At 68.1% G+C, this 110,067-nt stretch carries 109 protein-coding genes, 3 tRNA genes and 1 riboswitch (2 of these 113 cut by a window edge); of the genes, 58 read left to right on the top strand and 54 right to left on the bottom strand.

Annotation, left to right across the window (positions count from 1 at the left end):
* On the bottom strand, positions 1–872 hold the 5' portion of the coding sequence (locus tag B161_RS0107875) for a YicC/YloC family endoribonuclease (protein ID WP_018632824.1). The gene continues 40 nt to the left of window position 1, outside the view; the window shows 872 of its 912 coding nt (coding positions 1–872); it begins with the start codon at positions 870–872; the stop codon falls past the left edge of the window.
* Positions 869–1,336 carry a GatB/YqeY domain-containing protein gene (locus B161_RS0107870; protein ID WP_018632823.1) on the bottom strand — a complete coding sequence of 156 codons (468 nt, stop codon included), beginning with the start codon at positions 1,334–1,336 and terminating at the stop codon, positions 869–871. The genes B161_RS0107875 and B161_RS0107870 overlap by 4 nt, the downstream gene beginning before the upstream one ends.
* 211 nt (positions 1,337–1,547) lie before the next feature.
* Between B161_RS0107870 and carA the strand changes: the two genes are divergently transcribed.
* Both carA and B161_RS17325 read left to right on the top strand, forming a co-directional pair.
* Positions 1,548–2,735: a glutamine-hydrolyzing carbamoyl-phosphate synthase small subunit gene (carA, locus tag B161_RS0107860; protein ID WP_018632822.1), complete on the top strand. Its 1,188-nt coding sequence runs from the start codon at positions 1,548–1,550 to the stop codon at positions 2,733–2,735.
* A 113-nt stretch (positions 2,736–2,848) separates the two neighbouring features.
* Complete coding sequence (locus tag B161_RS17325) at positions 2,849–4,414, top strand: glycosyltransferase family 2 protein (protein WP_051085746.1); 1,566 nt, start codon at positions 2,849–2,851, stop codon at positions 4,412–4,414.
* Here the strand turns inward: B161_RS17325 and B161_RS17320 are convergent.
* Complete coding sequence (locus B161_RS17320; RefSeq protein ID WP_018632821.1) at positions 4,330–4,671, bottom strand: DUF1467 family protein; 342 nt, start codon at positions 4,669–4,671, stop codon at positions 4,330–4,332. The genes B161_RS17325 and B161_RS17320 overlap by 85 nt on opposite strands.
* Positions 4,672–4,703: 32 nt before the next feature.
* Positions 4,704–5,108, bottom strand: a complete 405-nt coding sequence (mce, locus tag B161_RS0107845) for a methylmalonyl-CoA epimerase (RefSeq protein ID WP_018632820.1) — start codon at positions 5,106–5,108, stop codon at positions 4,704–4,706.
* A 235-nt stretch (positions 5,109–5,343) separates the two neighbouring features.
* On the opposite strand from mce, the gene B161_RS0107840 reads away from it, so the two are divergent.
* From B161_RS0107840 to B161_RS0107825, 4 genes are all read left to right on the top strand, one after another.
* The gene (locus B161_RS0107840) at positions 5,344–6,309 is read left to right on the top strand and encodes an SPFH domain-containing protein (protein WP_018632819.1); all 966 of its coding nucleotides are present in this window, start codon (positions 5,344–5,346) and stop codon (positions 6,307–6,309) included.
* 56 nt (positions 6,310–6,365) lie between these two features.
* Positions 6,366–6,869, top strand: a complete 504-nt coding sequence (locus B161_RS0107835; RefSeq protein ID WP_018632818.1) for an NfeD family protein — start codon at positions 6,366–6,368, stop codon at positions 6,867–6,869.
* A 106-nt stretch (positions 6,870–6,975) separates the two neighbouring features.
* Positions 6,976–8,208: an argininosuccinate synthase gene (locus B161_RS0107830; protein ID WP_018632817.1), complete on the top strand. Its 1,233-nt coding sequence runs from the start codon at positions 6,976–6,978 to the stop codon at positions 8,206–8,208.
* A 115-nt stretch (positions 8,209–8,323) separates the two neighbouring features.
* On the top strand, positions 8,324–8,656 hold the full coding sequence (locus tag B161_RS0107825; RefSeq protein ID WP_018632816.1) for a hypothetical protein: 333 nt from the start codon (positions 8,324–8,326) through the stop codon (positions 8,654–8,656).
* Here B161_RS0107825 and B161_RS0107820 read toward each other — a convergent pair.
* Both B161_RS0107820 and ilvD read right to left on the bottom strand, forming a co-directional pair.
* Positions 8,653–9,489, bottom strand: coding sequence for an aldo/keto reductase (locus B161_RS0107820; RefSeq protein WP_018632815.1), 837 nt, complete (start codon positions 9,487–9,489; stop codon positions 8,653–8,655). The genes B161_RS0107825 and B161_RS0107820 overlap by 4 nt on opposite strands.
* A 71-nt stretch (positions 9,490–9,560) precedes the next feature.
* On the bottom strand, positions 9,561–11,417 hold the full coding sequence (gene ilvD, locus B161_RS0107815; RefSeq protein WP_018632814.1) for a dihydroxy-acid dehydratase: 1,857 nt from the start codon (positions 11,415–11,417) through the stop codon (positions 9,561–9,563).
* A 94-nt stretch (positions 11,418–11,511) separates the two neighbouring features.
* On the opposite strand from ilvD, the gene B161_RS0107810 reads away from it, so the two are divergent.
* A complete protein-coding gene (locus B161_RS0107810) occupies positions 11,512–12,432 on the top strand; it encodes a LysR family transcriptional regulator (RefSeq protein WP_018632813.1) in 921 nt (306 codons plus the stop codon).
* Here B161_RS0107810 and B161_RS19820 read toward each other — a convergent pair.
* From B161_RS19820 to B161_RS0107770, 8 genes are all read right to left on the bottom strand, one after another.
* Entirely contained in the window at positions 12,396–12,803 is a 408-nt protein-coding gene (locus B161_RS19820; RefSeq protein ID WP_205619235.1) for an endonuclease NucS domain-containing protein, read from the bottom strand. The two genes, B161_RS0107810 and B161_RS19820, sit on opposite strands and share 37 nt — an antisense overlap.
* A 312-nt stretch (positions 12,804–13,115) precedes the next feature.
* Positions 13,116–14,663 carry a glutamine-hydrolyzing GMP synthase gene (guaA, locus tag B161_RS0107800; protein ID WP_018632811.1) on the bottom strand — a complete coding sequence of 516 codons (1,548 nt, stop codon included), beginning with the start codon at positions 14,661–14,663 and terminating at the stop codon, positions 13,116–13,118.
* 65 nt (positions 14,664–14,728) lie between these two features.
* Positions 14,729–15,661: a metal ABC transporter permease gene (locus tag B161_RS0107795; protein ID WP_026310277.1), complete on the bottom strand. Its 933-nt coding sequence runs from the start codon at positions 15,659–15,661 to the stop codon at positions 14,729–14,731.
* Positions 15,661–16,848 (bottom strand): metal ABC transporter permease, encoded by a 1,188-nt coding sequence (locus tag B161_RS0107790; protein ID WP_018632809.1) that lies wholly within the window; start codon positions 16,846–16,848, stop codon positions 15,661–15,663. Before B161_RS0107790 ends, B161_RS0107795 begins: the two co-directional genes overlap by 1 nt.
* A gap of 3 nt (positions 16,849–16,851) precedes the next feature.
* Positions 16,852–17,673: a metal ABC transporter ATP-binding protein gene (locus tag B161_RS0107785; RefSeq protein WP_018632808.1), complete on the bottom strand. Its 822-nt coding sequence runs from the start codon at positions 17,671–17,673 to the stop codon at positions 16,852–16,854.
* Positions 17,670–18,650, bottom strand: a complete 981-nt coding sequence (locus B161_RS0107780) for a metal ABC transporter solute-binding protein, Zn/Mn family (protein WP_018632807.1) — start codon at positions 18,648–18,650, stop codon at positions 17,670–17,672. The genes B161_RS0107785 and B161_RS0107780 overlap by 4 nt, the downstream gene beginning before the upstream one ends.
* A gap of 155 nt (positions 18,651–18,805) precedes the next feature.
* Positions 18,806–19,504: a phosphoglycolate phosphatase gene (gene gph / locus B161_RS0107775; RefSeq protein WP_026310276.1), complete on the bottom strand. Its 699-nt coding sequence runs from the start codon at positions 19,502–19,504 to the stop codon at positions 18,806–18,808.
* 68 nt (positions 19,505–19,572) lie between these two features.
* A complete protein-coding gene (locus tag B161_RS0107770) occupies positions 19,573–20,025 on the bottom strand; it encodes a GNAT family N-acetyltransferase (RefSeq protein WP_018632805.1) in 453 nt (150 codons plus the stop codon).
* A 152-nt stretch (positions 20,026–20,177) separates the two neighbouring features.
* Here B161_RS0107770 and B161_RS0107765 point away from each other — a divergent pair, with 152 nt between their 5' ends.
* From B161_RS0107765 to serB, 6 genes are all read left to right on the top strand, one after another.
* The gene (locus tag B161_RS0107765; RefSeq protein WP_018632804.1) at positions 20,178–20,384 is read left to right on the top strand and encodes a zinc-finger domain-containing protein; all 207 of its coding nucleotides are present in this window, start codon (positions 20,178–20,180) and stop codon (positions 20,382–20,384) included.
* Positions 20,385–20,529: 145 nt separating this feature from the next.
* Positions 20,530–21,090: a GcrA family cell cycle regulator gene (locus B161_RS0107760; protein WP_018632803.1), complete on the top strand. Its 561-nt coding sequence runs from the start codon at positions 20,530–20,532 to the stop codon at positions 21,088–21,090.
* 80 nt (positions 21,091–21,170) lie between these two features.
* Complete coding sequence (gene cysE / locus B161_RS0107755; protein WP_018632802.1) at positions 21,171–22,013, top strand: serine O-acetyltransferase; 843 nt, start codon at positions 21,171–21,173, stop codon at positions 22,011–22,013.
* Between the two features lie 193 nt (positions 22,014–22,206).
* Positions 22,207–23,397, top strand: coding sequence for a phosphoserine transaminase (locus B161_RS0107750; RefSeq protein WP_018632801.1), 1,191 nt, complete (start codon positions 22,207–22,209; stop codon positions 23,395–23,397).
* Positions 23,398–23,607: 210 nt separating this feature from the next.
* The gene (serA, locus tag B161_RS0107745) at positions 23,608–25,194 is read left to right on the top strand and encodes a phosphoglycerate dehydrogenase (RefSeq protein ID WP_018632800.1); all 1,587 of its coding nucleotides are present in this window, start codon (positions 23,608–23,610) and stop codon (positions 25,192–25,194) included.
* Entirely contained in the window at positions 25,191–26,090 is a 900-nt protein-coding gene (gene serB / locus B161_RS0107740) for a phosphoserine phosphatase SerB (RefSeq protein WP_018632799.1), read from the top strand. The genes serA and serB overlap by 4 nt, the downstream gene beginning before the upstream one ends.
* Here the strand turns inward: serB and B161_RS0107735 are convergent.
* Positions 26,087–27,121, bottom strand: coding sequence for an LLM class flavin-dependent oxidoreductase (locus B161_RS0107735; RefSeq protein WP_018632798.1), 1,035 nt, complete (start codon positions 27,119–27,121; stop codon positions 26,087–26,089). The two genes, serB and B161_RS0107735, sit on opposite strands and share 4 nt — an antisense overlap.
* Before the next feature lie 141 nt (positions 27,122–27,262).
* Between B161_RS0107735 and B161_RS0107730 the strand changes: the two genes are divergently transcribed.
* The 10 genes from B161_RS0107730 to B161_RS0107685 all read left to right on the top strand — a co-directional run bounded on the left by B161_RS0107730 (position 27,263) and on the right by B161_RS0107685 (position 36,104).
* Complete coding sequence (locus tag B161_RS0107730) at positions 27,263–27,811, top strand: hypothetical protein (protein WP_018632797.1); 549 nt, start codon at positions 27,263–27,265, stop codon at positions 27,809–27,811.
* 164 nt (positions 27,812–27,975) lie between these two features.
* Positions 27,976–28,272: a 50S ribosomal protein L28 gene (gene rpmB, locus B161_RS0107725; protein ID WP_018632796.1), complete on the top strand. Its 297-nt coding sequence runs from the start codon at positions 27,976–27,978 to the stop codon at positions 28,270–28,272.
* Between the two features lie 304 nt (positions 28,273–28,576).
* Positions 28,577–29,482 carry a peptidylprolyl isomerase gene (locus tag B161_RS0107720; protein ID WP_026310273.1) on the top strand — a complete coding sequence of 302 codons (906 nt, stop codon included), beginning with the start codon at positions 28,577–28,579 and terminating at the stop codon, positions 29,480–29,482.
* A 174-nt stretch (positions 29,483–29,656) separates the two neighbouring features.
* On the top strand, positions 29,657–31,090 hold the full coding sequence (gene argJ, locus B161_RS0107715) for a bifunctional glutamate N-acetyltransferase/amino-acid acetyltransferase ArgJ (RefSeq protein ID WP_018632794.1): 1,434 nt from the start codon (positions 29,657–29,659) through the stop codon (positions 31,088–31,090).
* A 198-nt stretch (positions 31,091–31,288) separates the two neighbouring features.
* On the top strand, positions 31,289–31,927 hold the full coding sequence (locus tag B161_RS0107710) for a VOC family protein (RefSeq protein WP_018632793.1): 639 nt from the start codon (positions 31,289–31,291) through the stop codon (positions 31,925–31,927).
* 103 nt (positions 31,928–32,030) lie between these two features.
* Complete coding sequence (locus tag B161_RS0107705) at positions 32,031–32,585, top strand: gamma carbonic anhydrase family protein (protein ID WP_018632792.1); 555 nt, start codon at positions 32,031–32,033, stop codon at positions 32,583–32,585.
* Positions 32,582–33,172, top strand: a complete 591-nt coding sequence (locus B161_RS17315) for an RBBP9/YdeN family alpha/beta hydrolase (protein WP_018632790.1) — start codon at positions 32,582–32,584, stop codon at positions 33,170–33,172. Before B161_RS0107705 ends, B161_RS17315 begins: the two co-directional genes overlap by 4 nt.
* Positions 33,169–33,918 carry a type I methionyl aminopeptidase gene (gene map, locus B161_RS0107695; protein ID WP_018632789.1) on the top strand — a complete coding sequence of 250 codons (750 nt, stop codon included), beginning with the start codon at positions 33,169–33,171 and terminating at the stop codon, positions 33,916–33,918. Before B161_RS17315 ends, map begins: the two co-directional genes overlap by 4 nt.
* 74 nt (positions 33,919–33,992) lie before the next feature.
* Positions 33,993–35,306 carry a tRNA (N(6)-L-threonylcarbamoyladenosine(37)-C(2))-methylthiotransferase MtaB gene (mtaB, locus tag B161_RS0107690; protein ID WP_018632788.1) on the top strand — a complete coding sequence of 438 codons (1,314 nt, stop codon included), beginning with the start codon at positions 33,993–33,995 and terminating at the stop codon, positions 35,304–35,306.
* Between the two features lie 96 nt (positions 35,307–35,402).
* On the top strand, positions 35,403–36,104 hold the full coding sequence (locus B161_RS0107685; RefSeq protein ID WP_157755580.1) for a response regulator: 702 nt from the start codon (positions 35,403–35,405) through the stop codon (positions 36,102–36,104).
* A gap of 130 nt (positions 36,105–36,234) precedes the next feature.
* Here the strand turns inward: B161_RS0107685 and B161_RS0107680 are convergent, their stop codons facing one another.
* Complete coding sequence (locus tag B161_RS0107680; protein ID WP_018632785.1) at positions 36,235–37,101, bottom strand: methylenetetrahydrofolate reductase; 867 nt, start codon at positions 37,099–37,101, stop codon at positions 36,235–36,237.
* Positions 37,102–37,224: 123 nt separating this feature from the next.
* On the bottom strand, positions 37,225–38,325 hold the full coding sequence (locus B161_RS0107675; RefSeq protein ID WP_018632784.1) for an NAD(P)/FAD-dependent oxidoreductase: 1,101 nt from the start codon (positions 38,323–38,325) through the stop codon (positions 37,225–37,227).
* A 72-nt stretch (positions 38,326–38,397) separates the two neighbouring features.
* Between B161_RS0107675 and B161_RS0107670 the strand changes: the two genes are divergently transcribed.
* Together B161_RS0107670 and B161_RS0107665 are read left to right on the top strand one after the other, a co-directional pair.
* Positions 38,398–39,867, top strand: coding sequence for a YcjX family GTP-binding protein (locus B161_RS0107670; RefSeq protein ID WP_018632783.1), 1,470 nt, complete (start codon positions 38,398–38,400; stop codon positions 39,865–39,867).
* An 84-nt stretch (positions 39,868–39,951) separates the two neighbouring features.
* The gene (locus B161_RS0107665; RefSeq protein WP_018632782.1) at positions 39,952–40,446 is read left to right on the top strand and encodes a flavin reductase family protein; all 495 of its coding nucleotides are present in this window, start codon (positions 39,952–39,954) and stop codon (positions 40,444–40,446) included.
* Here the strand turns inward: B161_RS0107665 and B161_RS0107660 are convergent, their stop codons facing one another.
* The 7 genes from B161_RS0107660 to B161_RS17305 all read right to left on the bottom strand — a co-directional run bounded on the left by B161_RS0107660 (position 40,447) and on the right by B161_RS17305 (position 46,297).
* On the bottom strand, positions 40,447–41,340 hold the full coding sequence (locus B161_RS0107660; protein WP_018632781.1) for a dihydrodipicolinate synthase family protein: 894 nt from the start codon (positions 41,338–41,340) through the stop codon (positions 40,447–40,449).
* A gap of 4 nt (positions 41,341–41,344) precedes the next feature.
* On the bottom strand, positions 41,345–41,824 hold the full coding sequence (gene dut / locus B161_RS0107655; RefSeq protein ID WP_026310271.1) for a dUTP diphosphatase: 480 nt from the start codon (positions 41,822–41,824) through the stop codon (positions 41,345–41,347).
* Positions 41,821–43,083 (bottom strand): bifunctional phosphopantothenoylcysteine decarboxylase/phosphopantothenate--cysteine ligase CoaBC, encoded by a 1,263-nt coding sequence (gene coaBC, locus B161_RS0107650; protein ID WP_018632780.1) that lies wholly within the window; start codon positions 43,081–43,083, stop codon positions 41,821–41,823. Before coaBC ends, dut begins: the two co-directional genes overlap by 4 nt.
* A 205-nt stretch (positions 43,084–43,288) precedes the next feature.
* Positions 43,289–44,179: a PhzF family phenazine biosynthesis protein gene (locus B161_RS0107645; protein WP_018632779.1), complete on the bottom strand. Its 891-nt coding sequence runs from the start codon at positions 44,177–44,179 to the stop codon at positions 43,289–43,291.
* A gap of 23 nt (positions 44,180–44,202) precedes the next feature.
* Entirely contained in the window at positions 44,203–44,685 is a 483-nt protein-coding gene (ccmE, locus tag B161_RS0107640) for a cytochrome c maturation protein CcmE (RefSeq protein WP_018632778.1), read from the bottom strand.
* A 20-nt stretch (positions 44,686–44,705) separates the two neighbouring features.
* Positions 44,706–45,680: a YihY/virulence factor BrkB family protein gene (locus B161_RS17310; RefSeq protein WP_018632777.1), complete on the bottom strand. Its 975-nt coding sequence runs from the start codon at positions 45,678–45,680 to the stop codon at positions 44,706–44,708.
* A gap of 92 nt (positions 45,681–45,772) precedes the next feature.
* A complete protein-coding gene (locus tag B161_RS17305; protein ID WP_018632776.1) occupies positions 45,773–46,297 on the bottom strand; it encodes a hypothetical protein in 525 nt (174 codons plus the stop codon).
* Between the two features lie 214 nt (positions 46,298–46,511).
* On the opposite strand from B161_RS17305, the gene B161_RS0107625 reads away from it, so the two are divergent.
* The 4 genes from B161_RS0107625 to B161_RS0107610 all read left to right on the top strand — a co-directional run bounded on the left by B161_RS0107625 (position 46,512) and on the right by B161_RS0107610 (position 51,253).
* Complete coding sequence (locus B161_RS0107625; protein ID WP_018632775.1) at positions 46,512–47,741, top strand: DNA recombination protein RmuC; 1,230 nt, start codon at positions 46,512–46,514, stop codon at positions 47,739–47,741.
* A gap of 192 nt (positions 47,742–47,933) precedes the next feature.
* Entirely contained in the window at positions 47,934–48,614 is a 681-nt protein-coding gene (locus B161_RS17300) for an HD domain-containing protein (RefSeq protein WP_018632774.1), read from the top strand.
* Between the two features lie 84 nt (positions 48,615–48,698).
* Positions 48,699–49,574, top strand: coding sequence for an HNH endonuclease (locus B161_RS18780; RefSeq protein WP_018632773.1), 876 nt, complete (start codon positions 48,699–48,701; stop codon positions 49,572–49,574).
* Positions 49,575–49,633: 59 nt separating this feature from the next.
* Positions 49,634–51,253: a peptide chain release factor 3 gene (locus B161_RS0107610; protein WP_018632772.1), complete on the top strand. Its 1,620-nt coding sequence runs from the start codon at positions 49,634–49,636 to the stop codon at positions 51,251–51,253.
* A 282-nt stretch (positions 51,254–51,535) separates the two neighbouring features.
* Here the strand turns inward: B161_RS0107610 and B161_RS18775 are convergent, their stop codons facing one another.
* Complete coding sequence (locus B161_RS18775; protein ID WP_051085745.1) at positions 51,536–52,387, bottom strand: helix-hairpin-helix domain-containing protein; 852 nt, start codon at positions 52,385–52,387, stop codon at positions 51,536–51,538.
* Positions 52,388–52,574: 187 nt separating this feature from the next.
* Positions 52,575–53,222, bottom strand: a complete 648-nt coding sequence (locus tag B161_RS17285; protein WP_157755579.1) for a DUF6456 domain-containing protein — start codon at positions 53,220–53,222, stop codon at positions 52,575–52,577.
* Positions 53,223–53,780: 558 nt separating this feature from the next.
* Between B161_RS17285 and B161_RS18770 the strand changes: the two genes are divergently transcribed.
* Both B161_RS18770 and B161_RS0107590 read left to right on the top strand, forming a co-directional pair.
* Positions 53,781–54,371, top strand: a complete 591-nt coding sequence (locus B161_RS18770) for a helix-turn-helix domain-containing protein (protein WP_083922924.1) — start codon at positions 53,781–53,783, stop codon at positions 54,369–54,371.
* Positions 54,372–55,137: 766 nt separating this feature from the next.
* On the top strand, positions 55,138–56,058 hold the full coding sequence (locus B161_RS0107590) for a hypothetical protein (RefSeq protein ID WP_018632769.1): 921 nt from the start codon (positions 55,138–55,140) through the stop codon (positions 56,056–56,058).
* A gap of 61 nt (positions 56,059–56,119) precedes the next feature.
* Here B161_RS0107590 and B161_RS0107585 read toward each other — a convergent pair whose 3' ends face one another.
* Positions 56,120–57,058 (bottom strand): AEC family transporter, encoded by a 939-nt coding sequence (locus B161_RS0107585; RefSeq protein ID WP_018632768.1) that lies wholly within the window; start codon positions 57,056–57,058, stop codon positions 56,120–56,122.
* Between the two features lie 200 nt (positions 57,059–57,258).
* On the opposite strand from B161_RS0107585, the gene B161_RS0107580 reads away from it, so the two are divergent.
* Together B161_RS0107580 and xseA are read left to right on the top strand one after the other, a co-directional pair.
* Complete coding sequence (locus B161_RS0107580) at positions 57,259–57,813, top strand: ActR/PrrA/RegA family redox response regulator transcription factor (RefSeq protein ID WP_018632767.1); 555 nt, start codon at positions 57,259–57,261, stop codon at positions 57,811–57,813.
* Positions 57,814–57,821: 8 nt separating this feature from the next.
* Positions 57,822–59,378 carry an exodeoxyribonuclease VII large subunit gene (gene xseA / locus B161_RS17275; RefSeq protein ID WP_240471601.1) on the top strand — a complete coding sequence of 519 codons (1,557 nt, stop codon included), beginning with the start codon at positions 57,822–57,824 and terminating at the stop codon, positions 59,376–59,378.
* Here the strand turns inward: xseA and B161_RS19570 are convergent.
* Positions 59,354–59,506, bottom strand: coding sequence for a hypothetical protein (locus B161_RS19570; protein WP_018632765.1), 153 nt, complete (start codon positions 59,504–59,506; stop codon positions 59,354–59,356). The genes xseA and B161_RS19570 overlap by 25 nt on opposite strands.
* A 169-nt stretch (positions 59,507–59,675) precedes the next feature.
* Between B161_RS19570 and B161_RS0107570 the strand changes: the two genes are divergently transcribed.
* The gene (locus tag B161_RS0107570) at positions 59,676–60,656 is read left to right on the top strand and encodes a bifunctional riboflavin kinase/FAD synthetase (RefSeq protein ID WP_018632764.1); all 981 of its coding nucleotides are present in this window, start codon (positions 59,676–59,678) and stop codon (positions 60,654–60,656) included.
* A gap of 81 nt (positions 60,657–60,737) precedes the next feature.
* Here B161_RS0107570 and B161_RS0107565 read toward each other — a convergent pair whose 3' ends face one another.
* Positions 60,738–60,917, bottom strand: a complete 180-nt coding sequence (locus B161_RS0107565) for a hypothetical protein (RefSeq protein ID WP_018632763.1) — start codon at positions 60,915–60,917, stop codon at positions 60,738–60,740.
* A 424-nt stretch (positions 60,918–61,341) separates the two neighbouring features.
* Between B161_RS0107565 and hemW the strand changes: the two genes are divergently transcribed.
* Both hemW and B161_RS0107550 read left to right on the top strand, forming a co-directional pair.
* Entirely contained in the window at positions 61,342–62,550 is a 1,209-nt protein-coding gene (hemW, locus tag B161_RS0107555) for a radical SAM family heme chaperone HemW (RefSeq protein WP_018632761.1), read from the top strand.
* A gap of 107 nt (positions 62,551–62,657) precedes the next feature.
* The gene (locus tag B161_RS0107550) at positions 62,658–63,779 is read left to right on the top strand and encodes a tetratricopeptide repeat protein (RefSeq protein WP_018632760.1); all 1,122 of its coding nucleotides are present in this window, start codon (positions 62,658–62,660) and stop codon (positions 63,777–63,779) included.
* Between the two features lie 52 nt (positions 63,780–63,831).
* On the opposite strand, the gene B161_RS0107545 is transcribed toward B161_RS0107550, so the two are convergent.
* Together B161_RS0107545 and B161_RS18765 are read right to left on the bottom strand one after the other, a co-directional pair.
* Positions 63,832–64,269, bottom strand: a complete 438-nt coding sequence (locus B161_RS0107545) for a DUF983 domain-containing protein (protein ID WP_018632759.1) — start codon at positions 64,267–64,269, stop codon at positions 63,832–63,834.
* 72 nt (positions 64,270–64,341) lie between these two features.
* Positions 64,342–65,682: a tetratricopeptide repeat protein gene (locus tag B161_RS18765; RefSeq protein WP_018632758.1), complete on the bottom strand. Its 1,341-nt coding sequence runs from the start codon at positions 65,680–65,682 to the stop codon at positions 64,342–64,344.
* Between the two features lie 245 nt (positions 65,683–65,927).
* Between B161_RS18765 and ligA the strand changes: the two genes are divergently transcribed.
* The 3 genes from ligA (at position 65,928) to B161_RS0107525 (ending at position 69,224) form a co-directional block, all read left to right on the top strand.
* Complete coding sequence (ligA, locus tag B161_RS0107535; protein ID WP_026310270.1) at positions 65,928–68,042, top strand: NAD-dependent DNA ligase LigA; 2,115 nt, start codon at positions 65,928–65,930, stop codon at positions 68,040–68,042.
* An 8-nt stretch (positions 68,043–68,050) separates the two neighbouring features.
* The gene (locus tag B161_RS0107530; RefSeq protein ID WP_018632756.1) at positions 68,051–68,611 is read left to right on the top strand and encodes a hypothetical protein; all 561 of its coding nucleotides are present in this window, start codon (positions 68,051–68,053) and stop codon (positions 68,609–68,611) included.
* A gap of 307 nt (positions 68,612–68,918) precedes the next feature.
* Positions 68,919–69,224 carry an ETC complex I subunit gene (locus B161_RS0107525; RefSeq protein ID WP_026310269.1) on the top strand — a complete coding sequence of 102 codons (306 nt, stop codon included), beginning with the start codon at positions 68,919–68,921 and terminating at the stop codon, positions 69,222–69,224.
* Between the two features lie 163 nt (positions 69,225–69,387).
* Here the strand turns inward: B161_RS0107525 and B161_RS0107520 are convergent, their stop codons facing one another.
* Positions 69,388–70,299 (bottom strand): hypothetical protein, encoded by a 912-nt coding sequence (locus tag B161_RS0107520; RefSeq protein WP_157755578.1) that lies wholly within the window; start codon positions 70,297–70,299, stop codon positions 69,388–69,390.
* Positions 70,300–70,492: 193 nt separating this feature from the next.
* On the opposite strand from B161_RS0107520, the gene B161_RS0107515 reads away from it, so the two are divergent.
* The 3 genes from B161_RS0107515 to gabT all read left to right on the top strand — a co-directional run bounded on the left by B161_RS0107515 (position 70,493) and on the right by gabT (position 73,192).
* Positions 70,493–70,569, top strand: a tRNA-Arg gene (locus B161_RS0107515).
* A gap of 173 nt (positions 70,570–70,742) precedes the next feature.
* Complete coding sequence (locus B161_RS0107510; RefSeq protein WP_018632753.1) at positions 70,743–71,762, top strand: LLM class flavin-dependent oxidoreductase; 1,020 nt, start codon at positions 70,743–70,745, stop codon at positions 71,760–71,762.
* A gap of 134 nt (positions 71,763–71,896) precedes the next feature.
* The gene (gabT, locus tag B161_RS0107505) at positions 71,897–73,192 is read left to right on the top strand and encodes a 4-aminobutyrate--2-oxoglutarate transaminase (protein WP_018632752.1); all 1,296 of its coding nucleotides are present in this window, start codon (positions 71,897–71,899) and stop codon (positions 73,190–73,192) included.
* Between the two features lie 36 nt (positions 73,193–73,228).
* On the opposite strand, the gene B161_RS0107500 is transcribed toward gabT, so the two are convergent.
* Together B161_RS0107500 and B161_RS0107495 are read right to left on the bottom strand one after the other, a co-directional pair.
* Positions 73,229–74,224, bottom strand: a complete 996-nt coding sequence (locus B161_RS0107500) for a hypothetical protein (protein WP_018632751.1) — start codon at positions 74,222–74,224, stop codon at positions 73,229–73,231.
* Between the two features lie 10 nt (positions 74,225–74,234).
* On the bottom strand, positions 74,235–75,029 hold the full coding sequence (locus B161_RS0107495) for a hypothetical protein (protein ID WP_018632750.1): 795 nt from the start codon (positions 75,027–75,029) through the stop codon (positions 74,235–74,237).
* A gap of 13 nt (positions 75,030–75,042) precedes the next feature.
* Here B161_RS0107495 and B161_RS0107490 point away from each other — a divergent pair, with 13 nt between their 5' ends.
* On the top strand, positions 75,043–76,107 hold the full coding sequence (locus B161_RS0107490) for a hypothetical protein (RefSeq protein ID WP_018632749.1): 1,065 nt from the start codon (positions 75,043–75,045) through the stop codon (positions 76,105–76,107).
* A 3-nt stretch (positions 76,108–76,110) separates the two neighbouring features.
* Here B161_RS0107490 and B161_RS17265 read toward each other — a convergent pair whose 3' ends face one another.
* Positions 76,111–76,746, bottom strand: coding sequence for a hypothetical protein (locus B161_RS17265; protein ID WP_018632748.1), 636 nt, complete (start codon positions 76,744–76,746; stop codon positions 76,111–76,113).
* Between the two features lie 29 nt (positions 76,747–76,775).
* Positions 76,776–77,405, bottom strand: a complete 630-nt coding sequence (locus B161_RS18760; protein ID WP_018632747.1) for a hypothetical protein — start codon at positions 77,403–77,405, stop codon at positions 76,776–76,778.
* A 173-nt stretch (positions 77,406–77,578) separates the two neighbouring features.
* Here B161_RS18760 and cueR point away from each other — a divergent pair, with 173 nt between their 5' ends.
* Entirely contained in the window at positions 77,579–77,992 is a 414-nt protein-coding gene (gene cueR / locus B161_RS0107475; protein ID WP_018632746.1) for a Cu(I)-responsive transcriptional regulator, read from the top strand.
* Positions 77,989–78,996 (top strand): alpha/beta hydrolase family protein, encoded by a 1,008-nt coding sequence (locus B161_RS0107470; protein WP_018632745.1) that lies wholly within the window; start codon positions 77,989–77,991, stop codon positions 78,994–78,996. The genes cueR and B161_RS0107470 overlap by 4 nt, the downstream gene beginning before the upstream one ends.
* Here the strand turns inward: B161_RS0107470 and B161_RS0107465 are convergent.
* From B161_RS0107465 to B161_RS0107455, 3 genes are all read right to left on the bottom strand, one after another.
* The gene (locus B161_RS0107465) at positions 78,953–80,050 is read right to left on the bottom strand and encodes an NAD(P)H-dependent flavin oxidoreductase (protein WP_018632744.1); all 1,098 of its coding nucleotides are present in this window, start codon (positions 80,048–80,050) and stop codon (positions 78,953–78,955) included. The two genes, B161_RS0107470 and B161_RS0107465, sit on opposite strands and share 44 nt — an antisense overlap.
* Before the next feature lie 146 nt (positions 80,051–80,196).
* Entirely contained in the window at positions 80,197–80,490 is a 294-nt protein-coding gene (locus B161_RS0107460; protein WP_018632743.1) for a hypothetical protein, read from the bottom strand.
* A 394-nt stretch (positions 80,491–80,884) separates the two neighbouring features.
* Positions 80,885–80,960 (bottom strand) — tRNA-Ala (locus B161_RS0107455).
* A 129-nt stretch (positions 80,961–81,089) separates the two neighbouring features.
* Between B161_RS0107455 and B161_RS0107450 the strand changes: the two genes are divergently transcribed.
* Positions 81,090–81,383 carry a YggT family protein gene (locus tag B161_RS0107450; protein ID WP_018632742.1) on the top strand — a complete coding sequence of 98 codons (294 nt, stop codon included), beginning with the start codon at positions 81,090–81,092 and terminating at the stop codon, positions 81,381–81,383.
* Between the two features lie 2 nt (positions 81,384–81,385).
* Positions 81,386–81,736 carry a DUF167 family protein gene (locus B161_RS17255; RefSeq protein WP_018632741.1) on the top strand — a complete coding sequence of 117 codons (351 nt, stop codon included), beginning with the start codon at positions 81,386–81,388 and terminating at the stop codon, positions 81,734–81,736.
* Between the two features lie 67 nt (positions 81,737–81,803).
* Here the strand turns inward: B161_RS17255 and B161_RS0107440 are convergent, their stop codons facing one another.
* Complete coding sequence (locus tag B161_RS0107440; RefSeq protein WP_018632740.1) at positions 81,804–82,058, bottom strand: hypothetical protein; 255 nt, start codon at positions 82,056–82,058, stop codon at positions 81,804–81,806.
* 157 nt (positions 82,059–82,215) lie between these two features.
* Here B161_RS0107440 and B161_RS0107435 point away from each other — a divergent pair, with 157 nt between their 5' ends.
* The 3 genes from B161_RS0107435 (at position 82,216) to B161_RS0107425 (ending at position 84,097) form a co-directional block, all read left to right on the top strand.
* Positions 82,216–82,890, top strand: a complete 675-nt coding sequence (locus B161_RS0107435) for a thiamine diphosphokinase (RefSeq protein WP_040789511.1) — start codon at positions 82,216–82,218, stop codon at positions 82,888–82,890.
* Between the two features lie 116 nt (positions 82,891–83,006).
* Entirely contained in the window at positions 83,007–83,573 is a 567-nt protein-coding gene (locus B161_RS0107430) for a histidine phosphatase family protein (protein ID WP_018632738.1), read from the top strand.
* A complete protein-coding gene (locus B161_RS0107425; RefSeq protein ID WP_018632737.1) occupies positions 83,573–84,097 on the top strand; it encodes a SixA phosphatase family protein in 525 nt (174 codons plus the stop codon). Before B161_RS0107430 ends, B161_RS0107425 begins: the two co-directional genes overlap by 1 nt.
* 37 nt (positions 84,098–84,134) lie before the next feature.
* Here the strand turns inward: B161_RS0107425 and B161_RS0107420 are convergent, their stop codons facing one another.
* From B161_RS0107420 to purL, 5 genes are all read right to left on the bottom strand, one after another.
* Positions 84,135–85,625, bottom strand: a complete 1,491-nt coding sequence (locus tag B161_RS0107420; protein ID WP_018632736.1) for a sensor histidine kinase — start codon at positions 85,623–85,625, stop codon at positions 84,135–84,137.
* A complete protein-coding gene (locus B161_RS0107415; protein WP_018632735.1) occupies positions 85,622–86,284 on the bottom strand; it encodes a response regulator transcription factor in 663 nt (220 codons plus the stop codon). The genes B161_RS0107420 and B161_RS0107415 overlap by 4 nt, the downstream gene beginning before the upstream one ends.
* Complete coding sequence (locus B161_RS18755) at positions 86,284–87,111, bottom strand: PepSY domain-containing protein (RefSeq protein ID WP_157755576.1); 828 nt, start codon at positions 87,109–87,111, stop codon at positions 86,284–86,286. The genes B161_RS0107415 and B161_RS18755 overlap by 1 nt, the downstream gene beginning before the upstream one ends.
* A 484-nt stretch (positions 87,112–87,595) precedes the next feature.
* The gene (locus tag B161_RS0107405) at positions 87,596–88,393 is read right to left on the bottom strand and encodes an RNA methyltransferase (protein ID WP_018632733.1); all 798 of its coding nucleotides are present in this window, start codon (positions 88,391–88,393) and stop codon (positions 87,596–87,598) included.
* Positions 88,393–90,606, bottom strand: a complete 2,214-nt coding sequence (purL, locus tag B161_RS0107400; RefSeq protein WP_018632732.1) for a phosphoribosylformylglycinamidine synthase subunit PurL — start codon at positions 90,604–90,606, stop codon at positions 88,393–88,395. Before purL ends, B161_RS0107405 begins: the two co-directional genes overlap by 1 nt.
* 159 nt (positions 90,607–90,765) lie before the next feature.
* Here purL and B161_RS0107395 point away from each other — a divergent pair, with 159 nt between their 5' ends.
* The 3 genes from B161_RS0107395 to B161_RS0107385 all read left to right on the top strand — a co-directional run bounded on the left by B161_RS0107395 (position 90,766) and on the right by B161_RS0107385 (position 93,339).
* Complete coding sequence (locus tag B161_RS0107395) at positions 90,766–91,536, top strand: glycerophosphodiester phosphodiesterase family protein (RefSeq protein WP_026310265.1); 771 nt, start codon at positions 90,766–90,768, stop codon at positions 91,534–91,536.
* Complete coding sequence (locus tag B161_RS0107390; protein ID WP_157755626.1) at positions 91,533–92,741, top strand: GNAT family N-acetyltransferase; 1,209 nt, start codon at positions 91,533–91,535, stop codon at positions 92,739–92,741. The genes B161_RS0107395 and B161_RS0107390 overlap by 4 nt, the downstream gene beginning before the upstream one ends.
* Before the next feature lie 130 nt (positions 92,742–92,871).
* Entirely contained in the window at positions 92,872–93,339 is a 468-nt protein-coding gene (locus tag B161_RS0107385; protein ID WP_040789507.1) for a c-type cytochrome, read from the top strand.
* On the opposite strand, the gene B161_RS0107380 is transcribed toward B161_RS0107385, so the two are convergent.
* Positions 93,282–94,472, bottom strand: a complete 1,191-nt coding sequence (locus tag B161_RS0107380; protein ID WP_018632728.1) for a CaiB/BaiF CoA transferase family protein — start codon at positions 94,470–94,472, stop codon at positions 93,282–93,284. The two genes, B161_RS0107385 and B161_RS0107380, sit on opposite strands and share 58 nt — an antisense overlap.
* A gap of 11 nt (positions 94,473–94,483) precedes the next feature.
* Complete coding sequence (locus B161_RS0107375) at positions 94,484–95,701, bottom strand: acyl-CoA dehydrogenase (protein WP_018632727.1); 1,218 nt, start codon at positions 95,699–95,701, stop codon at positions 94,484–94,486.
* Between the two features lie 137 nt (positions 95,702–95,838).
* Between B161_RS0107375 and B161_RS0107370 the strand changes: the two genes are divergently transcribed.
* Positions 95,839–96,912 (top strand): LysR substrate-binding domain-containing protein, encoded by a 1,074-nt coding sequence (locus tag B161_RS0107370; RefSeq protein ID WP_018632726.1) that lies wholly within the window; start codon positions 95,839–95,841, stop codon positions 96,910–96,912.
* Here the strand turns inward: B161_RS0107370 and B161_RS17245 are convergent.
* From B161_RS17245 to B161_RS0107350, 4 genes are all read right to left on the bottom strand, one after another.
* Positions 96,887–97,900, bottom strand: coding sequence for a polysaccharide deacetylase family protein (locus B161_RS17245; RefSeq protein WP_018632725.1), 1,014 nt, complete (start codon positions 97,898–97,900; stop codon positions 96,887–96,889). The genes B161_RS0107370 and B161_RS17245 overlap by 26 nt on opposite strands.
* Positions 97,901–98,069: 169 nt before the next feature.
* Positions 98,070–98,144, bottom strand: a tRNA-Gly gene (locus tag B161_RS0107360).
* Between the two features lie 132 nt (positions 98,145–98,276).
* The gene (gene thpR / locus B161_RS0107355) at positions 98,277–98,849 is read right to left on the bottom strand and encodes an RNA 2',3'-cyclic phosphodiesterase (protein ID WP_018632724.1); all 573 of its coding nucleotides are present in this window, start codon (positions 98,847–98,849) and stop codon (positions 98,277–98,279) included.
* Entirely contained in the window at positions 98,846–99,583 is a 738-nt protein-coding gene (locus B161_RS0107350; protein WP_018632723.1) for an arylesterase, read from the bottom strand. Before B161_RS0107350 ends, thpR begins: the two co-directional genes overlap by 4 nt.
* Here B161_RS0107350 and B161_RS0107345 point away from each other — a divergent pair.
* The 4 genes from B161_RS0107345 to B161_RS17240 all read left to right on the top strand — a co-directional run bounded on the left by B161_RS0107345 (position 99,582) and on the right by B161_RS17240 (position 104,481).
* Positions 99,582–100,325 carry an ABC transporter ATP-binding protein gene (locus B161_RS0107345; protein WP_018632722.1) on the top strand — a complete coding sequence of 248 codons (744 nt, stop codon included), beginning with the start codon at positions 99,582–99,584 and terminating at the stop codon, positions 100,323–100,325. The genes B161_RS0107350 and B161_RS0107345 overlap by 2 nt on opposite strands.
* Positions 100,325–102,865, top strand: a complete 2,541-nt coding sequence (locus B161_RS0107340) for an ABC transporter permease (protein ID WP_018632721.1) — start codon at positions 100,325–100,327, stop codon at positions 102,863–102,865. Before B161_RS0107345 ends, B161_RS0107340 begins: the two co-directional genes overlap by 1 nt.
* A gap of 123 nt (positions 102,866–102,988) precedes the next feature.
* Positions 102,989–103,729, top strand: a complete 741-nt coding sequence (locus B161_RS0107335; protein ID WP_018632720.1) for a Bax inhibitor-1/YccA family protein — start codon at positions 102,989–102,991, stop codon at positions 103,727–103,729.
* Positions 103,730–103,908: 179 nt separating this feature from the next.
* Positions 103,909–104,481, top strand: a complete 573-nt coding sequence (locus B161_RS17240) for a BON domain-containing protein (RefSeq protein ID WP_018632719.1) — start codon at positions 103,909–103,911, stop codon at positions 104,479–104,481.
* A 4-nt stretch (positions 104,482–104,485) separates the two neighbouring features.
* Here the strand turns inward: B161_RS17240 and B161_RS18750 are convergent, their stop codons facing one another.
* The 3 genes from B161_RS18750 to B161_RS0107310 form a co-directional block, all read right to left on the bottom strand.
* Positions 104,486–106,468 (bottom strand): pentapeptide repeat-containing protein, encoded by a 1,983-nt coding sequence (locus B161_RS18750; RefSeq protein WP_018632718.1) that lies wholly within the window; start codon positions 106,466–106,468, stop codon positions 104,486–104,488.
* A gap of 27 nt (positions 106,469–106,495) precedes the next feature.
* On the bottom strand, positions 106,496–107,701 hold the full coding sequence (gene metZ, locus B161_RS0107320) for an O-succinylhomoserine sulfhydrylase (protein ID WP_018632717.1): 1,206 nt from the start codon (positions 107,699–107,701) through the stop codon (positions 106,496–106,498).
* 40 nt (positions 107,702–107,741) lie between these two features.
* A riboswitch (SAM riboswitch) is annotated at positions 107,742–107,820 on the bottom strand.
* 132 nt (positions 107,821–107,952) lie between these two features.
* Positions 107,953–110,067, bottom strand: partial view of an Rne/Rng family ribonuclease gene (locus B161_RS0107310; RefSeq protein ID WP_026310262.1) — the 3' portion only. The gene runs 1,131 nt beyond the window's last position; 2,115 of the gene's 3,246 nt are visible here — the last part of the coding sequence; its start codon lies beyond the right edge, outside the window — the gene reads right to left on this strand; its stop codon occupies positions 107,953–107,955.

The raw sequence follows: 110,067 nt of genomic DNA, 5'->3' as shown, positions 1-110,067 counted from the left end.
GCGAGCTTCAGATCGAGCCCCGTCCGCGTCAGCTCCAGAGAGGGCGATTTCGCGCAAAGCGTATTGGCCTCGCGGTTGAACTCCTGAGCGAGGAAGTCCAGCTTGCGCCCGACGGCGCCGCCTTGCTCCAACAGCGCCTCGGCGGCGGCGGCGTGGGCGCGCAGACGGTCGATCTCCTCGCGCACGTCGGATTTCACCGCCAGAAGCGCCAATTCCTGCGCCAGACGCGCCGGATCAAGCTCGCCGCGCGTCTCCATCAGCGCCTCGACCTGAGTCCTGAGCGTCGCGGCGGCGGCGAGTCCGGCCTCGGCGGCTTCGGCTTCGGCTTTGGCGGCGAGCCGCGCGACCGTCGCCACATGGCCCGCGAGGGTGGTCTTGAGCCGCGCGCCCTCGGCCTTGCGGGCGGCCGCGAGGCCCTGCAGCGCGTCGTCGAAGCCGATGCGCAGGGCCTGCGTGAGCGCGGGGCTCGGCGCGGCCTCGACGGGGCGCTGGGTCTCCAGCGCGAGCAGCGCCTCCGCCGCGACCGGCGCGAGCGGCAGGCCCAGAGCCTCCAGAGCCTTGCGCGCGGCGGCCACCCGACGGGCGGCGCGGGCGAACTCCTCGCCCTCGGCGGCGCCTCCGGCGGCGACGGGCGCGAGATTGAGGCTCGCCATGAGCGAACCGCGCTCGAAACGGGCCTGAGCGGCGGCCCGCACGTCGGGTTCGAGCGAATCCCAGCCATGGGGCAGCCTCAGGCGGATCTCCAGCCCCCGCCCGTTGACGCTGCGCAGCTCCCAGCGCCAGCGCAGGCCGCCCGCCTCGCCTTCGGCGGCGGCGAATCCGGTCATGCTTTGAGTCTCGCCCGGCTGAGCGGCGGCGCGCAGGCGGCTCATCCGGCGAGCGCCGCTTTGACCAAAGGCCCGACCGCGCCCATGTCGAGGCGGCTCCCATGGGCGGCCTTGAGCGCGGCCATGACCCTGCCCATGTCGCGGGGGCCGGAGGCGCCGGTTTCGGCCACGGCGGCGCGCACGGCTTCGGCGGTCTGCTCAGGGGTCAGGGGCTGAGGCAGGAATTCGCGGATCACCGCGATTTCGGCGCGCTCCTTATCGGCGAGATCCTGACGTCCGCCCGCCTCATATTGCGCGATGGAGTCTTCGCCTCTTTTGGCGAGCTTGGCGAAAGCCGACAGCAGATCCGCGTCGGCGGCCTCTTTGGCGCCGGCGCCCCGCGCCTCGACGTCGGCTTTGAGGATCTCGGCGATCATCATGCGGATGGTCGAGAGCCGGGCCGCGTCGCGCGCGAGCATGGCCTGTTTCAAAGCGGCGTTGAGCGCAAGGCGCGGCGCGGGCTGCGACATGAAGCGAATCCTCCCGAATTCTTGAACCGCTGGTTATATAGCCCTCGCGCGCGCGACGCAAAGCCGCGCCGCAGGCCGCCGGGCGCCTGCCCCGCGGGCGGGGCCTTTCCTTGACGCTCCGGGCGACGGGCGTTACATGAGGCGCGCCCGCGACGCCGGGAAAAGTCCCGCGGCGCCGATGCAGGGCCTTTCGCTTTTCCGGAGACGCGCCATGACTCAAAATTCCGCCGAAACCGCCGCGCCCGGAGCTTCTCAGGACCTCCGCCGCCCCACCGCCGTTCTGGTCCTCGCCGACGGGCAGGTCTTTTACGGACGCGGCTTCGGCGCGCCCGGCGAGAAGGTCGGCGAACTCTGCTTCAACACCGCCATGACCGGCTATCAGGAGATCATGACCGATCCCTCATACGCCGAGCAGATCGTGGCCTTCACCTTCCCCCATATCGGCAATACGGGCGTGACCCCCGAGGACGACGAATCCGCCGACGCGGCGGCCCTCGGCATGGTGGTGAAGCTCGATCCCACCGAGCCCTCGAACTGGCGGGCTCTGGAGACCCTCGATTCCTGGCTGGCCAAGCGCGGCCGGATCGGCGTGGCGGGTCTGGACACCCGGCGCCTGACCCGCCTGATCCGCGATCAGGGCATGCCCCACGCCGCCCTCGCCTACGACCCCGAGGGGAATTTCGACATCGAGGCCCTGATCGCCAAGGCCAGGGCCTGGAAGGGCCTCGTGGGGGCGGATCTCGCCAAGCAGGTGAGCTGCGCCCAGAGCTATAAATGGAGCGAAGCCCGCTGGATCTGGCCGAAAGGCCATGTCCCGGCCCCCAAGCCGCGCTATCGGGTGACGGCGCTGGACTACGGCGCCAAACGCAACATCCTGCGCTGCCTCGTGGAGATCGGCGCCGACGTCACCGTCCTGCCCGCCTCGGCGGATCTGGAGCAGGTGCTGGCTCAGAAGCCCGACGGCGTCTTCCTCTCCAACGGCCCCGGAGACCCCGAAGCCACCGGCGCCTACGCCGTGCCGATGATTCAGGGCGTGATCGCCCGCGACATCCCGATCTTCGGCGTCTGCCTCGGCCATCAGATGCTGGCTCTGGCTCTGGGCGCCAAGACCAAGAAGATGAAGCAAGGCCATCACGGCGCGAATCATCCGGTCAAGGAGCTCTCGACCGGCAAGGTCGAGATCGTGTCGATGAACCACGGCTTCACCGTGGATTCCGAGAGCCTGCCCGAAGGCGTGCTGGAGACTCACGTCTCGCTCTTCGACAAGACCAATTGCGGCGTGAGCGCCAAAAACGGCCGCGTCTTCTCGGTGCAGCATCACCCGGAGGCCAGCCCCGGCCCGCGCGACAGCTTTTATCTTTTCGAGCGTTTCGCGCGCAATATGGCCGAAGCTCGCTGATTGGAGGAAAATCCGCCCACGACTCACCTGATGGGCGGATTTTCTTGCCTCCTGCGTCTTCCGAAGGCCATCCTTTCGCATCGCTCGTCTCTGAGAGCGATCGCGGAGGGGACGTGCCGAAAGATTCGGGAGAGGACGGCCGCGCAGGGCGCAAAACGGCTTCGCGCATCCGGCCGAAGCCGCAGTCTTCGCGCGCCCCTGAGGCCCCGGCCTCCTCGCCGGCCTTCGTCTCCGCCGCCGCCGATCCGAGCCTCAGGGCCGAGACGGGCGCCGCCTTCTGGCAGAAGGCGGCCTTGTCTCCCCTGCTCCTCGGGGCGCTGACTCTGGCCGCCCTCGCGCCCTTGACCGCCTTAGCCGCGCTTTTTCTCGGTCTGGGCGCGCTGACTTTCGGATTTCTGGCGCTGCGTCTGGCTTTGCTGCGGCCTTGGGGAGTCGCCGGCTTTCCGCGCGCGCCCTCCTCCGCGCTCCGCGAGCCGGATCAGGAGATCCTGCCGCGAATCACTCTGCTCATCGCGCTTTATCGCGAGGCCGCGAGCGCCCGGCATCTGCTCGCCGCGCTGCAGGCTCTGGATTATCCCCGCGACCGCCTCGAAGTCCTCATCCTGCTGGAGCAGGACGATCTGGAGACCTTCGCCGCCTTCCGCGCCTTGCGTCCCCCGAATTGGATCCGGCTCATCGTCGTGCCGGATGGGGCGCCGCGCACCAAGCCCCGCGCCTTGAACTGGGGCTTGGCCGAAGCCGCCGGAACCATCGTCGGCGTCCTCGACGCCGAGGACCGCCCGGAGCGGGATCAATTGCGCAAGGCCGCGGCGGCCTTCGCTCAGGCCCCGCCGGAGACGGCTTGTCTTCAGGCGCGGCTCGGCTGGTACAACGCCTCCACCAACGGCCTGACGCGCGGTCTGGCTCTGGAATATGCGGGCTGGTTCGGGCTGCTGCTGCCCGCTCTGACGCGGTTAGGCTGTCCGATCCCGCTCGGCGGCACCTCCTGCTATCTGCGCGCGGAGCCTCTGCGCGAGGTCGGCGGATGGGATCCATGGAACGTCACGGAGGACGCCGACCTCGGCTTCAAGCTGGCCCGGCGCGGCTGGCGCTCCGCGACGCTCGACTCCCTCACCAAAGAGGAGGCGGTTTTGACGCCGCGCGCCTGGATCCGGCAAAGAACCCGCTGGATCAAGGGCTTCCTCGTGACCTGGATCGTCCATATGCGCGATCCCGTCCGGCTCTGGCGCGAGATCGGCCCGGCGGGATTCTGGGTCTTCAACGCGCTGACCCTCGGGTCTTTTCTGGCCTATCTGGCTCTGCCGCTGCATCTGACGGCGCTGGCCTGGCTGCTGATCGCGGGCGAGGCCCCTTGGAGCGGAACCCTGCCGGAGCGGGTCGGGCGGGTTCTGGAGACGCTCTTCTGGGCGGGTCAGGGCGTGGCGACCGGCATGGCCTTTTGGGGCGCATGGCGCGGCTACGGCCTGCGCTTCGCCTTCTGGGCGCCGCTTCTGCCCCTTTATCTTGGGATCTTCGGCCCTCTCGCGGCGCTGCGGGCCGCGAGTCAGCTGCCGCGCTCCGCCTTCCTCTGGGAGAAGACGGCCCACGGCTTCGATCAGGGAGAAGTCGCGCCTTCGCTCCCCGCCGCTCCCGCCGGATGCGTCCCGGCGGGACGCCAGGATTCGCGCGGCGCGGTGTAGTCGGGCGGCTCGGCCAGATCCCGCAGGCTCCAGCCCGTGGCCTGCATGCCGAAGAACAGCGCCGACCAGAGCGCCACCGTCAATCCGGTGGTCCAGAGCAGGGTGCGCCCGATGCGCGGATTCTCCGGCGCGCTGGCGGGCGTGCCGGGGACGATCTCCCCGGCCTCCTCTTGGCTGCGCGTGTTGAAGGGCAGGATGCAGAGCAGCGCGAGCCACCAGATCACCGCGAACATCACGATGGCCGAGGTCACCGCCATGGCTTAAGCCTCCTTCTCATCGGCCGCAGGGATCAGACCTGCTCCAGCTCCACGAGCACGCCGTTGAAGTCCTTGGGATGCAGAAAGAGCACCGGATTCCCGTGAGCGCCGATCTTGGGCTCTCCGTCGCCGAGGACGCGGGCGCCTTTGGCCTTCAGCTCGTCGCGGGCGGCGCGGATGTCCTCGACCTCATAGCAGACGTGATGCATTCCGCCCGCCGGATTTTTGGCGAGGAAGCCCGCCACGGTCGACTCCGCCCCGAGGGGCTCCATCAGCTCGACCTTGGTGTTGGGCAATTCGACGAAAACCACCGTCACGCCATGCTCCGGCATGGCTTTGGGCTCGGAGACCTTCGCGCCGAAGACCTCCTTATATTGCCGGGCCGAGGCGGCCAGATCCGGCGAAACGATGGCGACATGGTTCAGACGACCGATCATGGCTGCGCTCCCTCTGGGGTCCGCGCGAGGCTTATCCCGCTCTTTCTTCGGCGGCAAGGCGACGAAAGCGCGCCCCCGATTCCCTCGTCTTCCGCCGATTTCAGACGCGAATCTCGCGCGCAAGGCGTTTCGCCCCCCTTTGCGCAATTGAGAGGTAAGGTTCTTTCGACTATTTTGCGGAGAAAGCCGGACCGCTCCGCGGTCCTCCCTCAAATGTCTTTTCGGGAGCCGGATCGTGGAGCTGGTCGCCATTCTCGTCTTGGTCGCCTTGGTGCTGATCACCCTTTTTCTCGCCGTCCGGACCGTCCCGCAGGGCGAACAATGGACCGTCGAGCGCTTCGGCCGCTATACGCGCACGCTGCAGCCGGGCCTGAATCTGCTGGTGCCCTATGTGGACAACGTCGGCAAGCGCCTCTCGATGAAGGAGGAGCTGCTCGACGTGCCCGAACAGGACGTCATCACCCGCGACAACGTGATGGTGCGCACCGACGCCGTGGTCTTCTTCCAGATCCTCGACGCCAGCGCCGCCGCCTATGAGGTGGGCAACCTCGCGAGCGCCATCATCAACCTCGCGATCAGCAACATCCGCACGGTGATCGGCGGCATGGAGCTGGACGACGTGCTCACCCGCCGCGACGAGATCAACAAGCGCCTGCTCGACGCCATCGACGAAGCGACCCACGTCTGGGGCGTGAAGGTGACCCGCGTCGAGATCCGCGATCTCTCGCCGCCGCCCGACATCGCCGATTCCATGGCCCGTCAGATGAAGGCCGAGCGCGACAAGCGCGCCGAGATCCTCGAAGCCGAAGGCGCCAAGCAATCGGCGGTTCTGAAGGCCGAGGGCGCCAAGCAATCGGCGGTTCTGCGCGCCGAGGGCGAGAAGGAGGCCGCGATCCGCGCCGCCGAGGGCCGCCGCGAAGCCGCCTTCCGCGACGCCGAAGCCCGCGAGCGCGCCGCCATCGCCGAAGCCGAGGCCACCCGCGTGGTGTCGGAATCCATCGGCGCCCACGGCGTTCAGGCCATTCAGTACTTCGTGGCGCAGAAATACGTGGATTCGCTCAAGGACATGGCCAGCGCGAACAACTCCAAGATCATCATGATGCCGCTGGAGGCCTCGGGGATTCTGGGCAGCGTCTCGGGCGTGACGGAGCTGCTCAAGGCGACGGGCGCCGTTCCGCCGGGCGGCAAGCCGGGCGCCTGAGCGCGATCCGGCCGGGCCGGAGGCGTCCGGCCGCATTTTCGATCTGGGGGAGCTCCATGGACGTCATTCTCGACTTCATGAATTCGCACGCGGTCTGGGGATGGATCATCCTGGGGCTGCTGCTGATGATCGCGGAGACCTTCAGCGGGGATTTCTTCCTCGCCGGTCCGGCGACGGCGGCGCTTTTGGTGGCGGCGGTTCTGGCGGTCTATCCGCCGCTTCTGCCGAGCCTGAACGGCCAACTTCTGACTTTCGCGGCTCTGGCCTTCGCGCTGGGGATTTCGGCGCGGCGGCTCTCGGCTCCTTGGCGCGACGATAAGGCCGCCGAGGGCATCAACGACCGCATGGGCCGCGTTCTGGGCCGCGAGACTCTGGCCAACGGCGAATTCGTCGCGGGGCGCGGCACCGTGCAGGTGGACGGCATCATGTGGCGCGCGCGGCTGGAGGAGGGCGAGGCCGTCCCCTCGGGCGCGCCGCTGATCGTGACCGGCCATCGCAACGGCGAACTGGCCGTCAAGCCGCTGCGGCGCGGCGGCGCGGGCGCTCCCCCCGAACCCTGAAGCTCGGAACCCTGAGCTTCAAAGCCGCGCGACGCGCCTCCCCTTGCTCAGAACCGGACGATTTCGTAAACCCACGGGAACGAAAGCATCTCTCCGAGGGGTCTCCATGTCGTCCAAGCCCAAGAAGGTCGTGCTCGCCTATTCCGGCGGCCTCGACACCTCGATCATTCTGAAATGGCTGCAAACCGAATACGGCTGCGAGGTGGTCACCTTCACCGCCGATCTCGGACAAGGCGAGGAGCTGGAGCCCGCGCGTCAGAAGGCCCTGACCCTCGGCATCAAGCCCGAGAACATCCACATCAAGGATCTGCGCGAAGAATTCGTGCGGGATTTCGTCTTCCCGATGTTCCGCGCCAACGCCCAATATGAAGGGCTTTATCTGCTCGGCACCTCCATCGCGCGGCCTCTGATCTCGAAGCATCTGGTCGAGATCGCCCGCGCCTCGGGCGCCGACGCCGTGGCGCACGGCGCCACCGGCAAGGGCAATGATCAGGTGCGCTTCGAGCTTTCCGCCTACGCCCTTCAGCCTGACATCCGGGTGATCGCCCCTTGGCGCGAATGGGATCTGACCTCGCGCACCAAGCTGATCGAATGGGCCGAGAAGCATCAGGTTCCGGTTCCGCGCGACAAGCGCGGCGACGCGCCTTTCTCGGTGGACGCCAATCTTCTGCACACCTCTTCGGAAGGCAAAGTGCTGGAGGATCCCGCCGAGGAGGCGCCCGACATCGTGTATCAGCGCACCGTCGATCCCGAGAAGGCGCCGGATACGCCCCAATACGTGACCATCGGCTTCGAGAAGGGCGACGCGGTCTCGGTGGACGGCGTGAAGCTCTCTCCGGCGAGCCTGCTGACCAAGCTCAACGAGATCGGCGGGGCTCATGGCGTGGGCCGTCTGGACCTCGTGGAGGGCCGTTACGTCGGCATGAAGTCGCGCGGCGTCTATGAGACTCCCGGCGGCACGGTGCTCTTGGCGGCCCATCGCGGCATCGAATCCATCACGCTGGACCGCGGCGCGGCCCATCTGAAGGACGAGCTGATGCCCCGCTACGCCGAGCTGATTTATAACGGCTATTGGTTCAGCCCCGAGCGCGAGATGCTTCAGGCCCTGATCGACAAGTCTCAGGAGCATGTCACGGGCGAAGTGCGTTTGAAGCTCTATAAGGGCTCGGTGAACGTGGTGGGCCGCTCCTCGCCCGCCTCGCTCTATAGCGAGCAGCATGTGACCTTCGAGGACGACAAGGGCGCCTATGACCAGAAGGACGCCGGCGGCTTCATCAAGATCAACGCCTTGCGGCTGCGGCTCCTCGCCATGCGCGACCAGCGCCTGAAGAAGGGCTGAGGCTTTTCGTCAGCTGTGAACTTTGCGGGAGCGCCCTGAATCCTCATAGAGATTCAGGGCGTTTTCCTTTTATATGCCCATGTCTTCGACCATGCGAGGATCATCAGGAAGCCCCATGCCCGAATTCACGGAAAAGCCCTCCACGCTCAATCTTCTGGCGCTGATCCTGCTGATTCCGGCGGGGATCTATCTCGCGCGGACGGGGATCGGACTCTCCGTGGCTCTGGCGGTTCTGGGGGCGGCTCAGGGCTTCGCGATGAAGCTGAATCGGCGGAGGCTCCATTTCGGAATCTCCTGCGCGATTCTGCTCTGGATCGCCGCGACGGCGCTCTGGGCGCTGATCCGGCTCTTCGGCGGCGGAGGCTTCCCCCCTCTGCTGCTCACGGCGATCTTCACCGCCGTGCCCGCCGTCTGCGCTTGGTGGAGCTTCAAGGCCCTGCGGCCTTAAAATTCTTCATAGACCGCCGGGTCTTGCCCCTTGAGCCGCCCGTCCGGCCGCCCGAGCGCCGTGATCGCGGCCATCTCCGCCTCCGACAGCGCGAAATCGAAGATCGCGAGATTCTCCGCCTGCCGGGCCCGCGATCCCGCTTTGGGCAAAGGCAGAGCGCCCAATTGCGCCTGCCAGCGCAAGACGATTTGTCCGGGGCTTTTGCCATGGGCCTCGGCGATGCGCAGGAGGGTCGGATCTCCCAGACTCCCCCCGCGCCCCAGCGGCGACCAGGATTCCGTGACGATCCCGCGCGCCTTGTCGGCGGCCCGCTGCTCGGCCTGAGGAAAGGCGGGGTGCAATTCGATCTGATTGACGCTCGGCGCGACGCCCGTCTCGGAGATGAGCGCGTCGAGATGCTCCGGCAGGAAGTTCGACACGCCGACGGAACGGATCCAGCCCCGGCTTTTCGCCTCCAGCAGAGCCCGCCAAGCCTCGACGTAAAGCCCCTGCTTGGGGTTCGGCCAATGGATCAGATAGAGGTCGTAATAATCCAGCCCCGCCCGCCAGAGCGATTCCTCGACCGTGTTCAGAGCCTCCTGATAGCGCTGGCGGCGCCCCGGCAGCTTGGAGGCGATCCGCAGATCCGCGCGCGGCAAGCCGCTCCGCCGGAGGGCCTCGCCCACCGCGCCCTCGTTTTCGTAGTTGAAGGCGGAATCGATCAGCCGATAGCCGACCTCCAGAGCCGAAACCACGGCCTCCACCCCCGCCGATCCGCGCAAAGGATAGGTTCCGAAGCCGACGGCCGGGAGGGTCGTTCCGTCATTAAGCGTGAGTTCGGGAATGGCGGACATGCGCGGCCTCCTGCATGAAAAAACCCGCCCGGAGCTTATCCGGGCGGGCCTGTCTCCACATCCTGAAATCTTCAGCGGTTCTCGACCTGGCTGACGTCGCGCACGGCGCCTTTGGCGGCGTTGGTGGTCATGGCGGCGTAGGCCCGGAGCGCGGGAGTCACATTGCGCTTGCGGGGCGCGGCGGGCTTCCAGGCTTCTTTGCCCTTGGCCTCCATGGCGGCGCGGCGACGCGCGATCTCGGCTTCCGGCAGATCCAGCTTGATGGTCCGGTTCGGAATGTCGATGAGGATCGGGTCGCCCGTCTCCACCAAGGCGATGAGTCCGCCCTCCGCCGCCTCCGGCGAGACATGGCCGATGGAGAGGCCGGAGGTGCCGCCCGAAAAGCGCCCGTCGGTCAGCAGAGCGCAGGCTTTGCCGAGGCCCTTCGACTTCAGATAGCTCGTCGGATAGAGCATTTCCTGCATGCCGGGTCCGCCCTTGGGGCCCTCATAGCGGATGACCACCACGTCGCCCGCCTTGACCTGATTGCTCAGGATGCCCGAAACGGCGGCGTCCTGACTTTCATAGACCCGCGCCACGCCGTTGAAGACGAGGATGGAATCGTCCACGCCCGCCGTCTTCACGATGCAGCCTTCCGGGGCGATGTTCCCGAAGAGCACCGCAAGACCGCCGTCCTTGGAGAAAGGATGCTCCACCGAGCGGATCACGCCCTTCTCGCGGTCGGTGTCGAGATCCTCCCAGCGCGCCGACTGGCTGAAGGCGGTCTGAGTCGGCACGCCGCCCGGCGCCGCGCGGAAGAATTCGCGGACCTGCTCGTCATTGGTGCGCCCGACGTCCCAATGGTTCAGCGCCTCGCCGAGGGTCTTGGCGTGGACGGTCGGGCGGGTGGAGTCGATGAGTCCGCCGCGCTCCAGCTCGCCGAGGATCGACATGATGCCGCCCGCGCGATGGACGTCCTCCATATGCACGTCGCTTTTCGCCGGCGCCACCTTGCAGAGGCAGGGCACCCGGCGCGACAGACGGTCGATGTCGTTCATGGTGAAGTCGACGCCGCCCTCTTGGGCCGCCGCCAGCAGATGCAGCACGGTGTTCGTCGAGCCGCCCATGGCGATGTCGAGGCTCATGGCGTTCTCGAAAGCCTCGAAGGTGGCGATGCCGCGCGGCAGAGCGGTGGGGTCGCCCTCCTCATACCAGCGCCGCGCCAGCTTCACGACGAGCCGCCCGGCTTCGAGGAAGAGCTTTTCGCGGTCGGAATGGGTGGCCAGCGTCGAGCCGTTGCCGGGCAGCGAAAGCCCCAAAGCCTCGGTGAGGCAGTTCATGGAATTGGCGGTGAACATGCCCGAGCAGGAGCCGCAGGTGGGGCAGGCCGAACGCTCGACGGCCTTGACCTCTTCGTCGCTATAACTGTCGTCGGCGGCGACGACCATGGCGTCCACCAGATCAAGGGCGCGCTCTTTGCCCTTGACGATCACCTTGCCCGCCTCCATCGGCCCGCCCGAGACGAAGACGCTCGGGATGTTCAGCCGCATCGAGGCCATGAGCATGCCCGGCGTGATCTTATCGCAATTGGAGATGCAGACCATGGCGTCGGCGCAATGGGCGTTGACCATATATTCCACGGCGTCGGCGATCAGCTCGCGCGAGGGCAGCGAATAGAGCATGCCGTCATGGCCCATGGCGATTCCGTCGTCGACCGCGATGGTGTTGAACTCCTTGGCGACGCCGCCCGCCGCTTCGATCTCGCGCGCGACGAGCTGCCCCAGATCCTTCAGATGGACGTGTCCCGGCACGAATTGCGTGAAGCTGTTGACCACGGCGATGATGGGCTTGCCGAAGTCGGAATCCTTCATGCCGGTGGCGCGCCAGAGTCCCCGGGCGCCGGCCATGTTGCGGCCATGAGTCGTCGTTCTGGAGCGATAGGTGGGCATCTCGAACCTCCCTGAGTGAAGCCGCAGGGGTATCCCTTTTTGGGGATATTGTGAAATATATCATTCGGACGCTATTCAGTCGCTGGAGATATAAGTGATCGAGCCCCGTCGCCTGAGGCATTTCGCGGTCCTCGCCGAGACGCTGCATTTCGGCCGCGCGGCGGAGCGGCTCGGCATGACGCAGCCCCCCTTGAGCCAGTCGATTCAGGCGCTGGAGGCGGAATTGGGCGCGCCGCTGTTCCAGCGCACCCGGCGCAGCGTGGCTCTGACGCCTTTCGGGGAAAGCTGGCTTCCGCATGTGCGGGCGGCTCTGGCGGCGGTCGAGGCTCTGCCGGAGGCGGCGCGGCGTCTGCGCGACGGCGAGGCGGGGCGTCTGGCGCTGAGCTTCATCGGCACGGCGGTCTACAGCGCGCTGCCGAGGCTGGTGCAGGCTTACGCCGCGCGCTTCCCGGATGTGGAGATCGCTTTGACCGAGGCGACGAGCGACGTGCAGATCTCGGCGCTTCTGGCGGGCGAAGGCCATGCGGGGCTGATCGTGGCCCCGCCTTCGGGGGGCTTGCCGAAGGCTCTGGATTATCTGCCGCTGCTTTCAGAGCCTCTCGTCGCGGCGGTTCCGGAGGCTTGGGGCGACGGGGATCGGCCGCTCGCGCCGGAGGCGGCGATCAAGGCGCCTTTGATCCTCTTTCCGCGCCCGGCGGCTCCGGCCTTTCACGACCTCGTGACGGGCTGGCTGCGCGCCCATGGCGGCGAGGCGAAGGTGGCTCAGGAGGCGACCCAGATGCAGACCATCGTGAGTCTGGTCTCGGCGGGTCTGGGCTTCGCGCTGGTCCCGGCCTCGCTGCGGAATCTGGCGCGGACGGGCGCGCGCTACCGCGATTTGCGCGGCGCCGCGCCGATTCTGGAGACGGGCCTCGTCTGGCGCCGCGCCGAGACCGCCCCCACTCTGCGCGGCTTTCTGGAGGTCGCGCGGGAGGCGGCTCAGCCGAGCGGCGTGAAGGAGAAACTGAAGCCGTAGGTCACGAGCTTCAGCGCCGGGACCATCCGCGCGGCGGAGACGGCCCGCGCGTCGTAATCCGGCGCGACGAGGATTCCCCGCAGGGCTCCGCCCTCCTCCTCCTGAAGGTCGCCCATATAGGCGAGGATCTGCGCCACGGCGTCGCGCGGGGCCTTCACGGCCTTCAGCTCGATCACGACCAGAGCGCCGGAGGCGTCGCGCGCGAGGATGTCGATGCGCCCTGAGGCCACGCTGCGCTCCGCCCCGCCGTCGACGATGGTCAGGCCGGGCTCAAGCTGCGCGATGGAGCGGCGCAAAGCCGCCTGAAGATCGCGCTCCATGGAGAAGGTTTGCTCGGTTTCAGCCGAATCCGCGGCCTCTACCGGCGCCATCTCAAGCTCTTCTTGTTCGAAACTTTCAAGAGAGCGCCGGAAGACGTCGTATTTATTCAGCGCGGATCGCAGGGTGCTCAGGCCAGAGCTGGAATCTCCATTGATGACGATGCGCGAGGCGTTTCCCCCTCTCGCAGCGTCATAACTCAATTCGCTTATCAGAAAGCCGCAGCGATCCCGATCATAGTGAACGTCGATATCGCCGTAAGCGACCTGAATGCGCCGGAGATGCGAGAGCTGGTTCGACCTGACCTTCGAATTGACGCTCTGCGTGATCAGCCAAGCCTCATATCGCCGTTCATCCACCCTTCGTCACTCCCATTCGATGGTGCCGGGGGGCTTGGAGGTCACGTCATAGACCACGCGGTTGATGCCGTTCACCTCATTGATGATCCGCGTGGCGCAGCGCCCGAGGAAATTCATGTCATAGGGGAAGAAATCGGCGGTCATGCCGTCCACAGAGGTCACGGCCCGCAAAGCGCAGACGGAATCATAGGTCCGCCCGTCGCCCATCACCCCGACCGTCCGCACCGGCAGCAACACCGCGAAAGCCTGCCAGATCTTGTCATAGAGCCCCGCCTTGCGGATCTCGTCGAGGTAAATGGCGTCGGCGGCGCGCAGGATGTCGGCCTTCTCGCGCGAGACCTCGCCGGGAATGCGGATCGCGAGGCCCGGCCCCGGGAAGGGATGGCGTCCCACGAAGCGATCCGGCAGGCCCAGCACCCGGCCCAAAGCCCGCACCTCGTCCTTGAAGAGTTCGCGCAGAGGCTCGACGAGCTTCATGTTCATCCGCGCCGGAAGCCCGCCCACGTTGTGATGCGACTTGATCGTGACCGAAGGTCCGCCGCTGAAGCTCACGCTTTCGATGACGTCGGGATAGAGCGTGCCCTGCGCGAGGTAATCCGCGCCGCCGATCTCCTTGGCCTTCTCCTCGAAGATGTCGATGAAGAGCTTGCCGATGATCTTGCGCTTTTTCTCGGGATCGCTGACGCCCGCCAGCTCCGAGAAGAAGCGCTCGCCTTCGTCGGCGTGGATCAGCGGAATATTGAAGTGGTCGCGGAAGAGCCCGACCACCTCGTCGGCCTCGCCCATGCGCATGAGTCCGGTGTCCACGAAGACGCAGGTGAGCTGATCCCCGATGGCGCGATGGATCAGCGCCGCCGCCACCGCCGAATCCACGCCGCCCGAGAGCGCGCAGAGCACCCGGCCCTCGCCCACCTGAGCCCGGATCTTGGCCACGGCCTCGTCGAGATAGGCGCCCATGGACCAATCGCTTTTCAACCCGGCGATCTTATGGACGAAATTCGCCAGCAGCTTGCCGCCGTCCGGGGTGTGGACGACCTCGGGATGGAACATGGTGGTGTAATAGCGGCGCTTCTCATCCACCGCGATGGCGAAGGGCGCGTTTTCGGAGGTTCCCACCACCTCGAAGCCTTCGGGCGCGCGGGTCACGCGGTCGCCGTGGCTCATCCAGACGGGATAGGCGCCCCCGACCTCCCAGAAGCCCTCGAACAAGGGCGAATTCTTGAGGATCTTCACGTCGGCGCGGCCGAATTCGCGGGCGTGCCCGCCCTCGACCTTGCCGCCGAGCTGCGTGGCGAGGGTCTGTTGTCCGTAGCAGATGGCGAGGATCGGCACGCCCGAATCGAAGACCGCCTGAGGCGCGCGGGGGCTGCCCGGCTCCAGCACCGAGGCCGGACCTCCTGAGAAGATCACCGCCTGAGGCGCCATGCGGGCGAAGGCTTCGTCCGCCGACTGGAAGGGCGCGATCTCGCAATAGACCCCCGCCTCACGGACGCGGCGGGCGATGAGCTGCGTCACCTGAGAGCCGAAATCGATGATGAGGACGGATTCGGCCATGGAATAAGCTCCTGAAGCGCGCGAAGGGATGATGCAGCGCCTTCTAGAGGCTCAGGCTTCCGGCGTCAAAGCGCTTGAGGCTCCCCCGCTTCGTCGCGGCGCCGGTGAGGGCCGTAAAGCGCCGCGATTCCGAGCGTCAGGCCGGAGACCGTGGCGATCATCCCCGCCGCGCTGACCGAATCCTCGCCTCCGAGCCACAGCGGCCCATATCCGGCCAGCACATAGCCCAGAACCGCCGCGAAGACCGCGAAAGCCAGACTCAGCCAGACTTGCGTCGCCAGCCGGTCGGTCATGAGCCGCGCCGTGGCGGGCGGACAGACCAGCATGGCGATGACGATGATCGAGCCCACCGCGTCGAAGGCCGCGACGCAGGCCGCCGCCGCCGCCAGCACCAGCCCGAAAGAGACCATGCGCACCGGAATCCCGAGGCTGCGGGCGAATCCCTCGTCGAAGGTGGAGATCTTGAGCGGCCGCCAGAAGATCAGCGTCAGCAGCCCCATGAGCCCCGCCACGGCCGCCATGCGCGGCAATTCCTCCGGCAGGGTCGCCAGAGCTTTCGGGTCGGTCAGCGAGGCCCAGCCCGAGCTGCGCAGCCAGATCAGGCTTTCCAGATTGCCGTAAAGCGCGTGCTGAACGTCGAGATGGACGTTGCCGAGGCTCGCCCGCTCCAGCAGCAGCACGCCGAGCGCGAAGAGCGTCGTGAAGACCACGCCCATGGCCGCGCCGGGCTCCACCCGCCCGATCCGCCGCACCAGCTCGATCAAAACCGCCGAGACCGCCGCCGCGCCCAGAGCCCCGAGCAGCATCGGCCAGGTCGAGACCGAGCCGGTCAGCAGAAAGGCGACCACGATTCCCGGCAACACCACATGGCTGATGGCGTCGCCGATCATGGCTTGTCGGCGCAGCAGCAGGAAATTCCCCGGCAGAGCGCAGGCCATGGCCGCCAGAGCCCCGATCAGCAAAGGCGCCAGACTGAAGCGCACGAAATCCTCGCCCATCATGCGGAAACTCCTCTCACCAGACTCCATTCGTCGGGCGTGAGCGCCGCGCGCAGAGGCGTCGCGCCGTCGTCGCGGCCCGCCAGAGCCTCGGGCGGCAGAATCTCGCGCGCCCGCGCCCAGAGGCTTTCGTCTTCGGCGGCCTCGCGGGCGGCTGCGCGGCCCGAATCCGTCGCCTCGCCCGCCGCCGAGAGGAATCCCGCCCGCCGCAACTCCCGCGCGGCCTCGGCGGAGGGCCTCCGCCCTTGCGCCAGATCCAGCAGGCCCGCCCGCAGCTTCAGCCGCCGCCCGAAGCCCCGCCGCGCGCTCCAGAGCGCCAGAGCGCCGCGTCCCGGCGCGAAGATCATTGAAACGAGGAAGATCGCCGCCGCCGTCAGCACCACCATCGGCCCGGTGGGCAGCCTCGGGGCTATGGCCGAGAGCGCCGTCCCGAGATAGCCGGAGACTCCGCCGATCAGCCCGGCGCCCCAGACCACCCGCCCGACGCGATCCGTCCAGAAGCGAGCGGCGGCGGCGGGCAGAATCAGCATGGCCACCGCCAGCACCAGCCCGACGATCTTCAGCCCCACCACCATGATTCCGCCCGCCAGCGCCATCATGGCGAGGTCGATTCTCTGAACCTTCACCCCCGAGGCGGCGGCGTATTCCGGATCAAAGGCGACGAGCGTCATCGGCCTCCGGAGCAGCAAGGTCGCGCCCAGAGCGATCAGCCCGCCCACGAGGATGGTCAGAGCGTCGGCGCGGAGCATCCCCGCCGTCGAGCCGAGGAGGAAGCTCTCCAGCCCGGCCTTGCGTCCGAAGGGCAGAGTCTGGATCACGGTCATCAGCACCACGCCGAAGCCGAAGAAGCTGGCGAGCACCGCGCCGATGGCGGCGTCTTCGGTCAGGCGCGTGCGGCGCGTCAGCCAGTCCACCGCCAGCAGCCCGAGCGCCGCCGAGATCGCCGAACCGAGCATCAGCCCGAGCAATCCGCGCCCTTCGCCGCCGAGCGCCGCCATGAGCAGAAAGGCCAGAGCCAGCCCCGGCAAAGTCGCATGGGCCATGGCGTCGCTGACCAGCGCCCTTTTGCGCAGCACGAGGAAAGCGCCGCTCGCGCCCGCCGCCAGCCCGAACATCCCCGCGCCGAGGGTCGCCAGCATGGCGTTATGGCCGAGTCGCAGAGTCAGCGCCTGAAGCAAGATCTCCATGGCTCAGCCGCCCGCCCCGCCCGGCGCCCCAAAAGCCGCAAGCTGGGCCTCGGTGAGCCGCCCGCCATAGGTGCGCTGGAGATCGCCGACGGTCAGAACCTCGCGGATCGGCCCCTCGGCGATCTTGCGCAGATTGAGCAGCAAGGCGTAGTCGAAATACTCCCGCGCCGTGGCGAGGTCGTGATGGACGCAGACCACCGTGCGTCCTTCAGCCTGAAGCCCCTTGAGCACTTCGACGATGGCGCGCTCGGTGGCGGCGTCCACGCCCGCGAAAGGCTCGTCCAGCAAATAGAGATCGGCGTTCTGCGCCAGAGCCCGCGCCAGAAAGACGCGCTGCTGCTGTCCGCCCGAAAGCCGCCCGATCTGACGATCCGCGAAATCCGCCATGCCGACCCGCTCCAGAGCCGCCAGAGCCCGGCGCTTATGTTCGCCGCGGAAACGGCCCATCAGGCCAAGCTCGCGGTAAAGCCCCATGCTCACGACGTCCAAAGCCTGAGTCGGGAAGTCCCAATCCACGCTGGCGCGCTGCGGCACATAGGCGAAGCGGCCGTAAGCCTGATCCACGGGTTTTCCGAAGATCTCGACCTCTCCGGCGATCTTGGGCGCCAGCCCGAGCGCCGCCTTGAGGAAGGTGGATTTCCCCGCGCCGTTGGGTCCGATCACGGCGATCATGCGTCCGGGCGGGAAAATCGCGTCCACGCCGATCAGCGCGGGCTTGACGCCATAGGAGACGCTCAGGCCCCGCGCCGCCAGAGGCGCCGGCCCGAGGCTCGGCGTCCCGACTTGCGCGCGGGCGAAATCCTCTTGTCGCGCGGCGAGGTTCATGGCGCTCCCTTTCCGGCGCGGGCGGCTTCCTGAGCCGCGATCTGCGCTTGGGCTTCGCCGCCCAGAGCCTGCACGACGGTCGCGAGATTATGGTCGATCATGCCGGGATAGGTCCCTTCATAGGTTCCCGCCTCGCCCATGGCGTCGGAGAAGAGTTCGCCCCCCACCGCGACCCGATGGCCGCGCGCGGCGGCGCCCTCGATCAGCGCGCGCAGATTGCGGTCGGAGACGGAGGATTCCACGAAGACCGCCCCGATCCCCTTCGAGACCAGAAGCTCAACCAGATCCCCCACCCGCTTCAAACCCGCCTCGGATTCGGTCGAGATCCCCTGAACGCCCTCCACCTCGAAGCCGTAGGCGGCGCCGAAATAGCCGAAGGCGTCATGGGCCGTGACCAGCACGCGGCGCTCCGGCGGCACGGAGGCGACGGCCTCCCGCGCGCGGGCGTCGAGGGCGGCCAACTGCGCCGCATAGGCTTCGGCGTTGACGGCGAAGACGGAGCAATCCGCCGGACGCAGCGCGCACATCTGATCGCGGATTCCCGGCAGGATCCCCGCCCAGAGCCCGGCGTCCATCCAGACATGCGGATCATAGGCCGCAGAGCCGCCCGCTTCTTCATGGGCCCTCAGGCGGTCTTTCGGCAGAGCCTCGGCCACGGGGAAGGAGGCTCCGGTCTCGCCCAATTCCTCCAGAAGCCCGCGCATCTGGGCTTCGAGGTTCAGCCCATGCCAGAGCACCAGATCCGCCCGCGCCAGAGCCGTGACGTCGCTGCGCGTGGCCCGATAGCCATGCGGATCGACGCCCGGCCCCATCAGCGCCCGCACCTCGGCCCGCGCGCCGCCCAGAGCCCGCGCCGCGTCGGCGATCATCCCCGTGGTGGCGACGACCTGAAGGGGGGCCTCCTGCGCAGAAGCGGAGGCCGCAAAACCCATCAGCGCCAGCCCCGCCGTCGCGCCCCGCATGGCCGTCCTCATCATCCGCCTCCTCCTTCGCCTCCGCCCCGGCCCGCCCTCCCGGAGCTTCGCCGTCTCTCAGCGAATCTATATGAGAATCATTCTCAATTCGTCAATGAAAATGAGAAGCATTCTCAATAAAAAGCCGGAGAGCGCCGCAAAAGGCCCCAAAGCGGGGCTCACCCCGCCCAAGTCCGCCCAAGCGCCCAAAGCCGGTCGATCATCTCCGGGGCTTCGTCGTAATGATGAAAGATCGCGTCGGGGGCGTAGGTCGCCACCGGGACGGGCGCGTAGCCGAAGCTGGTCAGCGCCACGGGAATCCCCACGGCGCGGGCGGTCTTGAGGTCGGTCTCCGTGTCGCCGAGGAGGATTCCGCGATCCGGCTCCACGCCCAGCCGCTCCAGAGTCTCGACGAGATGGCGCGGATCGGGCTTGCGCACGGGCAAGCTGTCGGCGCCGAGCAAAACGCCGAACCGCTCCCGCAGCCCAAGCGCCCGCATCAGGCTTTCGGCGAAACGCAGCGGCTTATTGGTGCAGATCCCGAGCCGCCAGCCTTGGGCCTCCAGATGGTCGAGCAGCGCCGTCACGCCGGGATAGACCGCCGAATCCACGGCGGTGCGGGCGGCGTAATGCTCCAGATAGCGCGGATAAAGCGCGTCCACTCCGGCCTCCGTCAGATCGATTCCGGCCAGCTCATGCCCCACCTTGATCAGCGAGCGCCCGCCCCGCCCCGAGGCCGCCCGCCCCTGCTCCAGCGTCACGGGCGGCAGGCCCAGAACCGCGAGGAGGTCGTTCAGCGCCCCCACGAGATCGGGCGCGGTGTCGACGAGCGTGCCGTCGAGGTCGAAGATCACGGCGCGAGGGAGTTCAGAAGTCACGGGGCGGCTCCTCGGAGCGTTCTCCAGCGGAGCCCGCAGGGCTTCGCGTCGTGAAAACGCGTGAAATTCTAAGTCAGGTTCTTGCGATATTGCAGGAATCCCGAGCGTTCGGCGACCTGATCGTAAAGACGGCGCGCGGTCGCGTTGGCCTCATGGGTCAGCCAATAGACCCTCGGCGAGCCCGCCGCCCGCGCCGCCTCATACACGCCTTCGATCAGCGCCCGCGCGACGCCGCGTCCCCGCGCCTCCGGAGCGGTGAAGAGGTCTTGCAGATAGCAGACCGGGGCGATCATCCAAGTGTTGCGGTGGTAGATGTAATGCGTGAAGCCGAGCGGCGCGCCCAAAGGCCCCGCGGCCAGCCCATGGACCGGCTCGGCGGGGTCGAAGAGCCGCGACCAGAGGACGCGCGTAATCTCCTCCGAAGGGTTCGGATTGGCGTAAAAGGCGTTATAGGCGGTCCAAAGCTCCCGCCAGCGGGCGAAATCCTCTTCGGCCAAAGGCCGGACCTGCGGCGCCTGCATGAGCCTCTCCCTGTGATTCGCGAAAGGCGGGCTTGCCTCCCATGGGCGCCAAGGCCTAAAACCGCAGCGGAGCGGGCGCAAGCCGCCTCTCCCGCCGTTCTCCATCCCCCCGCAGGCCTTCCCCGCCGAGGGACCACCCAAGGGATTCCGCCATGTCCGAGGACCGCCCCGCGCCCGCCGCCCATCCTTCCGCCGCTCTTCCGCCGCCTGAGACGGTGATCGTCTCTGCTCATCGCGTGGCCTGCGACGGCCCCGGCGGGCCTCTGGGCCATCCGCGCGTCTGGCTGGAGATCGGCGCGCGCGGCTGGGCGGATTGCCCCTATTGCGACCGCCGTTTCCAGCTCGACGCGGCGCATTGACGCTTCGCGCCGAGGATGCGGCGGGGAGGCCGGGCTTGCGTCCGGCCCCTTTCGCCCTTTATGACCTCCAGCCCCTCCGGAGAGCCCTCTCCGGATCGCGCCCGCCCCATCCGCCCCCAATTCCGCCCTGCGCAGGAGTCCCCCCATGTCCTGGACCGACGAACGAGTCGAGCAGCTCAAAGCGCTCTGGCATGAAGGCGCCAGCGCCAGCCAGATCGCCAAGCAGCTTGGCGGCGTCTCGCGCAACGCCGTGATCGGCAAGGTGCACCGCCTCGGGTTGTCCAACCGCGTGGAGAAAGGCGAGGGGCTCGCCGAGCCGGAGGCCGCCGAGGCCGCCCCCGCGCCCGAAGCCGCCGCCGAGACCGCCCGCGCCGCCGAAACCGCCCGCGCCGCCGATCCGGTCGAGGAGGAGGATCTCGACGAGCTGGAGGACGAAGACGAGGAGGAGATCGAGGAGGTCGCCGCGCCTCAGGTGGATCTCGCCAGCCTTGAGAAGAAGGCCCGCCGCCTCTCGCTGCTGGAGCTGACCGAGCGGACCTGCAAATGGCCCATCGGCGACCCCAATCACGACGACTTCCATTTCTGCGGCCTGCCCTCGGCGGCGGGAAAGCCCTATTGCGCGGCCCATACTCTGGCGGCCTATCAGCCGATGTCCAACCGCCGCGACCGCAATCGTCCGCCCAAGATGCTGACCGTCAGCTCATAGTCGGATAAGCTTATGCTTTTGACGCGCTGCGAAATGCGCTAACTTCGCCTCTCGGGCCCATCGGACCAGAGAGGCGAAGCATGAACACCATCAGCTTACGGGCGGGCGGGCTGCTGACCGGCGCGCGAGACCCGGCCGAAGTCTTTTGGGCGGATCTGCGCGCCGAAGCCGAGGCCGCCGCCCGCGCCGAGCCGCTCATGGCGGCGGCGCTGCATGGCGCGATCCTCGCCCACGCCTCCTTGAGCGAGGCGCTGATCCACCGCATCGCCGGAAAGCTGGCCGCGCCGGAGCTTCCGGCTCTGGCTCTGGCCGAGATCGCCGCGACGGCCCACCGGGCGGATCCGGGGCTCGCCACGGCGGCCCGCGAGGACGTGCTCGCGGTGAAGGCCCGCGACCCCGCCTGCGAGCGGCTGTTTCAGCCGCTGATGTATTTCAAGGGCTATCTGGCGCTGCAATCCCATCGCATCGCGCATTGGCATTGGCGCCAAGGCGCGCGCGAGGCGGCGCGCTTCCTTCAGATGCGGCAATCCGAGGTCTTCGGCGTGGACATCCATCCGGCGGCGCGAATCGGGCGGCGGGTGATGTTCGACCACGCCACCGGCGTGGTGATCGGCGAGACCGCCGTGATCGGCGACGACGTGTCCATTCTCCATGGCGTGACCCTCGGCGGCACCGGCAAGGAGACCGGCGACCGCCATCCGAAGATCGGCTCCGGCGTGATGATCGGCGCGGGGGCTTCGGTGCTGGGCAACATCCGAATCGGCGAATGCTCGCGGATCGGGGCGGGCTCGGTGGTGCTCGCCGACGTGCCGCCGCGCAAAAGCGTGGTCGGAGCCCCCGCCCGCATCGTCGGAGACGCGGGCTGCGATTGTCCCGCCAAGCAGATGGACCAGCGATTCGCCTTTCAAGGCGAGGGAATCTGAAGCCTGATCCGCCTCCTGATCCGCCTCCTGATCCGACGTGGGGGGGGCCGAGCCTTCCGCGTCCCTTCCGCGTCGCGCGCGCGTCATTCTTCATGCATACGACTATAAGCCGCTTGCGCGGCGCCCGTCCTTGGGGCTATCCAACCCCGGCCTGACGCAGCACCGCGTCCCCCGACCAGAGGTTGGACCTATTATGACCGACGCCACGACCGCCGCCGCTGCGGCGAAGCCCGAAACGCGCCCTGCGAACCCGCGTTTCTCCCCCGGCCCCACCACGAAATTCCCCGGCTGGAACATCAGCCTGCTCGAAGGCGCCGCCGTCGGTCGCTCGCATCGCTCCAAAGAGGGCAAGGCGCGCATCGAGGAAGTGATCACGCGCTCGAAGGCCATGCTCGGCATGCCCGCCGATTGGCGTCTTGCGATCATCGCCGGCTCGGATACGGGCGCGGTGGAATGCGCGCTCTGGAACCTCTTCGGCGCCCGCCCGGCTGAAATCCTCGTTTGGGAGAATTTCGGCAACGACTGGGCCACCGACGCGGTGAAAGAGCTCAAGATCGACGCCAAGGTCACCAAGGCCGCTTACGGCGACCTCCCCGACCTCTCGAAAGTCGATTTCACCCGCGACGTCTGCTTCACGTGGAACGGCACCACCTCGGGCGTGCGCGCCCCGCATGGCGACTGGATCCCGGACAACCGCGAGGGCCTCGTCCTCGCCGACGCCACTTCGGCGGCCTTCGCCATGGATCTGCCTTGGAACAAGCTCGACGTGGTCACCTGGTCCTGGCAGAAGGTGCTCGGCGGCGAAGCCCAGCACGGCATGATGGCCTTCGGCCCCCGCGTTCTGGAGCGCGTCAAGACCTATACGCCGGCTTGGCCCATTCCGAAGATCTACCGCATCCGCAAAGGCGACGGCCTCAACGAGGGCGTCTTCAAAGGCGAGACCCTCAACACCGTCTCGCTGCTGGCGGTCGAGGATCAGCTCGTGGCCCTTGATTGGGCGGAGAGCGTCGGCGGGCTCAAGGGCCTGATCTCGCGCGCCAACGCCAATTTCAACGCCTTCGACCGTTGGATCAAGCAATCCAACTGGGCCGAGTGGATGGCCAAGGATCCGGCGACCCGCTCGCCGACCTCGCTCTGCTTCCAGATCAAAGACCCGGTCTTCCTGAATCTGCCGGACGAAGAAGCCCGCTGGGAGTTCGTCAAGAAGATGACGAAGATTCTGGAGAAAGAGAACGCGGCCCTCGACATCGGCGGCTATCGCTCCGCGCCGGCTTCGCTGCGCGTCTGGGGCGGCGGCACCGTCGAGACCGCCGACATCGAGGCTCTGACGCCTTGGCTCGACTACGCCTTCGCGCAGGCCAAGGCCGAGACTCTCGCCGCCTGACCCTCCTCCCGTGATCGCAAGACGCCCTCCCGCGCCGCCCGAAGCGGCGCGGCGGGAGGCGCGTTTCTCAGAACGGCGCTCTCTGCGGCTGCGGCCGAGGCTTGGAGCGCTTTCCAGCGAAGCCGATCAGGCTTCGCGTCGTGAAAGCGCGACCCAACGAAAACTTAGAGCGCCTCATCCCCGAAATTCCGATTTAGAAGGCGCTTCGACATGACCGCTCCCAAGGTTCTCATCAGCGATTCCATGAGCAGCCAAGCCGTCGAGATCTTCCGCAACCGCGGCATCGACGTCACCGTCTCGCCCAAGCTCTCCCCCGACGAACTCAAGGCAGAGATCGGCAAATACGACGGCCTCGCCATCCGCTCCTCGACCAAAGCCACCGCCGATCTGCTCGCCGCCGCGACCAACCTCAAGGTGATCGGCCGCGCGGGCATCGGCGTGGACAACGTCGACGTCCCCGCCGCCACGGCGCGCGGCGTGGTGGTGATGAACACCCCCTTCGGCAACGCCGTCACCACCGCCGAGCACGCCATCGCCATGATCTTCGCCGTGGCGCGTCAGCTCCCCCTCGCCAACGCCTCGACTCAGGCGGGCAAATGGGAGAAGACCCGCTTCATGGGAACCGAGATCACCGGCAAGACCCTGGGTCTGATCGGCGCGGGCAACATCGGCTCCATCGTGGCGAGCCGCGCGCTCGGGCTGAAGATGAAGGTCGTGGCCTACGACCCCTTCCTCTCCGAGGAGCGCGCCGAGCGCCTTGGCGTGACCAAGGCCGATCTCGACACGGTGCTGGCTCAGGCCGATTTCCTGACGCTGCACGTGCCGATGAACGACCAGACCCGCAACATCGTCTCGGCCGAAGCGCTCGCCAAGATGAAGAAGGGCTCCTACGTCATCAACTGCGCCCGCGGCGGGCTGGTGGATGAAGTCGCCCTGCGCGAGGCTCTGTTGTCGGGCCATATCGCGGGCGCCGGCTTCGACGTCTTCTCGGTGGAGCCCGCCAAGGAGAACCCGCTCTTCGGCCTCGACAACGTGGTGGTGACGCCCCATCTCGGCGCCTCGACGACGGAGGCCCAAGAGAAGGTGGCCCTTCAGGTCGCCGAGCAGATGTCCGATTATCTGCTGGACGGCGCCATCACCAACGCCGTCAACGCCCCCTCGCTGACCGCCGAGGAAGCCCGCGTTCTGGCGCCCTATCTCGATCTGGCGCGTCGTCTGGGCTCCATGGCCGGACAGCTCACCGACGAAGAGGTCAAGGCCATCCGCGTGACCTATGAAGGCCACGCCGCCGAGGCCCCCGCCGCGCCGCTGACCCAGACCGTGGTTCAGGCCGTGCTGGGCGCCAAGATCGACTCGATCAACATGGTCAACGCCATGGAGGTCGCCAAGCAATATGGCGTGACCGTCGCCTCGACGAAATCCGAGGGCAACGGCGATTTCCAGACCCTGATCACCGTCGAGATCCAGACGCCCGACCGCACGCGCAGCCTCAAGGGCACGCTGGCCGGACGTCAGGCGCGCCTCGTCGAGGTCAAGGGCATCGCGCTGGAATCCACCCTGCGCGGGAACATGCTCTATGTGACCAATAAGGATCAGCCGGGCCTCGTGGGCGCTCTGGGCAATCTGCTGGCGGAGGCCAAGATCAACATCGCGAACTTCCACCTCGGGCGCATCTCCGAGGGCGGCGACGCCGTGGTGCTGGTCGAGGTGGACGCGCCGCTCGCGCCGGAGGTCATGGAGAAGATCCGCGGCCTGAAGCAGGTCACCCGCGCCGCCGCTTTGCGGTTTGACGCATGACCGGGATGCGGGTTCTGACTCTCGTCGGGGCGCCGCTCGCGCCGGAGGCCGCCTTGCAGGCGGCCTCTCTGCTGCGGGCGCAGGGCGCGGAGCTTGAGGCTCAGCGCGAACTCTCCGAAGGCGAGGCGGAGGACCTCCTCTTTCAGGGCGGTCCCGAAGACGACCGCGCCTTAGCCGAGGCCATCCGCGCGATCCTGCCGGGCGTGGACGTCGCGGTCCAGCCCGTGGAGGGCCGCCGCAAACGGCTGCTCGCCGCCGACATGGACAGCACCATGGTCACCGGCGAGACCATCGACGAACTCGCCGAAGCGGCGGGCGTAGGGCCTCAGGTGGCGGCGATCACGCAAGCCGCCATGCGCGGAGAGCTGGATTTCGAGCAGGCGCTGGATTCGCGTCTGGCGCAGATCAAGGGCTTGCCCGAGGCGATCCTTCAGCAGGTCTCGGATCGGCTGGTTCTGAGTCAGGGCGCGCGGGAGCTGGTCGCGGCCATGCGCTGGGGCGGGGCCTTCACGATGCTGGTCTCGGGAGGCTTCCACGGCCCCGCCGATGATTGCGGGCGTCGGCTGGGCTTCGACTTCGTGCGGGCGAATCGCCTGATCCGCGAGGAAGGCAGACTCACCGGCGCGGCCGAACGGCCTCTGGTGACGGGCGAGGTCAAGCTGGCGCTGCTCCAAGAGCGGGCGGCGGCTCTGGGGATCGGGCTGGAGGCCGCCATGGCCGTCGGCGACGGCTCCAACGACATCCCCATGCTTCAGGCGGCGGGACTCGGGATCGCCTATCGCGCCAAGCCCAAGACCCGCGCGGCGGCCCGCTTCGCCATCGACCACACCGATCTGCGCACGGCCTTGTTCTATCAGGGCTATGACGCCGAGGACATCGCCGAGGCGGTGGGTTAACCCACCGCCTTCCTCACCTCCGGCGCGACTTTAGTTCCGAAAATCTCGATGGCCTTCATGAGGTCGGCGTGGTCCAGCACGCCGATGGCCATTTGAATCAGGAAGCGGTCGAAGCCGAAGATCTCATGATGTTTGAGGATCTTATCGGTCAGCTCCGCCGGGCCGCCGACGAATTGCGCCCCCGTGGGGCCGGATTCGGCGTCGAATTTGGCGCGCGAGGTCGGCGGCCAGCCGCGTTCCCGCCCGATGCGGTTCATCACCTCCGCCTGAGCCGGATAGAAAACATCCGCCGCCTTCTGCGAGGTCTCCGCGACGAAGCCGTGGACGTTGATCGAGCGTTTGAGCTTGAAGGGGTCATGTCCCGCCTGAGCCGCCGCCCGCCGATGCAGCTCGAAGAGCGGCGCGAAACGGGCGGGCTCGCCGCCGATGATCGCCAGAGCCATGGGCAGGCCGAGGACTCCCGCGCGAATCGCCGATTGCGGCGTGCCGCCCACCGCGATCCAGAGCGGCAGGCTCTCCTGCTCGGGCCGCGGATAAATCCCGAGCCCCTGAATCGCCGTGGTGTGGGGGCCGCCCGGCCAATCCGCGCGCTCCGATTCGTTCAGCCGCATGAGCAGCGCGAGCTTCTCTTCAAACAGCGCGTCGTAATCGTTCAGGTCATAGCCGAAGAGCGGAAAGGACTCGATGAAGGAGCCCCGCCCCACCATGATCTCCGCGCGGCCGCCGCTCAGGCCGTCCAGCGTGGCGAATTGCTGATAGGCGCGCACGGGGTCTTCCGAGGACAGCACCGTCACGGCGCTGGTCAGGCGGATGTTCTTCGTGATCGTCGCCGCGCCCGCCAGAGCCGTCGCCGGGGCGGAGGAGGCGTAATCGGGGCGATGATGCTCGCCGAGGCCGAAGACGTCGAGCCCCGCCTCGTCGGCGAGCCGGATCTCCTCCATGAGGTTCCTCAGCCTTTGCGGATGCCCGATCTTCTCGCCCGTGACGGGATTGGTCCCGACGTCGGCGAAGGTGTAAAGGCCAAGCTCCATCCGGGGATCTCCTTGCAGGCTGCGGCGGGGCGGGAGAGGTTGCGGGAAAAGACCATGATCCGGCGCCAAAGGACAGCTTCAAAGCGGGCCTTTTCGGAAACACCCTGTCTCTCCAGCAAGTTCAAAGGAAGCAGCCGCCCCATGCGCAAGATCCTCCTCGCTGCCGTTCTGGCGGCCTCGGGCGCCGCGCCCCTCTTCGCCGAAACGCCCGTCCCTCAGGAGGCCGCGCCCGCCATGGCTGAAACGCCTTTCTCCGCTCCGGTTTCGGCGCCTTCCGTCAAGCCGCCCCATCTCATCGCGCTCTCGGGCTTCGAGAAGGGCGAGAAGTCGGATCATATGATGGCCTGGCTCGGACGCGGCCAAGAGACGGCGCGCTTCGTCGCCGCCGACGTCGAGGCCGAGATCTATCGTCAGACGCCGAAAGCGCAGGTGCTCTCCATCGAATGCGAGGCGGAGCCGGAGACCGAGCTCAGCCTTCTGCTCGAAGGCGAGCCCGGCGCCGAGGAGGACGGACGCGGCCTCGTCACGGGGATGGTCGCGACCTTCCCGCTGATCGTCACCCTGCGCGACGAGGCGGGCGCGATCTGGCGTCTGCGGACCTCCCTCGCCTATGACGCGCAGAATCTCCGCAAGCCCGCCGAGCGCAAGGTCGGCGCCGAATTCAAGGTTCTGGGCCATCGCAAGTTGTGAGTCGGAAACTTGACGGGGCGGGGCTTTTTCTGTAGAGCCTCCCCCTTAAAGACGCGCCGCCCTTCGGGGCGGCCTCTTTAATTTCGCTAATCACGTTCGCGCCCCTTGGGGGCGCCCCCCGCCGGACCGACCGCGACGGGCGGAAATTCTCGGAGGATCTCGCGATGTCCCGTCGCTGCGACTTGACCGGCCGCCGCCCGCAAGTGGGCCACAAGGTCAGCCATTCCAACATCAAGACCAAGCGCCGCTTCCTGCCCAATCTGGGCGTGGTCACGCTGACCAGCGAGACGCTGGGCCGCAGCTTCCGTCTGCGCATCACCCGCAACGCGCTGCGCAGCGTGGATCACCGCGGCGGCCTCGACGCCTATCTGATCAAATCGCGCGACGAAGAGCTGTCGCCCGAAGCCCTGCGCATCAAATATGAGATCGCCAAGGCCCGCGAAGTCGCCGTCGCGGCCTGATCCGCGCCCGGCTTCGGCTCTTCACGGCTTTCGACGCCGCTCCGCTCGGGGCGGCGTTTTCTTTTACGCCTGAGCCCCAAAAGCCCTCTGAAGCCCGCCTTTTGCGGAAAACCGCCGGAAATGACGCAAAATTCACGTCTCCACTCCCTTACGCCCCCTTGCGGCGGGCGGCGGGCGCGGTCCATATCCATGCGGTCCGGGGGCGGCGCGAGCCGCCTGCGGACGCGTTCGCCCAAGAGCGCGAAGCCGCGCCGGACGGAACGCCGAGACGAGCAGATATGAAAATGGAGCCAGCGGAGCACCCATGATCAGACAGTTTCTTATGGCGGGTTCGGTCCTCGCCCTTCTGAGCGGCCCGAGCTTCGCTCAGGACGCGGCCGCCCCCACGGCGGAAGCGACGCAGGCGGCCGTCGACGAGGCGCTGAAGACCTTCACCGGCGACAGCGTCGTCGCCACCGCCGATGGTCATGAGATCAAGCTTGGAGATCTGGCTCTGGCCTTCTCCGGCCTGAACCCGCAGCTCTCCGCGCTCTCGCCCGACGAGGTTTACGCGGGGCTCAAGGACCAGATCGTCACCGAGACGCTGCTGGCCGCCGCCGCCGACAAGGCCAAGCTCGGCGACGAGCCCGAGACCAAGCGCCGCCTCGAAGCCGTGCGCCGCGCGACCCTCGCCGAGACCTACATCGCCCGCGAGATCGACAATCGCCTGACCGACGAGGCCGTCAAGGCCGAGTACGACAAAGAGATCGGCGCCGCCCCGGTTCAGGAGGAGGTGCGCGCCAGCCACATTCTCGTCGAGACCGAGGAGGAGGCCAAGGCCGTCGTCGAGCGCCTCGCCAAAGAGGACTTCGCCGAAGTCGCCAAGGCCGAATCCACCGATAAGGGTTCGGGCGCCGAGGGCGGAGATCTGGGCTGGTTCACCGCCGAGGTCATGGTCCCGGAATTCTCCGAAGCCGCCTTCAAGCTGGAGAAGGGCGCGACCTCCGCGCCGGTGAAGTCTCAGTTCGGCTGGCACGTCATCCGTCTTGACGATCGCCGCGAAGTCGAGAAGCCGAGCCTCGAGCAGGTCGGCGGCTTCATCCGTCAGCGCCTCGCGCAGAAATTCGCGGGCGAGATCATCGAGGAGCTGCGCGGCGCCGCCGAAGTGAAGGACGCCGAGCCTCAGCCGCCCGCCGCCATTCTGCGCGCGCAGGAGCTCTTCCAGAAATAATCCGGCGCGAGCCGCAGGGATCTCAGGAAGCCCCGGCCTCGCGCCGGGGCTTTCGTTTTCGGGCCTCCGGGCGCTTTGACGCAAAGCCCGTTTGCCCTCAGACTGCGCCGCGATTCGCGCGCCCAGCCCGGCTCAGGGGAGCAGGCCCGGTCCGCAGACGCAGGAAGACGCCCCATGGCCGACATCGCCAAGCTCAAAGCCAAACTCAAGAAGCGCAAAGCCAAGCTGCTCAAGCTCAAGGCCAAACTCGCGACGCTGAAGGCTCATGAGGCCGCGCAGGCCCTGACGGCCGATCCCTCCGCGGAGAATCCGCCTCAGGCCGACGCCAAGACCGCCGCCGCCCCCGCCAAAAAGGCGCCGGCTCCGGTTTCGCCCTTCGCGCCGGAAGGCGGCTTCCCCGCCCTGCCCCCCGTGCCGGGAATCACGCTGGCGGGCGCGGCGGCGGGCGTGAAATACAAAGGCCGCCTCGACGTGATGCTGGCCAAGATCGCGCCGGGCGGCGCGGCGGCGGGCGTCTACACGCGCTCGGCGACGCGTTCGGCGCCGGTGCTCTGGTGCGAGGCGATCACCAAAAGCCTCAATGAAGGCGGCAAGCTCAAAGGCCCCCTCGGGATTCTCGTGAACTCCGGCAACTCCAACGCCTTCACCGGCTCGGTGGGCGCGGCGGCGGTCGAGAAGACCGCGGCGGCGGCGGCCGAGGCCCTCGGCGGCGCGGGGGCGGTCTTCGTCGCCTCGACGGGCGTGATCGGCCAGCATATCGATTATCAGAAGATCCTCGACGTCCTGCCGGATCTGGCGGCCCGCCAGGCCCCCGAGGCCTGGGAGGACGGCGCCCGCGCCATCATGACCACCGACACCTTCCCCAAGGCCGCCAGCGCCCAAGTGGAGATCGAGGGCGTTCCGGTCACGCTGGTCGGCTTCGCCAAGGGCTCGGGCATGATCGCGCCGGACATGGCCACCATGCTCGGCTTCGTCTTCACCGACGCCAATATCGGACAAGCGGCGTTGCAGCAGGCGCTCTCCGGCGCCACGGAGGCGAGCTTCAACTCGATCACCGTGGACAGCGACACCTCCACCTCCGACACCATCGTGCTGGCCTCCTCGCGCAAGGCGAAGCATGAGCGGATCGAAACCGCCAAAGACCCCCGCGCGGCGGCTTTCGTCGCGGCGCTGAACGCCCTCCTGCTGGAGCTGGCGCAACTCGTGGTGAAGGACGGCGAAGGCGCGACGAAATTCGTCGAATTCCACGTCACCGGGGCGAAAAGCGCCAAGGCCGCCAAGAAGATCGGCCTCGCCATCGCCAATTCGCCGCTCGTCAAAACCGCCCTCGCGGGCCAAGACCCCAATTGGGGCCGCATCGTCATGGCGGTGGGCAAATCCGGCGAGGCCGCCGACCGCGACAAGCTCGCCATCTGGTTCGGCGAGGCGCTGGTGGCTGAAAACGGCCTCGTCTCGCCCGAATATCAGGAGGAGACCGGCGCGGCTTATTTCAAACGCAGCGAATTGGCCATCCGCGTGGACGTCGGCGTCGGCAAGGGCGAGGCCCGCGTCTGGACCTGCGATCTGACCAAGCGCTATATCGAGATCAACGCCGATTACCGGAGCTGATTTTCCGCTCCGGCGCGCCTGAGAGCGTCATCCGGCCGAATTGGGCCGTTCAAACGCTCCAAATCTTTATTTCGTCGCGCTTTCGCGACGCGAAGCTCGGTCGGCTTCGCTGGAAAGCGCTCTGAGAACTGGTTAAAGCGGAAAGGCTCCCCTATCTGAAAGGGGAGCCTTTTTTCGTCCGGGACAGGGAGCCTTCCCATGCATATCGACCATCTCGTCATCGGCGCCGCCAGCTTGGAGCAGGGTCAGGATTGGCTGGAGGAGCGTCTCGGCGCCCCGGCCTCTCCCGGCGGGCGCCATGACTTCATGGGCACGCATAATCTGCTCTGGCGGCTGGGGCCGCAGACCTATCTGGAGCTTCTGGCGATCGATCCCGCGGCGGCGGCGCCTTCGCGTCCGCGCTGGTTCGGCCTCGACGATCCCGCGGTTCAGGCGCGTCTGAAGGTCTCGCCGCGTCTGATCGGCTGGGGCCTCGCCACCGACGACATCGCGCGCGATTCTCTGCTCTCGCCTCTGGGTCTGGGTCCGGTGGAGGCCATGTCCCGCGGCGAGCGCCGCTGGAGCCTGACCATCCCGGACGGCCCCTACACCGAGCATCGCGCCCTTCTGCCCTTCCTGATCCAATGGCAAGGCCCCTCGCCCGCCCAATCCCTGCCGGAGACGGGGCTGAGCCTCTCGCGGCTGGTGATCGAGACTCCGGAGACGGCGACCATCGAGACCGAACTCAAGGCTTTGGGCGCGCGGAATCTCGTCGAGCTGCGCGAAACCGCCTTGGGCGGCAATAAGCTCATGGCGGAGCTGAACACCCCTGAAGGCGCCTATAGCCTCGTGAGCTGACGCCGCGCCCTTCTCCTGCGGAGGCGTAAGCTTATCCGCAGGAGGCCCCTTGCGCCTCCGCCCGCCGCGCGGGAGAAAGGAGGCGAAGCTGAGGGAGGTCCGCATGCTCTATGAACTCGACGGCCATGCGCCGCGCTTGCCGAAAGACGGCTCGGCTTGGGTCGCGCCGGGGGCGAAGCTGATCGGAAAGGTCGTTTTGGAGGAAGGCGCGAACATCTGGTTCGGCGCCGTCCTGCGCGGCGACAACGAGGAGATCCGCGTAGGAGGCGGCTCCAACGTTCAGGAGAATTCGATCCTCCACACCGATCCCGGCTTTCCGCTGACCATCGGCCCGGATTGCACCGTGGGCCATGGCGCCATCCTCCATGGCTGCACGCTTGAAGAGGCCGTGCTGATCGGCATGGGCGCGACGGTGCTCAACGGCGCGAAGATCGGCGCGGAGAGCCTCGTGGGCGCGGGGGCGCTCGTCACCGAGGGCAAGAGCTTTCCGCCCGGCTCGCTGATCGTGGGATCTCCGGCGAAGGTCGCGCGGGCGCTGTCGCCCGAAGAACGCCAGAAGCTGCGCGCCTCGGCGGCGCGCTACGTCGCCAACGCCGCCCGCTTCCGCGACGGCCTCAAGCCGACCGGGAATCCGGAGCTGCCGGAGACGCCGCAGTGAGGCTCGATCTTCTGCTTCTGCCGGGCTACGGCAACAGCAGCCCCGGCCATTGGCAGGGCCATTGGGCGGGACTTTATGAAAACTCCAGCCGGGTGCTTCAGGAGGATTGGGAGACGCCCGACCTCAGCGCATGGATGGCGCGTCTGGAAGGCGCCCTCGCCAATGGGAGCCATCCGGCGCTTTTGGTCGCCCATAGCCGGGGCTGCGCTCTGGCGGTCCATTGGGCGGCGCGGCGCAAGGCTTCGGGCGAGGGCTTCGGCCGCGTGCGGGGCCTGCTGCTCGTGGCGCCGCCCGACCTCGACGCTCCCGACTTCCCCGGCGCGATCAAGGGCGATTTCTCGCCTTTGCCGCGTCGGGCTCTGGGGCTGCGGACGATCCTCGCCGCCAGCCGCAACGATCCCTATTGCGGCTTCGCGCGGGCCGAGGAGATGGCGCGGCTCTGGGAGGCCGAATTCGTGGACGTCGGCGCGCGGGGCCATATCAACGCCCTGAGCGGGCTCGGCGAATGGCCCGAGGGCCGCGCGCTGCTGGAGCGCCTCGCGGTGCGGGCTCAGGCGCCCCTCGCGCAAGAGGAGGGAACGGCGTGACGATCACCAAACAAGACGAGCTGGACGGGCTGAAGGAGATCGGCCGCATCGTCGCTCAGGTCCTGCGGGCCATGGCTCAGGCCATGGAGCCCGGCATGACCACCCGCGAGCTGGACGACATCGGGCGCGCCCTGCTGGAGCGCGAAGGCGCCCTTTCCGCGCCGCAATCGACCTACGGCTTTCCGGGGGCGACCTGCATCAGCGTGAACGAAGAGATCGCCCATGGCATCCCCGGAGACCGGCGGCTCAAGGCGGGGGATCTGGTCAACATCGACGTTTCGGCCTCGAAAAACGGTTATTTCGCCGACACCGGCGCGAGCTGGCCCGTGCGCGCCCTGCCGCCCGCTCTGGAGCGCCTGCGCCGCGACGGAAAACGCGCCATGGAGATCGGAATCGCGCAGGTCGGCGACGGCAAGCCGCTGGCGGGGATAGGCGAGGCCGTCGGGCGCTTCGCCGAGGCGCGCGGCTATACGCTGATCCGCAACCTCGCGAGCCATGGCGTCGGGCGGGCGCTGCATGAGGAGCCGGGAGAGATCCCCACCTGGCCCACGCGCGGAGACAAGCGCCGGATTCACAAGGGCCTCGTCATGACCGTGGAGCCTTTCCTGTCGCTGGGCGGAGTCTGGGCGAACGAGGGCGCCGACGGCTGGACGCTCTATAGCGAGCCCCCCGCGCCGGTCGTGCAATATGAGCACACCATCGTCGCCACGGAGCGCGGCCCGATCATCGTGACCTCGCCCTTCTGAGCCTGAAGGCCGCGCTCTGGCGCCGCGCCGCGAAATCCTTTATCAAGGGCGCTTCACAAAAGCAGAGCAAGATCATGGACGCCCCGCCGGACCTCAAGGCGATTCCCGAACTGGTGACCTTCGGTTGTCGTCTCAACAGCGTCGAATCCGAGACGATCCGCGCTCAGGCCGAGGCTGCGGGCGTCTCCGACGCGATCATCGTCAACACCTGCGCCGTCACGGCCGAGGCCGTGCGTCAGGGCAAGCAGGCGATCCGCAAATTGCGCCGCGAGAATCCCGGCAAGCGCATCGTCGTGACCGGCTGCGCCGCCCAGATCGATCCTCAGGGCTTCGCCGAAATGGAGGCCGTGGACCTCGTCCTCGGCAACAAGGAGAAGACCGATCCCGCGCAATGGCGCCGCATCGCCGGAGACAACACGCCTCCGGGCGGACTCGGCGGCCCGGATTTCGGCGTGACCGCCAGCGAGAAGGTGCGCGTCGACGACATCATGTCGGTGCGCGAGACGGCGAATCACCTCATCGACGGCTTCCGAGACCGCGCCCGCGCCTTCGTGCAGGTGCAGAACGGCTGCGATCATCGCTGCACCTTCTGCATCATCCCTTACGGACGCGGCGATTCCCGTTCGGCGCCTATGGGCCATGTGGTCGCGCAAATCGAGCGTCTGACCGGGGCGGGCTATCGCGAAATCGTGCTGACGGGGGTGGACCTCACCTCCTATGGCGCGGATCTGCCCGGCAAGCCGCGCCTCGGCGATCTCGTGCAGAAGATCCTCGGCCGCCCCGGCGCTCCGGAGCGCCTGCGCCTCTCCTCCATCGACTCCATCGAGGCCGATCCGGCGCTGATGGAGGCGATCACCGGCGACCGGCGCGTGATGCCGCATCTGCATCTGTCTTTGCAGGCCGGGGCGGACATGATCCTCAAGCGCATGAAGCGGCGGCATCTGCGCGCCGACGCCATCCGCTTTTGCGAGGAGGTCCGGGCGAAGCGGCCCGAAATGGTCTTCGGCGCCGATCTCATCGCGGGCTTCCCCACCGAGACCGAGGAGATGTTTCAGGACAGCCTGCGCCTCGTGGAGGAATGCGGCCTGACCTTCCTGCACGTCTTCCCCTTCTCGCCGCGCGCGGGGACTCCCGCCGCGCGGATGCCGCAGGTGGCCAAGGCCGTCGGCAAGGAGCGGGCGGCGCGTCTGCGGGCTCTGGGCGAGGCGCGGGAGGCGGCTTATCTGGCCTCTCAGATCGGCGTGGAGCAGGCGGCGCTCATGGAGACCGAAAGCCTCGGGCGCTCCGAAGGCTACGCCCTGATCCGCTTCACGGAGCCCCGCCGCGCCGGAGAGGTGGTCCGCGTCGCGCCCCACGCCATGGCCGACGGGGCCTTGCTGGCGGCCTGAATCCCCGAGCCGTCCGGTGAGCCTTTGGTCGCGGCGGACAAATCGTCTCAGAGCCTTTATGCTGGCCCTTCTTGAATCCCGAGGAGGCGGCAGATGATGGCGGAGATCTCACCGGACTCGGAGACGTCGCGCAAAGGCGAGGGCTTCGCTTTCCTGATCGTGGACGACCACCCGCTCTTTTGCGAGGCCCTGAGTCTGGCTTTGGCCTCCGAGGTCGGCGCGGGCTCGACGCGCATGGCCAATTCTCTGACCGAGGCTCTGGCGCTGCTGGATTCGGGCTTCCGGCCCGACGCCGCCTTGCTGGATCTCAACCTCCCCGACGTGCAGGGCTTCGACGGCTTGCTGAGGCTGAAGGCGCGTCATCCGAATCTGCCGGTGGCGGTGGTGTCGGCTCTGGACGATTCGCGGATCGTCTCGGGCGCCATCGAGGCGGGGGCGGCGGGCTTCATGCCGAAAAACGCTCCGCGCGAGCAGATCATCTCCGGGCTGCGCAAGATCCTTGAGGGCGGCGTGGCTCTGCCGCCGGGCTATGAGGGGCTGGCGGCCTCGGCGGGCAATTCCCGCCCCGAGCCGGGCAGCCTCGAAAAGCTGCGCGAGCTCACGCCGCAGCAATTGCGGATTCTGGATCTCGTCTGCGCGGGCAAGCTGAACAAGCAGATCGCCTTCGACCTCTCCATCGCGGAGACCACGGTGAAGGCGCATATCACCGCGATCCTGCGCAAGCTCGGAGTCCATAGCCGGACCCAAGCCGCGCTCACCGCCCGCGAGGCGCTGTATAGCGAGATCCTGCGCCGTTAAGCGCTTTCCAGCGAAGCCGACCAAGCTTCGCGTCGCGAAAGCGCGACAAAATCAAAACTGAAAGCGTCCTTCCGGCGAAGCCGGCGAAGGCTCCCCCGCCGACAGCCTCGGGCGGGGGCGCTCCTGAGCCTCAGGCCGCCGCCGCCTCGGGGGCGCGGCCGAGATGGGCGCAAAGCGCCTCGGTGGGGTCGGCGCGGTTCAGCGTGTAGATATGGAAGGCCCGGAAGCCCGCCGCCCTCAGGCGGTCGACCTGCTCCGCCGCCAGACGGTCGCCGAGCTCGCGCCGCGCGGCTTTATCCTCCGGCGAGACCTTGGCGAAAGCCTCATGCAGCCAGGCCGGAATCCGGGCGCCGCAGCGCGCCGCGAATTTGCAGAGCTGCTCGAAATCCACGATGGGCATGATCCCCGGCGTGACTTGCGCCGCAATCCCCTCGGCGACGCAGCGGTCGCGGAAACGGGCGATGGCCGCGTCGTCGAAGGCGAATTGCGTCAGCACGCGCCGCGCGCCCGAGGCCTTGCGCTTGAGATGCGCCCAATCCGCCGCCTCCCCGAGGCTTTCCGGATGAGGCTCGGCGTAGCCCGCCACGTCATAGGCGAAGCCCTCGGCGGAGAGCGCTTCGGCCAATTCCGCCGCCGAAGCGAAGCCCTCGGGATGAGGCGCGAAATGGGTCTCGCCCTTGACCGGATCGCCGCGCAGCGCCACCACGTGATCCACGCCCAGCTCCCGATAGCGCGCCGCCACCGCCATGGTCTGCGCCCGCGAAGCCCCCGAGACGGTCAGATGCCCCGCCACCGGAGGCGGCGCCACGGCCCGCAGCTTCTCGATGACCGACAGCGTGCGCTCGCGGGTGCCGCCGCCCGCGCCATAGGTCACGGAGACGAAGCTTGGGCGATAGCCCGCCAGCCGACGGGCCAGAGCCTCGAATTTCTCGACCGCCTCCGCGGCGACGGGCGGGAAATATTCAAAGGAGATTTCGAGGGCTTCAGGCGCGGACATGGCGAATCCTTAGGGGAGGTGAGGCGGCGAGCCCTCCCGACCATATAAACTTATCTTTATGTGTCAAGCCGGGCCGGGCGGGCGGCTTATGCGGATTCCTGAGATGTTTGTGCGGTTTCCGCATCAAGCCTCCAGCTTCTCCGCGACCAGCTCCGCCAGCGCGAGGGCGGAGGTCAGGCCGGGCGACTCGATCCCGAAGAGGTCGATCCAGCCGGGCAGGCCATGGGTCTCGGCCCCCTCGATGCGGAAATCCTCGCCTTTGGCCGAGAGCTTGGGCCGCGCGCCGGAGGAATCCGGCTGCAAGGCGCCCTCGGGCAAGCCCGGCCACCAGCGGCGCACGGCGGCCTCGAAGACCGGCCCCAAGGCGGGATCGACGCGATAATCCAGAGCTTCGGGATCTTGCAGCGCAGGCCCCACGTCCGGCCCGAATTTCGCGCGCCCGCCGAGATCCAGCGTCAGATGAACGCCCAAGCCTCCGACGGGCGGAACGGGATAGATCAGCCGGCTGAAAGGCGAGCGCCCTGCCAGCGCGAAATAACGCCCCATCCGCACCACCAGAGGCGGAGCCTCTCCGCCGCGCCCCTCGATCCGCCGCGCCAGAGCCTGAGCCCCCAAGCCCGCCGCGTTCACGACCTCCCGCGCGACGAGCCGCGTCTCGCCGAGATCGAGATCGAAGCGCCCGTCCGCGCGGGCGGCTCCGCCCCGCGCCTCGCTCCGCAAGGCGAGGATCGCGCCATGAGCCTCGGCCTCAGCCAGCAGCGATTCCATAAAGCCATGCGAATCGAGAATCCCCGTCTCCGGCGAGAACAGCGCCGCCCGCGCCCTCAGCCCCGGCGCGAGGGCTTGGGCCTGCGTCCCCGTCAGAGGCTCCAACGCCACGCCGTTGGCCGCCGCCCGCTCGGCCAGAGCCGCCAGAGCGGGTTCCTCCTCCGGCTCGGCGGCGAGGATGAGCTTGCCGCATTTGCGATGCCCTACGCCCCGCGCTTCGGCCCATGCGTAGAGCCTCCGCCGCCCCTCGACGCAGAGCCGCGTCTTGAGGCTCTCGGGCGGATTATAGATTCCGGCGTGGATCACCTCGGAATTGCGCGAACTGGTCTCGGCGCCCCAGCGCGCGCCGCGCTCCAGAATCCAAACTTCGCGCCCGCGCCGGGCCAATTCCGCCGCGACCGCCAGCCCCACGACACCGGCGCCGATCACCGCCGTCCCGACTTCATAGCTCTCCATCCGCCCGCCCCTCTCGCAAAACGCCCCCCAAAGCGCTTATATCTCACGGCGGAGCCAAGGAGAAAAAACGGCATGAGCCTCGCGGATTGGACGGACGGCCTTTTGCGCAGCGTCGAGAACACGCAAAGGCGCATCGGCGAAAGCTTCGAGCCGAGCATTCGTCTGGGCGTCACGGGGCTGAGCCGCGCGGGAAAAACCGTGTTCATCACGGCTCTGGTGGCGAATCTGCTCCAGCGCGGCCGCATGACCTTGCTCGACGCCGCCGCCGAAGGCCGCATCGAAGCCGCCATGCTGCGGCCTCAGCCCAATCCGGAGGCCCCGCGCTTCGATTACGAGGCCCATCGCGCCGCGCTCTACGCCCCCGAACCGAGCTGGCCGGATTCCACCCGCCAGATCAGCCAGCTGCGCGTCTCGATCCGCTATAAGCCGACGGGGCTTCTGGCGGGGCTGACTCAGGCTCTGGCGGGGCCTTCGACCTTGCATCTCGACATCGTGGACTATCCCGGCGAATGGCTGCTGGATCTGCCTTTGCTGAACCAGAGCTACGCCCAATGGGCTCGCGCCAGCCTGACCGCCTCCCGACGCCCCGAACGCGCCGCCGCCGCCGCGCCATGGCTCGCTTTTCTGGAGACTCTCGACCCCGCCGGGCCTGCGGACGAATCCCTCGCCAAAGAGGCCGCCGAGCGTTTCGCGGCCTATCTTCAGGCGAGTCGGAAATTGGGGCTTTCGGCGGTGGGTCCGGGGCGCTTCCTCATGCCGGGCGATTTCGCGGGCTCTCCGGCGGTGACCTTCGCGCCTCTGCCCGTGCCGGAGGAAGGCGGACGTCCCCCCGCCGAGAGCTTCGGGCGACTGATGGAGACCCGTTTCGAGGCCTATAAGCGCCATGTGGTGAAGCCCTTCTTCCGCGACCATTTCGCCAAGCTGGACCGCCAGGTGGTCCTCGTGGACGCCCTCGCGGCCATCGACGCCGGACCCGCCGCCGTGGCCGATCTTCAGGAGGCCATGGCCGAGATCCTCGCTTGTTTCCGCCCCGGCCCGAACAGCTGGCTGCTGAGCCTGCTCGGAGCCAAGCGGGTCGAGAAGATCCTCTTCGCCGCCACCAAAGCCGATCACGTGCATCACACCCAGCATCCGCGCCTGACGGCCATCCTCAAGGCGCTGCTGGCTGAAAGCTTAGAGCGCGCGGCCTATCGCGGCGCCGAGGTGGAGTCTCTGGCTCTGGCCTCGCTGCGGGCCACCGTCGAGCAGGACGTCAAACGCGACGGGCGGATTCTCCATTGCGTGCGGGGCCGCCTGCTGGAGACCGGAGAAGAGGCCGCCCTCTATCCCGGCGAATTGCCCGAGAACCCCGCCGAGATCGTCGAGGCGGCGCGTCGGGCCGCCCGGGATCCTCAGGCGACGCCGGGCGCGGGCTGGCTCGGGGCGGAATATCGCTTCATGCGCTTCGCGCCGCCGCGGCTCGAATGGCGCGAGGGCGAAGGCCCGCCGCATCTGCGGCTCGACAAAGCGCTGCAATTCCTGATCGGCGATAAGCTCAGTTGACTTAGTTTCTTTATCTGACGCGCGATTCATCCGAAAACCTCTCCCAAGTTTTCAGATCACGCTTCAGGCTCAGGAGCCTTCTTGATGACCGCAGATTTCGACATTCAGGCGCCGGGCGTGGATCCGCGCGCCTTCCGCGACGCCTTCGGACGTTTCGCCACCGGCGTGGCCGTCGCCGCCTGCCGCGACGCCAAGGGCGAAACCCTCGCGGTGACGATCAATTCTCTGACCTCGGTGTCGCTGGATCCGCCTTTGGCGCTCTTCTGCCTCGACAAGACCGCCCGCACCGCCGAGGCCTTTCTGACGGCGGACCGCTTCGCCTTCAGCGTCCTCTCAGCGGATCAGCGCGAGGCCTCGCAGCGCTATTCCCGCGCGCCGGAGGCTCAGGAGGGCGATTTCGAGCTTTGGGAGGGCGCGCCCGTCCTGCCGGGCGCTTTGGCGCGGATGGTCTGCGCGCCCTATGACGTGGTCGGCGGCGGAGATCATCTGATCATTCTGGGCCGGGTGCTGCATGTGGCGCAGGCTCCGGGCGATCCGCTGCTCTATTTCGGCGGCTATGCGGGGTTGGCCAAGGGCTGATCAGCCTCTGAGATCCTCAGGCAGGGCCTCCAGCGCCGCCTTCACGCGCGCCAGCGCCTCGCCCGCCAGAGGCAGAATCGGACGCGGCGGCGCGGCCGAGGCGATCCCCAGCAGATCCGCCATGGCGAAGACCGCCCGCAGACTCCCCAATTCGCAAAAGAGCGCCCAGATCGCCGCCAGCTCCGCGTCGAGGCGCCGGGCTTCGGCGAAATCTCCGCGCCGGACCGCCGCCGTGATCCTTCCGCAAGCGAGCGGCAGAATCCCGCCGAGGACGCTATGCCAGATCTCCGCGCCGGAGATCATCGCCTCGGTGGTGGCCCAATCGCCGCTATAGCCGAGCGAAAACCCCGCCTTCAACCGGGGCCGCAGCCCCGCGAGCTGATCCGCCGCCGAAGCCGCGGGGCTCTTCGCCGCCACGATTCCCGGCTCCTGCGCCAGCCGCGCCAGAAGCTCCGGCGTGAAGGCGAAATGAGTCGCGGCGGGATTGTCGTAGACGCAGAGCGGCAAGCCGCCCTCCCGCGCCACCGTGACGTAATGTTCGAAGACCTCCGCCTCGGTCAGCGGCGTGTAGCTGGCCATGGCCAGAAGCCCGAAATCGGCGCCGGCGGCCTTGGCGTCCTGAGTCAGCTTCACCGCCTCGTCGGTGCGGAGCGCCCCGATTCCGACCAGCAGAGGCGCGCCGCCCGTTCCCTCTTCGAGAGCGGCCTCTATGGCGCGGCGACGCTCCGCGCGGCTGAGATAGAGATAAGTCCCGGTGCTGCCGAGCAGCCCCACCGCATCGACCTGCGCCGCCCGCAGACGCCCCACCAGACGCCGCAGCGCAGCGGCGTCCACCCGCCCGGAGGCGTCGCAAGGCGTGATCGGATAGGCGGCCAGTCCGCGCGGAAAATCCATGGCTTCAGAGCTTGAAACTGATTCCGGTGGAGCCGAAGCCCCCCTCTCCGCGCGCGGTCGCGTCGAGGTCCGCGACCTCCTCGAAACGCGCCTGAGGCGCAGGCGCGATCACCAATTGCGCGATGCGATCGCCGCGCCGGAGGGTCGCGGGGCTATTGTCGAGGTTGATCAGCAGCACGAAGAGTTCGCCGCGATAATCCGAATCCAGCGTGCCGGGGGCGTTGAGCACCGTCACGCCCTGTTTCAGCGCCAGCCCCGAACGCGGGCGGATCTGCATCTCCCAGCCCGGAGGGACCGCGAAGGCGAAGCCCGTCGGCACGAGGCTGCGCGCCCCCGTCACCAGCGTCAGAGCCGCGCCCTCGGGCAGAGCCGCGCAGACGTCGGCGCCCGCCGCTCCGGCGCTGGCGTAGAAAGGCGCGGGCAGCCCCACGCCATGCGGCAGGCGCTTCACCCGGACCACAGGCCCCTCTAAAGGCGCGGTCATGCGAATCCGTCCTTCTCCAGAGCGGCGGCGGCCTCGGCCCGCGCCGCGCCGATCAGCGCCGAAGTCATGCGCTCGGCGAGGCGGTCGCCCACCTCGCGCTTGGAGAGGCGCGGCCATGGCTCCTCATCCTCGGCGGTGACCAGCACCACGGCGTTTTCATCGCCGCCCATGATCCCCGTCGCCGGAGAGACGTCGTTGGCCACGATCCAGTCGCAGCCTTTGCGGGCGCGTTTGGCGCGGGCGTAATTCACCACGTCGGTGGTCTCGGCGGCGAAGCCCACCACCAGCTTGGGCCTCAGCGGCGGCCCCAGAGCCGAAACCCGCGCGAGGATGTCGGGATTCTCGACCAGCCGCAGCATCTGGGCGCCGCCTTGGCCGTCTTTCTTCATCTTGTTTTCGCCGGGCCGCTCCATGCGCCAATCGGCGACGGCGGCGGCGGCCACCATGGCCTCGGCCGGAAGGGCGTCCATCACGGCGCGGAGCATCTCCTCCGCCGTGGTGACGCGCTCGACGTGGCAGCCCTCAGGCGAGTCGAATTCGGCGGGTCCGGTGACGAAGATCACCTCGGCGCCGCGCCGCGCCAGAGCCTCGGCCACCGCCACGCCCTGTTTGCCGGAGGAATGATTCGAGATGTAGCGCACCGGGTCGATGGACTCGCGGGTGGGGCCGGAGGTGACCACGATCCGCATGCCCTTGAGCCTCTGCGCCCGCGAGCGGCGCAGGAAATGCCCCACCACCGCCTTGGCGATCTCCTCAGGCTCGGAGAGCCGCCCATAGCCGTATTCCCCGCAGGCCATTTCTCCGGCGTTGGGGCCGACCACCTTGACGTTGTCGCGGCGGAGGATCTCCAGATTGCGCCGCGTGGCGGGATGCTCCCACATGCGGACGTTCATCGCGGGGGCGATCATCACCGGCTTATCCGTGGCGAGGACCAAGGTGGAGGCGAGGTCGTCGGCGCGGCCTTGGGCCATCTTGGCCATGAAATCGGCGGTGGCCGGAACCACCAGCACCAGATCCGACCAGCGCGAGAGCTGGATATGGCCCATTTCGGCCTCGGCGGTGAGGTCGAAGAGATCCTGATGCACCTTGCTTCCGGAGAGCGCCCCCAGAGACAAAGGCGTGACGAATTCGCCGCCCGCCTTGGTCAGCACGCAACGGATCTCGGCGCCCCGCTCGCGGAGCAGCCGCAGGGTCTCGATCGCCTTGAAGGCGGCCACGCCGCCCCCGACGATCAAGAGAATGCGCTTTCCATAGATCATCCGGCCCTCTGCTCCCGCCCTCTGGTCCCGTCTTCCCCGCCCCGGCGCGATTCGCGGGCAGAATAAAGCCTTTCCCCGCCGAACGGGAAAAGCTTTCGGCGCAAAGCCAAGGAAAAACAGGCCGGACCGCCCTTATCTTGACCTGACGGGCGAATCCGCGCGCGGCGGATCGCCTTCAGGCGGCGTATGTCCTGAAACGAAACGATTAAACGGCGATCTCGCCCCGCATGAGCGCCACGCCGGGGCCGCCGACCTTCACGCCGGAGATCGCTTCGCGCGGGCCGAGAATCTCGACTTCGGCGCGGCCCGGACGGCCCATCCAGTGGCCCTGCTCGGCGACGAAGCGCGGCGAGTCCAAATAGCCCTCGCGCCAGAGCCAGGAGGCCATGGCGCCCGTGGCGGAGCCGGTGAAGGGGTCTTCGGGCGGATTGGGCGGCGCGAGCAGCAGGCGCGCGAAACTCCGGCCTTCGGGAGTTTCGCCCTCGGGAACGAACAGGAAGGCCTCCGCGAAGGTCAGCTCCGGATGGGCGGCGTGAAACCGGGCCACGGCCTCGGGATTCAGCTTCGCGCGGCGCAGGGCCTCGCGATTCCTCAGCGGCGCCAGAACATGCATGTTCCCCGTGCCCACCACCTGAGGCGGCGCAAGAAAATCCCCCGCCGAAAGCCCGTAGATCGCGGCGATCTCGCCGGGATCGAAGCTTTCGCCGAATTTCGGGGCGAATTGCGTCATGGTCACGATGGGCGGACGCCCGCCTTCTCCGGCGCGGGTCTCGATGGGCATGACCCCCGCCCCGACCTCCAGCCTGAAGGAGTCGCCGGGCCTGACCATCCCCGCCTCGATCAGCGCGATCCCCGTGGCCACGGTGGGATGTCCGGCCATGGGGATCGGCCCGGAGGCGAGGTAATAGCGCACGGCGAAATCCGCATCGGAAGCGGGCTTTTGCAGGAAGGCGCATTCCGAAAGCCGCGATTCCCGCGTGATCTTCAGCCGCGTCTCTTCGTCGAGGTCGTCGGCCCCGAAGAAGACCATGCAGGGATTGCCGCCGAAGAGATCTTCGGCGAAGGCGTTGACGTAGATATAGCGATGGGGGGCCATGCGAGGGCTCCAGAGAGGGCGGTTCAGCTTCCCGAGGCGCGCGGCAGGCCCTCGGAGAGGGCGTCCTCCTCGCGCCAGCGCCCGGTGCGCTTGAGTTCTTCGGCGACTTCGCGGGGCATGTAATTCTCGTCATGCTTGGCCAGCACGCTCGCCGCCCGGAAGACGCCGTCGCGCAGATAGCCCTCGGCCACCGCGCCCTGACCCTCGCCGAAGAGATCCGGGAGGATGCCCTCATAGACCACCGGCAAGGCGCCGTTTCCGTCCTCGATCACGAAGCGCGCCCCGGAGGCGTCGCGCCGGACCGAACCGACCTCCACCAGCCCCCCGAGCCGCACCCGGCGATCCGGCGTGATCTCGCCCGAGGCGGCCTTGGCGCTCAATTCGCCGGGTCCGAAGAAGAAGACCAGAGAATCGCGCATCGCCAGAGAGACCAGCACCGTCGAGAGCGTCAGGGCCACGCCGCCCAGAACGAGCATCAGGATCCGTTGTTTCTTGCGGCTGGCCATAGGCTGGCGTCTCCCCAATTTCAGGTCGTCTCTTCGATCCGGCCCGCCCCGTCGGGCGTCGCGGACGAAGACCCGGCGGTCTGGTCGGCGGTTTGAGAGGCTTGGCGGCGGCGGCTCTCCGGGTCGCGCCGCAAACCGCCGAGCACCGCGTTCAGCTCGGCGCCGAGAATCACGATGGCCGCCGAGATGTAGAAAAAGAACAAAGCGACGATCACGCCGCCTAAAGCTCCGTAAGTTAGACTATAGCTCGGAATATAGGCGAGGTAGACCGAAAACAAAGCGCCTCCCGCCAGCCAGCAGAGGATCGTGAAGATCACCCCCGGCCAGACGGGCGCCTCGGGGTCGCCGCTCGGGAGGATGCGATGGGCCGCGTAGATCGCGATCCCCAGCACCAGAGCCGCCAAGCCGTAACGCATGAGCGTCAGATAGGGCAGATCCGCCATCTCCCGCACGAAGGCTTTGACCGGCAGCTCCTGCAGCAATTGCAGAGGCGCCGTCAGCAAATCCACGAGGCTCGGCCAGAGCGGCACCAGCACCGTCAGAAAGACGAAGGCCAGAGAAGCCGCGAAGACCAGCCCGACGCTCTGAAGCCGCCGATAGATCCAGGACCGGTTCTCGGCTTGGGAATAGGCGCGGTTGAGCGCCGCGCGCAAAGCCTCGATTCCATTGGAGGCCACCCAGAGCGCCCCGACCAGCGAGAGCGTCAGAGGCGCGCCGCTCACGCGGGCGTGGACGGTGTCGGAGACCACCGGCTCCAGCACCCCGGCCACGTCCGGCGGCAGGGCGTCGAACATGAAGGCCAGCGTGGCGTCCACGTCCTGCATGCCGATGGCGAGCGCCGCCATGGCCGTCACGAAGATCAGGAAGGGAAACAAAGACAGGAACATGGAGAAGGCCATGTAGCCCGCCAGAGCTTCGCCGTCGTCCGAGGAGAATCTGTCGTAGGTCTCCAGAATCACACGCCAGATTCGACGCAGACCGCGCAAAGCGCCCATAGATCCTTCCTTCCCTTGCGGCCGAGGCCCTCATGGCCGCCCTCATGAAGGAGGCCGAGGGGCTCGGCGCAAGGGTTTTCTCTCCGTCCTCGTCACTCCACCTTGAAGACCCCGCGCAGAACGGCGGGCGGATCCTCCTGATTCTTCACGACGAATTCATATTCGCCTTTGCGCATGGGATGAAAGCTGAAGCGCGCTCTTCCCGGCTCGTCGCATTCGAGGGCGTGGAAGCCGAGGCCCTGCATATGGATCTCGATGTCGCTCACGCTGACCACCCGCAGATGCGCGTTGGAGAGCAGGCCCGGCGATTCGAAGCGGAATCCCGCCGTGTCGTCGGCGGCGTCGGTGCAGACGAAGTTCAGCCGGTAATAGCCGCCCGTCTTCAGAGCGATCTCGGTCGTCTCGGAGACCGGTTCTCCCTCCGGCCCGGTGGAGACCGTCAGATCCACATCCTGCGGCGGCCCCACCGCGATCACCCCCGCCGGAACCGAAGCCGCCCAAGCGTGGCCTTCTTGCGCCGGAGCCTCCTGCGCGGCGGCGCCTCCGGCGGCCAGCCATCCCAGAGCCAGAATTCCGGCGCCCGCGCCCCGCATCCTCCGCATCGCTCTCTTCCGCATCGCTCATATCCTTTTCCAAGCAGCGTCCCCTCTCCATAAGACGAGGATCCGCGCAGGCCGTCGATCCGCCGAAAGCCGCGCCCCGACTTAAGTCTGAGGGAGGACGGCGAAGGGCGGAAAGCTTTCGCTCCGCCTTCGGCCCTGTTATGCGGGCCGCTTCGGCCCCATCTTGAGGCCGTCGGCGCCGTTCACCGGCGCGATTTGGGAGGGGCGGATGCCGGGGGAGATTCAGGCGGCGGTTCAGGCGGCGATTCAGGCGGCGGCTCAAGAGGCGGGCGGCGCGGCGGCGCTCTGGATCCCCGGACTCGCCGGGGGGCTGATTCTGCTGGCGGCTCTGCTGGCCTTCGCGGCTCTGCGGGCTTCGCGGCGGGCGGCCCGCGCGGCGGAACCCCTCGCGGCGGAGATCGGGCGGCTCGGCGAATCGCTCAAGGCTCTGGGCGCGGCTCAGGAGCGCATGGCGGGCGGGCTCGGCCAGATCGGACAGGCTCAGAACCAGACTCAGGCCGCCACGCTGGAGACTCTGGAGCGGCGCCTCGAAGAAGTCTCGACGCGGCTCGGCGATTCGCTCTCCGGCTCGGCCCAGCGGACGGCTCAGGCCCTCGGCGACCTGCGCCAGAGGTTGGAGGCCATCGACCGCGCCCAAGGCAAGATCGAACGGCTCTCCGGCGACATCCTCGGGCTTCAGAACATCCTCTCGAACAAGCAGGCGCGCGGCGCCATGGGCGAGATCCAATTGCAGGAGATCGTGACTCAGGCCCTGCCCGCCGGGAGCTACCGCTTTCAAACCCAACTCTCCAACGGGCGGCGCGTGGATTGCCTTTTAGTCACTCCGCCCCCGACCGGGCTTTTGCCGGTGGATTCGAAATTCCCGCTGGAGGCCTGGCGCCGCCTCGCCGAGGCGACTTCTCCCGCCGAGAAGGCCGAAGCCGCCAAGGCTTTTCGCGCCGACGTGGGGCGGCATCTGCGCGACGTGGCGGAGCGCTATCTCGTCGCGGACGAGACCGCCGATTCGGCTCTGATGTTCCTGCCCTCCGAGGCCATTTACGCCGAGATCCACGCCAATTTCCCGGATCTCGTCCGTCTGAGCTTTGAAAAGAAGGTCTGGATCGTCTCGCCCTCGACCTTCATGGCGACGCTGCACACCTTGCGGGCCGTGCTCCGCGACGCGCGGATTCAGGAGCAATCGGCGGCGCTGCGGCGTCAGACGGGGCTTCTGCTTCAGGACGCGGAGCGGCTCGGAACGCGGCTCAAGGCGCTGGAGACCCATTTCGGACAAGCCGAAGGCGATCTGCGCGAGGCCGGAATCTCGGTGACGAAGATCCTGCGCGGCGCCCGCAAGCTGGAGGAGGTCGAATTCAGCGAAGCCGCCCAGACGGAGCCCTCTTCCGCGCCTGCGGCGCGGCGTCCGGAGGCTCTCCCTGAAATCGCCGGAATTCCGAGTTAATCTTTCGGCTTCCTCACCTTTCGCGCTCCCGACCTGAGCGCCGTTTTTTGCGATTCTTCGGGGAAGGTTTTGCGTTTTCCTCTGGTTTCATGTCATAGGATCGTCACACAGCCGTCACATATCTTCTGATTTTCGGACGCCGTCGCTGAATGCGGCGGGCGTCCCGCCGTTGGTTTGCGGAGATCGCCCCCCATGACCACCCCCGCCGATTCCGACTCCTTCCTGAACGCCGCCCCTTGCGGAGCGGGCTCCGCGGCGCCCGGCGCGGATTCGCGCTTCGTGGTTCTGACCCGCGCCTATGACTTCGCCGCCCGGGCCCACGCCTATCAGCGGCGCAAAGGCGCGCGGGGCATGGATTACCCCTATCTCAATCATCTCTGCGAGGTGGCGGCTCTGGTCGCGGAGGTCAGCCCCGACCTCGACGTGATCGTCGCGGGGATTCTGCATGATTGCGTCGAAGACCGCCACGCGGCGCTCGGCGACGTGCGCGAGGCCTTCGGCGCGCGGGTCGCGCTGCTCGTGGACGCCATGACCGACAAGCCCGAATGGGAGCTTCTGACCACCGCCGAGCGCAAAAGGCTTCAGGCGGAGTCTCTGGCGAACAAGCCGCCTGAGGCGAAGATCGTCAAGATGGCCGATCAGGTGAGCAATCTGCGGGCGCGGGCCAAGGCCCTCGACCGCTGGACGCCCCTGCGGCTGCGGGCCTATCTGACCTCCTGCCAAGTGGTGGCGGAGGCCTGCGCGGGGGCTTCTCCGCGTCTGGACGCGCTGTTTCGTCAGGCGGCCTCCGAGCTTGCGGCGGCGCTGGACGCTTTGCCGCCGCTCTCCGCCGCCGAGACTCAGGCGCTGGACAAGCTCGGCGACGGGCCGTGAGAGATTCCTGATCAGGGCGGATAAGGTTGCAGGCCTCTCCATCGCCTCTTACGCTTGCGCCGATCTGACGAGGCGGGGACGGCGATGGATGATCTGGAGATTTCGGTCGAACAGTGGATGAACGTCCTTCAGGACCAGGGAACGACGAAGCCTCAAATGCTGGAGATCCTGAGGGCGCTTTACGCGCGCCCGCATCATGGAGCCGGAGTCGCCGATCTCGGGGCGGAGTTGGGCTATCCGCGCGGCTCCTCAGATAGAGGGAAAGCAGCGGTCTCCAAAACCGGCCGGATCGCCCCCATGGATCAGCGCCGCGCCGCCGGGGTCATCGGAGTCGTCAACGGTTTCGGCAGGGCGCTCGGCAAAAATCACGGCATTGAGCTGCTCACGTCGAGCGGGAAGCGCATTTATTGGGCGCTGCCCTTCTATTCCGCCCCTCTCCCTCCAGAGGGAGGATGGCCGCAGGGCGAGGAGCCGACCGTCGAATACGGAACAGATGAAAACGGCTTCTTCATCTGGATCCTCTGGCCCGAGTTGGCCGAAGCCATGGAGCGGCTCGGGCTAGTCGGCGAGGCGAGTTCAGACTCCATCGCGCAGGAACTGGACGAAACTCCCGATCCTGAAGCCCCGGAATTCGTCGAAGGCGGGCGCGTCCGCAGGATGGTCAACCTCTATGAACGCGACAAAGACGCCCGCGCCGCCTGCGTCCGTCATTACGGCGCGAAATGTCAGGCTTGCGAATTTGATTTCAGAAAGGCTTATGGCGCGCATGGCGAAGGCTTCATCCATGTGCATCATCTGGTCCCTCTCTCCACAATCGGCGAGGATTACGAGGTGGACCCGATCAAAGACCTGATCCCCCTTTGTCCGAATTGCCACGCCATGATCCACCGCGGGCCGGAGGCGCCTTTGACGCTCTCAAGGCTGAAACAGATCCTCGCGGCCGCCAAAGCCTCCCGCTGAGGCCGCCCCTCCGCTTCCCCTCTTCGCAAGCCGCGCGCGCGCGCTTATAAGCCCTCGCCATGAGCAGCACCCAGAATCTCCTCGGCCATAACGCGCCCGCCCTGCCGCCCGAAATCGCGCGGCGGCGGACCTTCGCCATCATCGCCCATCCCGACGCGGGCAAGACCACGCTCACGGAGAAGCTTCTGGTCTACGGCGGCGCCGTCCAGACCGCCGGCGCCGTCCGCGCCCGCGGCGAGCAGCGCCGCGCCCGCTCCGACTGGATGAAGCTGGAGCAGGATCGCGGAATCTCGGTCTCGGCCTCGGCCATGACCTTCGAATGGGACGGGAAGCTCTTCAATCTGCTCGACACGCCGGGCCATGAAGATTTCTCCGAAGACACCTATCGCACGCTGACCGCCGTCGACGCCGCCGTCATGGTGATCGACGCCGCCAAGGGCGTGGAGCCGCAGACGCTCAAGCTGTTTGAAGTCTGCCGCATGCGCGACGTGCCCATCCTGACCTTCGTCAATAAGATGGACCGCGAAGCCCGCGACACTTTCGAAATCCTCGACGAGCTTCAGCAGAAGCTCGCCCTCGACACCGCGCCCGCCTCATGGCCTATCGGCATGGGCCGCGAATTCCTCGGCGCCTACGACCTGTTGCATGACCGCCTCGGACTCATGGACCGCGCGGATCGCCATGTGAAGGCCGAGACCGTCGAAATGAAGGGCCTCGACGACCCGAATCTGGCGCAGCGCCTGCCCGCCGACCGCCTCGCCGAACTCCGCGAGGGCGTGGAGATGGCCCGCGAGCTGCTGCCCCAGTTCAACGAACAAAGCTTTCTCGAAGGGCATTTGACGCCCGTCTGGTTCGGCTCGGCGATCAACAGCTTCGGCGTCGCGGATCTGCTGAAGGGCCTCTCGGAATACGCCCCGGCGCCGCGCCCGCGCCCCGCCCTCACCCGCGAGGTCGAGCCGCAAGAGCCGAAGGTCACCGGCTTCGTCTTCAAGGTTCAGGCGAACATGGACCCCAAGCACCGCGACCGCGTGGCCTTCGTGCGGCTCTGCTCCGGGCGCTTCGACCGGGGCATGAAGCTGCATCACGTGCGCAGCGGCAAGCCCATGGCGATCTCCAACCCGATGTTCTTCCTCGCCCGCGAGCGCGAGGTGGTCGAGGAGGCTTGGGCGGGCGACATCATCGGCGTGCCCAACCATGGCCAGCTCCGCATCGGCGATTCCCTCACCGAGGGCGAGGAGCTGCGCTTCACGGGCATCCCCGCCTTCGCGCCGGAGCTTTTGCAGAACGTCCGGGCGGGCGATCCGATGAAGGCCAAGCATCTGGATAAAGCTCTGCTCCAATTCGCCGAGGAGGGCGCGGCCAAGCTCTTCAAGCCGCTTCAGGGCGTGGGCTGGATTCTCGGCGTGGTGGGCGCGCTGCAATTCGACGTGCTCGCCAGCCGCATCGAAGCGGAATACGGCCTGCCCGTCCGCTTCGAGCCGACGCAATATCGCGAGGCGCGCTGGATCCGGGGCGCCAAAGCCGACGTCGAGGCCTTCGCCGAGGCCAATAAAAGCCAGATCGCCGAGGATCACGACGGCGATCCGGTGTTTCTGATCCGCATCCCTTGGGACGTCCAGCGCGTGGAGCGCGATTACCCCAAGATCACGCTCTCGCGGGTCAAAGAGACCTTAGGCTGACGTCCCAAAACGATACAATGCTACGCCCCCGATCCTTCAATCGGGGGCGTCTTCGTTTCCGGGAGGGAGAACCGCGCCCGGCCTCCATGATTCATCCCTGTTCTCCTGCGCCGATCCGCGCCTTAACTTCTGAGGCGAGGCGCTTTTGAAGGCCTCGCCTCCCGCGACAGGCCGGAACGCAGCCCCCTTCCGGTCCCCGAACGAACGAACGCCCTCCTTCGCGGGGCGAAGGAGGGCGTTCTTGAGAGCGTCAGGCGCTCCCGGAGATCAGGAGATCAGGCATCAGTGCGGACGGGCCAGCGTCGCGGCGGAGGAGATGATCCCCAAAGCCTGATCTTCGGTGATGGTCAGCGTGCCCACGCGGCGGATCTCGATCAGCCGCTCGGGAGTCAGGGAGGCCAGATCGGCGAAGCGGCGCACGCCCTGCTCCTGAAGGCGGCGGGCCGTGGCCGGGCCGACGCCCTCGACGAGGGTCAGGTCGTCCGCGGCGAGGGCCGAAGCCTCGGGCTGGGCCGGAGCGGCCGGAGCCGCTTCAGGGGCCGGGGCGGGCTCAGGGGCGGCCTCGGCCTTGACCTCCTCAGGCTGCGCGAGCGGCGCGGGCGCGGGCTCGGCCTCCGGCTGGGCGGAGAAGGTTTCGACCAGCGAAGGCTCGGCCTTCGGCGTGGCGGGCTCGTGATCCTCGAAGAGATCCTTGGCCGCCTTGGGGGGCTCTTTGGCGAGAGGCTTCTCAGCCTTCTTCGGCTTGGGCTCGGCCTTCGCAGGCGCGGCCTCGGCGACCGGAGCGGCCTCAGCCTGAGGGGCGGCCTCGGCGACCGGAGCGGCTTCGGCCTTCGGCGCCTTGGCGGCTTTCGCCTTAGGCGCGGGCTTGGCCGCTTTGGGCGCGGCCTCGGCGGAGGCTTCTTCCTCGACCTGCGGCGCCTTGGGGCCGCTGAAGGCCATGCCCGGCGCATAGGCGCCTTGGCTCAGCACGCCGAAGGCGCGCAGCTGCGGCCCCCAGATCTCCAGCCAGGGGGATTTCAGACCCAGAAGGGGCGCGAAGGGCGTCCAGCTCCAGAACGCGCGCAGGCTCTGCTGAGCCAGGCGCGACGGATCCGCAGAGGCGCCGCAGGCGTTGGGAGGCGTGATGGGAGGCATGGCGTCGTCTCGCTCTCTGATCAGGCGGGTTCAGGCGTCGGGGGGCGCAAGCTTATGCTGCGCCGCAACATCGCCTTGATTTGGGCTTCAGGACGCCAAAAGTCAACCGCAGCGCGGTCCCATGCGCCGCGACTCGCGCGCGCAGGCGCGGACGCTTCTCAACGGCGCCGGTCTCAACGGCGCCGGCCTAGCGGCTTCGGGCGGCTCCGTCCTCTTCGGCGTAATGGGCGACGAGGCGCTTCAAAGCCCATTTCACCGCCATCTTGCCCGAACGGGCGGGCATGCCCAAACCGCGCTCCAGATCCTCCAATCCCTCCAACCGGCAGCAGACCCGAAAGGCCGCGTCCGACAAATCCGGCCCCATGGCCTTGAGCCCCGCCATCACGCGGCCCCGCGCCGCCTCGGCGGAGAGGCTCAGGCTCTCGCGCCCGCCGCCGAAGCCTCCGGAGGTCCCCGCCGTCAGAAAGCCGCGCCAGTCCTGAGTCACCCGCGCGCCCATATGCCCGCGCTCGTAATCGGCGCGCAGACGCTCGGCGGCCTCCACCTCCTGCGGCGAGAGGAAGGGCGCGCCGTCCGCCCCCTTGCGCCGCGCCAGCCAGCCCACCGGAGATTCCCCGAGATTCACCTTCAGCTTCTCGACCTTCTCGCCGGGACCGGCGGCGAAGAGCTTCTCGGCCTCGATGCGGCGGGCCTCGCGGAAACTGGCGCCGGGCTCGGCGCCTTTGCGGCCGCCGGCCCTCATCCGCGCCGCCGCCGAGAGGCCCGCCGTCGTGACGACCCAGCCCCGGCCGCAGGGACGGGTCAGTTCAGGGCGGATCCAGTCGCGGCGCGCCATCTCCTCGATCCCCTCTTGGGAGAGCTGCGGGCGCAGGATTCCCGACTTAGGCTTCCCGCGCTTGAAGATCTCCCCGGAACCATCTGAATTCTGACAGATCCATGCGCCGGCACGCGCCAAAACAAGCAAGCATCCACGCGCTTCGGCTTCGGCGGCTCCTTGGCGCAACTTGCGCGGATCAAAACTCATCATGGAAACCAACTCCTTCATCAGGCTGCGCGAAAGCCCTCCGCCGAGGCCGAAGCCATGGACGAAGGGTCGTTTCAGGACCGAATCGCCGGGACTTTTCAGAAGGATGTGATTCGCTCATCCAACCCCCGCCGCTCGGAGGGCTCCGAATTCAGGATAAAAAACGCACAGCGTATAGGTGTGTATTTCATATTAGGGAAATCAACCATGGAGCAGCCCTCTGCGACTGTTCCCATTTAGGAATATTCATAGAAAATTTATCTGAATGAGAAGTTTTGATAAACTTTACTGGAATTCGAGTGTTACAATTTGGATTAATCAGCCAGACTAGCTTAAAGGATAGTCGATGATTCGAGCAGGTTCGACATTATGAAAAACAGGATACGCGTTTTCAGGCAGCGCAACGGCATGACCCTGCGTGAGCTGGCCGAGGCGGTGGGCACCACGCCCCAAAGCGTCTCGCGGCTTGAGACTGGAAACATGACTCTCTCCACCGACTGGCTGGAGCGCTTCGCCACCGTCCTGAAGGTGCATCCGGTCGATCTGCTCGAAGGTCCCGGCTCGCGCCTGATCCAGATGTTGGGCGACGTCGACTCCTCCGGAGACGTGACTTTGGGCCGCGAAACCGGCCTCAGCGTGGACGTGCCCGCCGAGGATCCGGTGGCCGCCCGCATCGAGGAGGCTTACGGGCCTTACTCCGCCGGCGACATCCTCATCGGAGACCGCATGCGCGGCGACATCGCCCGCGCCTACGGACGCGACTGCCTCGTCATGGCCGACGACGAAGCCGTGATGCTCCGCCGGGTGCTGCCGCCCCCCAAGGGCGAAGAGGTCGAGGGCCAAGGCCTGCGCGCCGCTCTGGCGAGCCTGCGCCCCGCCCGCGATCCGAGTCAGGCCATCGTCTACGACGCGCCCTTGCTTTGGGTGGCGCCGCTGATCATGCGGGTCACGCATCTCTGATTCCGCCTCCGAAGCGCGGATCCGCCTGAGGGCGAATCGCGCCGCGAGGCGGAGATCGAACGCGGACCATGGATCGCCCCGGCGGTCCGGTCGATTCAGGCTCCCGAGGCCCGGCTGCGAAGATCGCCGGGATTTCCGCGCCCTCCCTCTCCATCAAGGAGCGCGGCCTCTTCGGGAGCCTCAGGCGGCGGGGAGCAGGGCTTCGCCCTCCAGCCGGACCGAGGCTCCGCGCGGCGGAGCGGTCCCGCCTCCGCCGTGCGTCAGGCGACGCCCCCCTCTTCAATAAAGATCGCGCCGAATCTCCGCCCGCCGCCCGCCCGGCGTTCCTGCGGAGGCGCGTCGGCCGGATTCGGGATTCGGCGGAGGCCGCGCGGAAACCACGTTCGGGATTCGGCTTTCGCAGCGCACAGATGAACCTCTCAGGCATAATGTATCAATGTGAACCGTATTTTCATTGATGCGCAGCAGAGTAGTGTTATTTTAAAACATACCTGTGAGAATGACTGCTCACGCCTTCACCACGAAAGCCTCTGATACGCGCCTCCCCGGCTTGGCGCGGCTGAGCTTCGCGAGGTCGGCGACGTCAAGGCGCGCGTCTTTTGGGAGGGGCGGCGGCTGGCGGAGCCGTCCTTCCGGACATAGGGGCTCGATCCGGATCTCGTCGCGAAGCGACCCCCGCCCGGATCGACGCGCGAAGCCCGCCGCCGGAAAGTTAGGTTCGGGCGGGACGGGCCTTCAGGCTTTGGGGCATGAAAGGACGACGAAGATGACGTTAAGCATTCTTGGAAGAGGCGGCGCGCTCGGCGCCGCCGCCAACGCCCGCGCCGGACAGGCCGCCGCTCAAGGCGCCCACGCCGGACATGGCGGAGCTCAGGGCGGAGCCCAGACCGGAGCCCAGACCGGATGGAGCGCTTCGGGCGGCTATCGTCCCGGCGCGAGCGCCGGATGGAGCGCTTCGGGCGCGGGCGCTCAAGGCGGCGTTTCGGGCGGCGTTTCGGGCGGCTATCGCCCCGGCGGCCAGATCGGAGCGCAAATCGGGGGCCAGACGGGCGGACAAGCCGGATGGCGCTCCCTCGCCGGGTATAACGGGCGCATCGCCGCCGCCGCCGACATCCCCAATCTGCCCCGCGGCTGGAGCACCTACGGCTTCCAGACCCAGACTCAGGGCCAGACCCAGCATTCCGGCCCCCAGCCCGGCGACGAGCAGGCGGCGGGGATCGGCGGCCGGATCAGCAACATCCTGCCGCCCGGCAGCCTGCTGGGCCGCGTCCTCGGCGTGCCGATGGGCGCCTTCTCCTATCTCGTCGGGCATGACAGCGCGCTGCGCGCCGCTCAGAACGGCGACGTCGGCGGCTGGCTGGTCAACACCCAGAGCCACGAAGCCCACACCCACGCCCTCGGCGGCAACGCCGGAGGCCGTCAGGCCCCGCTCGCCTTCCTCGGCACGCTGGGTCAGGAAGCGGGCTATATGCTCGGCCTTGACGGCGTGTTCGGCAATTCCGCCGCCTATGACCGCGTCCATGGCACGAACTACAACCATGACGCGGGCCAGCCGACCCACGTCCTCCCCATCTGGGGCGAGCGCGGCGGCCTCACCGGCAGCGGCTACACGCCCGGCACCGGCGTTCCGACCGGCCAGCAGCAGGCTCAGGCTCAGGCCGGCGGCGGCGCGCACGCCGGACATTGAGGCTCAGGCTTCAGGCTCCGCAGATTCAGCCCTCCCCGCGCCGCGGGGAGGGTTTTCGCGTTCAGAGGCTCAGCAGCAGAAACAGCACGGGCGCCGCGAGCAGAGTCTGCGCCGAGATCAGCGAGGCCATGAGCCGCGCGTCTCCGCCCAAACGGCGCGCGAGGACGTAGCTCGCGGTGGCGGTGGGCGCCGCCGCCGTCAGCAGCGCCAATTGACGGCCCTCCGGCCCGAGCCCCAAAGCCCAGGCCAAAGCGAAGGCCGCCGCAGGCCAGACGAGGAACTTCACCAGACTCGTCCAGAGAATGAGCGGCAGATCGCGCAGGGTCTCGGCGCCGAGCTTCAGCCCCGCCCCCACCGCCAAAAGCGCCAAAGGCAGACTCGCGCCGCCGAGCGCCTCCAGAACCCTCAGGACCAGCCCCGGCGGAATCAGGCCCGTCAGATTCAGCGTCAGCCCTAAAAGCGAGGCCAGAACCAAAGGATTGGTCGCCAGCTCCTTCAGGGCCTTCAGCCAAGGCGAGGAGGTGGGAGTCCCCTGCCCCGCTCCGCTCAAAGCAGCCCCGTTCAAGGCCAGAGCATGGGCGCCGACGGACAAAATATTCGCCGCGATGATCAAAGGCGCCAGAGCGGGCGTCAGCCGCTCCAGCCCCGCCGCGCCCTGAGCCGCCAGAGCCGTGGCGAAGGCGATGTAGGTGTTATAGCGGATCGCGCCCTGAACCACGCTCGGCAGGACCGGGCCGGAGAGCCTGCGGCGCCCGAAGCTCCAGACCAGCGCGAAGGCGAAGACTTGCCCCCCCACCAGCGCCGCCCCCAGCTTCACGGCCTCCAGCCCCGCCGGAGGCGCCTTGACCAAAGAGGCCACCAGCAAAGCCGGAAACAAGGCCCAATAAGCCAGCTTCTCCACCTCGGCCCAGCCGACCGCCGAGACCACGGACAGCCGCGCCAAAGCCGCGCCGACGAGCATCAACGCGAAGCTCGCGGCCAGCGCCTCGATCGCCCCCATGGGACGCTCCTCCCTCTTCCCCGAACGCGCCCTTATAAGGCGTCTTCCCGCTCAGGTCGCCCCCCGGGACGACCACGGGCTTTTGCGGAATCCGCAAGCGAAAAGGTTGTCATATGCGGCGATTGGCGACATGATCGCGCCATTCAAGGCGGTCGCCTCTTCATGCTCCGAACAAGGCCGCCCCAAGGGGGAAACGCGCCATGTCTGAGATCGAGCCGCTCGCCATAGGGCCGGACAACTCCCTGCTCATCGTCGAGGACGACGACGCCCTTCGCTCGCGGCTCGCGCGAGCCATGGAGAAGCGCGGATTCGCCGTGACCATGGCCGCCAGCGTCGCCGAGGGCGTCGCCGCCGCCAAGACCCATCCGCCCGCCTACGCCGTCACGGATCTGCGGCTCGGAGACGGCAGCGGACTCGACGTGGTGACCGCCATCCGCGAGGCGCGCCCCGAATCCAGAATCATCGTGCTGACCGGCTACGGCGCCATCGCCACGGCGGTGGCGGCGGTCAAGGCGGGGGCGGTGGATTATCTCTCCAAACCCGCCGACGCCGACGACGTCTGCGCCGCGCTGCTCAGCCCCGAAGGCGAGCGCCCTCCGCCGCCCGATAATCCCATGTCCGCCGACCGCGTCCGCTGGGAGCATATCCAGCGCGTCTATGAGCTCTGCGAGCGCAACGTCTCGGAGACGGCCCGGCGGCTGAACATGCATCGGCGCACGCTTCAGCGCATCCTCGCCAAACGCAGCCCGCGCTGAACTCCGCCATGACTCAGGATATGGACTCCGAAGGCCCGCAGACTCCGGGGAGGGAGGGCGACAACGCCCCCGCCTTCTCCGTCTCGGAGATCTCCGGCGCGGTGAAGAAGACGCTCGAAACCCGCTTCGGACAAGTGCGCGTGCGCGGCGAGGTCTCGGGCTATCGCGGGCCGCAAAGCTCGGGCCATGTCTATTTCACGCTGAAGGACGAAGGCGCGAAGCTGGACGTGGCGATCTGGAAGGGCGTCTTTCAGGGCCTGCGCTTTCGCCCCGAGGAGGGGATGGAGGTCATCCTCTCCGGCAGGATCTCCAGCTTTCCGGGCTCCTCGAAATATCAGCTGATCGCCTCAAGCCTTGAGCCTGCGGGCGAAGGCGCGCTCATGGCCATGCTGGAGAAGCAAAAACGCCTGCTCGCCGCCGAGGGCCTTTTCGACGAAGAGCGCAAAAAGCCCCTCCCCTTCCTGCCCGAGGTGGTGGGGGTGGTGGCCTCGCCGACCGGCGCCGTGATCCGCGACATCCTGCATCGCCTCGCCGACCGCTTCCCGCGCCGGGTGATCCTCTGGCCCGCCGCCGCCCAAGGCGAAAACTGCCCGCCCGAGGTGAGCGCCGGAATCCGGGGCTTCAACGCTCTGAAGCCCGGCGGGCCGATTCCGCGCCCCGACGTGATCATCGTGGCGCGGGGCGGCGGCTCCATTGAAGACCTCTGGGGCTATAACTCCGCCGCCGTGGTGCGCGCCGCCGCCGCCAGCGAGATTCCGCTGATCTCGGCGGTGGGCCATGAGACGGACGTCACGCTCATCGACTTCGCCGCCGATAAACGCGCCCCCACCCCCACCGCCGCCGCCGAAATGGCGGTTCCGGTGCGGGCGGGGCTGGTCGCTTTTCTGGAGGATCTCGAAACCCGCAGGCGCGGCGCCATGCGGCGCGGGATCGAGGACCGCCGCGCGACGCTCCGCGGCCTCGCCCGCGCCCTGCCCCGGCCGGAGAGCCTGCTCGAAACTCCGCGCCAGAGGCTCGACGCGGCGGCGGCGGGCTTGCCGCGGGCTCTGGCGCTCTGGCGGGCGGCGCAGGAGCGGCGCTTCGCCGAAGCCTCCGGAAAGCTGGAGGCCGCGCGCGGAAGGCTCAGCGAGCGCCGGAGCGGCGCGGCGCGGGCTCTGGCCGTGACGGGCGAGCGGCTGAATCATGCGCCGCAAAGACTGATCGCGCTGAAGCGCCGCGATTGGGCCGCGCGGCCTCTGCCCTCGCTCCGGCCCGCGCTCGCGCGGCGCGCCGAGCGGCTGGAGATGGTCGCCGGGCGGCTGGATTCCGCCTTCCGCGCCGCGCGCGCCCAGCGAATCGAGAAGCTGCGCGGATTAGGCCAATTGCTGGAGTCCTATTCCTTCAAAGGCGTTCTGGCGCGAGGCTTCGCTCTGGCGCGCGACGCCGAAGGAAAGCCCATCCGCGACGCCGCCGCCCTCGCGCCGGGGGATCTCGTCGCGCTGACCTTGCAGAAGGGCGAGGCCAAGACCCGCGTCCTCGGGCCGGAGGAGGGATCAGCCCCTCAACCGCCTTTGACGAAGAAATAAAAGGCCGCCGCCGCGACCAAAGCCACCGGCAGCAGAATCCGCACAGCCCGCCTCAGCAGAAAGAAGGCCAGCACGAAGACTCCGACGATGATCGCCAAAGAGGTCGGGTCGTAGGTCGATGGGTCCATGGCGCGGCGGCCTCCCGGAAGATCCTGTTCAGAAAGGGCAGGAAGCCGCGCCCCTATCCGAAAGGCAAGCCTTTTCGCCAAGCCCTTCGGGGGCCGCCAGCGCTTGACGGCGCAGGCCGCGCGGCGCAAGTAGACGCCGGAAGACGCTCAAGGGGGAGAGCTTGCGCAAGTGAAGATCGTCACGGATTGGCGCGCCGTCGCGCCGGATCTGCACGGCGCCGCCGTCGCCATCGGGAATTTCGACGGCCTGCATCTCGGCCATCAGGCGCTGTTGACCGCGACGCGGCGTCAGGCGGAGGCCATGGGCGCGCCCTTCGGCGTCGTGACCTTCGAGCCCCATCCGCGCGCCTTCTTCGCGCCCGAAGCGCCGCCCTTCCGGCTGACTCCCGCCCGCGCCAAGGCGCATATCCTTCAGGAATTCGGCGTGGAGATTCTGCATCAGGTCGATTTCGACGCGGAACTCGCCGCCATGACGCCCGAGGCCTTCGTGGATCGGGTTCTGGTCGAAGGGCTCGGGATCTCCCATCTGGCGGCGGGCGCCGACTTCCGTTTCGGCGCGGGCCGGACCGGAGACATGGCCTTCCTCGGAAGGGTCGGGCCGGAGCGTGGATTCTCCGTGCAGAGCGTGCCGCTGATCGAGGGGCCGCAGGGCGTGGAGCTTTCGTCCAGCGCGGCGCGGCGGGCTCTGGCGGCGGGGCGCCCCGAAGAGGCGGCGCGGATTCTCGGGCGTCCCCATCGCATCGAAGGCGTGGTGAGCAAGGGCGACCAGCGCGGACGCACCATCGGATTCCCCACCGCCAACATCGGACTCGACGGGCTTCAGCCTCTGGCCTTCGGCGTCTACGCCGTGCGGGCGCGGCTGGCCAAAGAGCCCGGCGAGATCGGCGCGGGCGTCGAGGAGGATCAGGGCGGGCGCGGGCCGCTCTGGAGGGGCGTGGCGAATCTCGGGCTGCGCCCCACCTTCGCCGGAGCCGCGCCGCGTCTGGAGGTCCATCTCTTCGACGTGGAGGAAAACCTCTACGACCGCACGCTGATCGTCGAGATGATCGCCTTCCTGCGCCCCGAGCGCAAATTCGACGGGCTGGAGGCGCTCAAAGCCCAGATTCAGGCCGATTCCCAAGAAGCGCGCCGTCTGCTGGCCGAAGCCTGAGCCGAAAAAGACAAAGCCGCCTCGGAGGGGAGGCGGCTTGAAGCGGCTTGCGGGAGAATCCCGCGAGGCGGCGGCTGAAGCTCAGCGCGCGGCGGAGAGATTGGCGATCAGAGCGATCTGCGCGCCCGGCAGCATCACATGCCGGCGGGGGAGAGCCTGCGCCTCGCGCGAGCTTTTGGCCGCGAAGGGCGCGGCGCCGCGGCCGATGTCCTTGCGGGGAAGAGCCCAGGCGCCCATCATGGCGGTCAGGTAGTCGTACATTGCAAAAATCCAACAGTGGGTGTGCTTTTTCTGGCGCGGAATATACCCGATTCGCCCGATTTCCGGCGCCGCATTCGCTGCAACTCGGCCATGCGCCCGGCGCATGGCTCAGGGCCGCTCGCCTATCACGATTTACAATGATCGATTTTTCCCCCGAAAGTTGACGTTGCGCGCGAAATTCGTTAGCCTCCTCCTCAGGTCTTCTTGCAAGTCGATCCGCGCAGCTTTCCCGGGCGGAGCCTTTTTTCGGCGTTTGTCGCTTAGCTCTCGCCGCCCTTGTCCCAATCATCAAAAGGCCGCTTTCGCGGGGGAAAGCGGCCTTTTCCTTGCGCCGGGCGCCGCGGAGGCCGCGGCGCGGCCCTTCGCCTTGCGGCGGATCCTCTATATAGAAGGCCCCTCCCGCGCGATTCCCTGAGGTTTCCCCATGCCGATCCCGGACCGGGCGTCGCCCGCCCTCTCCCCCCCCTCCTCCGAGGTTCCGGAGGATTGGCGCTCGGGCGGATTCGGGCTTTACGTCCATTGGCCTTTCTGCAAGGCGAAATGTCCTTATTGCGACTTCAACAGCCATGTCTCGGCGCAGGTGGACCAAAGCCGCTGGCGGCGCGCCTTCCGCCGCGCGCTGGAGGTCGAGGCGGCGCAGACCCAAGGGCGGCGGCTGGATTCGATCTTCTTCGGCGGCGGCACGCCCTCGCTCATGGAGCCCGAAACCGTCGCGCTGGCGCTGGACTCCGCCCGCGAGCTTTGGCCTTCGGCGCCGGATCTGGAAGTCACGCTGGAGGCCAATCCCACCAGCGTCGAGGCCGGACGCTTCCGCGCCTACGCCGAAGCGGGGGTGAATCGCCTCTCCATGGGGGTGCAGGCGCTCAACGACCCCGATCTGAAGGCCCTCGGCCGCCAGCATAGCGCCGCCGAGGCGCAGGCGGCCTTCGAGGTCGCCCGCAAGATCTTCCCCCGCGTCTCGTTTGATCTGATCTACGCCCGCCAGCGCCAGAGCCTCGAAGACTGGCGCAAGGAGCTGAAGCTCGCGCTGTCGATGGCGGTGGATCATTTCTCGCTCTATCAGCTCACCATCGAGGCGGGCACGGCCTTCGGGCGGCTGCATGGGCTCGGGAAGCTGAAGGGCCTGCCGAGCGCCGATCTCGGCGCCGATTTCTACGACGCCACGCAGGAGATCTGCGAGGCGGCGGGGCTGCCCGCCTATGAGATCTCGAATCACGCCCGCCCCGGCGCGGAATGCCGCCATAATCTCGTCTATTGGCGCTACGGCGACTACCTCGGCGTCGGCCCCGGCGCCCATGGCCGGATCACCAGCGAGGGTCGGCGCTTCGCGACCGAAACCCATCGCGCGCCGGAGCTCTGGCTCGCCGCCGCCGAGCGCGACGGAATCGGGCGGCTTCATGAGGAGGAGATCGCTCCGGAGGATCAGGCGACGGAGCATCTGATCATGGGCCTGCGTCTGGCCGAGGGGCTGGACATGGCGCGCCACGCCCGGCTCGCGGGGCGCCCCTTCGATCCGGAGCGCGTCGAGCGCCTTGAATCCGAAGGATTTCTTCGACGCGAGGGCGGACGCCTGATCGCCACGGCGGCGGGCCGCCGGACCCTCGACGCGATCATCTTGGAGCTCGCCCGCTGAGCGGGAGGCCTTCGCCTTGATTGCGCCTTTATGGTGAATGGAGCGTTAAGCTTTCTTTGACTGTATGGACGTAGACTGCACAAGCACTGAATGGAGGCTCCCCCGCCATGCTCCGCTTCAAGGCCGTCGGCTTCGCCGTCCTGACCTTCGCGCTCTGCGTTTCCGAAGCCGCCTTCGCGCAGGGCGGCGCGGGGGCCGAAGAATTCGCCGAAATGGGCCGGGCGGCCTATCTGACGGGCGATCTCTCCGGCGCGGAGGCCTATCTGCGCGCGGCTCAGGCCGCGGAGGCGGATCCGAGCTCGCCGCGCATGAGCCGCATCCTCAACGATCTGGGCGTGACCCTCAAGCATCAGGGCCGCTACCGCGAGGCCGCCCTCGCGCTGGAGCAGGCGCTGATCCTCGTCGAGGCCAAAGGCGAGGCGCCCCCCGACGCGCTCGCCGCGCGGCTGATCAATCTCGCCGAGGTCAACGCCGCCGCCGGACGAGAGGCCGAAGTCGCGCCGCTCTATGGGCGGGCGCTGCGGATTCTGGAGCAGGCCGGAAGGGCCGACGGCGAGCTTTACGCCGGAACGCTCAATAATCTGGCGGCCTTCCATATGGATCAGGGGCGCCCCGCCGCCGCCGCGCCGCTTTTCCTCGAAGCTCTGAATCTGCGGCGCGGGCTTTTCGGCGAATCCTCGCCGGAATACGCCGACGCGCTGGTGAACCTCGCCGAGATGGAGCGTCAGGCTCAGCGCCTTCAGGAGGCGACCGAGCATGTCGAGGCCGCTTTGCGCGTCTATCGGAGCCTCGCGCTGGAGGGGCGCCCCAACGCCGCCTCGGCCATGAACACGCTGGCGCATCTGCGTTTGGCGGCGGGCGAGCCGCAGCAGGCGGAGGCCCTGTTCCGCAAGGCGCTCCAGACGAACGAAGCCGCGCTCGGGCCCTATCATCCGCAGACCGGCTACGCGCAGCTGAATCTGGCGGCGCTTTATGAGACGCGGCGCCAATACGCCGCCGCTCAGCCGCATTACGACCTCGCGCTGGAGATCCTGCGCTCCAGCCTCGGCGATTCCCATCCTCAGACGCGCCGCCTCGCCTGGAATTACGGGGCCTTCGTCACGCGCTACGCGCGCTTCCTGCCCAACGCCGTGCGCGAAAAGGCGATTCTCATCGCCGAGACCTTCGGGCCGCCGCAGGCGGAGCGCGTTCTGCCCGCCAGCGAGCGCCTGATCGAAATCGCGCCCTGAGCGCAGAGCGGGAGCCGGGCCCTCCGAGGCCCGGCGGCCCGGCCCGAAGGCTTCAGCTCCGGGCCTGCTGGAAGCCGTGCATGCGCATGGCCCATTGCATGCCGACCACCGCGCCCTTCATGCGCGGCAGCAAGGCCAGAGAGGCGATGACTCCCACCGCCGGCCAGACGGTGAAATGCACCCATTGGGGCGTCTCCCAAGTCTGTTCGGTCGAGAGGATCAGCAGGCCGAGGATATGGCAGACCACCACCAGCGTCAGCCAAGGCGGCATGTCGTCGGCGCGATGGTGATGCAGCTCCTCGCCGCAGGCCGCGCAATGATCCGCGACCTTCAGATATTTCGTGAACAACGTCGGTTCGCCGCAATTCGGGCAGCGGCAGCGCAACCCCCGACGCACAGCCAGCCAGACGTCCCGCTTGGGCGCCTCCTGAGCGGCTTCGGCGATTTCGACGCGCGTCGCTCCGAATTCGGCTCCATGATCGGCGTTCATGAGTTCTCTCCCGCATCCTCTTTGGCCGCGCGTCCGGGCCGACCCCGGCCCCACGCCCGACAATCTGAGAACTTAGGCGATTTCTCCCCGGCGAACAGATGACCTTCCGCCATGCGGCGCCGTGTCGCTCGCGCGGGGCGAAGAGATCCCTTCCAGCGCCAAGCGCCGCGCCGCCCGCAAGCGTCCTTCGGCCGCGAGCCGCGTCAGGCTGTGCGCCGGGCCATGGACCTCGCGGAAGACGGCCTCGGCGGCGGAGAAGAGATCCTCCGCCTCCATGTCCACGCCCATCTCCTCGTAGAGTCCGGCGAGATTGGACATGTCCACGGCGGTTCCCGGATGATGCGCCCCGAGGGCTTCGAGGTCGATCTTCACCGCCTCCTTATACAGCGTCTCCGCTTCGGCGAAAAAGCCTTGGGCGCGGCGCAGCCCCGCGAGATTATTCAGCCGCAGCGCGAGGATAGGGTGATTCTCGCCCACCGAGGACCGCGCCACCCGAATGGCCTCGACGAGCAGCTCCGCCGCCTCGTCCAGCCGCCCCTGAGCCCGGCGCAGCCCGCCCAGAGCGCTGAGCAAAGCCCCGAATTCAGGATGATCTTCGCCGAGACTCCCCCGCCCGATCCGCAGCGCCCGCGTCAAAGCCTCCTCGGCCTCCGCGAGCCGCCCCTGATCGCGCAAAAGCCCCGCCAGAGCCGCCAGACGCGCGGCCACGTCCGGCGCCTCCGGCCCGAGCAGATCTTCGTCGCTGGCGAGGGCCCGGCGATAATGGCGTTCGGCCTCGGCCCAATCGCCGCGGGCGTGCTCGCTGGCCGCCAGACGCCCCGAGGCCTCGGCGGCTTCGGCGGAATCGCGGCCGAATTCGGCTTCGGCGGCCTTGAGCGCCTTGGCCCTCATGCGCCGCGCGCCCGACTCGTCGCCGCAGGCCGCGAGGATCTCGGCGGAATCGCGCAAGAGGCTCCAGCGCTCGGGCTCCAGCCGCAAGGCGCGCTCCAGATGTCCGCGGGCGTCGGCCAGACGCAGCGCCTCCCAAGCCAGAAGCCCCTGCTGATGCGCCGCCCAAGCCGCCCGCGAGACGGCGGGCCGCTGACGCTCCTCCAGCTCGGCGAAGAGCACCTCGGCGGCGTCGCCTTCGCCCTGCTCCAGACCCTCGCGGGCGACCTTCAGATCTTCGAGGTCGAATTGATTATGCAGCCGCTCCAGCATGCGCAATTGAGCGTCGCGGGCGCGCTGGGCCTCAAGAAAGCTCTCCTCGCCCAAAGCCAGACGCTCGCGCGCCAAAGTCGCGGCGCGGCGGGCGAGCAAGCCCCCCTGGCGTCCGCCCTTCTCGGCCTCGGCCTCCATGAGCCGCTCCGCCTCGCGCAGACGGCGCTGATGGCCTGCGAGGGTGAAGCCCGAAAGATCGCTGGTCTGCGTCATGCGCGTCGGTCCCTTGGTCTCAAGACGCGGAAAGCCACGCCGCCCCTCGTTCAGGGCTCGCGGCGCTCGCCTCGCCTTTCGGATAGGATAATGAAATCCCCTTCTTTTCGCCAGTCGTTTCAACCGGGCCTCGCGCGCGGAGGTTTTCACGCGGAGGTTTCAAAGGCGGCTGCGCGGAGTCTCTCTTGACGCCGCCGGGGGAAGGCCTCAGCAAGGAGCCCTCCTTCAACGAAGAGGCGCGCCCTATGCCCGGACAGGATCAGGACATCCCGGTCGAGAAGCTGACTCCTCTCGAAGCCGTCGCCGAGCTGGCGCGGCTGGCGGAGCGCATCGCCGCCGCCGACAAGGCTTATCACGAAGAGGATTCGCCCATCCTCACCGACGCCGCATATGACGCGCTCCGGCTGCGCAACGAAGCCTTAGAGGCCGCTTTTCCAAACCTGATCCGAGAGGACAGCCCCTCCAGGCGGGTGGGCTCGGCGCCGGCTTCGGCCTTCGGCAAGATCGCCCATCGGGTTCCCATGCTCTCGCTGAACAACGGCTTCGCCGAAGAGGACGCCGCCGAATTCCTCGACCGCATGAAGCGCTTCCTCGGCATGGCGCCCGAGACGCCCCTGCCCGTCACGGCGGAGCCCAAGATCGACGGGCTGTCGATCTCGCTGCGCTATGAGGGCGGCAAGCTCGTCGAGGCCGCCACCCGGGGCGACGGCGCCACCGGCGAGAACGTCACGGCCAACGTGCGCACCCTCAAGGAGATTCCCGCCCGGCTGAAGGGCGAGGCGCCGGAGGTCTTCGAGGTTCGGGGCGAGATCTATATGAGCCACGCCGATTTCGCGGCGCTCAACGCCCGGCAGGCCGCGGCGGCGGAGAAGCTCTTCGCCAATCCGCGCAACGCCGCCGCGGGCTCTCTGCGGCAATTGGATTCGAAAATCACCGCCGGACGCCCTCTGCGCTTCTTCGCCTATGGCTGGGGCGAGGCCTCCGCCTTGCCCGGCGCGACGCAAATGGAGATGCTGGCGGCCTTCGCGGCTTGGGGCCTTCCGGTCAATCCGCGCACGAAGCTCTGTTTCTCGCTTAAGGAGATGATCGCCCATTATCAGAGCATCGGCGCCGACCGGGCCAGCCTCGGCTACGACATCGACGGGGTGGTTTATAAGGTCGACGATCTGGCTTTGCGGGCGCGTCTGGGCTTCGTCTCGCGGGCGCCGCGCTGGGCTCTGGCGCATAAATTCTCCGCCGAGCGGGCGGAGACCATCGTGCAGGCCATTGAGATTCAGGTGGGCCGCACCGGGACGCTGACTCCCGTGGCGCGGCTGGCGCCGGTGACGGTCGGGGGCGTGGTGGTCTCCAACGCCACCCTCCATAACGAGGACGAGATCCGCCGCAAGGACGTCCGCCTCGGCGACCGGGTGCGCATCCAGCGCGCGGGCGACGTGATTCCGCAGATCGTCGAGGTGGTCCTCGACGGCCGCCCCCCCGACTCGACGCCCTACGTCTTTCCCGAGACCTGCCCCGAATGCGGCTCTCCGGCGATCCGGCCCGAAGGCGAGGCCGCGAGACGCTGCACAGGGGGCCTGACCTGTCCGGCTCAGGCCGTGGAGGGGCTGAAGCATTTCGTCTCGCGCAACGCCTTCGACATCGAAGGCTTGGGCGCCAAGCAGATCGAAGCCTTCCACACGGAGGGCTGGATCAAGGAGCCCGCCGAGATCTTCACCCTGCGGGCGCGCTATGGCGATCCGGCGGGGCTTCAGCAGCTCAAGAACCGCGAGGGCTGGGGCGAGAAATCCGCCGAGAATCTCTTCAAAGCCATCGACGAGCGCCGCGACATCGCCCTTGAGCGGTTGATCTTCGCTTTGGGCTTGCGTCATGTGGGGTCCAGTTCGGCGCGGCTTTTGGCCTCGCGCTATCACTCTTGGAGCGCCTTCGCCGCCGCCATGGAGGCCGCCGCCGATCCCGATTCCGAGGCCCGCCGCGAGTTGGAGGCCATCGACGGCGTGGGGCCCGCTCTGGCGGAATCCGCGGTCGCCTTCTTCGCGGCTCCGGCCAACCGCGCGAGCCTCGCGCGGCTGCTCGCGGAGATTCGTCCAAAGGATACGGAGAAAATTAATCGCGACGGGATATTGAACGGAAAGACCGTGGTCTTCACCGGAACGCTCGAACGTCAGACCCGCGCCGAGGCCAAAGCCCGCGCGGAGGCGCTCGGCGCGAAGGTCTCCGGCTCGCTCTCGCGCGCGACGGATCTGCTCGTGGCGGGTCCGGGCGCGGGGTCCAAGCTGAAGGCCGCTCAGGATCTGGGCGTGAAGACGGTCGACGAAGAGACGTGGCTCGACCTGCTGGAGGGCCGCGCGACGCTGGAGTGAGGGACGGAATGGCGGATGAAGCGCGGCGGCGGAGCGGCAAAAAACGCAAGCCTCAGGGCTTCGGCGCAGGAATCCTCGCGGCGGCGGCCCTGGGCGCTTTGGCCTTGGGCGCGGGCGGCATGTGGCTGATCGCGGGCGGCGGCGCGAAAAGCGCCTCGGCCGCGCGCGGCGACGTCGCGAGCATGGTTTCGGCTTCGGCGGTGCGCCATTTCCCCGAGGCCTATGCGGAGTTCTCGCGCATCTCCTTCGAGCGTCAGGCTTCGGGCGAGCTCTGGCCGGTGGAGGCGCGCTTCTTCGTGCCCGCCGCGCGCTTCGCGCCCGACCTCGCCGATTCCGCTTTGATCGGCGCCGCCGACATCCGCAGTCTGGAGAGCACCTTCGCCACCGCTCCGCCGCTCAGCGCGCAGGAGATGCGCCGCCGTCTGGAGGCTCTGGCGGGCGAATTCTCCGGCCCCGACCGTCCGCGCTGTCAGGACTACACCATCGGCCGCGAGCGCAATCTGCCTTGGCCCAATTGGCCCGATCCCCGGGTGCGCGAGCTGGTGGTGGAGTTCAACACCGCCTGTTGAGCTTTCGTTCGCCGGGCTTTCGTTCATGGGGGGGCCTCCGCGCACGGAACGCGCACGATTTCGTGACGCCCCGCGCGATTGCGTCCGCCCGCCCCGCCTCTATATCGCCCAGAGAAGGTTCGGATCCCGTCCCCGGAGCGCCCCACCCCTCGCTCCCTCGTTCTCCGGGGCGGGATCCGAGCTTGCGCGCGGCGAGGCTTCAGGCGATAAGCTCGGTTGAGGCGCGCCGCGCGCGGCGCTTTCGGGCCTGCGTCCCGAGAGGCCGCCCGGCGCCGGACTTCACCTTTTGGCGCCAGCAGGTTCGACCATGTTCGCACGCATCTACCAGCCAGCCAGAAACGCCATGCAGTCGGGCACGGGCAAAACGCATCTCTGGGTTCTGGAGTTCGCTCCGCAGGAGAAGCGCCGCATCGATCCGCTCATGGGCTGGACCGGCTCGGGCGAGACCTCCGCGCAGATCCGCCTCAGCTTCGAGACCCGCGAGGAGGCCGAGGCCTACGCCCGCGAACAGGGCTGGCCCTATGTGCTGACCGAGCCCAATCCGCGCAAACATCGCCCCCGGGCCTATGGCGACAATTTCGCCACCCGCCGCCGGGCGCCCTGGACCCATTAAACGCGCCTCAAGGCCGATCTCCGAACGCCGTCCGGCTGCGCGCAGGGCGGCGTTCGTCGTTTCAGAACGCTGTCCGACCCTCTCGGATCGTTCAAGCGCTCTGACTTCTTGTGCGGTCGCATTTTCGCGACGCGAAGCCGAAAGGGCCTCGCTGAAACATGCTCTAGGGCTGAGTCTCAGAGGGGGCGGCGGCCTCCGCCGCCTGGACCGAGGCTCCGAAGCCTCCCACGAAGATATGCGAGCCCGTTCCGCGCAAAGAAAAGACCCCGCCCGCCCGCCCGCCCTCAGGCCCGTAAAGCCGCGCCTCCGCCGCGCCGCGCATGCCGTTCGCCATGGAGACCTCTCCGACGAAGACGGCGCTTCCCGGCGCGGCGGTCAGCAGGCCCGTCAGGTCGAGCGCCGGATCCAGCTTGCTTCCCGGCCGCGATTCGAAGCTCCGCAGACGCGCCGTGCGGGCGCCGTGGTCCAGCTCCAGCTCCAGCTTCGCCAGCAGGACGCCGCCGACGTTATAACGCGCTTCGACCGCCATCAGCGCCCCGCCCATCCGCGCGACGCCTGACGCAGGGGCGGCGCCGGGAGGCGTCTCCGTCCCCAAGCTGAAGGCGCCCATGCGGCCTTTGTCTCCGATTTTATTGCTGACGGCCCAAGGCCCGAAGACCTGATCCTCGCCCTGAAGGAAGCCCACCACGATGGAGAGCCCGTCATGCGTCACGGCGGAGAAGATCGACTCGTCTCTTTGCTGGAAGGCGCTGTTTTGGGGCGTCCATTTCGCCGGGATCGGCCCATTGTCCAGAATGAAGCCGCTCGCCTCGCCTTCGGCGTCGAGGGTGATTTCGCCGACGACCGCCGTGGAGGGCGAGAAATCCGAAATGTCGGCGATCCGGTTCCCCGGCCCGCTGCGCATCGAAGCCTCGACGCCGAAGCCCGCCAGCTTGGCGGTCGCCGCAGCGGGCAGGCCGCTTTTCCCCAACAGCGGCTTGACGTCGGCGAAATGGCCCGGCCCGTCGCTGACGCAGGCCGAAAGGCTCCCCGCCAGAACGACGGCGAGCAGGCTGCGCGGATGGATGAATCCCATGATCTTTTCGACGCTCCTCGCGGATTGCGGACAAGGAAGCCGCGCGCGCCGCCTCGCTCTCCGGCCGCCCGCCCGAATCCCCGGCGGATCATCCTTGGTCGGAGGCCGCTTGTCCATGCGGCGAGAGCCTGAGGCGCTTCGCTGGAAAAAGGCTTGCCCGGAGGCCCCCGGCCCATGTAGGGACGGAGCCTGAGGCCCCGTAGCTCAACCGGATAGAGCACTCGCCTTCTAAGCGAGCGGTTGCAGGTTCGAGCCCTGCCGGGGTCGCCATTTCCTGAGCGCTTTGCCCGATCGTCGCCCTCCCGGCGACAGACCGTCTCTCCGGCCCGCCTTGCGGCGCGGCGCGGCGCGGCTCACATAAGCCTCCGACAGAACCTGAAACGCGCAATCCAGAGCGGAGGCGGAGGCCGAAACCGGCCCCTTCGCCGACCGGAGCACCCAAAATGAAAAAACTCGGCTTTCTCTCCTTCGGCCATTGGTCCCCGGAGTCCGGTTCGCCTTTGCGCACGGCGGGCGAGACGCTCAAGCAATCCATCGAGCTCGCCGTGGCGGCGGAGGAGCTGGGCCTCGACGGCGCTTATTTCCGCGTCCATCACTTCGCGCGGCAATTGGCTTCGCCTTTCCCGCTGCTGGCGGCCATCGGCGCGCGGACCTCGACAATCGAGATCGGCACCGGCGTCATCGACATGCGGTATGAGAACCCGCTCTATATGGTCGAGGACGCGGGGGCGGCGGATCTCATCTCCGACGGACGGCTTCAGCTCGGCATCAGCCGCGGCTCGCCCGAGCAGGTGATCGACGGCTGGCGTCACTTCGGCTATCAGCCCGCCGAGGGCGAGACCGGCGCCGAGATGGCCCGCCGCCATACGGAGGTCTTCCTCCAGCATCTGGAGGGGAAAGGCTTCGCGCGGCCCAATCCGCGCCCGATGTTCCCCAATCCTCCGGGGCTGCTGCGGCTGGAGCCTCATTCCGAGGGGCTGCGGGACCGCATCTGGTGGGGTTCGGCCTCCAATGGAACCGCCGAATGGGCGGCGAAGATGGGCATGAATCTGCAAAGCTCCACGCTCAAGGAGGACGAGACCGGCGAGCCCTTCCACGTCCAGCAGGCGAAGCAGATCCGCCGTTACCGCGAGGTCTGGAAGGAGGCGGGCCATGAGCGCGAGCCGCGCGTTTCGGTCAGCCGCTCGATCTTCGCTCTGACCACCGACATGGATCGCCGTTATTTCGGTCGCGGCGGCAAGGAATCGGACCAGATCGGCGACATCGACGAGATGCGCGCCATCTTCGGACGCGGCTACGCCGACGAGCCCGATAAGCTCATCGAGCAGCTCAAGGGCGACGAGGGGATCGCCGAAGCCGACACGTTGCTGCTGACCATCCCGAACATGCTGGGCGTCGAATACAACGCCCATGTGATCGAGGATATTCTGAAGCATGTGGCTCCGGCGCTCGGCTGGCGCTGAGCTTCTCCGCGACGCCCTCCTTCGCTCCGAAGGGGGGCGTTCGGGCTTTCCGAAAGCGCCCCATCGCCGAATCCTGTTGGCTTTCCCTCCGAAGGCGGCTCTAGACTGAGGAAAACCTCAGGGAGGGTCTCCTCATGTCGTCTTCCACCTCCAACGCCGATCTTCAGGCCCGGCGGACCGCCGCCGTGGCGCGCGGCGTCGGCACGGCCTGGCCGGTCTTCGCGGCCCGCGCCGAGGGCTCCGAGCTTTGGGACGCCGAAGGGCGCCGCTATATCGACTTCGCCGGCGGCATCGCGGTGCTGAACACCGGGCATCGTCATCCGAAGGTGGTGGCGGCGGTCAAGGCTCAGCTCGACGCCTTCACCCACACCGCCTTTCAGATCATCCCCTATGAGCCCTATATCGCGCTCTGCGAGAAGCTGAACGCCATCGCCCCGGTGGGCGGCCCGGCGAAATCTTTGCTCTTCTCGACGGGCGCCGAGGCGGTCGAGAACGCGGTGAAGATCGCCCGCGCCCATACGGGGCGTCCGGGGCTGATCGCCTTCAGCGGCGCCTTCCATGGCCGCACCTATCTCGCCACCGGCCTGACGGGCAAAGTCGCGCCTTACCGGACGAAATTCGGCATCGCCCCTCCGGGGATCTACCACGTCCCCTTCCCCGCCCCGACCCATGGCGTGACGGTCGAGGATTCGCTGAAGGCTCTGGAGACGCTCTTCCGCGCCGACATCGCCCCGAGCGACGTGGCCGCCATCCTGCTGGAGCCGGTGCAGGGCGAGGGCGGATTCCTCCCCGCGCCGAAAGAGCTCTGGGAGGCTCTGCGCGCGATCTGCGACAAACATGGAATCGTGCTGATCGCCGATGAGGTTCAGACCGGATTCGCCCGCACCGGCAAGATGTTCGGCGTCGAGCATTCCGGCGTGACGCCCGATCTCATGACTCTGGCCAAATCTCTGGCGGGCGGATTCCCGCTCTCGGGCGTGGTGGGCAAGGCCGCGATCATGGACGCCGCCGATCCAGGCGGATTAGGCGGCACCTATGCCGGAAACCCGCTCGCCTGCGCGGCGGCTCTGGCGGTGCTGGAGGTCATCGAGGAGGAGAAGCTCGTGGAGCGCGGCGCGGCCCTCGGCGAACGGATGAAGCGGAAGCTCGCCGAGATCGCCCAGCGCAACGACGCCGCCCCCATCGCCGAGATCCGCGGCCCCGGCGCCATGATCGCCTTCGACGTCGTGAAGACGCGCGGGAGCAACGAGCCCGACGCCGAAGCCGCTAAGCGCGTGACGCAGATCGCCATGGCGGAAGGTCTGATCCTGCTCACCTGCGGCGTCTACGGCAACACCATCCGGCTGCTCAATCCGCTGACCATCTCCGACGAGATCCTTGAAGAGGGCCTCGCCAAGCTGGAGAAGGCGCTCGTTCAGGCCGCCTCCTGATCCTGCGGCGCGGAGGCCCTCGACCGGGCCTCCGCTTCAGACCTCCTCGGGCGCAGGCGGAGGAGGCGCTTCTTCAGGCGGAGCCTCGCGGCGCGTCAGGCGCAGGCGGCGCTTCGGGCGGGCTTCGGGCTTCGCCTCGAAGATCTCCCAGAGCCCGAGGACCAATTGCCCCACCCCCACCAGCATCGAGAGAATCAGCGCCAGAGCCACGAAGAAAGGGCTCGTCAGGGCGTAGTCGATCCAGTTGGGCCGGATGAAGCTCGGGCCTTCGCCGCCGAGATGCTCCACCCGCAGAGCCGTCACGCCCGGCTTGGCGATGGCGACCACATGGAAGCCCGCCTCCTCCCCGGTCCCCGCCGAGACATGGCCGAAGCCCGAAGCCGGATTCCCCGCTCTGTCGACAAGGCTCACCCGCTCGCCCCGGCGCAGATCCCCGGACTTCACCGTCTCCGTCGCGCCGCCGAGCCCAAAGAGCGAGCCCTCCCGCGCCTCATAGCGCCCCGAGATCAGAATGGCCGTCTCGCCGCTGGCCATTTGTCCGCCGATGGAGCTCCAGCCCGTGAAGACCAGAGCCCCCGTCTCGGCCCAGCGCCGGGCGGTCAGATGCAGGCGCGTCCCCTCCGGCAAGCCTTGGGCGCCATAGGCCGTCGCCACCAGCCCGCCCTCCGGATCGCGCCGCAGCAGCGCCCGCGCGCCGTCGCTCCAGACCACCGGAGCGCCTGCGCGGGGCTTCTCCGTGAAGAGCCGGGCGTCGCAGAGCCCCTCCCCGCGCGGCGCGCGCGGCTGCGGACGCGGCAAAGGCTCGCAAAGCGTCGCCTCGCCGAGGGGCCATGAATTCCCCGCGCCCTCGAAATGAATCTCGGCGCCCGTGGCCATGGCGTCGATCACGAAGGTCCGCGAGCGCCCCAAGGCGCTGGAGAGGATCAGCGCCAGCAAAAGCCCCAGCATCAGCGGAGTCGCCAGAAGGGCCGTCCATTTGAGCAGCGCCCGCGCGCCGCCGCCCAGAGCCTTCACGCCGCCCGAAGCCCTCACGCGCAGGCCCTCACTTCTGAGGCTCGGCCAGAGGCCCGAAACGCAGCGTCAGAGGAATCTCGCGGCCCAATTCGCCGTTCTTCACCGGCAGGACGATCAATTCCGCCCGCCCCTCCTCGAAGATCTCCGCCGGGACGCGGCAGACCGTGTCATAGGCCATGCGCACCTCGGCCTGAACCGGAGCGCAGAGGATCTCCGGAGCTTCGGGGCGGCCCTCGACCTCCACATAAGTCTGTTCGGCGCGAAAGGCGTTGATGAGCAGCAAAGCTTCTTTTTCGCCCTCACCCTCCTCGCCTTCGCCCGATTCCAGACGCCCGGCGAGCGAAGCCTCGGCTTCGGCCGCCTCGGCCTCCGCGCAGTCGCCCCGCGTGACGGAGAGCGCCAGCTCCTCCGGCGAACGCTCCGCAAGGGCTTCGGGCTTGCGGGTGGGATAATCCAGACGCGCCGCCCCGCCCGCCCAATCCTCGGGGGCGCGGTAGAGATTGGCCGATTCATAAAGCCCGTCGGCGGACATCACCCGCAGGCAAATCTCCGAGCCGCTCCAATCGGCGGGAATCCAAGCGCGGAAGGCGTCCATTCCGGCGACGGCCTCGGCGGGGGCCGCGAGGAAGCCCAGAAAGCGCGCGCCCGAGATCTTCGCCGCCGGACGCAGGATCTCATTGAACGGATCGCTCACCAGTTGCAGACTTGGAGAGGTTTGAGAAGGCGTCTCCGGGGGAGCGGGCTCCTCCGCGAGGACGCTCGCCGCTCCAAAGCCGATGGTCAGGGCGAAGAAGGCCGCGACTCCGCGCCGAGGTCCACGCATAGGAAACTCCCCCGTGAAGATTCTCCCGTCCGCCGCGATCTTAACAGCTTTCCTCGCCTGCGCCATGACGCAGGCTCAGGCTCAGACCGTCGCTCTGCGCGGCGGAGGCGGCGAAGGCCATGGCTTGATGATCCGCAGCGGCGGCGCCTGCTATCTGCTCACGCCGCGCCATGTGGTCGGGGAGAGCCCCGCCGCGAGCGTCCGCAGCGCCGCCCCCGCCGCCACGGGCCGCGCCTTCGTCGAGCGCCCCTTCTGGGAGGGGATGGATCTCGCGATCGGAGTCTTGCGGGGGGCTCTGGAGGCGCGCTGCGAATTGGGGCTTCAGGCTCTGGCGGGCGAGACCCGGCTGGAGCGGGGGGGCGCGGGCGAATTGGTCTCGCTGCGGCCCTCGGGCGAGGTGGAGCGGCGGCCCATGCGGGTCTCGGACAGCGGCTATCTCACGCTGGACGCCGAATTCACCCGCCCCGGAGACGAAGTCTTCGAGGGGATCAGCGGCTCCTTCCTCTTCATCGGGGCGCGCCCGGCGGGCATGGCGGTCGAGGCTCTGGACCAGCGTTCGGCGCGCTTCATCCGCGTCGAGGAGATCCACGCCGCCGCCGCGCGCTGGATCGGGCGGCGCGGCGCGGTCTTCGAGGCCGCCGCGCCGGAGGCTCCGGCGGGGCTGGAGGCTCAGGCCCCCGAGCTTGCGGTCAAGCCGGAGCGCGCCGCCCCGGCGCTCTCTCCGGCCTTCGCGGTCGGGAACGCGCTGAAGGACGGGCCGCAAGCCTATGTCTTCGCGCCGCAAGGCCCCAACCGCATGGCTTTCCGCATCGAAGGCGAGGCTGCGAAATCCCTGACCCGCGCGGCGCTGCTGACCGATCCCGAAGGCGGCCATGCTCTGCCGCGCGCGATCCTCATCGAGGTTTCTTCGCGCGAGGACGGCGGCGGCGCCCCGCGCTTCTTCGCTTCGGGGAACATGGGGCCGGACGGGCGCTTCGATCAGAAGCGCTCGCCGGTGCTGGCGCGCTGGATCTTCGTGACCATCTCCTCGGCCTGGACCGAAGGCCCCGTGCGCCTCGACCGCATCCGCTTCGAGTGAGGCTTACTGACGGACGGGGATGCGCATCTGATGGTTGCTGCTGCCTGTCCCGGCCACGGAGACCGTGCCCGTCAGATCCCCCTCCTCATTCGGCGCCAGCAGCAGCCACTCTCCCCAGGGACGCAGCGAAACCCCGGAATCCGTGACGCGCACCGCGCATTCCTTACCTTCGGAATCCAGCGCGCACTTCTGGTCGGCGTCGAATTTCCCGAGCTTCCAGGTGAAATAGCCTTTGAGCTCGGCGTCCACGGAGCCCCCGTATTGCGCGAAGGCGCGCAGGTAATTGTCTTGATTGCTCGAGGTGTGCAGCCTGCCCACGCCCACGAAGACCTCGATCCGCGGCTCGCTGGCGAAAAAGCCCTCCAGCGCTTTGCGCCTCACGGCGGGATTGGGGCTGTAAAGCCCGTAATCCAGCGCGATCTTCTGCAATTCGGCGTCGCCCGATTCCAGCATGACCTTCATGGCGGCGGAGCTGCGCGCAGGATCCGGATCGGCCAGAAGCTCCTGATAGGAGCCCAGATCGCGCAAGCTCTGATCCACCTTGGCGCGGATCTCCTCGACCGTCAGGCTCTGCGCCGAGGCCGCTCCGATCCAAACCGACGCCGCAAGAGCGCAACCCGTCGCAAGAGTTCTCATCATCTGCTCCCGAATCATGTTTCCGCCTCGTCTCAGCGCAGAGGGACGCGCACGGGAAAGGATCCGGCGCCCGGAATCTGCCCCATGCCGACCGCCTCGCCCTCCTCGTTCAGCGTGAGGAGCCACCATTCCGTCCATGGCCGGATCGAGAGGCCGCCGGAGGTGACCCGCGCCACGCATTCCGAGCCGCCCGCCTCGACCAAGCAGCCTTTCTCCGGATCGTGATCCCCGATCCGCAGACCGACATAGGCGCCGCCCTTCTGCGGATCTATGGAGCCCGCCCGCATCTTGAAGGCGTCCAGATAGGCGCCCGTCACGCTGCTGCTCGGATGCATCTCCGCCGGCGTCTCCATGACGACGTCGAGCACGGGCTTGCTCGCGAGGAAGCTCTCCAGCGCCCGGCGGCGCACGATGGGGCTGGGGCTGAAGAGCCCGTATTCCAGCGCGATGGCCTGCAATTCCAGATCGCCGGATTCGAGCATCGCCTTCATCGCCGCCAAAGAGCGCGTCGGATCGGGATCGGCCAGAAGCTCCCGATAGACGCCGATCTCGGAGACCTCCTGATCCATCCGCGCGCGCATCTCCTCCAGAGAGGGGCGCTGCGCCGGCGCGGGTCCGGCCAGAAGGCAGGCCAGGCCCAGACCGATCAGAATTCGTTTCATCCGCGCCCTCCATCCTCCATGTCCCGACGCATGAAACCATCTCTCGCGCGCGGATCAAGAGATTTTCAACTTCAGAGCCTCGCAAGCGGACGATCCTCAGGAGCGGACTTGCGCCGGGGCCCGATCCTTCCCATGATCAGGAAGCTTTTCCCCTTTCAAGGAGGCTTCATCCCATGCGCATCGGCGAAGCGGCGGAATTGAGCGGCGTCTCCGCGAAGATGATCCGCCATTACGAATCCATCGGGCTTTTGCCGCCCGGCGCGCGGCGCGACAATGGTTATCGCGATTACGACGCCCGCGACCTGCATGAATTGCGCTTCATCCGGGCGGGGCGCGATCTCGGGTTTTCGCTGGAGGATCTGCGGGCGCTGCTCGACCTCTGGCGCGATTCCGGCCGCCGCAGCGGCGAGGTCAAGGCTCTGGCGGCGCGGCGTCTGGCCGAGGTCGAGCGGCGGATCCGCGATCTGGAGGCCATGGCGCGCAGTCTGCGGGACTTGGTTTCGGCCTGTCATGGCGGCTCGCGGCCCGATTGCCCCATCCTCGACCGGCTCGGCGGCGAGCCCGAAAAATCTGAAAAAGCCGCATGAGCCTTCAGGAGCGCGAGATCTTCTTCGCCGCCCCCGACGGCGCGCGTCTGGCCGGAACGTTCTTGCAGCCCGCAGGCGCGGGCCCTTTCCCCGCTTTGCTCTTCGCTTCGGGATCGGGGCCGCAGAATCGCGACGAGGAGATTCTCGGACATCCCTTCTTCGGCGACATGGCCCGCTGGTTCGGCGCGCGGGGCCTCGCGTCTCTGCGCTTCGACGACCGGGGCGTCGGGGCTTCGGAGGGCGATCATGCGCAATCCTCCGTCGCGCAGGATGTGGCGGATCTCGGGGCGGCGCTGGCTTTCCTGAAGGCTCAGGCGGGCGTGGACCCGCGCCGCATCCGGCTGATCGGCCATAGCCAAGGGGCTTTGACCTCCGCCTTGCTGGCCGCCCGCGCGCAGGTCGAGATGGTGGCGGCCCTCGCCGGACCCGCCGAGCCCATGCCGGGGCTGATCCATCGTCAGGCGCGTTTCGCAGGACGGGAGGCGGGATATTCCCCGGAGGTTCTGCGCCATCAGCAGGCGACCAATCAGGCGGCTTTCGACGTGATCCTGCGCGGCGGCTCCCGGGCGGAGACGGAGGCGCTTGTGCTGGATCATCTCTTGCGCTGGCCGGGTCCGCCGCTCGGCGCGCGGGAGGCTCTGGCGCAGACCGCCGCCCAAATGGCGGAGGTCCTGCTCTCGGCGCCCTTCGCCAGCCTGTTGGGCGTCGATATGGCGGAGGTCTGGGGCGGGCTGAACACGCCGCTGATCGCCTTTTTCGGCGGACGCGATCAGCAGGTTCCGGGCTTCGTCAACCTCAGGGCGCTGAAGGCGCGCCTGCCGCCGCGGACGCCGCTCAAGGCGCGGGTCTTTCCGCGCCTGAATCATTTGTTTCAGGAGGCGAAGACCGGCTCCGTCTTGGAATATGCGGCCCTCGGCGCCGCCCCCGCTCCGGAGGTTCTGGAGGCTCTGGAGAGGGCCTTCACAGATCTCGCCAAGCCGCCGCCAGCTCCTCGGCCAGCTTGAGCGTCAAGGCGCGCGCGCCCATCTCGCGGGCCAGAGGCGCCCCCTGCCCCGCCCAATGCGGACCATATCCCGCCTCGCCTTTGGCCTTGGCGGCGGCGTTGAGCGCCTTGCCCGCGTCATAGGCGTAGGGATAGGCGGCGATCTCATGAGCGGGAATCTCCGCGCCGAAGGCCGTGAAGCGATTGGCGAGGCAGCGCGCCGGGCGTCCGGAGATCGCGGCGGTCAGGGCGGTCGGACGGCGCGCGGCCTCGCGCAGGGCCTGACGATGCCCTGCGTCCGCCAGAGATTCCGGACAGCCGACGTAAGCCGTGCCCAATTGCGCCGCCCCCGCCCCGAGCTTCAGCGCCGCCGCGACGCCCGCGCCGTCCATGATTCCGCCCGCCGCGATCACCGGAATCGGCGAAGTCCTCGCCAGAAGCTGAACGAGGGCGAAAACCCCAAGCCGCGAATCCGGGCCATCCGGCTCGAAGATCCCGCGATGGCCGCCCGCCTCCCAGCCCTGCGCGATCACCGCGTCGAGCCCCGCCGCCGCCACGGCTTCGGCCTCATGCGGCTGGGTCGCGCTGGCGAGCAGCCGAATCCCCGCGCCCTTCAGCGCCGCGATCTTCTCCGCCGAGGGCAGGCCGAAATGAAAGCTCACGACGGCGGGCCGCGTCTCCAGCAGCATGGAGAGCATGGCCTCGTCGGTTTTGAAGCTCTGATAAATCTCGTTCAGACGCGCCGGAGGCTCGGCCCCGAAATCCGCGAAGAGCGGCGCGAGAAGCTCCAGCCATTCGGCGTCGTGCTGGGGATCCGGCGGAGCATGCTCATGGCAGAAGAGATTCACATGAAAAGGCTGGTCGGTGCGGGCGCGGGTCTCGGCGATGGCGCGGGCGGCGGCCTCGGCGTTCATCGCCCCGAGACCCAAAGCGCCCAAGCCGCCCGCCGCGCAGACCTCCGCCGCCAGAGCGGGCGAGGAGGTTCCCGCCATAGGCGCCTGAAGGATCGGCTTCTCACAGCCGAGAAGCCGCAAAACCGCGGCGCTCGCTGCGCCGTAATGCTCCGAAGCCGCCATGACGCGCCGTCTCCCCCTCGCCGCTGCGGTCCGAGCCGCCTCGCCTCAGCCTAGGACGACGCGCCGCGCCGGGAAAGACTTTCCGGAGCCCCCCGAAGAGGCGCGCCGATCAGGACGCGCCTCTTCGGGGGTCGAATCGCGCCGCCTCAGGGGCGGGCGTGCTCCGAAGGACGCTCAGGGCGGCGGAGAGTCGAGGTGAAGCCGTCCACCACCGAGGGATGCGAATCCTCGCCCCAGCCGCGCATGGCCGCATATTGACGTCCCTCGCTGCGGGATTCCGTCTGATCGCTCCAGGAACGCGCCCGCCCGGAGGCCTGACGCTCGGCCCGCCCGAAGGCGCGCTCCAGATCCCGATCGCTGCGCCCGGCTCCTCCGCCGTCGCTGCGGCCCGCTCCCCCGCCGAATAAACCATCTCTGATTTCACGCACGGATGACGACATGGCCTGGCCCTTTCTCTCTGATTTTGAAGATTCTCAAAATCTTCCTCCAAGGATTTATTTACCATAGGTCGGAGAAATTCCCAAAACAAACCATATATCTTCAGAAATCGCCGAAAATTCTGTATATTATAAAACATCTGTTCTTATTTGGGTCGAACGGCGCGAAATCAGGAAAAACCCCTCGTCTTCGGAGCCTGAACGGAGAAAGCCCGCCCTTTGAGAAGAGCGGGCGCAGGCCGACTCGCCGAATCGACGCAAGGAGTCTCCGCGCAACGGCGGAAGCCCTGACGACGACGACATGCGAAGCGAGGAAAAAGCTCTGTCGGACGCAGAGCGCCCGACGGGCGAAGCATGGGCCGGGAACATGGCCTCTTCGCCGCATTCGTCGGGGTCATGGTGGAGCTAAGGGGATTCGAACCCCTGACCTCTGCCATGCGAGGGCAACGCTCTACCAGCTGAGCTATAGCCCCATGACCGCGACGTGCGGCTTGATAGGCGCGCCGCCATCTTCTGTCAAGCGGCTTGTCGCAGAGGCGGGCGCGCTCTACTTAATGCCGCAGGCTCGGCCGCCGGGGCCGGGTGTCCGAGATGGAGCGCTTATGATCCCCGCCCTGATCTATCTGGTCCAAGCGGTCGCGAATCTGATTTTCTGGGCCTTGCTGATTTATATCGTCCTGACGCTGCTGATTCAGTTCAACGTCGTCAACTACCGCAGCAATCGCTTCGTCCGCACGGTGACCGACGGTCTGGAGCGCTTGGTCGAGCCCATGCTCAGCCCCATTCGCCGCCTTATGCCGAATCTCGGCGGAATCGACATCTCGCCCATCGTGCTGATGATCGGGGTGAACTTTCTGGAGATTCTGCTCGTCCGCAGCCTCTCCGCCCTCGCCTGACGATGGCGGAGGAGGCCGCGGCCGCGGAGAATTGGCGCGATCTGGTCCGCCCCGCCTCGGAAGGCGCGCGCTTCGCCGTGCGGCTGACGCCCAAAGGCGGCGCCGACGCGCTGGAGGGATTGGACCGCGACGACGCCGGGCGCCTTTTCCTCAAAGCCCGCGTGCGGGCGGCGCCGGAGAAAGGCGCGGCCAACGCCGCGCTTTTGACTTTGCTGGCCAAGAGGCTCGGAATCCCGGGCCGGGATCTGGAGATCGCCGCCGGGGCTCAGGCGCGGCTGAAGACCGTGGCGGCCCGCCGCGCGCCGGAGGCTCTGGCCGAGGCCCTCGCCGCCGCTCATGAAAAGGGCGCCTGACCGGCGCCCCCTCCGCATTCCTGCGCTCCGCCTCCGAAAGCCCACGCGCCCGAGGCGCGCAAGGGCCTTAGTAGCAGATGCTGTTGAAGGCGCTCTGCGCGGCGCGGAAGTTCCACATGTCGAAGGCCTGCACGGCCGTAGGGGCGCCCCAGCCGCTGCTGCGGCGCTCGACGACCACGGCGTCGCGCGCGATCATCATGCGGATGGTGTCGCCGTTCGCGCAATTCTTGCTCGCCAGCATCTGCTGCGCGGAGGCTCCTCCAGAGGCGAAAAGGGTCGCGCCGAGGACCAAAGCGGCCGAAGCGTTCAGAATCGCCTTCATGATGCACTCCCGTATCCTGATGTGACGCGGAGAGCCCGGGATTGGAGCCCGCCGCCGCTCTCTATACATTGAATAAGTTTTTGACCAAACAAAAGCGAAAACGCCCAGAATCGAACATATTCGCCGAAATCAATGAATTCTTAGCCCCGAGATTAACATGTCCGTAAAAAAAGAGCCATGGCTTACCCTGATCGGGGGAGGACCGGCCTCCAGACCCGCATATCGGGCCGCAAAGGGGCTCGCGCCGCGGGTTTTCGCCGTAGACGGAGGAGCGAATCACCTGAAAGCCTGGGGCGAGCGTCCCGAAGCGATCTTGGGAGATCTCGATTCTCTGGAGGATCTGGACTGGTGGGCGTCCCAGAAAGACGTATACGTCCTAAAAACCCCGGATCAGGAGACGACCGATTTCGAGAAAGCCCTCGACCGGCTGGAGGCGGAGATCACGCTCGGCCTCGGCTTCCTCGGCGGGCGGCTGGACCATGCTCTGGCGGCGCTCCATGCTCTGGCGGCGCGTCCGGAGCGGCGGATCCTGCTGCTCGGCGAGCGGGAGGTGGTTTTTCTGGCCCCGCCCCTCTGGCGGGCGCGGCTGAAGCCGGGCGACCGCCTCTCCATCTGGCCGATCCGCCCCACGACCGTCTCGCGCTCAAGCGGGCTGCGCTGGCCGCTCGATCCGCTGAGGCTGGAGGCGGGCCTGAGGATCGGCGTCTCCAACGAGGTCTCGGCGCCGGAGGTCTCGGCGGAGTTCGACGCGCCCGGCGCTCTGATCCTGCTGCCCCGAAGCCGATTAGAGGCGGCGGTCGAGTCTCTGCTCTCGGCGCCCGGATTCGTTTGAGGCCGCCTGAAAGCCGCCCTAACCGGAAAACGCGCTAGGCGCGCGGCGGGAGTTTGGTTTATGCGTGGATCTCCTCCCGCCCCCCGGCTCTCCAGAGGACGACCCAGAGGAAGACCATGACGCCGCGCAAGCCCTTCGTCTTCATCCGCCATGGCCAGACCGACTGGAATCTCCAGCGCAAGGCGCAGGGCTCCACGGACATCCCGCTCAACGAGACCGGACGCGCCCAAGCCCGCGCCGCCGTCGAGCTTCTGCGGCCTCTCGGGCTGACGCGGGTGGCGGCCAGTCCGCTGGGGCGGGCGCGCGAGACGGCGGAGATCCTCGCCGAGGGGCTCGGGATCTCCGGGATCACGCTGGAGCCCGATCTGCGCGAAGCCGGATTCGGCGTGCTGGAGGGCACGCCGTGGAGCGAGTCCTTCGCGGCCTTCTATGCGGGGACGCTGATCCCCGAAGGCGGAGAATCCTTCGTCGATTTTCAGGCGCGGACCTTGCTCGGCCTCAGGCGGGCGCTTCAGGACGAGGGCCTGCCGCTGATCGTGGCGCATGGCGGCGTCTGGAAGGCGCTGCGCGGGGCGCTCGACATCCGGCCGCGCGGCGTCGCGCCCAATTGCGTCCCTCTGAGCCTGCGGCCTCAGGCGGAGAGCTGGATCGTCGAGGGCGATCTCGAATTGGAGGCCTCCTGATGCGCCGTCTTCTGCTGATGCGCCACGCCAAATCCGCATGGCCGCCGGGAGTCGAGGACGCCGAGCGCGGATTGGAGCCGCGCGGACGCGCCGCCGCCGCCGCCATAGGCGCCTGGCTGAGGGCGCAAGGCGAAAGGCCCGACGCCGCTTTGATCTCGACCGCCCGCCGCACGCGCGAGACTTGGGATTTGACCGCGCGCGGCCTCTTTCCGGATTCGGAGCCGCCCAAGCCGCGCTTTCTGGAGCGGCTTTATCTCGCTTCGCCGGAGGAGATCCTCGCGGTCCTGCGCGAGGAGGCGCCGCCCGAGTCCCGGAGCTTGCTGACGCTCGGGCATAACGACGGGCTGCAAAGCTTCGCGGAGGCGCTTTGCGGCGGCCGGGCCGAAAATCCCGCCGACGCCCGGGGCTTTGAGAAATTCCCCACCGGCGCCTTGGCGCTTTACGAGATTCCGGGGGATTGGGCGGATTTGACGCTCGGCGCGGCGCGGCTGACCGGCTACGTCCAGCCGCGCGATCTTTTGTGAAGCCCGGCCGCTTGCGGGGCCGCCGGGGCCTTCCGGCTCAGGGCGCCCGCGCGCCGGGCAGCAGAAGCCGCACCTGAAGCCCTCCCGCCGCTCCCCGCCCGAGGCTCAATTCGCCGTCATAGGCCTCGACGAGATCGGCCACCATCGCGAGGCCGATGCCTGAGCCCGGACGCCGCGAATCCAACCGCCCTCCCGCCGAGAGCATCCGGGCGTGCTGCTCCGGCGCGACGCCGGGGCCGTCGTCCTCGACGGTCAGGCGCAGGCGCTCGCCCTGAAGCGTCTCGACCGCCGCCGCCGAGACCCAAAGCGCGCCCCGCGCCCAGAGACAGGCGTTGTTCATCAATTCGCCCAGCAGCTCCTCCAGATCCTCCTCGTCGCCGTTGAAGACCAGCTCCGCAGGCAGATCCAGCCAGATCTTCAGCGGACGCTGATGCAGCCGCAGCATGGTCCGGCGCAGACGCTCCGCCGCGGGCCGCAGCCGCGTCCGCGAGCCCTGCAAAGCCCCCACCCGCGCCCGCGCCAATTGACGGCGCGTCTGGCGCTCGATCTGGGCCAGAGCGTCGAAGGCCACGCTCAGGCTCTCCGAGCCGGGCGGCGGGCCGCCCTCGCTGGAGACATGGCGCGCGGCCAAAGCGTCGAGTTCGTTGCGCAGCACGGCCACAGGGGTCTTCATCTCATGGGCGAGGTCGGCGGCGCGGCGGCGGCCTTGGGCGATCCAGCGCTCGTTGCGGTCGAGCAGCCCGTTGAGATCCTCCACCAAGGGCGCGATCTCGGAGGGATAAGCGCCTTCGATGCGCGGCGCGCGGCCCGCCCGATATTCGGCCAAAGCTCCGCGCAGCGGACGCAGCGGACTCAGCACGAAGCGGCTCTGCAAAGCCGCCGCCGCCAGCAAGGCCAGCCCCAGAGCGCTTAAAGACAGAATCAGCGCCCGCCGGAAGCTCGCGCGCGAAGCGGCCAGAGAAGCCTCGTCCGCGGCGATGGTCAGCAGCCATTCGTCGCCGGTCCGCTCCACGCGCACCCGCCTTTGCAGCGCCCGCAGCCAGGAGCCGCCCGGACCCGGAATCCGGCTGTAGAGCCTCTGCGGCTCGCCCAGACGCGCCGCAGGCTCCGGCGTGCGCAACTGGAAGTCCCAGAGCGAAACCGAACGGAAGGTCAATTCCTGATCGTCGCGGGCGTCGTTCCGCACGACCCGCCGCGCCATCCAGTAAATGCCGCCGTAGGCCCGCCCGAGACGCGGATCGAAGGGCGCCGCGTCCGCAGGCCGAACCCCTCCCGCGCCGCCCGCCCGATCCGTCCCGACGCCCAGACGCGAGGCGAAAGCCGTCTCGTAATCGGGCCCCAGATGGACGGCCGCCGTCATGACGTTGAGGTATTCCTGAAAACGCTCGTCGAATTGACGCTCGACCGCCTCCGCGAAGAGCCCCCAGATGACCGCGCCGCTCAGCAGCATGGCGAGACTCATCCCCAGAGCCGCCACGAGCAGGCTGCGCGCCCGCAGCGAAGAGGGGCGGCGCCGGGATTCGCTCATGCGGTCTTGCGGATGATGTAGCCCCGGCCGCGCTCGGTCTGGATCAGATCCGCCGAGAGCTTGCGCCGCAAACGCCCAACGAAGACCTCGATGGTGTTGGAGTCGGGATCGGATTCATAGCCGTAGACATGCTCCCCGATCTCGACCCGCGAGACCACCCGCCCCGCGTTGAGCAGCAAATAGCCGAGAACGCGGCTTTCCTGAGCGGTCAGCGTCACGGCGACGCCGTTCAGGCTGGCCTCGCCGGTGCGGGTGTCGAACTCCAGATCGCCCGCGCGCAGCACCGGATCCGCCCAGCCGCTGGAGCGGCGGATCAGCGCCCGCAGACGCGCCACCAATTCGGCGGTGTGAAAAGGCTTGGCGAGATAATCGTCCGCGCCCGCGTCCAGAGCCTCGACCTTCTCGCGCCAGGAATCGCGGGCGGTGAGGATCAGAACCGGCGTCTTGACGCCCTTGCGCCGCCAGTCGCGCAGCACGGCGCCGCCTTCGCGCTTGGGCAGGCCGAGATCCAGCACCGCCGCGTCATAGGGCTCGGTTTCGCCGAGGAATCCGCCTTGCTCGCCGTCGTCGGCCTTGTCCACCGCGAAGCCCGCCGCCTCCAGCGCGGCGCAGATCTGCGCGGAGAGGCGGGAATCGTCCTCGACGACCAGCACCCGCATCAGGAGCCGCTCGAGGAGGCCCCGCCTTCCGAATCTCCGGATTCGCCGGAGCCGCCCGATTCGCTCCCCGATTCGGCGCCCCCAGCGGCAGCGCCGCCGCCGGAGGCCCCGCCCGAAGCGCCGCCCGAAGCGCCGCCTGAGCCTGAAGCCCCGCCGGAGGCTCCGCCCGATTCCGAACCGGAGCCTGAAGCGCCTTCCGAACCGGAATCCGTCGATCTCGAAGCGCCCGACTCGCCCGCCTCCCCGGCCTCGGTCTCCGTCTCCGCGCCGGATCGGCTCTCTCCGTAGCTTTGGCCGAAGCCGCCGTCTCCGCCGCCCGTTTCGCCGAAGAGCGCCGCGCTGATTCCGCCCAATCTGGGACGATTGCGTCCAAAGCGCCCTTCGGCCGCGGCCGCGCCGAGCGCCGAGGGGCCTTCCGCGGCCGCGCCTAAGGAAGCCTCGGTCAGAGACGAAGCCTCGTCGCGGCCCGAGCCCCAAGAGGCGTCTCGGCGGCGGCCTGCGGTTTCGACGGGCGGAGGAACGGAGGCGGCCGCATAGCCCGTGGGCGGCGGCAAAGGCAGAGTCTCGATCTCCGGCATGCGCTGCAAGGATCCCGCGTCGTAGCTGACGCCGCGCACCACGCCGCGACCATCCAGAACGGTCACGTCATAGATATATCTGCCGTCGCGATATTTGAACTCCACGTCCATGAGCGCGCCGTCCACCTGCCCCTGAACCACGGCCAGCAACTCCCCGAGGGGTCTGGCGGCGCCGTTCTCGACGGCGCGCAAGGCCGTTTCGGCGCCCTTGCTCCAGAATCCTTGCGCCAAGGCGGCGGGAGCGCTCAAAACGCCGAGCGTTCCTAAAATCAAAAGCCTCGCTTTCGCAGCAGCACACATATCCGAATTCCGCACAACGCAAGCAGGGAGAACGAGCAAGTCATACGCGCCCGACGCGGCGGTCAAACACGACGCGCGAAAGGCTGACGAGACTCTAGCTCCATCCGCCTTCCTCGTCCAGAGATCCGAGCCTCAGTCGGCCCTTGCGGAGCCCTCAGGCGAATGCGCCCCCGCCGCGAGACAAGCGACGGGGGCGAAGGGAAGCAACGCGACACAAGACGCAGAATCAAAAACGCCACGCTTTGAGGGACGAAACAGCAAACTGAGATTTCGCGCCTGTCGAACAGATCCGAACCAGAGGCCGAGGCTCTTCGAGGGCGCTGAGGATCACGAAAACAACACCCCCGATATAGCCTGATTCGCCTGAACCCAGCCTGAACGGCGCGTTCGGACGCCGTTCAGGAGAATTATCTTTTGGGGAGCATTTTAGAGATCAGTCTCGCCTGTTGGGAGATTTGCGCACCCGCGCCAGAGCATCCACCACGCCGAAGAGCAATTTCGCCTCTCCGGCGGTGAAAGGCGCCCGGTAAAGGGCGTTGCGCAGGCTGGACTCCACCGAGGCGCGGCGGGCCTCCGGCCAGAAGAAGCCTGAATCGTCAAGCTCTTCGACCATCCGGCTCAAAAGCGCGTCGATTTGGGCGCGCGGCGCGGGGGAAGGCGCCTCGGGGGGCGGAGCGGCGAGGGCTTCGTCCTCCGCCATGGCGGCCTGACGCCATTCATAGGAGGTCAGCAGGACGCATTGCGCCAAGTTCAGAGACTTGAAAGCCGGATTGACCGGGACCGAACAAATCGCCGCAGCCCGCTCCACGTCGTCGTTTTCGAGGCCCGTGCGTTCAGGTCCGAAGAGGAAGCCGATCCTCCAGCCCTCTTTCGCGCGGGCGAGCCCGAAACGGGCGGCCTCCTCCGGCGTGGCCGCCTCCTTATGCAGATCGCGGCTGCGGGCGGTGGTGGCGTAGACATGATTCAGATCCGCCACGGCCTCGGCGGTGGTCTCGAAGACGCGGGCGCGGTCCAGAGGCCCCTCCGCCCCTGAGCAGGCCGCCCAAGCGCGTCCCTGAGGCCAGCCGTCGCGCGGCGCGACGAGCCGCAGATCCCAGAGTCCGAAATTCCACATGGCCCGCGCCGCCGCGCCGATGTTCTCGGCGAGCTGCGGGCGCACCAGAATCATCGCCGGAGCATGGGGCAAGGCGCCTTCGGGCGCCTCGGCGGCGCGGTTCTCAAGGCTGCTCATCAGGCTTCGCCGCGCATATAGGCCGGAAGCCAGCCTTCGCGGATCTCGCGCAGCTCCTCCAGAGGCGCGGATTCGCCCGCCAGAACCAGAGCCTCGCCGCCCGTGCGCCCGACGATCCGCGCCGCCACGCCCGCCCGGTCGGCGGCCTGAAGCAGAGCTTCGGGCGCCTCGGTCTCGATGAGGTAGCGGCCCTGATCCTCGCCGAAGAACCAGCGATGGGGCTCCGAGCCCTGAGGCGGGGCGTCCAGATCCGCGCCGAGCCCGCCCGCAAGCGCCATCTCCGCCGCCGCCACGGCCAGACCGCCGTCCGAAAGATCATGGCAGGCCGCCACGAGGCCCCCCTGAATCGAGCGACGCACGAAATCGCCCGCGCGCTTCTCGGCGAGGAGGTCCACCGGCGGCGCGTCGCCCGCCTCGCGGCCGAGGATCTCGCGCAGATAGAGCGTCTGTCCGAGCCAGCAGCCGTTCGGCCCGACCAGAACCAGAACCCGGTCCGCCTGCTTCAGCGCGAGGGTGGTCATCTGCGCCAGATCCTCGATCACCCCGACGCCGCCGATGGCCGGAGTCGGCAGAATGGCCGCGCCGTCGGTCTCGTTGTAGAGCGAGACGTTGCCCGAGACGACCGGGTAGTCCAGAGCCTCGCAGGCTTGGCCGATCCCCTGCACGCAGGCCACGAATTGCCCCATGACCTCGGGCTTTTCGGGATTGCCGAAATTGAGGTTGTCGGTGATCGCCAGAGGCTTCGCGCCCACGGCGGTGAGGTTGCGCCAGGTCTCGGCCACGGCCTGAGCCCCGCCCCGGCGCGGATTGGCTTTGCAATAGCGCGGAGTCACGTCGACCGTCATGGCGAGGCCGCGATTGGTCCCATGCACGCGCACCACGGCGGCGTCTCCGCCGGGGAGCTGCACGCTGTCGGCCATGACCTGATGATCATATTGCTCCCAGATCCAGCGGCGCGAGCAAAGATCCGGCGAGCCCAGCAGCTTGCGCAGCGCCTCCATGGAGCCCATGGGCGCCTCCACCGGCCCGAGGGGCTCGGCGGCGGGAGTCTCGCTCCAAGGCCGGTCGTATTCCGGCGCCGAGCCGGACAAGGCTTTCAGCGGCAGATCCGCCTTGACCTCGTTTCCATGCAGGATGAGGAAGCGGTCCTCGGCGATGGTCTCGCCGACGATGGCGAAATCCAGATCCCATTTCTCGAAGATCGCGCGGGCCACGTCTTCGAGTTCGGGATGCAGCGCCATGAGCATGCGCTCTTGGGATTCGGAGAGCATCATTTCATAGGCGGTCATATGCGCTTCGCGGGTCGGCACCTTGTCGAGGTCCAGCCGCACGCCGAGATCGCCCTTGTCGCCCATCTCCACGGCGGAGCAGGTGAGGCCCGCCGCGCCCATGTCCTGAATCGCCACCACGGCGCCCGTCGCCATGAGTTCGAGGCAGGCTTCGAGAAGGCGCTTTTCGGTGAAGGGATCGCCGACCTGAACCGTGGGGCGCTTCTCCTCGACGTCCTCGCCGAATTCGGCCGAGGCCATGGTGGCGCCGCCCACGCCGTCGCGGCCGGTCTTGGCGCCGAGATAGACGATGGGCCGCCCCACGCCCGAGGCTTTGGCGTAGAAGATGCCGTCGGTGCGGGCCAGCCCCACCGCCATGGCGTTGACCAGCGGATTGCCGTCATAGGCCGGATGGAAATTCGTCTCGCCGCCGACGGTCGGCACGCCGAAGGCGTTGCCGTAGCCGCCGATCCCCGAGACCACGCCCCGCACGATGCGGCGGGTCTTGGGGTGCTCCGGATCGCCGAAGCGCAAAGCGTTGAGCGCCGCCACGGGCCGCGCGCCCATGGTGAAGACGTCGCGCAGAATGCCGCCCACGCCCGTCGCCGCGCCCTGATAGGGCTCGATGAAAGAGGGGTGGTTATGGCTCTCCATCTTGAAGACCGCCGCCAGCCCCTCGCCGATGTCGATGACGCCCGCGTTCTCGCCGGGGCCCTGAATCACCCAAGGGGCCTTGGTCGGCAGAGTCCGCAGCCATTTCTTCGAGGATTTGTAAGAACAATGCTCATTCCACATCGCCGAGAAGATCCCCAGCTCCGTGAAGCTCGGCTCGCGGCCGAGCAGATCCAGAATCCGCTGATATTCGTCGGGCTTGAGGCCATGGTCGGCGATGAGCTCAGGCGTGATCGCGGGCTCGGCGACGGGCTTAAGCGCGGAGGAGGTCATGAGGCGGCTCTTTCGTCTGCGGCCGGCAAGGGGCCCGGAAGGCCCTGCATCTAACCCAAGGCGGCGCCCATGAAAAGCTCCTGCGGCGCGAAGCCGCCCTTTCGCTTTTCGCGCGACCTCATGCTATCAGACGAACCGTGGAACTTCGGAGGACTCTTCATGCCGCTCGATCCCGCCTTTCTGGCTCGCCCTATCGCCCATCGCGCTCTGCATGACCGCGCCGCCGGACGAATCGAAAACTCCCGGGCCGCCGTCCGGGCCGCCGTGGAGGCGGGGTATCCCATTGAAATCGACATTCAGCCCTCTTCCGACGGCGTGGCCATGGTGTTTCACGACCAGCGGCTCAAAAGGCTGACGGGGCGTGAGGGCCTCGTCAAGGAGCTGACCGCCGCGGAGCTGGGCCGGATTCCCCTTCTGGATTCGCAGCCTGAGGAAACCATCCCGACGCTCTCCGAGATTCTGGAGATCGTCGGCGGAAAGGTTCCGCTGGTGATCGAGATCAAAGACCAGTCCGGCGACATGGATGACAAGAACCTCGGCCCGCTGGAGGCCGCCCTCCTCGCCGCGCTGAAGGGCTATGAGGGGCCGGTCGCGGCCATGTCCTTCAATCCGCACAGCGTCCGGCTGCTGCGCGATTCGGCGCCGGATCTGGCGCGAGGGCTGATCTCCTACGATTATGTGAATAAGGTCTTCGCCAGCGACGCCCATCTGCCGGAGGCCCGCAAGGCGCATCTGACCGCCCTGCGGGACTTCGACGCGATCGGCGCGGAATTCGTCTCCTTCGGCGCCGAATCCTTCCCGAGCGCCGAATTGACGGCTTTGCGCAAAGGCGGCGTTCCGGTCCTCTGCTGGACGATCAAAAGCTTCGATCAAATTCCCTTCGCCTCGCTGCACGCCGATCAGATCACCTTCGAGGGATTCCGGCCCTGACCCAAGCCTTCAGCCGCCCCCTGAACCTCCGGCTGATCCACGCCGTCCGGGAGGTCGCGCCGGAGGCTTGGGACGCCTGCGCCGCGCCCGAGGCGGCGGAGGGGGGGCGTCCCGCGAATCCCTTCCTGACCCATCGCTTCTTCCTCGCCATGGAGGAGAGCGGTTCGGCGGTTCCGAGGGCGGGTTGGGCGGCGCATCATCTGATCGCCGAGGCCGAGGGGCGTCTGGTCGGGATTCTGCCGGTCTATCTCAAGAGCGATTCGCAGGGCGAATACGTCTTCGACCATGGATGGGCCCAAGCCTATGAGCGGGCGGGCGGGAGCTATTATCCGAAGCTCGTCTCCGCGACGCCCTTCACGCCGGTTCCGGGGCGGCGTCTGCTGATCGCGCCCGGAGCCCCGGAGGAGACCGCGCGGGCTCTGGCGCGGGCGGGCCGGGATCTGGCGACCAATAACGGGCTTTCCTCGCTGCATGTGAATTTCTGCCTCGAAGCGGAGCAGAAGCTTTTCGAGGCGGAGGGATTCCTCCCGCGTCTGGATCTGCAATATCACTGGCGCGACGAAGATTACGGCGATTACGCGGGCTTCCTCGGGGCCTTGGCCTCGCGCAAGCGCAAGGCGCTGAAAAAGGAGCGCGAGGCGGCTCAGGCGGGGCTGGAGATCCTGAGGCTCACGGGCGAGGCCCTCAGGCCCGAGCATTGGGACGCCATGTGGGGCTTCTATCAGGACACCGGCGCGCGCAAATGGGGCCGTCCCTATCTCACGCGCGAGGCTTTCCGCCTCCTCGCCGAAACCATGGCCGAAGATTGCCTGATCGTCCTCGCGCGAGAGGCGGGCGGCGGGCCCTGGCTGGCGGGGGCGCTGAACCTCATCGGGCGCGAAACGCTTTACGGGCGCTATTGGGGCGCTCTGGAGGAGCGGCCCTTCCTGCATTTCGAGATCTGTTATCATCAGGCCATAGAGGCGGCTCTGGAGATGGGGCTGAAGCAGGTCGAGGCGGGGGCTCAGGGCGAGCATAAGCTCGCGCGGGGCTATCGCCCGATTCTGACGCGCTCGGCGCATTGGATCTCGGATCCCGGCTTGCGCAAGCCCGTCGCGGATTATCTGAAGCGCGAACGCGCCTCGATTCTGGAGGCTCAGGCCGAACTCGACGCCGCGACGCCCTTTCGCCGCATGGACGAAGGCCCGGCTTCGGGCGAAGCTTGAGGCCCCGCTCTTGGAGCGTTTTCCGATTCTCTCGGATCGCTCCGACGCTCCAAGTTTTTGTGTGGTCGCATTTTCGCGACGCGAAGCCTGGTCGGCTTCGCTGGAGAATGCTCCAATCCAGCCGAAAGCCATGACTCCGTTGCGTCTCCTTCTCGTCGCCGCCCTGACGGGCGCGGCCGCCCTGACCGCTCCCGTCGCCCGCGCCGAAGATCCCGGCGCGCGGTCTTTCCGCAAATGCCAGTCCTGCCATATGGTCGGCGAAGGGGCGAAGCTCCGCGCCGGGCCGACGCTCAACGGAATCTTCGAAGCCCCGAAGGGCGGCTTGGAGAAATACCGCTATTCGCGCGTCATGGCGGAGGCCAACCGGGCGGGCGAGATCTGGAGCCTCGAAGCCCTCGACGCCTTCCTGACCGATCCGCGCAAGACCATGCCCGGCACGCGGATGGTCTTCGCGGGAATCCGCGATCCCGAGGAGCGGGCGGCCCTCATCCTCTGGCTCTCCCGCTTCGACAAGGAGGGGAAGATCCGGGAATGGAGCCTCTATCCCTCTCTGACCACGCCTGCGGACAAGAGCCCCTCGACCTCTTTGATCGAATAACCCGCCTCCGCGAGGATCTCGCGGGCCTGCTCGCCCAAGAGCGGCGGACGACGGCGCGTCTCCGAGGGCGTGCGGCTCAGCTTCACCGGAGTCGCCACGCCTCGATAGCCCTCGCGCTCGGCCAGCATCCCGCGATGCGCCGTATGGGGATGCTCCAGAGCCTCGTCGAGATTCCGCGCCACCCCCGCCGGGACGCCCTCGGCCAGAAGCCGGGGCTCCAGCTCCTCGGCGTCGAAACCCTTCAGATGGGCGCGCAGAATCTCCGTCAGGGCTGCGCGATTGCGGATGCGCTCGGCGTTGGAGGCGAAGCGCGGATCCTTCGCGGCCTCCTCAAGCCCGACCATCGCGCAGAACTTGGCGAATTGACCGTTGTTGCCGATGGCCAGATAAAGCGGCCGCGTGCGGGTCGGGAAGAGGTCGTAAGGCACGATGTTCGGATGGCCGTTGCCCGTCGAGACCGGCGTGATCCCCGACATCAGCGTGTTCGCCGCCTGAGGATGCGCCAGAGTCAAAGCGCAGTCATAGAGCGTCGTCTCCAGCTTCTGGCCCAAGCCCGAGCGCTGACGCTCGATGAGGGCCATCAGAATGGCGATGGCCGCATAAAGCCCCGTCCCGAGGTCGGTCATGGGCGAGCCGAGCCGCATCGGGCCGCCGCCCGGCGCGCCGTTGACGCTCATCAGTCCGGTCATGGCCTGCACCGCCGCGTCATAGCCGGGAAAGCCGCCTAAAGGCCCGTCGGCGCCGAAGCCGCTGATGTGGCAATAGACCAGCTTGGGGAAACGCTCCTTCAGATCCTCATAGCCGAGGCCCCATTTCTCCATGCCGCCCGGCTTGAAGTTATGAATCAGAGCGTCGGCGCCCTCCAGCAGCCGCAGAAGGACCTCGCGGCCCTCCGGGCGGCCGAGGTCGAGCGCCAAAGACCGCTTATTGCGGTTGGCGCCCGAGAAATAGGCGCTGAAGCCCTCTTTGAAGGGCGGGCCCCAACTGCGCGTCTCGTCGCCCTGCGGCGGCTCGATCTTGACGACCTCCGCGCCGTGATCGGCGAGGATCTGCGTGCAGTAAGGTCCGGCCAGCACGCGGGTCAGGTCGATCACGCGCAGGCCCGCCAAGGCGCCGAAGGGGGTTCCGCTCATTTCGTCGCCTCTCAGAAGAAAGCCTGAAGCCCGGTGATCGCGCGCCCCAAGATCAGGGCGTGGACGTCATGGGCGCCTTCATAGGTGTTCACGGTCTCCAGATTCTGCGCATGGCGCATCACCTGATATTCCTCCGAGATGCCGTTGCCGCCGTGCATGTCGCGGGCCATGCGGGCGATGTCCAGCGCCTTGCCGCAATTGTTGCGCTTGACGATGGAGATCATCTCCGGCGCGGCCTGAGCCTCGTCCATCAGACGCCCGACGCGCAAGGAGGCCTGAAGCCCCAGCGTGATCTCGGTCATCATATTGGCGAGCTTCAGCTGATAGAGCTGGTTATTGGCGAGGGGCCGTCCGAACTGCTTGCGGTCGAGGCCATATCGGCGGGCGGCGTGATAGCAGAATTCAGCGGCGCCCATCGCGCCCCATGAAATGCCGTAGCGCGCGCGGTTGAGGCAGCCGAAAGGCCCCTTCAGCCCCTCGACGTTGGGCAGCAGCGCCTCTTCGCCCACTTCGACCCCCTCAAGCACGATCTCGCCGGTGATCGAGGCGCGGAGCGAGAGCTTGCCGCCGATCTTGGGCGCCGAAAGGCCCTTGGTCCCCTTCTCCAGCACGAAGCCGCGGATCTTGCCGCCATGAGCCTCGGATTTCGCCCAGACGACGAAGACGTCGGCGATGGGGGCGTTGCTGATCCAGGTCTTGGCGCCGTTCAGCACATAGCCCGAGGCGGTCTTTTTCGCGGTGGTCTTCATGCCCGCAGGGTCGGAGCCCGCATCCGGCTCGGTGAGGCCGAAGCAGCCGATCCATTCGCCCGCCGCCAGCTTGGGCAGATATTCGCGCCGCTGCTCTTCGGAGCCATAGGCGTAGATCGGATAGATCACGAGGCTCGCCTGAACCGAGGCCATGCTGCGATAGCCCGAATCCACCCGCTCGATCTCGCGGGCGACCAGCCCATAGGCCGCATAAGAGGCGCCGAGCCCGCCGTATTCCTCCGGCAGAGTCACGCCGAGCAGACCCATCTCGCCCATCTCGCGGAAGATGGCCGGATCGGTCTTCTCCTCGCGATAGGCCGCGATCACGCGGGTCTGAAGCTTCTCCTGCGCATAGGCGTGGGCCGAATCGCGGATCATCCGCTCTTCTTGCGTCAGTTGATCGTCGAGGCGGAAGGGATCCTCCCAATCGAAGCGCCCGAGATCCGGCGCGTCTTTCGCGCGCAAAGAGGTCGTGTTCATTCGCCTGCCTCCTCCCTTCCTCGCCGTTTTTTGAGTTTCGGCAAAGAGTTCCACGGTGAATCGCCCAGCTTCCCCCAAGACGCAGGCTCTGCTTTCGGATAGGATGTCCGAAGGGGGGCCGAACTTGGGAGATCGCCATGAGAAGCGGCTATACGCCCAGTTTGCCCGAACTTGAAGCCTTCGTCCGCTGCGCCCGGCTCGGTTCGGCGACGCGGGCCGCTCAGGAGTTGAATCTCACGCAAAGCGCCGTGAGCCGCTCGCTCGCCTCGCTGGAGGCGCGGGTGGGCGCGCAGCTCTTCCACCGCGTCCGCCAGAGGCTGACCCTCTCGGACGCCGGACGCGCCCTGCTGCAGGACGCCGAGCGCATTCTGCGCGACCTCGACGCCTCGACGCTGCGGGTGATGGCCTTCGGCGGAAGGCGCGATCTGCTGCGGGTGGCCATCGCGCCTTGTCTGGGTCAGAACTGGCTCATGCCGCGTCTGGCGCGGTTTTCAGCGCTGGCGCCTCAGACGACCTTCGAGCTCGCCGAACGCGCCGAGCCCGTGGACTTCGCCCGCGATCCCTATGATTGCGCCCTCCAGCGCGGAGCGGCCTCCGCGCCGGAGACGCGTCGACGCCCGCTTCTGGAGGAGCGTCTCGTCGCGGCGGCGGCGCCGGAGCTTCTGCGGCGCTTCGGATTCCGCGCGGGGCCCGGAGCCGCCGATTCGCTCTCCGATCCGCAGATCGCGCGTCTGCCGCTGCTCCAGCAGGCGGAGCGGCCCGATCTCTGGCTCGCCTGGTTCGAGGGCTCGGAGCAGGGGGCGAAGGCGGGCGCGGATCCGACCGAAATCGCGCGCGGCCCCCGGCTTCAGGATCTCGGCCTGACGCTGGCGGCGACGCGCGCGGGCCTCGGCGCGGCGCTCCTCCCCGAGGCCGTCGTCCAAAACGACCTCGAGGACGGGACGCTGACGCGCCTCTCGCCGCGCCGCCTTCAGGGCGGCCAGCCTTACGTTCTGATCTGGCCGGAAGCCTCCGAGGCCTCGCGCGGGTTCCGCCTCTTCCATGACTGGCTCTGCGCCGAGACCGGCGTCCCGGCCGGGGCGGCTCTGGCGGGCGAGCCGCCGGAGGACGCGGCGGCTCCGGACGAATCGGGAGGGAGCGAGACGCCCCGGACGGGGCTTTTCGCGACGCATGAGGCGAGTCCTTTCACAGCTTCCGCAGACGATCGTTGAGCGCGTTGGCCGCCAGCCTGCCGAGAGCGGCGGCGGGCGAGACCCTCAGAGCCGGATCGGCGGCGGCTTGCGTCCGCCAGCGCGAATCGCCCTGCGCGAAGGAGGTGACGCGGTAAAGATCGGGCCGGGCGGCGAGATAGGCGCAAAGCCTGCGCAGCCGCGCCTTGTTCAGGCGGTTGGGCCGCACGCCGGGAAAGCCCGGAGGCGCCGCTTTCACGAATTCGAAGGGATGGGTCAGAATCGTCACCGGCGAGATTCCCCGCGCCGCCGCCTGCTCCAGCAGGCCGCGCATCTCGCCGAAGGAGGCGCCGGTGACCGTCATCAGCCGCCGCCCCGGCGAACCCGAGGGGCGCGGCGCCAGATAGCTCGTGACCGGCGTCTCGCGCACGCCCTCCACCGGCTCGCGCACGCCTGAGGCCAGAGTCAGCAGCTCCGGATCGCGCGGCGCGGCGTAGCCGAGCCCCACGTTGGAGCCCAGCCCGATCCCCGCCAGCTTCATCGCGCGATGGACGTTCAGCCCCGCCCTGAGCCCTCCGGCGCGAAAGGCCACGGGCCGGGGCGCGCCCCAGCGGATCAGGGCCTCGGCGCCCTCCCGCATCGACTCGGCCAGTTCGGAGGGCTGAAGGGCCGCGCAATCGTCCAGAGGCGCGGCGCGGCGCAGACGCTCGCGCCAGTCGGGATCGCGGAACCAGCTCCAGCAGGGATGGAGATGCAGCTGAACGTCCTGCCCGGCCTCCAGAAGCCGCCGCACGACCGAGGCCATGGGCGCGTCGCCGAACCATGCGGTTTGGGCCGTCTCCACGAAGAAGGTGGCCTGAAAGCCGTGGCGTCCGAGAATCCGCAGCAGAAAGGGCAAGCCGTGGTCTTCGCCTTCGGCGGAGCAATCGACATGGGCCAGCCCGACAGGCGCGCAGGCCTCGGGATCGGCGAAGGCGCCGCCGATGCTGAACTCCACATCCACCGTCAGGCTGACGTCTATGGCCGGCATGCCCGCTCCCTGCTTGCGCTCACGCAAGGACTATGGCGGGCGATGGTCACGAAAGAATGAGCGTCCCGCGCTTTCCCGCAAGGGGGAGCGCTTCCCGCGCCGGACGCCGCAAGCCGCGACGGATATGAAAGGATCTGGAAAAAGAAAAGCCTCCCATTTCGGGAGGCGTTGGAGCGGGCGATGAGATTCGAACTCACGACCCCAACCTTGGCAAGGTTGTGCTCTACCCCTGAGCTACGCCCGCATTCCGCGTCCGCCGACCGCTCCAACGTCCGGCGTGGCGCGATTTATAGAGGTTTCTGAAAAGCGCGCAAGAGGAAAAAACGCCCCTACGGCGGATATTTTTCCCAAAACGACCCCAAATCTGAAGAATTGGTTAATTTTCCTCCGCATCCCCCGCCGCAAGGGCGTTCTCCCCGAGCGGATATTCCCGCATGGCCTCATAAACCGAGCCGCCCGTCCCCATCTCGGAGCGGTAAAGCGCGAATTCCTCCACGGCGAAAGGCTGGCTCCGGTAAAGCGCGCAGCCCTCCAGCCAGGAGATCAGCCGATGGCGCGGCGCCTTGCGGCCCAGCCAAGCCAAGGTGACGTGCGGCGTGAAGTTCCGCGATTCGAACTTCAGCCCCGCCTGACGCAAAGCCCGCTCGACCTTGGCCTGAAGCCGCCGCAGCTCGGGATTCTCGGTCAGAGCGGCGTAGATGGCGGTGGGCTTGTCGCCGCCGAAGGCCCCCGCCCCCTCCAGACGCAGCTCCAGAGCCGGAGCGCGAATCGCCGAAAAGGCGGCGTCGGCGTCTTCGAGGGCGTGGGGATGCTGATCCCCGAGAAAAGCGAGGGTCAGATGGAGATTCCGCGCCGGAACCCAGCGCGCTTCGGGAATCGGCGCCCGCAAGCCCTCCAGATCGGCGGCGATCCGGGGAGGCAGCGGCAAAGCGACGAAACTGCGGATCATGAGCCCTCTCCTTCCTCCTGACGCAGGGCGACGGCCAGAGCCGTCAGCGTCGGACCGATTCCCGCGACCACCACCTCGACGCCCTTGGCGTTGGGATGCAGGCCGTCGGCCTGATTCAGCGCCGGATTCGTCGCCACGCCCTCCAGCAGGAAGGGATGCAGCGTCGCCTCGAATTCTTCGGCGAGGCGCGGATAAATCGCGTCGAACTCCGCGACGTAATCCGGCCCCATGTTCCGCGGCGCCATCATCCCCGCCAGCAGCACGGCCACGTCGCGGGTTTTGAGAATCTCCAGCATGGCGCGCAGATTCGCCTCGGTCTCTTTGGGCGGCAAGCCCCGTAAAGCGTCGTTGGCGCCGAGCTGGAGGATCACAAGATCGGGAGGATCCTCGCCTAAAAGCCAATCCAGACGGGCCAGTCCGCCCGCCGTGGTGTCGCCCGCCACGCCCGCGTCCTCGATGGAGACCAGACCCGGCGCGCCCTCGTCCATCCAGACCTGAAGCCGCGCCACGAAGCCCTCTTCCGGCGAAAGCCCATATCCGGCGGTCAGGCTGTCGCCGAAGGCCAGAACCCGCAAAGGCGCGGGCGCGGACTCCTCGGCGAGGGCTCGCCCCGCCGCCCCGCCGCCGGCCAGAAGCAGCCCCCCCAGCAGAACGACGAGGTTGAACGCGCGGCGGGTCGGAACATATCTCCTCGGCGAAGAGACAGCGGATTCGGATCGGGAAGGGCGCGGCATGGACGGTTCCTCACAGACGACGCGGACGGGGCGGACGAAGGACGAGGCGGCGCCCGCCGCCGAGATCCCCGCCTTCGAGATTACGGATCTGCGCCTGACCTTCTCAGGCCGGGCGGGCGCGGTGGAGATCCTCAAGGGCGTGGACGCGACGATCCGGCCCGGCGAGGCGGTGGGGATCGTGGGCGCTTCGGGCTCGGGCAAATCCTCGCTCCTGATGCTGATGGGCGGGCTCGAACAGGCCACCGGCGGCGAGATCCGCGCCTTCGGCGAGGATCTGACGCGCCGGAGCGAGGACGAACTCGCGCGCTTCCGCAGAAAGAATATGGGAATCGTGTTTCAGTCTTTCCACCTGATTCCCACCATGACCGCTTTAGAGAACGTCGCCACGCCTCTGGAGATCGCCGGAGCCGAAGACGCCTTCGAACGCGCGGCGGCGGCTCTGGAGGCGGTGGGGCTCGGGGCGCGTCTGGATCATTATCCGGCGCAGCTTTCGGGCGGAGAACAACAGCGCGTGGCGCTCGCCCGCGCGACGGCGCCCCGCCCCCGCATCCTGCTCGCCGACGAGCCGACGGGCAACCTCGACGGCGCCAATGGGGCGGCGATCATGGATCTGCTCTTCGGGCTGCGCCGCGACCACGGGGCGGCGCTGGTGCTCGTGACTCATGATCCGAGCCTCGCGGCGCGCTGCGACCGGGCGCTGCGGATGCGCGACGGCCTCTTGCTCCCGCCGGAGGAGGTTTGATGAACGGCTGGGCTTTGGCGCTGCGTCTGGCGCGGCGCGATTTCCGGGGCGGGCTTAAAGGCTTCGCCGTGGTGCTGCTCTGCCTCGCCTTGGGGGTGGGGGCCATCGCGGGGATCGGCCAAGTCTCGGAGGCGATCCAACAGGGCCTGCGCGCCGATTCGCGGGCGATTCTCGGGGGAGACCTCTCGGCTTCGGTGCGGCATCGGGCCTTCACGCCTGAAGAAACCGCGATTCTCGAACGCGAAGCCGTCGCGTCCAGCCGCTTCGTCGAATTGCGGGCCATGATCGTCTTCGGCGAGGAGCGGAGCCTCGCGGCGGTGAAGGGCGTGGACGCGGCCTATCCGCTGGTCGGAGATTTCGTCTCCGAGCCGCCGGAGCAATTGCCGCGCCTCTTCCTCGATTCCGTGGACGGCGCCCCCGGCCTGCTGCTGGAGCCCTCCTTAGCGGAGCGGCTCGGCATGAAGCCGGGCGATTTCGCGCGGCTGGGGACTCAGCGGGTCCGGCTGACGGGCTATGTCGGGGATGAGCCGGATAAAGACCTCGGCGGCTTCGACGCGGCGCCGCGGGCTTTGGTCTCGCTGCCGACTCTGGAGGCTTCGGGGCTTTTGCAGCCGGGCGGGCTCTACGTCTCGACGCTGAATCTGAGCCTCCCCCCCGGCGCCGAGGCTCAAGCCGCGCGCGTGGCGCTGGAGCGCGAATTCTCCGCCTCGGAGCTGCGGGTGCGCGATCCCTCCCAAGCCGCGAGCTCTGTGCGGCGCTTCGTGGAGAATCTCGGCTCCTTCCTCGCTCTGGCGGGTCTGGCGGCGCTCGGCGTGGGCGGCGTGGGCGTGGCGGCGGCCACGAGGGCCCATCTGGAGCGCAAGACCGCCTCCATCGCCACTTTGAAGACGGTCGGGGCCTCCTCGGGGCTGGTGGCGCGGATTTATCTGCTTCAGATCGCTTTCGTGGCGCTGATCGGCGTGGGGGCGGGCTTGCTGCTCGGGGCTCTGACGCCTTGGGCGCTCGGGGGGATCCTCCGCGAGAGCCTGCCCATCCCCGCAGATTTCCGCGTTTATCTGCGTCCGCTTTTTGAGGCCGCGGTCTACGGCCTGCTCACGGCGGCGCTCTTCGCGCTCTGGCCGCTCGGCCAAGCCGAGGCCACGCCTCCCGCCCGGCTCTATCGCGCCACGGTGGAGGAGCGCCCCGTCCGGCCCGGCTGGCGCTGGATCGCCGCGACTTGCGGCGCTCTGGCGCTGATCGTGGGATGCGCGGCGGTCTTCTCGGCCTCGCCCCGGACGGCGATGGGCTTCCTCTTTGGAATCGGCGCGGCCTTTCTGCTGCTGAGGCTGGCGGCCTGGGCTTTGGCCAAGACGGCGCGGCGGCTCGGACGCTCGCGGATCACGCGGGGACGCCCGGCTCTGCGTCTGGCTCTGGCGGCGGCGGGAGGCCCCGGCGGCGAAACGACCGGAGTCGCCTTGTCGCTCGGCATCGGCCTGACCCTCATGGCGACGCTCGGACTGGTGGAGGCCAACCTCCGCCATGTGGTCGAGCAGGAGATCCCCAAGGAGGCCCCGGCCTTCTTCTTCCTCGACATCCCCGCCGCCGACGGCGAACGCTTCGAGCGCGAGGCCGCCGCCCTGCCCGGCGTGACGCGGGTGGACCGCGCCCCCATGCTGCGCGGACGCCTCGTGGCGCTGAACGGCGAGCGGCTCACCGCCGCCAACACGCCGGAGGCCGCCCGCTGGCTGATCCGGGGCGACCGCGGCCTGACCTACGCCGATCAGGCGCCGGAGGACGCGAAGCTCACGGAGGGCGCATGGTGGCCCGCCGATTACGTGGGCGAGCCTCTGGTCTCCTTCGCCGCGCGCGAGGGGCAAGAGCTTGGTCTGAAGATCGGCGATCAGATCGAGGTGAACGTCTTGGGGCGGCCTCTGCGGGCGCGGGTGGCGAATTTCCGTGAAGTGGACTGGCGCGGCTTCGGCATGAATTTCGTGATGGTCTTCAACGGCGCGGCTTTGCGCTCGGCGCCCCATTCGCATCTCGCCACGCTCTACGCCCCGCCGGAGGCCGAAGCGGGCGTCCTGCGGGCGCTCGGCGCGAGCCATCCCAACGCCGCCGCCGTGGGCGTGCGCGAGGCCGTGGGCCGCGCCGTCTCCGCCCTCGACCGCCTGACGCTCGGGCTGCGGGCGGCGGCGGCGGCGGTGCTGCTGGCGGGTCTGGCGGTGCTGGCCGGAGCGGTCTCGGCGGGCCAGCGCCAGAGGCTTTACGAGGCGGCGGCGCTCAAGGCGGCGGGCGCCGAACGGAGCCTTTTGCTCCGGGCCTTCGCGCTGCGCTTCCTGCTGACGGGGGCCGCGGCGGGTCTGGTGGCCTTCGGCGCGGCTTGGGTCGGAGCTTGGGCCGTGATGCGCTTCGTGATGGAGCAACCCTTTCAAAACGCTCCGGGAGTCGCCTTGTTCGTGATCCTCGGCGGGGCGCTTCTGACCCTCGCGGCGGGGGCGGTCTTCGTCTGGCGGGCTCTGGCGGCGCGGCCCGCCCGCGTTTTGAGGACGCAGGACGGATGACGCCTGCTCCGCACGCGGGACGGTTAAGGGGATTTCATGAAAGCTTGGCCGATGCGCGCTTGAATCTACGACGTCCGCAACGATATTCTTCTCAAAGTCTCATTCTCGAAAGGATCTCCGCCTATGGCGCAATATGAACGGCCCTCATTTGGCCGAACCGCCACGACCGGGACGGCCGCGAGCATCGACCAGGGGCTGCGCGCCTACATGAACCGTGTCTACGGTCTCATGGCCGGCGGCGTGGCGCTCTCAGGCGTCGTGGCCTACGCCATCGCCAACACCCCCGCTTTGGCTCAGCTCATCTACGGCACGCCGCTGCGCTGGGTCGTGATGCTGGCCCCTCTGGCCTTCATCTTCCTGATCGGCTTCCGCGCTCATAAGATGAGCGAATCCGGAGCCATGGCGACCTTCTGGGCCTTCGCGGGCGTGATGGGCGCCTCGATGGGCATGATCTTCCTCGTCTTCACCGGCGCGCAGATCGCTCAGGCCTTCCTGATCACCGCCATCTCCTTCATGGTCATGGCCGGATACGGCTACGTCACCCAGCGGTCTTTGTCCGGGTGGGGCAGCTTCCTGTTCATGGGCGTGATCGGCCTGATCCTCGCCAGCCTGCTGAACCTGTTCATGCAGTCCTCGGCGCTTCAGTTCGCGATCTCGGCTCTGGGCGTGCTGATCTTCGCGGGCCTCACCGCCTATGACAGCCAGCGCCTGAAGAACGAATATCTCTACCTCGCCGACACCGACGGCGGCGCCGCCTATATGGGCAAAAGCGCCATCTTCGGCGCCCTGAGCATGTATCTGAACTTCATCAACATGTTCCAGTCGGTCCTGAGCCTTATGGGCATCATGGGCGGCGACGAGTGATCTAAACGCCTTCCGCCGCGGCGGGAGGCCTCGCTCAAGATCAAGACCCCCGCGTCCGCAAGGGCGCGGGGGTTTTTCATATCCGCGACGCAACCCCTATCCGTCGCGGCGCCTTGCCCGGAGCCTCCCGCTCCGCGATCATGCGGCCTCCTCCCCGCCGTCGGATTCCGGAGCCGCCTATGCCCCGCCTTCTCGCCCTCTCCCTGACCGCCGCCGCCCTCGCGCTGAGCGCCTGCGCCGCCACGCCCGGCCCCTCCTCCAACGGCTATACGCCGCTGCGGGCGATGGGCGCCGCCGCCGACGATACGGGCATCCGCATCGGGGTGGAGTCGCGGCTGGTGTCTCTAGGGGCCTTCTCGGCGGTGACGGTGCGGGTCTTCCGGGGAAGGGTGCTGCTGGTCGGGCGCGTCCCCGACGCAGAGACCAAGGCTCTGGCGATGCGGGCGGCGCTCTCGGCGACGGGCGTGCGCGAGGTGCTCAACGAATTGATCGTCGGGCCGCCGGTGGGGACTCTCGCCAATATCGAGGATCTGCGCATCAGCACGCAGGTGCGGGCCGGGCTGCTGGCGAACGTCAACGTCAATCAGGCCAATTACGACGTCACCACCTCGGACGGCGTGGTCCATCTGCTCGGCGTGACGCCGAGCGAGGTCGAATTGCGCCTCGCCGCCGAAGCCGCCTCGCGGGTGCTGGGCGTGCGCAACGTGCAGATCCACGTGCTTTCGGCCAGCGATCCGCGCGCGGGATTCTAAGAGCTTAAGGCCCCGCCGCCAAAGCCTGAGCGCAGGCGGGGGTCGGACGCGCGCCCGCCGCTTCGAGGCGCGGCGCGAGCTCGGCCCAGAGCTTGCGCTCCGCCGGGCGGGCGCTCGGGCCGCAGGCGACGCTCACGCCCGAGAGATCGGCCTCCCAAAGCTCCAGCTTATCGAGCACGCCCGCCAGATCCGCCGGATCCGCATAGCCGGGCGAGGCGAAATCCAGCGTCGCGCCGGAGAATTTCGCGCCTTTGAGCTCGTAATTCTTCTTCAGCCCCGCCACATGGGCGCCGGTGAAATCCGCGCCGGAGAGATCCGCGCCGGGGAGATTCAGCACCAGTTCGGCCTCGCGGAACTTCGCCCCCGCGAGCTTCGCCCGCCCCCGGGGCTGCGCGCCCCAAAAGAGATAGACCCGCGCCTGCGTGAAGTCCGCGCCGGAGAGATCCGCCCCCGCGATCCGCGCCTCGATGCGCCCGATGCGGCCCGCGCCCTCGAAATTCGCGTCTCTCAGGTCGAGATTCTCCAGCAAAAGCAGGGATTCCGGCGAATCGTCGAGAGTCTCCAGCCCGGAGAGGTCGGCGATCCGCTCCTCTTCGCCGCATCTGCGCTCCAGAGGGATCAGCCCGCGCCCGAGCCCCTCCGGCAAGACCGTGGCGCAATCGGAGAAGGCGCCCGCGAGGTCGATCATGGGATTCTCGGAATCGCGCAGCTCTAAGCGCGCCCCCGCCAGCCGCGCGCCGAAGAACAAGGCGCCCGGCGCGAAGGCTCCGGTCAGATCCGCGCCCTTGAGATCCGCGCCCCGCAGATCGGCGAAGACCAGCGAAGTCCCCCGCAGATCCGCGCCGCTGAAATCGGCGCCGCTCAGCTTGGCGTAGGCGAAATCCGCCTCCCGCAGATCCGCCCCCCGGAAGGAGACGCTCAGCGCCTTGGCCTCGGCGAGATCCGCGCGCCGCAGGATCGCCTTGGAGAAATCCCCGCCTTCGAGATCGGCCTCGCGCAGATTGGCGCCGGTCAGATCGGCCTCCACGGCGTCGAAGGCGGCGCGGCTGCGCGAGGCGTCGAGCCCCGGCGGCGCGCCCCGCAGCGGAATCGGCCCGGCCGCCCCCACCAGAGCCGTCGAGAGGCCCCGCAGATCCGTCCGCGCGAGATCCAGAGCCTCGCCCCGCGCCAGAGCCAGATCGTCCCGGACCCGCCTCACACGCGGATGTTCGCCATGCCGCGCGAAATATTCCTCCAGCGCCGCGACGCCCGCCTCCAGATCCTCGGGCCGGGCCGGAACGCGATGCACGCCGCTTCCGCCCTCCAGACGATGGCGCGCCAGACGCAGCCATGCGTCCGGGCGCGGAGGATCCAGCGCCGCCGCCGCGCGAAAGGCGGCGTCCGCGGCGGCGTGGTCGCCGTATTCCGCCAGAGCCTCGGCGAGGGCCATGGCGGCGGCGTAGCCTTCCGGCCCCTGCGCCGCCTGTTTGGCCGTCGCGCGCAGAGCCGCGATCCGCGCCTGAGCCTCCGTCGCCAAAGCGCGGAGGGCCTGAGCCTTCCCGGCGTCTTCTCCGTCGGCCGCCTCCGTCAGGCATTCGAGGCTTTCGCCCTTCCCCTCCGGGCCGGGTCCGCCGAGGATCAACAGCTTGTCGCCGGTCTTCGCCTCGGGGCAGAAGCTCGGCTCATAGCGCATGCAGATCCAATAATTGGGGAATTCCTCGTCCCATTGCCGGATGGTCAGCCGCTCGGGCGGCGCGCCCCAAAGCGCGCCGTCGATCCGCAGGACGGCCCGCCGCATGGGCGCGCCCGCCTCGTCGCCATGGAGAAAGCCGCTCGGGCGCTTCTCGAAGCCGAGGACTTCGGCCTCAGCCAGCCAGGAGCCTTCCGCGAAACGCTCCGAAAGCGCGAGCGGCGGCGTGAAGAAGCTCGGGGCGCAGGCGAAAGCCGGAGAAGCGGCCAAAGCGGCCAGACTCGCGCTCAAACCGATCGCCGCAGTCCGGAAGCTCATCCGCCGCTCTCCCCATATGTTCAGTGGTCAGACGGCCTTCAACGCCGTCTGGAAATCCTCCACCAGATCCTCGGGATCCTCAAGCCCCGCCGAAAGGCGTAGAAGCCCCGGCGAAACCCCCAGCTCCGCGCGCTTTTCAGGCGTCAGGCGCTGATGGGTGGTGGTGGCCGGATGAGTCACGATGGATTTGGCGTCGCCGAGATTATTCGAGATCGTGAAGATCCGCAGAGCGTTCATCACGCGGAAAGCCGCCGCCTGATCCGCGACCTCGACCGAGAGCATGGTGCCGCCGCCCTCCATCTGGGCCTTGGCCACCGCGTGATGCGGATGATCCGCGCGGCCCGGATAGACCAGCTTGGTCAGCTTCGGACTTCCCGCCAGAGCCTCGGCCAAAAGCGCCGCGGCCTCGGCCTGAGCCCGCACGCGCAGGTCCAGCGTCTCAAGGCTCTTGAGCAGCAGCCAAGCCGAGAAGGGATTCAGCGCGCCGCCCGTATGTTTGATGAAGGGTTCGAGGGTCTCGCGGATGAATTTCGTGGTTCCGAGCACCGCCCCGCCGAGCACGCGGCCTTGGCCGTCGATATGCTTGGTGGCGGAATAGACCACGACGTCCGCCCCGAGCCTCAGCGGATGCTGAAAAATCGGCGAGGCGAAGGCGTTGTCCACGATGAGCGTCGCGCCCGCCTCATGGGCGAGGGCCGAAACGGCGCGAATATCCACGAGGTCGAGGGTCGGATTGGCGGGAGTCTCGATGAAGGCCGTGCGGGCGCCGCCTTTGAAGGCCGCGCGCCAGGCGTCGAGATCGGCGCCGTCCACGAAGATCGTCTCCACGCCATAGCGCGGGAGCAGATTCTCCAGAATGTAAAGGCAGGAGCCGAAGAGCGCCTTCGAAGCCACCACCCGGTCCCCGGCCTGAACTTGGCTCAAGATCGCCGCGCTGACCGCCGCCATGCCCGAAGCCGTGGCGAAACAGGCCTCCGCGCCTTCGAGCGCCGCCAGACGATCCTCGAACATGGCCACGGTCGGATTGCCGTAGCGGGCGTAGATGAAGCCGGGATCCTCGCCGGTGAAGCGCGCCTCGGCGGCCTCGGCGGAGGGATAGGCGAAGGCTTGGGTCAGGAAGATCGCCTCGGAGAGCTCGCCGAACTGGCTGCGGCGGATTCCCTCATGGGTCAGCAAAGTGCGGGTCCGCCAGCCGGAGCGGGCGGGTTTCGAATCTGTCGGATCTTGGGTCATGGCGGCGGGACTCCCTGCGATAGCCAGAGACCGGCGGGACAGGAGACGCGCTCCAACCTTTTAGCGGGTTTGGTGAGGCGGCCCGCAATCCGGTCGATCAAATCGCCGCCGCGCGAGGAACCCGCGCGACCGGCAAGCTAAGACTCCGCTCCTTCGGCGTCAAGCGGGGGCGTCAAGGGAGCCGGGCCCGATGTTCTCGACGACAAAGGCCCGCTCCGGCGAGGAGCGGGCCTTCCCATCCGATCGGCGGATCAGCCGCGCGACCACCAGCCGCTGCGCTTCGGCCGGGCGGGCTTGGCCTCCTCCGGCGCGGGCGCGGGCGCAGGGGCCGGTTCTGAGGCGGGAGGCGCGGCGGGCGCCGCCTCGGGCTCCACGGCGGCGAGGGCCGCCGTCTCAGGAGCCGCCTCAGGCGCCGCCGGTTTTTTGCCGCGCGGGGCGCGCTTGGCGGGCTTGGGCGCCGGAGCGGGCTCCGCCGTTTCGGCCTCAGCCGGAGCGGGGGCCTGAGCAGGAGCCTCGGGGGCCGCAGCCTCGGCGCTCGCCTCCGCGAAGAGCTTCCCGGCGGCCAGATCCAGCGCGTCGGGACGGCTCAGCAAGGCCGCGGCGGCCTCGCGGCTGAAGTCCTGTCCGGCGGGCTCCGCGGCGGACTCTGCGGCGGCTTCGGCGGCGGCCTCGGGCTCGACCGCCGGAGCGGCCTCCTCGCAGAAGGGCCTGCGCTCCTCGCCCCGACGTCCGCCCTTGCCGCGGCCGCGACGTCCCCGGCCTTCGCCGGAGCCGGATTCGGGCGCGGAGGGCGTCGGGAACTCCGGCGCGAGGATCGATTCCGCGTTCTCGCTCGCCCCCAGATCGATCACCGGCAGAGGATCGGCGGCGCGGGGCTCAGGAGCGCGCTCCTGCCGCGGCCTGCGCTCGTTGCGGCCGCGACGGCCTCCCCCGCGCTCTTCGCGCGGTTCGGGGCGCGGCTCGGGGCTCGACTCGGGACGCGCTTCGGCCTCAGAGGCGGAAGCCTCCTCGACCTCTTCGGCCTCCTCGGCGGGGCGCGGGCCGGAAGACCGGCGCGGCGCCTCGATCTCGATGCGGCGCGGCTCGGCGCGGGCCTCGATCTCCTCCTCTTCGGCGTCGGCGAAGCTGGAGTCGATCCCGACCGGGCCGGATTCGGCGCGGGCCACGGCGGTCATCAGGAAGCGCTCGAAGCGATGCTCGGAGGGCGGCAGGCTCGGATCGCCCTCGACGTAGACCGCCAGAGCATAGCGCTTCTCAAGGCTGAGCAGGCGCTCGCGCTTATGGTTGATGAGGTAGTTCGCGATGGAGACCGGCGCGGCGATCTTCATGCCCACGCCCGGCTCGCGCACGCCCGCCTCTTCGGCCTCGCGCAAGATGGAGAGCGCCAGAGATTCGTCGGAGCGCACATGCCCCACGCCCTGACAATGCGGACAGGGCTTGGTCGAGGCCTCCAGCATGCCGGGACGCAGCCGCTGACGCGACATCTCCAGCAGGCCGAAATTCGAGATGCGCCCGATCTGCATCCGCGCGCGGTCGTTCTTGAGGCAGTCCTTGAGCTTGCGCTCCACGGCGCGGTCGTTGCGCGGATCGTCCATGTCGATGAAGTCGATGACGATCAGCCCCGCGAGGTCGCGCAGGCGCATCTGGCGCGCCAGCTCCTCGGCGGCTTCGAGGTTGGTTTTGAGCGCCGTGTCCTCAATGGAGTATTCGCGGGTCGAGCGGCCGGAATTCACGTCGACGGCGACCAGCGCCTCGGTGATGTTGATGACGATGTAGCCCCCCGAGCGCAATTGCACGATGGGGTTGAACATGGCCGTCAGCTGGCTCTCGACCTGATGGCGGATGAAGAGCGGCACGTCGTCGCGATAGGGCTTCACGTTCTTCGCATGCGAAGGCGTGAGCATCTTCATGAAGTCTTTGGCTTCGCGATATCCGTCCTCGCCCTCGACGACGATTTCTTCGATGTCGCGGGAATAGAGGTCGCGGATGCTCCGCTTGATGAGGTCGCCCTCTTCATAGACCAGCTTCGGCGCGACCGAAGCCAGAGTCAGATCGCGGACGGCGGTCCATTGGCGGATCAGATAATCGTAATCGCGTTTGATCTCGGCCTTGGTGCGGTCGGCGCCGGCGGTGCGCACGATGAGGCCCATGCCCTTGGGCACGTCCAGCTCCTCGGCGGCTTCCTTCAGACGCTTGCGGTCGGCGGTCTCGGTGATCTTGCGGCTGATGCCGCCGCCGCGCGCCGTGTTCGGCATGAGCACGCAATAGCGGCCCGCCAGCGAAACATAGGTCGTGAGGGCCGCGCCTTTGGTGCCGCGCTCCTCCTTCACCACCTGCACCAGCAGAATCTGGCGCTTCTTGATGAC

It is taken from the genome of Neomegalonema perideroedes DSM 15528 (genome assembly GCF_000374145.1).
Classification (GTDB): Bacteria; Pseudomonadota; Alphaproteobacteria; order Rhodobacterales; family Rhodobacteraceae; genus Neomegalonema; species Neomegalonema perideroedes.
Note: the sequence above shows the minus strand (reverse complement) of the source record. Positions and strands in the feature narration are given on the sequence as shown.

Bases quoted from the DNA above. Each gene is read 5' to 3' on its own strand.
- ligA (WP_026310270.1), top strand. From the start codon at position 65,928: ATGCCCGGACAGGATCAGGACATCCCGGTCGAGAAGCTGACTCCTCTC.
- B161_RS0107495 (WP_018632750.1), bottom strand. From the start codon at position 75,029: ATGCGTGGACCTCGGCGCGGAGTCGCGGCCTTCTTCGCCCTGACCATC.
- B161_RS18780 (WP_018632773.1), top strand. From the start codon at position 48,699: ATGGATGATCTGGAGATTTCGGTCGAACAGTGGATGAACGTCCTTCAG.
- ilvD (WP_018632814.1), bottom strand. From the start codon at position 11,417: ATGCCCACCTATCGCTCCAGAACGACGACTCATGGCCGCAACATGGCC.
- argJ (WP_018632794.1), top strand. From the start codon at position 29,657: ATGGCCGACATCGCCAAGCTCAAAGCCAAACTCAAGAAGCGCAAAGCC.
- B161_RS0107835 (WP_018632818.1), top strand. From the start codon at position 6,366: ATGGACGTCATTCTCGACTTCATGAATTCGCACGCGGTCTGGGGATGG.
- B161_RS17240 (WP_018632719.1), top strand. From the start codon at position 103,909: ATGCCCCGCCTTCTCGCCCTCTCCCTGACCGCCGCCGCCCTCGCGCTG.
- B161_RS18775 (WP_051085745.1), bottom strand. From the start codon at position 52,387: ATGCCTCCCATCACGCCTCCCAACGCCTGCGGCGCCTCTGCGGATCCG.
- B161_RS0107665 (WP_018632782.1), top strand. From the start codon at position 39,952: ATGACCGCAGATTTCGACATTCAGGCGCCGGGCGTGGATCCGCGCGCC.
- B161_RS0107750 (WP_018632801.1), top strand. From the start codon at position 22,207: ATGACCGACGCCACGACCGCCGCCGCTGCGGCGAAGCCCGAAACGCGC.
- purL (WP_018632732.1), bottom strand. From the start codon at position 90,606: ATGACCTCCTCCGCGCTTAAGCCCGTCGCCGAGCCCGCGATCACGCCT.
- B161_RS0107550 (WP_018632760.1), top strand. From the start codon at position 62,658: ATGCTCCGCTTCAAGGCCGTCGGCTTCGCCGTCCTGACCTTCGCGCTC.
- B161_RS0107625 (WP_018632775.1), top strand. From the start codon at position 46,512: ATGCCGGGGGAGATTCAGGCGGCGGTTCAGGCGGCGATTCAGGCGGCG.
- ccmE (WP_018632778.1), bottom strand. From the start codon at position 44,685: ATGGCCAGCCGCAAGAAACAACGGATCCTGATGCTCGTTCTGGGCGGC.
- B161_RS0107350 (WP_018632723.1), bottom strand. From the start codon at position 99,583: ATGCCGCGCCCTTCCCGATCCGAATCCGCTGTCTCTTCGCCGAGGAGA.
- B161_RS0107405 (WP_018632733.1), bottom strand. From the start codon at position 88,393: ATGAGCAGCCTTGAGAACCGCGCCGCCGAGGCGCCCGAAGGCGCCTTG.
- B161_RS0107790 (WP_018632809.1), bottom strand. From the start codon at position 16,848: ATGGAGATCTTGCTTCAGGCGCTGACTCTGCGACTCGGCCATAACGCC.
- B161_RS0107415 (WP_018632735.1), bottom strand. From the start codon at position 86,284: ATGCGGGTGCTGGTCGTCGAGGACGATTCCCGCCTCTCCGCGCAGATC.
- B161_RS0107470 (WP_018632745.1), top strand. From the start codon at position 77,989: ATGAGCCTTCAGGAGCGCGAGATCTTCTTCGCCGCCCCCGACGGCGCG.
- metZ (WP_018632717.1), bottom strand. From the start codon at position 107,701: ATGACCCAAGATCCGACAGATTCGAAACCCGCCCGCTCCGGCTGGCGG.
- B161_RS0107380 (WP_018632728.1), bottom strand. From the start codon at position 94,472: ATGAGCGGAACCCCCTTCGGCGCCTTGGCGGGCCTGCGCGTGATCGAC.
- guaA (WP_018632811.1), bottom strand. From the start codon at position 14,663: ATGGCCGAATCCGTCCTCATCATCGATTTCGGCTCTCAGGTGACGCAG.
- B161_RS0107460 (WP_018632743.1), bottom strand. From the start codon at position 80,490: ATGTCGTCATCCGTGCGTGAAATCAGAGATGGTTTATTCGGCGGGGGA.
- B161_RS18750 (WP_018632718.1), bottom strand. From the start codon at position 106,468: ATGAGCTTCCGGACTGCGGCGATCGGTTTGAGCGCGAGTCTGGCCGCT.
- B161_RS0107820 (WP_018632815.1), bottom strand. From the start codon at position 9,489: ATGTCCGCCATTCCCGAACTCACGCTTAATGACGGAACGACCCTCCCG.
- B161_RS0107870 (WP_018632823.1), bottom strand. From the start codon at position 1,336: ATGTCGCAGCCCGCGCCGCGCCTTGCGCTCAACGCCGCTTTGAAACAG.
- dut (WP_026310271.1), bottom strand. From the start codon at position 41,824: ATGACCGCGCCTTTAGAGGGGCCTGTGGTCCGGGTGAAGCGCCTGCCG.
- B161_RS0107590 (WP_018632769.1), top strand. From the start codon at position 55,138: ATGACGTTAAGCATTCTTGGAAGAGGCGGCGCGCTCGGCGCCGCCGCC.
- serA (WP_018632800.1), top strand. From the start codon at position 23,608: ATGACCGCTCCCAAGGTTCTCATCAGCGATTCCATGAGCAGCCAAGCC.
- cysE (WP_018632802.1), top strand. From the start codon at position 21,171: ATGAACACCATCAGCTTACGGGCGGGCGGGCTGCTGACCGGCGCGCGA.
- B161_RS0107660 (WP_018632781.1), bottom strand. From the start codon at position 41,340: ATGGATTTTCCGCGCGGACTGGCCGCCTATCCGATCACGCCTTGCGAC.
- B161_RS17310 (WP_018632777.1), bottom strand. From the start codon at position 45,680: ATGGGCGCTTTGCGCGGTCTGCGTCGAATCTGGCGTGTGATTCTGGAG.
- B161_RS19820 (WP_205619235.1), bottom strand. From the start codon at position 12,803: ATGGCGCCGGTAGAGGCCGCGGATTCGGCTGAAACCGAGCAAACCTTC.
- B161_RS0107465 (WP_018632744.1), bottom strand. From the start codon at position 80,050: ATGGCGGCTTCGGAGCATTACGGCGCAGCGAGCGCCGCGGTTTTGCGG.
- B161_RS0107420 (WP_018632736.1), bottom strand. From the start codon at position 85,625: ATGAGCGAATCCCGGCGCCGCCCCTCTTCGCTGCGGGCGCGCAGCCTG.
- B161_RS0107340 (WP_018632721.1), top strand. From the start codon at position 100,325: ATGAACGGCTGGGCTTTGGCGCTGCGTCTGGCGCGGCGCGATTTCCGG.
- hemW (WP_018632761.1), top strand. From the start codon at position 61,342: ATGCCGATCCCGGACCGGGCGTCGCCCGCCCTCTCCCCCCCCTCCTCC.
- B161_RS0107335 (WP_018632720.1), top strand. From the start codon at position 102,989: ATGGCGCAATATGAACGGCCCTCATTTGGCCGAACCGCCACGACCGGG.
- B161_RS0107545 (WP_018632759.1), bottom strand. From the start codon at position 64,269: ATGAACGCCGATCATGGAGCCGAATTCGGAGCGACGCGCGTCGAAATC.
- B161_RS0107645 (WP_018632779.1), bottom strand. From the start codon at position 44,179: ATGGCCCCCCATCGCTATATCTACGTCAACGCCTTCGCCGAAGATCTC.
- B161_RS0107530 (WP_018632756.1), top strand. From the start codon at position 68,051: ATGGCGGATGAAGCGCGGCGGCGGAGCGGCAAAAAACGCAAGCCTCAG.
- B161_RS0107780 (WP_018632807.1), bottom strand. From the start codon at position 18,650: ATGATGAGGACGGCCATGCGGGGCGCGACGGCGGGGCTGGCGCTGATG.
- B161_RS0107770 (WP_018632805.1), bottom strand. From the start codon at position 20,025: ATGCAGGCGCCGCAGGTCCGGCCTTTGGCCGAAGAGGATTTCGCCCGC.
- B161_RS17255 (WP_018632741.1), top strand. From the start codon at position 81,386: ATGGCGGAGGAGGCCGCGGCCGCGGAGAATTGGCGCGATCTGGTCCGC.
- B161_RS17285 (WP_157755579.1), bottom strand. From the start codon at position 53,222: ATGGCGCGCCGCGACTGGATCCGCCCTGAACTGACCCGTCCCTGCGGC.
- cueR (WP_018632746.1), top strand. From the start codon at position 77,579: ATGCGCATCGGCGAAGCGGCGGAATTGAGCGGCGTCTCCGCGAAGATG.
- B161_RS0107670 (WP_018632783.1), top strand. From the start codon at position 38,398: ATGAGCCTCGCGGATTGGACGGACGGCCTTTTGCGCAGCGTCGAGAAC.
- xseA (WP_240471601.1), top strand. From the start codon at position 57,822: ATGACTCAGGATATGGACTCCGAAGGCCCGCAGACTCCGGGGAGGGAG.
- B161_RS0107760 (WP_018632803.1), top strand. From the start codon at position 20,530: ATGTCCTGGACCGACGAACGAGTCGAGCAGCTCAAAGCGCTCTGGCAT.
- B161_RS0107830 (WP_018632817.1), top strand. From the start codon at position 6,976: ATGTCGTCCAAGCCCAAGAAGGTCGTGCTCGCCTATTCCGGCGGCCTC.
- coaBC (WP_018632780.1), bottom strand. From the start codon at position 43,083: ATGATCTATGGAAAGCGCATTCTCTTGATCGTCGGGGGCGGCGTGGCC.
- mce (WP_018632820.1), bottom strand. From the start codon at position 5,108: ATGATCGGTCGTCTGAACCATGTCGCCATCGTTTCGCCGGATCTGGCC.
- thpR (WP_018632724.1), bottom strand. From the start codon at position 98,849: ATGATCCGCAGTTTCGTCGCTTTGCCGCTGCCTCCCCGGATCGCCGCC.
- B161_RS0107345 (WP_018632722.1), top strand. From the start codon at position 99,582: ATGGACGGTTCCTCACAGACGACGCGGACGGGGCGGACGAAGGACGAG.
- B161_RS0107685 (WP_157755580.1), top strand. From the start codon at position 35,403: ATGGCGGAGATCTCACCGGACTCGGAGACGTCGCGCAAAGGCGAGGGC.
- B161_RS18760 (WP_018632747.1), bottom strand. From the start codon at position 77,405: ATGAAACGAATTCTGATCGGTCTGGGCCTGGCCTGCCTTCTGGCCGGA.
- B161_RS17265 (WP_018632748.1), bottom strand. From the start codon at position 76,746: ATGATGAGAACTCTTGCGACGGGTTGCGCTCTTGCGGCGTCGGTTTGG.
- B161_RS0107520 (WP_157755578.1), bottom strand. From the start codon at position 70,299: ATGGGATTCATCCATCCGCGCAGCCTGCTCGCCGTCGTTCTGGCGGGG.
- B161_RS17320 (WP_018632821.1), bottom strand. From the start codon at position 4,671: ATGGCGGTGACCTCGGCCATCGTGATGTTCGCGGTGATCTGGTGGCTC.
- B161_RS0107370 (WP_018632726.1), top strand. From the start codon at position 95,839: ATGAGAAGCGGCTATACGCCCAGTTTGCCCGAACTTGAAGCCTTCGTC.
- B161_RS0107425 (WP_018632737.1), top strand. From the start codon at position 83,573: ATGCGCCGTCTTCTGCTGATGCGCCACGCCAAATCCGCATGGCCGCCG.
- B161_RS0107785 (WP_018632808.1), bottom strand. From the start codon at position 17,673: ATGAACCTCGCCGCGCGACAAGAGGATTTCGCCCGCGCGCAAGTCGGG.
- B161_RS0107375 (WP_018632727.1), bottom strand. From the start codon at position 95,701: ATGAACACGACCTCTTTGCGCGCGAAAGACGCGCCGGATCTCGGGCGC.
- B161_RS19570 (WP_018632765.1), bottom strand. From the start codon at position 59,506: ATGGACCCATCGACCTACGACCCGACCTCTTTGGCGATCATCGTCGGA.
- serB (WP_018632799.1), top strand. From the start codon at position 25,191: ATGACCGGGATGCGGGTTCTGACTCTCGTCGGGGCGCCGCTCGCGCCG.
- B161_RS0107610 (WP_018632772.1), top strand. From the start codon at position 49,634: ATGAGCAGCACCCAGAATCTCCTCGGCCATAACGCGCCCGCCCTGCCG.
- B161_RS0107710 (WP_018632793.1), top strand. From the start codon at position 31,289: ATGCATATCGACCATCTCGTCATCGGCGCCGCCAGCTTGGAGCAGGGT.
- B161_RS0107720 (WP_026310273.1), top strand. From the start codon at position 28,577: ATGATCAGACAGTTTCTTATGGCGGGTTCGGTCCTCGCCCTTCTGAGC.
- B161_RS0107510 (WP_018632753.1), top strand. From the start codon at position 70,743: ATGAAAAAACTCGGCTTTCTCTCCTTCGGCCATTGGTCCCCGGAGTCC.
- gabT (WP_018632752.1), top strand. From the start codon at position 71,897: ATGTCGTCTTCCACCTCCAACGCCGATCTTCAGGCCCGGCGGACCGCC.
- B161_RS17245 (WP_018632725.1), bottom strand. From the start codon at position 97,900: ATGCCGGCCATAGACGTCAGCCTGACGGTGGATGTGGAGTTCAGCATC.
- B161_RS0107825 (WP_018632816.1), top strand. From the start codon at position 8,324: ATGCCCGAATTCACGGAAAAGCCCTCCACGCTCAATCTTCTGGCGCTG.
- mtaB (WP_018632788.1), top strand. From the start codon at position 33,993: ATGGACGCCCCGCCGGACCTCAAGGCGATTCCCGAACTGGTGACCTTC.
- B161_RS17305 (WP_018632776.1), bottom strand. From the start codon at position 46,297: ATGCGGAAGAGAGCGATGCGGAGGATGCGGGGCGCGGGCGCCGGAATT.
- B161_RS0107450 (WP_018632742.1), top strand. From the start codon at position 81,090: ATGATCCCCGCCCTGATCTATCTGGTCCAAGCGGTCGCGAATCTGATT.
- B161_RS17300 (WP_018632774.1), top strand. From the start codon at position 47,934: ATGACCACCCCCGCCGATTCCGACTCCTTCCTGAACGCCGCCCCTTGC.
- B161_RS0107795 (WP_026310277.1), bottom strand. From the start codon at position 15,661: ATGGGCGAGGATTTCGTGCGCTTCAGTCTGGCGCCTTTGCTGATCGGG.
- B161_RS0107385 (WP_040789507.1), top strand. From the start codon at position 92,872: ATGACTCCGTTGCGTCTCCTTCTCGTCGCCGCCCTGACGGGCGCGGCC.
- B161_RS0107525 (WP_026310269.1), top strand. From the start codon at position 68,919: ATGTTCGCACGCATCTACCAGCCAGCCAGAAACGCCATGCAGTCGGGC.
- B161_RS0107395 (WP_026310265.1), top strand. From the start codon at position 90,766: ATGCCGCTCGATCCCGCCTTTCTGGCTCGCCCTATCGCCCATCGCGCT.
- B161_RS0107565 (WP_018632763.1), bottom strand. From the start codon at position 60,917: ATGTACGACTACCTGACCGCCATGATGGGCGCCTGGGCTCTTCCCCGC.
- B161_RS0107440 (WP_018632740.1), bottom strand. From the start codon at position 82,058: ATGAAGGCGATTCTGAACGCTTCGGCCGCTTTGGTCCTCGGCGCGACC.
- B161_RS0107680 (WP_018632785.1), bottom strand. From the start codon at position 37,101: ATGTCCGCGCCTGAAGCCCTCGAAATCTCCTTTGAATATTTCCCGCCC.
- B161_RS18765 (WP_018632758.1), bottom strand. From the start codon at position 65,682: ATGACGCAGACCAGCGATCTTTCGGGCTTCACCCTCGCAGGCCATCAG.
- carA (WP_018632822.1), top strand. From the start codon at position 1,548: ATGACTCAAAATTCCGCCGAAACCGCCGCGCCCGGAGCTTCTCAGGAC.
- B161_RS0107430 (WP_018632738.1), top strand. From the start codon at position 83,007: ATGACGCCGCGCAAGCCCTTCGTCTTCATCCGCCATGGCCAGACCGAC.
- B161_RS0107705 (WP_018632792.1), top strand. From the start codon at position 32,031: ATGCTCTATGAACTCGACGGCCATGCGCCGCGCTTGCCGAAAGACGGC.
- B161_RS0107730 (WP_018632797.1), top strand. From the start codon at position 27,263: ATGCGCAAGATCCTCCTCGCTGCCGTTCTGGCGGCCTCGGGCGCCGCG.
- B161_RS0107580 (WP_018632767.1), top strand. From the start codon at position 57,259: ATGTCTGAGATCGAGCCGCTCGCCATAGGGCCGGACAACTCCCTGCTC.
- B161_RS0107735 (WP_018632798.1), bottom strand. From the start codon at position 27,121: ATGGAGCTTGGCCTTTACACCTTCGCCGACGTCGGGACCAATCCCGTC.
- B161_RS0107585 (WP_018632768.1), bottom strand. From the start codon at position 57,058: ATGGGGGCGATCGAGGCGCTGGCCGCGAGCTTCGCGTTGATGCTCGTC.
- B161_RS0107675 (WP_018632784.1), bottom strand. From the start codon at position 38,325: ATGGAGAGCTATGAAGTCGGGACGGCGGTGATCGGCGCCGGTGTCGTG.
- B161_RS0107435 (WP_040789511.1), top strand. From the start codon at position 82,216: ATGTCCGTAAAAAAAGAGCCATGGCTTACCCTGATCGGGGGAGGACCG.
- B161_RS18770 (WP_083922924.1), top strand. From the start codon at position 53,781: ATGAAAAACAGGATACGCGTTTTCAGGCAGCGCAACGGCATGACCCTG.
- rpmB (WP_018632796.1), top strand. From the start codon at position 27,976: ATGTCCCGTCGCTGCGACTTGACCGGCCGCCGCCCGCAAGTGGGCCAC.
- B161_RS0107765 (WP_018632804.1), top strand. From the start codon at position 20,178: ATGTCCGAGGACCGCCCCGCGCCCGCCGCCCATCCTTCCGCCGCTCTT.